The sequence below is a fragment of the Methanococcus voltae genome (assembly GCF_024807655.1).
Classification (GTDB): Archaea; AGJL01; Methanococci; order Methanococcales; family Methanococcaceae; genus Methanococcus; species Methanococcus voltae_D.
Window position 1 is genome coordinate 288,357 of record NZ_JANUCR010000002.1, and the last position, 83,194, is coordinate 371,550.

The following is an 83,194-nucleotide window of genomic DNA, read 5'->3' on the forward strand; positions in this document are numbered from 1 at the left end:
TCAAGAGAACTCTCAAATGGTATTTTATTAAATGTAATCGATGTTGAAAAATACGCACATAAGTTTACATTCCCAGCACCTGGTAAAACTTGCGGTTTTGCACACGATAGTATCGTAAAAAAACACGGTGAAGGTACACCAATCGTTACACTTGCATACGGGCCTGATTTCAGTGTAGTTAGGGCAACTGATGCAGTAAGTGAAAAATTCAGCTTTAACTTAAACTTAATCGTAAGTCAGTTAATGGAAGAAATCCCTGAAGCTTCACTCGATGGTGGAGGACACGAATGTGCAGGAAGTCTTAAGTTCGTGGAAGGTCTTAGAAGTAAAGTACTCGATAGATTCTTTGAAATTGTAGAATCTATGAAATAATAAGTAAAAATAAACTAAAATATAAAATAAAATTAAATAAAATATAAAATTAAATAGAATCGATAAAAATAGATATATTTGATAAATATTACAGATATTTATTTTTATTATCAAGATTTTATTATATTGAATTACATTATCTTTTTTCCATAAAAAATTAAACTATAAAATTGTTTATTTTAGGCAATTAATCCAAAACTTTTAAATTATATAAATTAATCGCTGTATTTAATATTTTTTCGTTGTTAGATAAACCATTTACCCATTTTTTAGGAATTGCGTTATATCCATAGTAAGTACCTGCAAGTGCACCGCACATACTACCTATACTATCAGTATCGCCCCCTGCGTTGATTGAATTTAGTAAAGATGATTTAAAACTATTGCTTATCATAAATGAGAATATTGCAGACGGAACTGCTTCTATAGCATTTATTCCAGTGCCTAATTTATCATAACCTTCCAATATAACCTTTTTATCGTAATTACTATTATGTACTTTTTCACAAATTTCCAATATATCTAATATTTTTTCAGAAAATTCAATCGAAGTATCGATTAACAAATGACTACAGTCTTCAATCGATTTTCTAAATTCAGGGTATTGATATGGTCTTTTTTGTTTAGTTTCTTCAATATATACTATCGGATTGTACCCTTTTTCCATATGCTTTTTGTTAATTACGTTTTTGTTGTATTCAATTATTTTTGCATATGTTGAGTGGCTTGCATCAGTATGTTCATATTTAGAAATATCATTATCGTAATCAATATTGCCATTATTATTATCATTATCTTTATAATTTTTATATTCATCTTCTTCTTTTTTTTCTTCCAAATCTTTGGAGAGAAATGCACCCACATCTTTTTCATATACGCTTTTTATGAGGTTCATATTGCCCAAACCGTCATCAGAACCTTCTTCAAGTCTGTATCTATCATAGGTATTATGTGCGATACCGTGTATCAAACATTTTGAAACCATATATGATATTGATAAAGCACCTGCTACTGCATTAGGACTATTATGGGTTAGTTTTGTAATAGAAATACTTTTTTCAACTAATTTGCTTAAATCATCGTAATAAAATAAACCTAAAGGTGCCGTTCGCATAGCAGAACCGCAGGTTTCTGAAGGCATACCCTTTTTGATTCCTTTTGATAAATTTTCAAGTGCTTTACTACTCGTAGGTCCTATACCTATGGGGTTATGATTATACCAGTAGAGTAAATTTTCAATAAATTTATCTTCACTGTACCCAAATTTGTCAAAAGCATTCGAAAGTGCTAAAGTTTGCTCTGTATCGTCAGTATAATCTCCTGCTTTTAAAATTCCTTTAAATTTGTTAATTGGGTCTATATATTCCCTTATTCCACCCATTTCTTCAATTTGTGCCCTAGTAAACCATTCTACAGGCATACCTAACGCATCACCTACTGATAATCCGATAATACATCCTTTATATTTATCCTCGTATGCTTGGGCTTTGTTTACCATATAATCACTCTTTTAAACTTAATAAGTATTATGTTATGAATGGTTAATTTATTTATTATTCATTATTTTATTATTCATTATTTTATTATTCATTATTTGTTTAATTTAGTTAGTTATAAATGTTAATTTAAAATTATATTAAATTTGCGATATCAAATTACGCCAAAAGCATATATTCATTGAATCATCTTATTATTTAACAAATATTTTATTAATTCGACTTTGTATTCATAATATTCCTTATTTCCTTCAAATTCAGAAGAAACTTGTTTTAATAAATTTGGAATATCTAAATGTTGAGGACATTTTTCAACACATTCGCCACATTCAATACACTTTGAAGCATTTTTCCAAACTCCATTAACGCCACCTATATCTTTCATATAGTCTAATTTAGTGTAATAGGTCCCTACACTGTTATTTTCGTCTTCAAAAATATGTTTATCGTTATACAATTCAAATATTCGAGAAATAGCAATATCTTCTGTACAAGGCATACAGTAATTACAATCTGTGCAATTTATTCGTGTTTTATTTTTATAAATTTGAGCTATTTTTGAAATAGCGGAATTATATTCTTCAATTGATGAATTTCCATACGTATCATAAATATCATACTTTTTTAAATCAAAATTATCTGCCAATTCTATATTTTCAACTAACTGGGGCATATAATTCATACCTGACAGTACGCAAGTAATTTCGGGGTGTCCCCATAACCAATTAAAAGACCAATTAACTGGATTTTTGCCTGCATCGTATTCATTCATTACTTTTTTAACTTCTAAAGGTATTTTATAAACTAATTTACCACCCCTAAGTGGTTCCATAATAAAAATTCCTAAATTTTTAGATTTTGCATATTCAAGTCCCTTATTTGTAATTTGAGTATTTTGGTCGACATAGTTATATTGTACAAGGCAAACGTCCCAGTCATAAGTGTCTACAATTTTTTTAAACGTTTCAAAGTCTTCGTGCGTAGAAAATCCGATATTTTTTATTTTACCTTCTCTTTTAGCTTTTTCTAAAAATTCAAATACTTTAATCGATTTTAATTTTTCCCAGCTCTTTTTAGTTATAGCGTGAATTAAATAATAATCAATATAATTAGTTTTTAAATTTTCAAGCTGTTTATTTAGATAATTTTCCATATCTGAAATAGTTTGTAATGTATCTCCATTCATAATTGACGAACCAAGAGATAATTTTGTAGAAATCTTTACTTTATCTCGTATTTTGTGTTTATGTAGTATATCTCCGATAATTGATTCACTATTCCCATTATGGTACGGTACTGCCGTATCTATAAAATTTACACCATTATTTATTGCATATAAAATTAATTCTTCGGTTTTATTTTTATCAACTTCTCCATAATATTCCGGTAGTCTCATCGCACCAAATCCCAATATTGATATATATTCCCCATTTTTCGGTACTTTTCGATAATGCATAATTTCCCCCTATCACACATTTTATAAATTAATATAATATATCTTTTTGAAACTATATATTAAAATTACACGAAAAAGATAATATTGAGTAAGTATTGTATAAAATAATAATTTAACAATATTTTTAATATTATAATAATAAAAATTGAAAAAAAGTATTACTATGTATTTATTAAAAATTATTTCGAAGATAAGATATATTTTTTAAAATTGAATATTTGCACATAAATAATTCAATAATATATTAAATGTGTGTTATATGTGTTTATATATGGTTATGTGATTACCTGTAAAATGTGTAATATATGTGATTACCGATTTTGTGACTTTTTTATGTTTTGACTATATGATAACGTGTTTTATGGTTATTATGTTCTGTGGCATATTATTTGATATAATTATGGCTATTAAAGTGTTTATGGGATGAGATGTTAATTTTATGGTATTTTTTTATTATTTTATTATTTTATTATAATTTATTTTAAATATTAAGTTTGTAATAAAGCCCACGTTTAATTTATATTACAAACGTGGGTTTATGGATTATTACAAAACTTAAAATTTAATAGTTTTAATAGTTTAATAATGTTTATTTATATCGTGGCATCATTTAGTTAGCAATTCCTTCTTTTTTCTTTAATATCGAAGCTACCCCATAGCCCAAAACTGCTATTAATAAAATACCTATCAACATAGCGACTATTTCGCCAATTTTGTCCATTCCAGGTATAGAATAATCTGCAAATGGCGATGGGGCGACAGTACCTTCTTCTTCTAAACCAAGCTCCTGTAAATTATATTCAAGTGCTTCACCGTTGATTATTTTTCCTGCGGCACTTTCCAAACCGTCAGGGTCTCCTGAAGCAATGAATGGTGCTAATATACCAATTATAAGGGCAATGATTAAACCGCCCATTATAAATTTGCTATTTTTTGATTTTAAATTTAAACCGGAGTTATCGGGACTTTCATTACTCATTTTTACCACCTGCCCATTTTAATAGGTCAGGTCTTGCAGATGCAATGTAGCCCAAGACTATTGCAGTAATTAATCCTTCAATTAATCCAATGATTGCGTGATATAATCCCATAGCACTCAGTCCGGCAATTAAAGGGAATGTTCCGGCGATTGTTAATTCTAAAGAGCATACTATTGCACTCGTAAATAGGGACAACCAACCCCCTACGAAAGCAGCAATTGATATACCTTTACTACGTAAACTTTTAAATGTATAATACCCAACAAAAGCGGATACAATGCCCATATTGAATATATTTGCACCCATTACAAGTATTCCCCCGTCTGCAAAGAATAAACCTTGTACAAGTAATACAAGAGTTAACAATAAAACACCTGCATACGGACTATCGAATATCATAGATGCCATAGCAGCACCTACCATATGACCACTTGTCCCCATACCAATAGGGACGTTAATGGCTTGAATTGCAAAAATACCTGCACCAAGAACGGCAAATAATGGTACGGATTTTTCATCCATATTATTTTTTGCCCACTTGATGGCTAATGCAATAAATATTATGGAAATTATCCAAAATATTGCACTTTCCCACGTTGGAATAAATCCATCTGGTATGTGCATATCTAACACCTCAAAGATATGCCAAAATGATAAATTTAGTAAATATTTTAAAATTATTAAAAAAATATAAATTTTAAAATATTAAATAAAGATTATCAAATGATAAAACTATCATTTTGGTAAGTTATATTATTAATTCCTAAATTGTTATGTTATTCGTTTATATTTTCTTAAGTTAATTTCACGTTAATTCAATTTCTCTTAATTGTTTATTGTATGTTTATTGTATGTTTATTGTACATTTATATTGTATATTGTATATTGTATATTGTAAAATGTGTGTTGTATATTAATATTAGAGATTTTTTTATCGTTTATATGTATATTATTTTATTTGGAGATAGTATTAAACAATAATATATTGTTTATTTTATGTTTATTGCATTTTTTGTGCTTATTTTATTGTTTACTATGAAGTCATATTTTAGTTATCTATTAATTGTTAGTTAATAACTTTATTTTGTTATATTATTTTATATTTATTTTGCGTAATACTTATTTCAAAAAAATATTACGTATAATATGTAAGAATATTTTAGTATAAATAATTTTCTTTTTAGTATTATCATTTCATAATAATTTTAAATTATTATTACGATTAAATAAAATTAAATAAATTAAATAAAATTAATATTTTGGACCATGACTAAAATAGCATATGATATATAATAATGGTATAACAAATCATTTAAATTATAAATATGTATAAATTTATTGATAAATTACATATGTACGTGAAATAGCATATAATATTTTAAAAAAAATTGATTAAAATAATATTTAAAGAGGTTTTAAATGACTCGAGAAACTTGGAACTCTAAAAAAGGGTTTATTGCAACCACAATTGGTTCAGCAGTTGGTTTAGGCAATATATGGATGTTCCCATGGAGAGTTGGTACTGAAGGCGGTGCGGCATTCTTAATCCCTTATATCATATTGTTAGTTTCTATTGGTGTTGTAGCGTTAACAGTAGAATGGACTTTGGGTAGAATGACAAAGGGCGGTCCATTAGTAGCTTTTGAAAAAGCAGGACTACCATTTGGTAAGTATTTTGGTATATTAAGTAATGTTATAATGTTTTTAGTTTTTGTATTTTATTCTCTTATTATAGGTTGGATGATAATGTACTTGGTAAATATGTTAATCGGCGGTGTGAGTGCAGTTGATGCAGGTCATTTTTTAGCATCACAAGCATTTAGTCCTTCGATGGCAATTTGGCAGTTCATAGGTATCGCCATAACTGTTATAATCGTTTCAAGAGGGGTAAAAAACGGCATTGAAAAAGCAAATAAGGTAATGACTCCATTATTATTTGTTTTACTTGTAATTTTAGCAATAAACAGTTTAACATTGCCGGGAGTTAATCAGGGGCTTTCATTTTATTTAGTGCCAAATATGCAAAAATTGTTTAGCCCAAATACGTGGATGATAGCATTATCACAAATGTTCTTCTCATTGAGCTGTTTGGGTACTACTATGGTTGTTTATGGTAGCTATTTAAAAGAAAAAGAAGACGTGCCAGTTTCCGCAGTAATAACGGCTTTTGGAGATACCGTAATAGCATTTTTAGCTGGTTTAATAATCTTCCCCGCAGTATTTTCATTTGGATTTACGCCAGGAGCAGGGCCTACCTTAGTATTTGCCATATTACCGGAAGTATTCCAACAGATGACAGGCGGTTTATTCTTAGGAATATTATTCTTCTTAGCTTTGTTATTCGCAGGAATTACCTCGGCAGTTTCAATGTTGGAGGTATGTGTTGAAGCCGTAATATCAAAGACAAATATAAGCAGAACTGTAGCATCGGTTTCATTAGGTTTAGCCGTATTTTTGGTGGGTTTACCATCTCTTTTAGGGGTAAATTTATTTGGTATGCCGTATTTTGACTTTGTTATTTACCTTTCAACTGTCATTATAGGACCAATAGGAGCTTTGGCAGCAGCAGTTTCATTAGGCGTACTTGGCATAGATAAAGCATATAAAAATATGCAAGCTGGTTCAAGTGTTAAAATACCTAAAATATGGAAACCCTGGGCAAAATACTTTTATCCAATAGTTGTGCTCGTAATTTACTTTTACACATTAGCAAATGGATAATTTAACTAAAAATAAATGTGGAACTGAATTAAAATAATGGGCTATATTAAATAATAAAATAATAAAATAATAACTAATAAAATAAAATAGGATATTTGATATATAATATATAAAAATAGAAAATATGACATATAAAATATAATGAATAAAAAATAAAGATAAATAACTAATTTAAATTAATTATTCTTTTTCTTCTTTTCTTTTTACGAATGTATCTACTAATGAAACTTTTTCAACTTCTAATCTTTTCATTAATTCGTTTGCAATTCCTAATTTAGCCATTTGAACATTTTCAATGAACGCAGCTTTTTCAGGGAGTGTTACTGTAACAGTTGATTTTGTAACTTTTGCTTTTAATTCTTCAGCTTTTAATTGTGGCATGAACAATTTTACAACTTCTTTTGCAACATCTTCTTGTTCTGAAACTACTTCTTCAATTTTAACTTTGTAGTTTACTGTTTTTCCAGCTAATTCGTGGTTAAAGTCTACTAAAATTCTACCGCCGTTTACACTTGCGATTTTACCAACTTTACCATCTAAATTTACAGGCATTCCTTGGATAGGTTGTACATTATGTTTCTTGAATTCTTTTGCAGGTACGATTTTAACTAATGACGAATCTCTTTTACCGAAAGCGTTTTCAGGAGTTAATTCAACTTCTTTTTCTTCTCCAACTTCCATTGCTGCTAAAACGTCGTCTAAACCTTTTAACATCATTCCTTCACCAGCAGGTATTGTAACAGGTCCATATACCATTTTAGGGTTGTGGATTCCGTTTTCTTTTGCTAATTCTTCGTTGGTTGTGTCGAATAATTTACCGTCGGTGTATCCTTCGTATGAAATTTTTATAAAGGTTCCTTTTTCCATAAAAAATCACCAAATTTTTTTATATTTAGTTTTTTGTATTGTGTTTTAGTGTAATTATACAATAATTTGCATTTTATGTTGCATTAATCATTGTGTTTCATTTTATATCTTATATTTCTATATCCTATTTAGAATATTTTTATTAATTACAAACTAATAATTTAATAATTACATCATACCCATTTAAATATGTTTTGTATGATAAATAGGATTATTAAGAATTTTAATCGTTTAGTTTATCTAATTTAAATTAATTTAAAAAACAATATTACTTCAATTTCTTGATATATAAATTTTTGTTAACCTTATCAAAACTATTGATGTGGTTATATATAAATACCATATTAATATACATAAAAATAAAATAATAAGAAATAATAGAAAAATAATAGAAAAATAATAGAAAAATAATAGAAAAATAATAGAAAAATAATAGAAAAATAATAGAAAAATAATAGAAAAATAATAAAAAGATAGATAATTATGATATCAGCGATTATATTATCAGGCGGTAAAGCTTCGAGGATGGGGGGCGAAAAGTCCTTTAGGAAAACCTCTAAAGAAAATAAGTATCTAATCGAAAAAGTTGCAGACATTTTGGTTGATATGAATTTACCGTTTATTACAGTATTTAAAAACCCCAAATTTATGAATTACGACTCTGAAGAAGTAGAAAAGCAGACCTATTTTAAAAATAAGTATAAACAACCGATAACTTGGGATACTATTGAAGGCAAAGGTCCTTTAATTGGAATTTACGAAGGTATGAAAATTTCAAAGGGGGACTGGATATTAGTACTGCCCTGTGATATGCCCCACATCACAAGAAAAGCTATCGAAAAACTAATTAAGAATGTGTATTTTGCTGAAAAAAACGGTTATAACTGTATAGTTCCTAAACATAAAAACGGATTTATAGAACCTTTATTTTCGTTATACCATATATCTTCTATATCAAAGCTTGAAAATATCGTTAATCAAATCAAAGAATCGGGTAAATCTGCACCTATTAGGCTTTTAATAGATAGTTTAAACCCCCTTTATGTAGATGCCCAGGAAATAGATATCAATCAAAAAACTTACGTTAATATAAACACCTTTGAAGATTTTGATAATTTGAATAAAGATTTAGGCAAAAGAGTTAGATAAAAAAGTCAAATAAAAGAGTCAGACGACGTGTAAGTATGAACAATTTACAAAATACTCAAAGTATTCAAGGTATCCAAAAATTAATTATCGGTGGTTTACACGGTGATGAAGGCGATGATTTAAAGCCGATTTTTGATAAATTTAAGGATAATACTAATACTAATACTAATACTAATAATAATAATAATAATAATAATAATAATAATAATCTTAATTCAAAAATTCTTGTAATTTCGCATTTGAATAAAGATTTAACGGAAAAATACGTATCAACGATTTCAAAAGATTTTTTGAATACAAAAAGTGCTAAGAAATTAATAGATATTTTTAAAAAAAATCAAAATTCAATAAACTTTTATATCGAAGTACATACTTATGAAGAAGCAAGTTATATTAATTTAACCGATGAATCAAGGGTTAAAAAGACTGGAGTACCTCCATTAGTAGATATTTCAAATAATATACTCGTTGCGTCGGTTAGTCCATTATATAGAAATTATTTAAATAAAAATACCTTTTGTATGACTTTAGAAGTACCAAAATGGAAATTGCAAGACATTAAAAAAACCAATGAAGAAAATAATAAAGAAAATAATAAAGAAAATATTATTATGAATGAAGTAATTTCAATATTAAATATGGTTATAGATTCAGATTCAAAAGATGAATTAATCGATAAATTATTTTTAGAATACCCAAATATGCAGAAAGCAAAGAATCTTGCAATAAAGTACAATATGATATTTTTATAAAAAAAATTATAACTTTCAAAAATATAAAATCAAACTTTTTTAATTAAGCATAAATTTATATATTAATTTAAAATATCTTATCATATAATTTTAATGATACACATTAGATTAAAGATGATTACAAATTTATTACTTATTTATTTATATTTATTAGTAGATTAGTAATTAAAAGAAACAAGATACAGTTTAGAGGTGCATATTATGAAATTCTTTTTAGACACAGCAAATGTAGAAAAAATCAAAGAATTCAACGATTTAGGATTAGTAGACGGAGTTACAACAAACCCAAGTTTAGTAGCAAAAGAAGGAAGAGATTTCCACGAAGTAATCACAGAAATCTGTAGCATTGTAGAAGGTCCAGTAAGTGCTGAAGTAATCGCTTTAGATGCAGAAGGAATGGTTAAAGAAGCAAGAGAATTGGTTAAAATCGCAGAAAACGTTGTAATTAAAATACCTATGACAAAAGAAGGTATGAAAGCTGTAAACACCTTATCAAAAGAAGGTATTAATACAAACGTTACATTAGTTTTCTCAGCTAATCAAGCTTTATTGGCAGCAAAAGCTGGTGCGACATATGTTTCACCATTTGTAGGAAGATTAGACGATATCGGACAAGATGGAATGCAATTAATCCAGGAAATCGTTGAAGTATTTTCAAACTACGGAATTGCAACAGAAATTATTGTGGCTTCAGTTAGACACCCAATGCACGTTTTAGAATCAGCAAGAATCGGTGCAGATATTGCAACAATTCCATTCGACGTTTTAGCTAAGTTGTTCAACCATCCGTTAACAGACAACGGTATTGCAAAATTCTTAAAAGACTGGGAAGGTCATATGAACAGATAATTAAATAATAATTAAATAATTCCTAAACTAATTTTTTTTTAATTATATTAAATTTAAGTCAAATTTAAGTCAAATTTAACTTTTAAATTTTTCAACTATTCGGTTTTTTATATGATAATTTTAATAATGTAATATCATATTCAGTTTTAATTTATTGTATTTTACAAATAATAGTATATATACTAATCAAATGGTGAAAAATTGACATTAACTATTAGAATAGGCACAAGGGGAAGCAAATTAGCAATGGTACAAACAAATTACGTAAATGAAATTTTAAACAAAGAAATTCAAACTAATAAAGATATCGATACAGAAATCATAAAGATTAAAACAGTCGGGGATAAAGACCAGAATAAAAAACTTGTAGATTTGGGTTTAGGTGTCTTTACTAAAGAAATTGATAAGAGTATGTTATTGAACGAGACAGACATTGCAGTACACAGTTTAAAGGACGTTCCTACACTTTGGAGTGATGAATTAATTATAAAGGCTGTTCCTCCAAGAGAAAGCTATAACGATTTACTAATTTGGAAGAAAAATAGAAAATTAAACGTTTTCCAGGATGATATTGTAGTGGGAACCTCAAGTATAAGAAGAGCTGCGTTCTTGGAAATAAGATACCCGAATTTAGACGTAAAATTATTAAGGGGTAATGTTCAAACAAGATTAAAAAAATTAGATGATGAAGAATACGATGCAATAATAATGGCAGAAGCTGGTTTAAACAGATTAAATATTAATCTTGAAGACTATAATTATGAAGTTTTAAATATGTTGCCAGCTCCCGCACAAGGGGCAATAGGAATTGCAACGAGGAAAGCAGACGAAGAAATAAATGAAATAGTGGAACTTTTAGATGATAAAAAAACCCACCTTGAAGTTTTAGCGGAGAGAAATGCTTTAAAAGAGTATGGTGGCGGTTGTCAAGCACCTTTCGGAGCTTTGGCAGTTTATGACGAAGAAGAAAATGTTTTATCACTCACCTGTGATTTAGTATTTGAAGCAAACGGTAAAAATGTGCTCGTTTCAAAAGAAGGTTTCGTTTATTGTGATATCGACGACTTTGAAAAAGCAGCTGATTTAGGTAAAAATCTCGGAAAATTGTTAAAATCCTATGAAAATGAAGTTTTAGGTATTAATAACGAATAACTATGTATAAAATTACAAACTTATAAAAATAAAATCTACTTTTTAAATTTTTAAATTTTTAAATTTTTTAAAACAATTTTTAAAATAGCAACAAAGTAATATATTAAATAATTAAAATAGAAATAGTAATAATTGATTAACTCAATTATTTGTTATCTCTTTTATCTTTTTTCATTCTTCTGAGTCTTTTCTTGTAGTGCTTCCATCTCATTTGTCCTTTCTTTTTCCATCTTCTTGAACTTCTTTTGATAGTACCACGCTCCTTTTTTAGCTTTTTTTTAATATACACTTATAGAATATAAATGTTAGTATTTATATTGACTAAATTCAATAGATAAATGAATCTATTCAAAAATATGAATTTATTGACTCCATTTACTTTTTTCAACAACAATTGAGCCGTCTTTTGTTTTTGGAGCAACTTTTAATGCGTTTTCTCTAAATGAAGGGTCGAGTATTGCTTCGTCTCCTTCCCTTAGTACATTTTTGTTTTCAAGAATGTAATATTCTTCTTCAACGTCCAATGAAAAATTTTCGAGAACTTCTGAAAACTTTTCAACAATTTCATTGGCCTGTTTTTGAATTTTTTCAATTTCGACCATTTTTATCACATTTTGATTTGATTAACAAGATTATTATTTAATATTTATGATTTAATATATATTAATTATACTTAATATTTATTATACTTAATATTAATTATAGATAATTGTATATAACAATATACAATTAATAATCTCGTTTAAATAATAATAAAGTAATTAAATCAATTTTAAATCATTCAAGGACTTTTTAAGAATTTCCTTGTTTGATTCGGCCATTTCTGTTAAAGGTAATCTAAGTTCTCCCGAAGGTTTACCCATCAAATTCATAGCTGTTTTAATAGGAATCGGGTTTGTTTCTAAGAACATACTTTTCATTAATGGGAATAACTCATAATGAATTTTTTGAGCTTCTGCGAATTTTCCTGCTTGTGCAAGTTCCACCATTTCCACAAATTCCTTAGGAACAATGTTTGCTACAACACTAATAACCCCACTACCGCCTAAGGCCATAATAGGTAGTGTTAACTCATCATTTCCAGATAATATGTTAATATCACATAAATCTTTAATTTCTGAAACTTGGGACATGCTTGGATTTGCTTCTTTAACAGCTTGAACTGTGTCATACTCGTCATACAAGTATTTAACAGTTTCAGGTTCAATGTTAAGTGCAGTTCTTGATGGCACATTGTATAGAACCATGGGGATGTTTGTAGCTTCCGCAATAGCTCCAAAATGTCTTTTTAAACCTTCCTGAGTTGGTTTATTATAGTAAGGACTTATCAAAAGTATGCCGTCAGCACCTACGTCTTCAGCGTGCTCTGAAAATTCCAAAGCTTCCGCAGTTGAGTTTGAACCCGTACCTGCAATAACTTTTACCCTTCCATCAGCAAATTCGACAGCTTTTTCAATTACTTGATTATGTTCCGTATATGTTAAGGTAGGGGATTCTCCCGTTGTACCCATTGGAACAATACCACTAACGCCGTTTTCTATTAAAAAATCTATATTATTTTTTAAGCCTTCAAAGTCAACCTTTCCATCTTTGAAAGGAGTAATAATGGCTGGAAATACTCCTTGCATTAAATCACATCCTTATGCTTTTGCTTGCATTTTTTTAACTTTGGCAGTAACATAACCAGCAACTCTGTTTCTGAGTGTTTTGGTTTCGATTAAAGCCACTTCTTCAACAGCCTTTTTGTTGCTATCGAAGTCGGTTGTGAATTTTTCAGCAAATCTTTCTACAAGCTCATCGCCTGCTCTTTTAATGAATGTTTGTCTTATTCTTCCCAAGTTATCACCTGTGTATTCGGAATAAATTTATTCTGATTTAATATTGGATTTTGTTGATGTATTTTCTGATTTTAGTTTTTCAAATTGTTTTATTTGAAGTTCTTTATTTTGCTCGATTAAAATCTTCATAACTTTAACTGCAATTTCTGAATCAAAGCCATATTTTTCAGATATTTCACGTGTTTTAGCATATACATCTTTTTCACGAGATGAATCAAGAATATCCATATCCAAAGAAAATTTTAATTTTGCAATTTCTGGCGCTAACTGTGTTCTTTTCGCCATTAGTTCAATGATTTGTTCATCGATTTCGTTTATAGAGTTCCTAACCGTTTGAAGTCTTTTTTTGGAAGACATAATATCTCCACGATAACAATAGTTTATTAATACGATTTTGAATTGCACGAAATTAATTCGAGTTCATATTAAAAATTAAATCATATCGTAATTTTCATAAAACTTATATTAAAAGCTATTATTTAAAGTTATCTATATTATATATTCATACGATAATTCCATTTAAAACCAAATAGTTCAAATAATTGGTTAATTTGTATAAAAACAATATATAATATGTTTTTTAATTATTTGGGGGCATTTTTAATTTTTCATTTTTATTTATTTTTAAGTTATTATTTATTTTTTAACATATTTTATAACTTCTAAAAATATGTCAAATCCTTTTTTAAATGTAATATTTGATACAGCATTTTCGTGATAATTCGTAGATATGGGTATTTGTTTTAATTTAATATCTTTTCTCAATAATTCCAGTGTTAAAATGTGTTCAAGGCTGTAATAATTCCCGTATTCGATATCTTTTAAATTTTTTAGTTTAATTGCTTTAAAACCACATTGTACATCTTTTAAACATATTTTTCTTTGCAAATAGTAAGAAGAAATTGCAGAAATGCCAATATTCGCTATTTGATTGGTTATATTTCTAAAAAATGGTACTTTTGAATAGTTTCTTATTCCGAAAACTGCATCAGTCTCTTTTTTACATAATTCATTTAATAATTTGGGTACGTCATAAGGCTCGTGTTGATAATCTGCATCCATATAAACAACAGCATCATAATGATTTTTGAACGCATATTCCGTACCTAACTTAATAGCATTAGCTTTACCTTTATTTTCGCCGACTTTTATTATATTTATTGCAATTTCTCGAGATTTGGAAAAATTGAATGATTCAATATTGTTATTATTGGTATTAGCTGACTCATTTGATGTATTGCCCGCTTCGGATTCATTTACGTTATTTATTATAATAATATCCTTTAAATCGTTATTATTTTTTGGAGTTCCTAATCCGTTTAAATCCTTTAATTCGCTTAAATTTTTTATCCCTGTTTTTTTTAAATTGTTTTTATAGTATGTTTTTATAAATTTCGACGTAAGTTCGTGAGTTTTATCCGTACTCCCATCATCAATGACAATAATATCAACACCAACATACGTTAGGTCATTCAGTAGCCCGTAAATATTTTTTTCTTCATTATATGCAGGTATTACTATTATTGTATCCATATTACCCCTTTTTTTAATAAAAATTGTTAGATTTGCAGAAAATTGACAATAACTAACAATATTACCCTATAAGTAATTTAAAATAGTTTTAAATTTATTCTGAGTTTAATATACCGTTTGTGTTGCAAAATACAACCATATGATACAATATAATATAATATAATATAATATAAGATAATATAACCTAATATACTTAAAAATATTGATTAAATTTAAAGTATTAAATAAATTATTGATTAATCTATTAATTAAAATTTGTCTAATTTTTATTATCTTTTCAATAAACGTTTTAATTTATCAACTAATGTGGAACTACTTCCTTTTTGTGGTATATACCGGTTTCCTGTTAATTTTGCAGCTAATTCCATAATTGCATTTGATAAACCTGATTCAGGTTGTTTTTGCACCGATAAAATCCCATAAGCAGCGTTTGCCCTAACTGTGTCATCTTCCGGTACAGAAGCAATTACGGGAAGTTCCAATATGGTCTCAATAGCTTTTGTAGTTAATTCCGAACTATCATTCGTTATTTTATTTACAACAGCCCCTAAAACACTGGTTTCTAATTTAGAAGATAAGTTTATCAATTTTATCGCATCTGAAACAGAGGTTATATCCGGGGTGACAACAACAATAACGTGGTCTGCTGAGGAAATTATCGAATTAACATCTTGATTTAATCCCGCCGGACAGTCTATTAATAATACTTCGCACATCGAATTTAATCTTTCAATTATTATTTCAAGTTCTGCAGAGTTATCAAATTTTAATTCATCTAATGAAACGCCTGCGGGTACTACCCTCATATTTTCAGTATATTCATATATTGCCTGGGTAATATCTGCATTACCCGCCATAACTGAGTTTAATGTAATGGGCATACCTTCCATACCGACGATTAATTCTAAATTCGCCATATTAACGTCAGTATCTACTATTACAACATCTTTACCATATTTAGATAAAGCGAATGCTAAATTTGCACTTACTGTAGATTTTCCTGTGCCGCCCTTACCCGAAACCATTGCTATTTTAATAGCCTCGTTTTTCTTAGAATCTACCAGATTCATTGCAAACCCCTTTCTGTATTTTTAATAATCCTATATATTATAAATATACATAAATTTTTAATCCACTATATAAATAATAAATAATTATAATTATTTATATTTTATTATATAATCCGCATTATGATTTATTTTATCTTTTTTAATTAACCGTAATATTTTTTTATTGGAAAGTATTATATTAAATTATGAATAATGATTTATTGATATGATATATTATATTTACCCTATTATACTCTTTTATTATTAATTAATCTTTTTAGTATTATAATATATTATATGGGATATACGTTATTTATAACATAACCCTAATAGTCATATATGAATTTAAACTATTATCATTGTTAAATTAGTACTATCAAATATGGAATATTATAATTATTATCATAATTGAATATATTAAATCTAATTAAAGTTATAAAGGTATTATTATGAATTCACAAAATAAAAATTCAAAACCCAACTCTGGAAAAAATATGAAAAATTCAAAAACTACAAAAACTACAAAAACTACAAAAGCTACAAAAGCTACAAAAAATCCTAAAAATACGAAAGTTAGCGTTAAGAGTACCAAAAAAATGGGAAAAAAGCTACAAAAAATGAGACTTACAAAAAGTGAGAAAATTACAACATCAAAAACTGAGAGTTTAAATCATAAGGAAGAAAATAATTTGGATAGACAAGTTAATAAGAATTTGGATATCAATATAAATATTGAAGACGTAAATAAGTTCAAAAAGATAATTAACACAAAAAAAGAAGATACAAAACCCAAAATAATAGTAATGGGTCGTTCAAATGTTGGTAAATCTACATTTGTAAAGGCAATGGCAGCAGATAAAACTATACGAATAGGTAAAAAGCCAGGGGTTACTTTAAAAATAACTGAGTATGATATGGGTAATTATTATCTTGTGGATTTGCCAGGATTTGGTTTTATGGAAGGTATTGACCAAAAAGGGCAGGAAGAAATAAAGGATAATATTGTAAAATACGTAGAAGATAATCAAAAGACTATCGCAACAGCAATTCAAATTTTGGATGCAAAATCGTTTGTAGAAATTGTAGAAAGATGGGAAGAAACAAGAGAATTACCAATCGATTTGGAAATGGCGGACTTTTTGGAAGAATTAGATTTAAAACCGATTTATGTAATTAACAAAATGGATAAAATAAAAAATGCACAATGGGATGAAGAATTAGATATAATCTCTGAAAAATTGGGCTTTTTACCACCTTGGAGACAATGGATTGATATATTAGCTCCAGCAATTTTAAAAGAAGGTTTTGGTATTGAAGAAATAAATGAGAGAATTAAAAATAATATTAAACAATATTATGATAATTTAAGAAAACAAGCTAAAAATAAAGACCTAAATAAAGAAATTACTGATGAAAATACTGAATAAAAAAATATAATTTAAATATAAAATAATAAAGATAAAAATAATAAAGATAAAAATAATAAAGATAAAAATAAGAATAATTAATTACCTATTGCGAAAAATAGACATTTTAAATATTCTAAATCTTTATTTGCCATCGTAATAACGTGGTCAGGAGCTTGTGTTTTATAATCTCCAACTTGCTTAATTTCTTTTTTAGCACGATATGATGCTGAAACAACTGTTTTTTTGAATTCTTCACGGTCAACGTGATGAGAGCAAGAGCAAGTTATTAACATCCTTTTTGCAAGCTTTAAACCCAACACATTCATAGTATTATATGCGTTAAGTGCATTTTTTAAATCTCTTTTGGAATCCGTAAATGCAGGGGGGTCTAATATTACAACATCGAATTTTTCGCCTCTATTTATCATTTCTTTCATTATTGAAAACGCATCTCCGCAAATACCGTTATATTTGTCAGAGCCTATTCCATTTAATTCCATATTTTCCTTTGCAAATTCGAGAGCTTTTTCAGACATATCCACACTCGTAATTTCTGCACCTTTAATTCCGGCGTGAACAGCAAAACCACCGGTATAACTACATATATCAAGTACTTTATCATCTTTTTTAACGTAATTTTCTAAATCAATCCTATTATTACGTTGGTCTAAGAAGAAACCCGTTTTATGACCTTTTAGACTTACCTTAAATTTAACATTTCCTTCAGTTATAATAGTTTCGAGATTATCTTTATTGCCGTGTATTACCCTGTTTGAGTTTTCATTTTCCGTATTTTTTCCTTTTTTATGTTTGTTTTTTGATTTGTTCCCTTTTACAACTCCTAATGTACTAATATCTGTTAAGTCTTCAAGTATCTCAAAAATCATTTTTGAGTTATCAAAAGCAAAGTTTGAAGAAGCGTGCATCGAACCAATATCGTTGTATTTATCCAATACTATTGTAGGCAATCCGTCAGCTTCCGCATATATCATTCTGTAGGTATCTTTATAGTTTAAAACATCTGTTCTGTAATCATTAGCCTTTTTTATACCATTATAGAAGTATTCATAATCTATATCCTTGGTGGAATACTCCTGAAGTGTTGTAAGTATTTTTATCGTTGGAAAATCTGTACTGTATATCGCTTTTCCAACAAAATTGCCATTGTATTCTAAATTGATTATATCTTCATTCTTTGAGTTATCTGCTAATTTTTTATCAAATTCGTACATATCTTCCTTATTTGTAATTGCATTTTTATATACTACTTTTGAAAAATTTTTAATGGATTGATAAGCTCTTTTATCAATTTTAAGTGTTTCATATGTCATAATTCACCAATTTATTCCCTTTTGTTATTATTTTTACCATTATTATTAGGATTATTATTAGTTTTATTATTAGGATTATTATTAGGATTATTATTAGTTTTATTATTATTATTATTATTATTTTTGTTTTTTCCGCCCCTATTCTTAATTTTAACTTTAATATGGGGGTTATTCACTTTTTCAGGCGTTTTAATATCGCCATCGTTTTTAAATTTAGAATCTTCATCTTCTTTTTTATATATTTTCTTAGTTTTATTATTTTTATTATTTTTAGTATTTTTAGATTTGGGGTCTATTTTAATTTTAATTTTTGATTTATACTTTGTATTATCTTTTATTTTTTTATTAAATGGATTTTCTATTTTTAATTTTAATTCAACAGCGTATTTACTTAATGCAGGATAGTGCAACTTACTAATTCTTTCAATCGCATCAAGCGTATTTACAGTACTTTCAAGATAAGAATACACGTCTCCGCCGTAAGTTTGCAATTTTAAGACTTCATAAAGCGTATTTGTAATTTTAGAAGGTACTTCACCCATCATTCTATACCTAATTACTCTTTTAGACACTTCATAAGCGATATCTTCTTCAATACATCCGTCAAATTCAACTAACCAGTTTATAACGTCGTCTTTAGTGCTATCTTTTAATTTATTAATGTTTTCTTTGACTATTTCAAAAGCATCGGTAAATTTAGAGGGTACATTAACATTGGTTATCTTAGAAATCCTATTTTTTAAATTACCTGGGATATATATACTTTCAAATGGGTTAGCCTTCACAGAAATGTCTAAAATTTCCTCGTAAATTTCCATTCGTGTAATTCTTTTATTTTCCAAATCTTCTATTCTTTCAGCATCAGAAATATCTTTATCTTCCATTATTCTATTTTTATTCTTGTTATGGCATTTTTTAAGTAATTTCTTTATTTCTTCAGCTTGTTGGGGATATAAGAATGATAGTGATACGGCATTACCATATCGAGTAGTTTTAAGTGCTTTTTTATCTGAAAGACTTATCATTTCAAATTTTTCAAGTTGTTCTAAAACATAATTAGCGTTTAAATTCCTTCCAAGCATTGGTACTTTGTCTATTTCATATTTTGGATTAATTTTATCTTTAAGTTTTAATTTTGGGTCATCTAAATTAATTTTTCGTTCATCAAATTCATTAGATATATTTTTACCATATTTCTCAAAAGAGGATATTGTAGCAAGTATTTGCTCGAATTCCTGTTCTTCTTCGTAAACTACATCTACATCTTGCGGTTCTGACCCTAAAAGCCTAAAAGCGATTTCGTCTTCTGAAAGCTCCATTTTAGCGTGATATTTTTTACCTACTTCTACAAGAGTATAAACTTTCCCGAGGTCGTGCATCCCTTTACGACCTGCCCTACCACACATTTGTTGGAATTCTGACGCATTAAGCCAATCGCCACCCATTGCAAGACTTTCAAGTACAACAGCGGAAGCTGGGAAGTCTACACCTGCAGCAAGTGCTGCAGTGGTGACAATACATTTTGTTTTTTGAGTCATAAACCTATTTTCCACAGCTCTTCGTTTGCCATACTCCATACCGCCGTGGTAGTAATCTGCCTTAATACCTCGGGTATTAAGATAATTGGCGATATATTCGGCTCTTTTACGTGAAAATGTAAATATAAGACTCTGACCTCTGTATCCGTATTTCGATTTGCTATTGAATTCTATATTTACGATATCTACAATATTATTTAATTTTGCATAGTCATTTCTTGCAAATATCAAGTGTCTTTCAAGAGGTACGGGTCTACCTGAATATATGACGAGATTTGAATTAAATTGTTTGGATAACTCTTCGGGATTTCCAATTGTGGCCGATAAGTAAATTATTTGTGCATCAAACAATGTTCTAAGCCTCGATATTAAACCATCAAGTCTTGCACCTCTTTCTTCCATATTTAGAGTATGCACTTCGTCAATAATAACAGTTCCAACGTCCTTTAATTTACCTGAACGTATTAAATAATCGATACCTTCATAAGTACCCACTATTATGTCGGAATTAGGGTCGCTATTTATTTTAAAATTCTTATTTTCAGCTAAACGACCAGTACCTACACGTAAAGCTACCTTATAACCTAATTTACTATATTTTTCTTCAAATTCAACATATTTCTGGTTTGCAAGTGCTACCAGTGGTACAAGGAATAAAAACTTTTTTTGTTGAGGGGGTGTTTCATTCTTACCATTTTCAAGGTTTTTAATACCTGCAAGCTCCCCAATAAGCGTTTTTCCTGAAGAAGTAGCCGAAGTAATAAGTAAATCGTTATTATGTCCTTTAGATGAGGTTATTGTTTTGGAAATTAAACCTGCTTTAACTGCAAGGGTTTGTACAGGCAATAATTCGTAAATATTTCTATTTTTTAATTCCTTTTTCATTAATTCAGGAATTTCTAAGTCTTTTATTTTGAAATTATCAATTTTATCCTCTTCATTACCCGTTAATATATCATAACGGGTTAAATCAGGATTTTTAACGGGGTTAGACGTCGTAAATAGACTTATTACTTTATCTGCATCTTTAAATCTTCTTAATAATTTTTCAATAAATTCCTCATTTATGTTAATTTCGTGTTTTATTTCGTTAATGGCACATTCCAAGCATACTTCGTTGGTTTTGTAAATTTTATAGGTATTTTTCTTTTCTTTTTTAGTTTTTTCCGTTTTTCCAGTGCTTTCTTTATTTTCTTTATTTTTGGTTTCTTCTAATTTGATAGCTTTTTTGGATGGTTTTAATTCTTTAATTACGTCAATAATATTATATTTTCCATTCAATAAACAAAATGGACATAATACAACAATCCCATAATTTAAATTATTTTCTTCCAAAAATTGCCCAAATTTAAGCGATTCAGGGTCATTACTTATATATATTTTCTTTTCTCTCAGTACTGTCATTAATTTAGATGGTTGAAGTGGCGTAATATTGCTTTCCACCTGCTCTTTACATTTGTAAAGCGTAATCTTAGTTTTAGTGGGTCTTAATGTGGCATAATAAATTGTCTTCGTTTTTAAGTCCGTTATTTGTATTTCATCTTTCTTTTTTTTAGGTTTTCTAATAATTAACATTAAATTCACCGATATTTAACATAAGCGTAAGCATATTTAATAAAATGTGCAAATACTTATAATCCGTTTTTCAAATTAAATTATATCCAATTATATTAAATAGTCGTTTGTGTTATTCTTACAATATATGTTTTTTATTTCTTTTTTTAATTATTATTTTATTTTATTTATCTTATTTAGTTTATTTATTTATTTATTTCAGTTATTTTTAAATTAGTTTATTTAATGTTATATATATTTCTATAGAAATTTAAATCTTTGAGAATTATATATATTATAAATTACATAATACTTTTTAATGAGAAAAGGATTTTTAATTAAAATTAGATGGTGTTTATATGGGTGTTATCAAAAAAACTATTTCTAAAAGATTATTTTCAAAAAAGGCACAAATTAGTCTTGAATTTTCTTTGTTAATCGGTGCAGTAATTGCCGCCGCAGCTATTTTGGGATATTATATATTAGACGTTTCCCAAACGATACAAGATTCAAGTATTAAGTCGATAAATAATACTTCAAATCAAGCTTTAAATGACTTAAAAAACGTTTAAAACGTTTAAAACGTTTGGGTCATACCTATTTGATATTAAATAACTAATTTAAAAAAGTACTTCAATATGTCAATACTGTAATTTGTAATTAATGAAAACCAAAATACGCCTAATTTGACGTATTTCAGTTAATAAATTATAAAAATTAATATTTAAATTATTTTAAAGCTAATTTTAAGTCTTCTGCTTTAACTGTTTTTCTACCAGCGTGTACTGATAATTCAACAGCTTCTTTTGCGAATTCCATTGCGATTTCTTCTAATTCTTCTGAGAGCAAAATTGCAGCATCTCTGCTTACTCTTTCAGCTCCTGCTTTTTTTAATATTCTTTCCATTGGTGCTATTGGAAGTTCTGCCATATACTCACCTTCTTTTTGATATTATATAAATAAAAATGGTATTTTCACAGTATTTATAATTTTCGATTTAAATCTTATTTAGATTATAATTTTCACTACATTATGTCTATTTTTTAATTATACAAGAATGTAATAAATATATTTATTAATTTAAATTTTTAAATAATATATCTAAAAAACGATTATGAGTTTTCATAACGGGCTTTTGCTTGCTTTTCCCATTCTATATCATAATCTATATCTTTTCCACGAATATCTATATTTATAATTGGTTTATTTTCGATTATTTCTTTTTTAACTCCTTTAAACCCTTCATCTAATTTATTGTATATTTTTGAAAGATTTATTTCTAAATTTTTGTGATATTCATTGTTTTTTTCATTATTTTCATTATTATTTGTGCCCCGATAATTTTTATTAGAATATTCATCGTTTTTACCCGTATAATTCGTATAATTCATATAAGAATTAGCTTCTCTACCAATATTGTGAATATTTTCATAATTACCATTTTTATTTGCAATGGGATTTTTGCCACTATATAATCCGTTTGTACCATTAAAATCGTTATTTTTTAAAATATTGCTTGCAGAAGTGTTTAAATTTTCTAAAATATAACTATAATCTTTATGTACTTTGTAATTCTTGTAAATATTGTAAACACCATAATTTACAAGAGTATTTTTAATATTATTATCATAATCAAACTCATAATCGTTATTTTTTAAATTGGAGCTTTTAATATCAGAATTATTCGTATTAATATTATTAATAGTATTAATATTATTACTATTATTATTAAGTTTCGTACTTGTTAAATTTACAGGATTATCAAACAATTTTTTAACTTTTCGTAATATTTTTTTTAATTCATCAACTTCAACAGCGTAATCATTGCTAAAATTATTTTCAATCACTATTGTTCACCCCTATTCCTTTTTTAATCGTAAAGCAAATCCTAATATTCTATAAAATTCTTTATAGTTCTTATTTTTTAGTTCTAATGCTTCAAATGTAGTTATTCTTAAGTATGAGGATATTAAATATAATTCGTAGGCTTCTTCGCTATGAGCCCATCTAATCCAGAAAGGATTTTTCAGATAATAATTGTTTATATTCTTCAATATATGCTTTAAATAGGGTAGATTTTACTTTAAAATTCATATTTTCTATAATTGCACTATCAAACCCGAAAATAATCGGAAAATACTTAGTAATCCATTCATCTAATGATAATTTTTCAATTTCCTCAAACATTATCAATTCCGTTTTTCCATCTGGTAGTTTACCAATAAACTCATTTCCCATTACGTTAATTTTAATTTCACTCATAACTTCGGTTAATTGTTCTAATAAAATTTTATTATCTTTTTTTTTAACTTCCCATAATTTATTGATTTTATTTAAGTCATCTTTTACATTTCTCGTAATTTCATTATTTTTCAAAATATCAACTCTTTAAAAAATTTCAATATATTGAACATTTATATTATTGTAAAAGTATGACTCTTTATAGTTTTTGAAATTAAGAACCTTGTAAATTATTAAGATAATAAAAATATTAAAAAAAAGAAAGTTATTATAATTATTCTTGATTTTCTTGATTATTATCTTTTTTTATGAAATATTCTAAAACTATTCCTTCATCCATCTGATAATAATCTATCAATTCTAAATTAACGCAGTCTTCTAATGTTTTAAATCCATCGCCATCTACATAAGTCGGTGCATTGCTACCACCAAATATTTTAGGTGCTACGTAAACCCTAACTTCGTCTACCAAGTTTTTTTCAAACATTCCCCAGTTTAAAGTTCCGCCACCTTCTAAAAGGATTGATTTAATGTCCATTTTTGATAATTTACCCATTAAAAGCTCTAAATCCACTTTTAAATTACCGGAGTATATTATTTCAACATTTTCAATACTTTCGAGTTCTTTAATTTTCTCAATTCTTTTGATTTTTTCAGACTGTTCCAAACTCCCATACTCTGTTGTAGCAATAACAGTTTTCGCATCTTCGTTTAAAACTCTCGAATCTAATGGAATTCTTAAATTACTATCTACAACAATCCTAACAGGGTTTTTATTGTTTTCGAGGGGTATTTTATGGATTGTAAGTTTAGGGTTGTCTTTTAAAACAGTACCTATCCCAACCATTATGGCATCTACATCTTTCCTAATTTGATGAACTCTTTTTAAGTCATTCTCCCCAGATATTCGTGTATCGTTTTCAACTGTGGACAATTTTCCATCTAACGTCATTCCCACATTTGATATTACATAAGGCTTCATTAAATCACCGTAATTTGAATAAATTTATTATTTCGATATTGATATTTGAGGACTTTTAAATTTCAAATTTTTAACTTAACTTTAAAATTAATTGTTTTCGTTAAATTATTTCATGTGTTATTTAGTGTAAGGTTGTTTATTTTTGAGCATCTTATTAAATAATCTAAGGTATGCGTATTATTTATAACTTATCCAACCAATTTTATTTTTAAATTCTTTTATTTCATCATTTAAGTAATTAAATAGATAAATAAACGAAACCTTTATATATTATAACTGTGTATGTGTATATTGCTCTGATGTAAAAGAGAAAGAAAGAACAATGATTAAAGCATTGATTAAGCATTATTCTTATGAAAGAGCGGCCTTGATGTAGTGGTATCATACGGCCCTGCCACGGCCGATACCCGGGTTCAAATCCCGGAGGCCGCACTTTTAAATTTATATATTATATGACTTATGCGCTAGTGGTGTAGCCTGGTATCACTCTGGCCTTCCAAGCCAGTTACTCGGGTTCGAATCCCGACTGGCGCATTTTATTTTAGGCAAATTAATTTATATATTTAAATATAAAAATATTATTAAATCTTAAAAAAAATAAAAATTTATTTCATTGTTTTACTATTTTATATTATTATTTTATTATTATTTTATTATTATTTTATTTTCCATAACGTCTATTTCTTTTTTGATAATCCCTAATTGACCTTAAAAAGTCTACTTTCCTAAATTGTGGCCAATTAGATTCACAAAAGTATAATTCAGAATAACAAGACTGCCAAGTTAAGAAATTACTTATTCTCTCTTCCCCCGAGGTTCTAATTATTAAATCTGGCTCAGGGTGTGGTAAATCCTTAGTATATAGGTTTTTAGAAACTAATTCTTCATTTATATCTTCTATATTTATATTGCCGTCTTTTACATCCTTTGCAATATTTTTAACCGCATCAATTATCTCCTGTTGCCCACCATAGGATATTGCAATGTTTAAATAGTAATTTTTATTATTTTCAGTAAGTTTTTCCACTTTTTCAATTGAATCCCTAACTTTTTCAGGTAATTTTTCCAATTTACCGATTGCTTTTACTTTAATCCCTTTTTCATAAATATATTTATTTTCTGAAAGATTTTCAAATTCTTTTTCAAATAATTTCATCAAAGTATATACTTCGTCATCTGAACGATTAAAATTTTCCAATGAAAATGCGTAAATTGTTATTACTTTAATATCTAAAAGAACACACCATTCAATTAAGTCTTTTACTTTATTTGCACCCAATTGATGACCATTAGTAGCTTCAATACCTAATAATTTAGCTGCACGTCTGTTTCCGTCCATAATTACAGCAACGTGTTTAGGAACGTTTTGTTTAGAAATTATTTCCACGAGTACATTTTCGTAAATTCTCATACAGCCCAATTTGCCAAATAAATTATATATTTTAATCCAAAACAAGAATACCACCTAAAAGGTATTTCATATAATCTCAATTGCTTAAAATTATTGTATTTATTCATTATTTTACTTTTTTATCACATTATTGCTATTTTAATATTTTAATATTTTTTATTATATTTTTATAGCAGTAATAATATAATAATTAGTATAAAAATAATTTTTACATAATTATAAAATGCTTACAACATAGTATTACTAAATGTAGATTTAATATATATTTGTATCATATATTCAAATTAAATTATATTAAAATTATTAACTTATTAAATTATTAAATTATTAAATTATATGAAATAGTTAATTACAACATAAAGTTAATTTAAAAATACTATGAAGTATATTATTTGTTCATATAATAAACGATATCAATAAATAGGGATTAATATGAAAATTATTGCAATTACGGGTATGCAAGGTTCTGGAAAAAGTTTAGTTCAAGGCGTATGTGATGATAAACATATAGCATATATATCTATGGGCGATGTGGTTCGAAAAGAGACTACAAAACGAGGTTTAGAACTTAATCCTGAAAATGTGGGAAACACGGCCAAAAAGCTAAGAGAACTTTATGGAGAAGAGGCAATTGCCGTACCTTGTATCAATTTGGTAAACGAAGTTGAATCGAAAAATAAAGAAAATGCACATATTATCGCTGTTGAAGGGGTAAGAAGTATTTATGAGTTAAATTACTTTAAAAGATTTTATGATGTGGAAGTTTTAGCCATACACGCTTCACCTAAAACCCGATTCGAGAGATTGAGTGGCAGGGGTAGAGAAGACGACTCTACCGAATGGGACGTCTTTTTAGAACGAGATAATCGGGAATTGAATTTCACAATCGGAAGTGTAATAGCACTCGCTGACCATATGGTTATTAACGAAGGTACTTATACTGATGTTTTAGTTAATGTTGAAAAAATATTCGATAATTTGATAAGCGATAATAAATAATAAAATAAAATAATAAATAATAAATAATAAAATAAAAAAAAGAATAAAAAAAGAATAAAAATAATAAAATAATACAAATTTTTATTTTAATAATTTTTTGCAAGTTCTTCATCTAATGGATGTAATTCTGAACCTGTTGCGTATTTATAAAATTCTTTATAGTCTGTTTTAACACCTTTTCTTTTAAAAAAGTTGCAAACATTTTTTATATCTCGAATTAATAACGTTTTGGATAATGGGTGCTGAGAGATAACCCCCTGTGAAAAATCAATATATATGGGTTCATCATCCTGAACAAGTATATTATACTCTGATAAATCACCGTGAACTAATTTTGCATCTTGGTAGAGGATTTTTATATCTTCCCGTATTTGTTCATAAAATTTTTCATAATCAACTATACAATCCTTTAGTCTTGGGCAAGGAGTTCCATCTTCATCACAGATTAGTTCCATTAATAATACATTTTCCCTTTTAAGTATTGCGAAAGGGGCATTTATGTAGTCTCCCGCTCTTAATAAGTTTCTAAACTCTTTTTCAACCCATGCGTTAATAATTTGTCGAGTACTACTCCTTTTAAGGTGGAATCTTGGGTCTCCTTGAATGTATTTCCACATCGTTTTAAAATCGCAATTTGAAACACGGTATACTTTTACAGCATACTCTTCAAATTCGCCCGTTTCTTTGTCTTTTCCTTCGGCTCGGAATACAACCGCTTCTTTACCTGAATTAATAATACCTGAAAGCTCATCAACGTGTTTGCCCACAAGTAAGTTGTAAAGATTCATCAATGTACGTTTATCAAAAACTTCATTTTCAGTTTTTAAACTCTCTAAAAACTTCTTTTTTCTTTCGACAATTTTTTTCTGATATTCTTTATCAATTCTTTGCTGGTCTTTTTTATTAATATGTTCGTGCTCGTTTTTCAAGTTCAAATCTATTTCATCATTATTAATGACTTCATTTCGTGTTTTTTTCATGATTTCTCCTTATATATGGATTTACTGGTTCATGAAATCTAAGTATCCTCTTTTATTTAACCAGTCAACTTGTCCTTTTGTGTATCTCCAAATTATATCGCATTTTTCATCGCTTTGAACTTCCCACGGAGTTACAATTACGACATCGTTTTCTCTTACCCATATTTTTCTTTTTAATTTACCAGGAATTCTTCCCATTCTTAATTTACCATCCATACATCTTACTCTTACTCTACTTGCACCTAACATTTGCTCAATAATCCCTAAAAGTTCGCCTTCTTCTTTTCTTGGGGTTCTAACTCTTGTAGGTTGTGGTTGTTGTTGTCTTGGGTCCATTAATCTCACCTTTAAATTTTTAAGTTCAACAATTATATTATTGTATTTTTAAATTTTATAATAATTTATAATAATTTATACTATAATGTATACGATATATTTAATACATTTATTTAATACATTTAATACTATATTCGATATCTCATCAATATTTATTATACTATTCATTATAATTTAGTAATTATTTCTGTAATTTATTTATTAATCATTCCTTACTTATTTATATACTTAATTATCATTTCATATTTATCAACTATATTATTTAATTTCAATTGCATAACTATAAACACATATGGCGTGTATAATACATACACTATACGGGGTAAAACTATGATTATAAACTTAAGAGCATTTTTAAAACCAACTGAAAGCTATGAAAAAGTCGCTAAAGCAATAACTAACATATTTCCAGATGCAGAATTGACTTTAAAAGATGGAAAATACGTACTGGGGACTGCAAAAAATATAAACGTCTTTAAAAAATTATTGCGAACTCAAGAAATATTGGATACTGGGAGAATGGTATTAGAAAGAGGAGTTTCAGACAATTTAACGAAATTTTATATAAATAAACAAGCAGCATTTTCTAAAATGTTAAATTTTGATAAGGATGTACACGGCGGTATAAAAGTATCTATACTTATTGATGAAAACGATGAAGAAAATTTTGAAAAATATGCAAAACTTACTGGCGTAGAAGATGAAAAAGACATCAACCCGGTACTTTACCACATAATAAAGGATATTGCACCGAAAACTAAAAACGGATATATCATCAATGAAGACGAATTATAATTTATAAAAATAAATAATGAAAATTAAAAAATAATTTAAAATTTAAAAAATAATTTAAAATGAGTATTATCCAAATATAAATCATAATTTATAAAAATAAATAATAGTATAAACTAATAGATAATAATTTTAGTAATAAACTATAGTTGGAATATGCTAAAAATATAAAAATATAAAAATATAAAAATATTTTATTTAGAATTTTATGCGTCATGGGTGAATTTATGATTAGATATGTAGCTTATAAAATAAAGCCAGAAGAGTTTTTAAATAATGAAATATCCAACAAAGCCTTAAATTTAGATGGTAAATATATTCATAGGGTTAGGATACTCGGAAAAGTGTCAAATATTACACAAGAGGGTGTAAAAACATTCCAAGTCAATGATGTAATCGTAAAAGATTTTGAAAACATCTCCGAAAATAAATTCGAAGAAGGCGATTTAATCGACGTAATCGGAAGAATCGGAATATATAACGATGAAAGATATGTTTCAATCGAAGTTATCAGTAATAAATCAAAAAACGCTGAAAAATGGACAATGTTGCGTGAAAAGGAAATCGAAGAAACCCGAAAATACGTAAATGACGAAGGAAATCAGTCTTACAATAGGGATGAATATCAGGAAAGTGAATTCTCCGGCTCTGGCAATTCAGGTGATGGATTTGGGGATATGGAAAATGAAGCTTTAGAGGAATTATTTGGGGAATTAGATGCAAAAGATAACGTTTTAGACGTAATACGAAATAATAACGAAATAGGATATTATGATATATTAGACTTGGTGGAAATCTCTGAGGAAGAATTAGACGGTATTTTGGAAGAATTAATTGATAATTCTGAAATATACGAGCCAAAACCGAGAGTTTACCGAGAAATGTAATTAACTGTAATTATAATTGAAATGAGTATATTTTACTAAATATTCTTTGTTATTTTTAATTTATCGTATTTTTAAGTTATTTTATACTCTACTGCCTTATTTTCGTATTTTTTACATTATTATCATACTTATTTATATTTTAATTTAAATAATGTATATTACGAATAAATATTTTTAAAATATATTGCTTTAATATATAGAATAATATAGCATAATTAAAATAAAATCAACTTTACACATACAACATTTAAGAGGTAAATTATGACGTTCGAAGACGAATCAGCGAATGATTCCGAAAATAATCAAAAAGACTTGAACGCTGAACCGAATACTAATAGTAATACTAATAGTAATAGTAATACTAATAGTAATAATAAAAATAATAAACCAAATAAAAAGAAAAATAATACTAAAAATAATAAAAGTTTGATATATTTGTTTATTGTAGTTGTTATAATTGCAGTATTGTTATCCAGTTCATTATTATTTATAAATTTACTCATAGACGATGAAGAATCGGGAAATATTGCATTAATTGATTTTAGTGGTACTTTGTACTTAAGCACGCCTGAAGATGATTTATTTTCCGAATACCCGCCAGATGTTTATGACTACATCGATTGGTTAGACGAAGCTGAAAAGAATCCCGATATTAAATGAGTAATTATTAAAATAAATTCTCCAGGTGGCAGTAGTATTGCAAGCACTAAATTAGCTGAAAAAATAGAAGAAGTATCTCAAAAAAAGCCTGTAGTAGCTTACATTGAAGCTATGGGTGCATCTGCAGCTTATGGTGCTGCAGCTTCAACAGGATATATTGTAGCTGAAAAAGAAGCACTAGTCGGTAGTATTGGTGTAAGAATGGATATATTACACTACTACGGTTTAATGGATAAAATAGGTGTTAATTCTACAGTTATAAAAGGTGGGGAGTACAAAGACATCGGTTCACCGTATCGTCCAATGACAGAAGAAGAGCAAGAAATGTTGCAAAAAATCGTTAATAATTCTTACGTAGATTTCGTTTCACAAATTGCAAGAGATAGAAATATGACCTATGAGGAAGCTAATGAATTAGCACAGGGTAAAGTTTACGATGGTAGAGATGCATTACAACTTGGTTTGGTTGATGAAAATGGTGATTTTGACCAAGCTATAAATGTATTGGCAAAACGTACTAATTTATCCGTAGATGATATTAATATTAAGACTTATTCGAAAGAAGACACGAGACCCGGTAATTTATTTGGATTTGATTCAAATGAAGCTTTTTACTATATTGGTAAAGGTATAGGTTCTGAATTAAGCAACGGTCTTTCACAAGAACTTTACGAAGAATCTGTTAATTATGAATTAGTCCGGTAATTGTTTCGATTTAAGCATTCAAATTTGTAAATTGATTAATTGGGATATATAATATACAATATTTAAATTAATAGTACATAATATGTTAACTAAATAATAATTATGTGTTAATTTAAATATTTTTAATAATTTAGGCGAAAAAATGGATAAAGAAAAATTTAAAGATATAAAAAATTTTTTTAGGGGCAAAAAGGTAATTGTTTCATACTCTGGTGGTGTTGACAGTACTTTAGTAGCAAAACTGGCTCAAAATGGAGAAGATTGTGTCGCTGTAACTATTGACAATGGATTTTTTTCAAAAAGTTCTTTGAAATATGCCGAAAAAAAGGCAAAATTGATGAATTTGAAACATGTGATTATTGATGTAAATCAATTGGATGAAAATGTTTGCGTTGAAAATAGGTGCTATGAATGTAAAAAGATGATGGCAAAAATTCTAAATGAGGTAAAAGACCAGTTAGAATTTGATATTATCGTAGATGGTACCATTTATGAAGACCTTTCAGAAGATAGGCCAGGTTTGGTCGCTTATCGTGAATCTGGAATTATTTCGCCATTAGCAAAATATAAAATAACAAAAGACGATGTAAACGAGTTTTCTTACTATTTGGGTCTTGATATACCTAAAAAAGAGACTTGCATAGCTACAAGAGTCTTAGACAGTCCAATAACTAAGGAAAAAATGCAAATGTCTAAACTTGCAGAAGACTTTATTATGAACCTTTTAGATATTACTGGTTATTTTAGGGTTAGAACCTTAAAAGACGTCGCAATAATAGAAGTAAGTGCTAATGATGCACAAAAATTCTTGAAAACTAATATTTTTAAAGAAATAGATACAAAATTAAAAGAATTGGGCTATCAAAGAGTAATGTTAGACCTTAGTTTAAAATAAACTGTATATCAATAGTACCAAGAATACAAATATTAAAGATAATACTAATAATAATAGTAATAATAGTAATAATATACAATTTAATAATTAATTAAATACCTATTTAACTTTTTTAGAATTTATTTTAAGTAATATATAAAAATTATAAAATTCATAAAATTATGTGGATTTATATTTTTAAATTGATGAATTAATCCGTAATTATAGAATTTAAGGTATAAAATCTTTTAATACAAATGATTTAATTATGTTATATCGATATTTTAACACTGAGGGTGTTATTATGGGAGTTATGGGAATATTAGAAAATATAATCTCTGCAAATACGTCCTATTTGCTAAATTTCATAAGTTGTAATATGTTTATTTTGCATAATATACTTTTAAAGGCTACTGAAGTATCTGCGGGGGTTTCAAATGCTGAATCATCGTCTTTAGGAAGTTTAATAATTTATGAAAAAGAAATTTATTTATTGTTTATTTTAATATTATTTTTAATAGTAATACTTTTAATTTGGAAGAGATATAAATCGAACGGATTTAATAAAAAAGGAATAACTTCTGATAAATTGTATAACTATGACGAAGAAACAGAAAACTTGAAAGATGATATGCGAAAAATGGGTAAATTATATGATGAAGTACCTAAAAAAGAGCAAAAGCAAGAAAAACCAGAAGATAAACCAGAAGACAAACAAAAAGATAAAGTTAATAAAAAATCAGAAAATGATTTAAATATTGTTAACGATTCAAATATTACCTATAATTTAAAAAATAGTACATATATTGAAGTAATTTATGAAAAAGAGGAAGATAAATAAAATAGTAATAAAATAGTAATAAAATATTAAATAAATTAGTTATAAGAATACAATTACAAAAAATGACATTAAAATACAATAATATCCAAATATCTTTAATCTATTATCTATTATTAATTTTTTAACAATTGACAATGCGATTAATCCTGAAATAGTGGCAAATACTAAACCAAGTACTGAATCGAAAGTCAAAGCTACATCTTTTAATTCAAGAATACCTGCACCTGCAGTAATAGGTAAACTCATTATAAATGAATATTTAAAAGCATCTTCTTTTTTCATACCTCTATAGACTGAAGTAAACAGTGTGGAGCCACTACGTGATATACCAGGCAATATTGCAAATGCCTGAGTAAGTCCAACCAGTAAAGCATCTTTATGACTTATATCATACATGGATTTAGTCCCAGAGGTCATTTTATCCGATAATATCATCATAATACCCGTAATGGCTAATAAAACACCTATAACTTTTAAAGACCCATAAAGTGAGGTGAAATAACTTTTAAGTAATAGCCCTACGATAACCGCCGGTATGGTGGATATTATTAATTTAAAACTTAAATCTCTGGAAGATTTATCTTTTTGGACTAATCCTTTGGTAATTTTTACTATATCGTCTTTAACAAACATAAAAACTGCTAAAAATGTTGCAAAGTGCAATGCTGCAAAATAACTTATTTGTGGTTCAATTGACAACAGTTTTGATATAATTGCCAAATGTCCAGAACTTGAAACTGGTAAAAATTCCGTAAACCCTTGGACTATTCCGAGTATGATTTGTTCAAATCCCAACATATTTTCACTTTTAATTTATTTTAATTTAATTTTTAATTTTCGTGGTTCGTGTAAATTTTTAATTAATATATTTTAAAAAAATAGTGATAAAATTGATATATATCATTATTTTATTATTATTTTATTATTATTTTATTATTTTATTATTTTATTATTATTTTATTATTTTATTATTTTAACCTACCTTTAACAGCTTCCGAATGATTATATAAACCCTCTGCTTCCGCAATTGTGGTAATAACATTTGAAATACTTCTTAAACCTTCCTGGGTCAATTCTTGAACTGTAGGTTTTTTAATAAAGGTTTCTACGCTAAGACCTGAGTACATTTTAGCACAGCCCGAAGTTGGCAAAACGTGATTTGTACCACTTGCGTAATCTCCCACAGGTACAGGAGCATAATGACCCAAAAAGATACTTCCAGCATTATTAATGTATTTTAGGACTTCTCTCGGGTTTTTAGTCATTATTTCAAGGTGTTCAGGAGCATATTCGTTTGATAAAGCTATACATTCCTCTAAACTACCATAAACTATTGCAGAATTTTCTAAAGCCTTTATTATTATCTCTTTTCTCTTTGCGTGCTGTGCAGTTTCAATTATCCTGTTTTTAATTTCAACAGCTTTATCTTCGGTGGTTGTAGTAATCACACACGAAGCGTTAGGGTCGTGTTCAGCCTGTGCTAAAAAGTCAAGAGCCACATAATTCGCATTTGTTTCTTCATCGCAAATTATTAAGACTTCTGAAGGTCCAGCGGGGAAATCAATAGCTACTTCTCCGTAAACTAATTTTTTAGCCGTGGTTACAAATATATTGCCAGGACCTACAATAATATCAACTTTAGGGATACTTTCAGTACCGTAAGCTAAACCTGCGATTGCCTGAGCACCACCTAATTTAAAGATGCTATCTACTTTACAAATATCTGAAGCTACTAAAGTTGCGTAATTCCCTTCCGTTCCATTTGGTGGAGAAGCTACTACAACCTCTTTTACCCCTGCAACTTTTGCCGGTACTGTGGTCATTAATACAGATGATGGATAGAATGCTTTTCCCCCGGGAACATAGCAACCAGCCTTTTCAATAGGTCTTATGATTTGCCCAGTGCTAATTCCGTCTTTTTCCAAAGCCCATTCTTTTAAATTTTCACGCTGAGCTTTGTGGAAATCGTATATATTTTCATAAGCCTGTTCTAAGCTATATACAACTTTTGAATCCACATTGTCGTAAGCAATATCAATTTCTTGCTTGCTAACTTTAAAATCTTCAATATCTACGCCATCAAACTTTTTAGTGTACTCTTTTAAGGCAGAATCTTTATTTTCTCTAACGTTTTTAAGAATATCGCTCACTATAGGTATGATATTGTCCATGTTTGTTTTATTACGATTCATTATTATTTGAATTTCTTCATCGTTTAATTCATCGATTTTTTTGAAAATAATCATGATATACCTCAATTACTTTCTTATTTTCCAAGATTAAATAAAAATTATCTAAAATACATAAAATTTATGTTAATTTATATATTATCTAAAATGTACGGTTATATATAAATATGCACCCTATTTTTAAAATAACTGAAAAATAAATTAAAGATTTTATAAATGATAATATTTTAACTAATTAAATATTTCAAATCTTTTTAAACCTTACATTCAATAATTGCTATTTCTTCAAGTACTCTTTTAACTAATTCTTTAGATGAATTAACATTTTTTAACCCATATAATTCAACAATCTTTTTAAATTTCTCATTATTAACATCATTTGGAACATCTAAAAATTCTACGCTGTTTTTTTGAACAATTCCGCCGATTTTATCAATAATTATGTTTGCTGTTTCTTCATCATTACATATTAAACATACATCGCCAGATTTTGCACCCAATAGTTTAATTGCCGTAGCTATTTGACGAGTAGCTGAAGCTCTTACAAGAATTTCAACCCAAAAATTATTGGAAATGTTTTTTTTAGTCATCGCTTGTAATATGGCGTGTTTTATATGTTCTATAGTAGCAATATAGTCCGCATTTATCATTTGAAATTCGAATTTTTTATTTAATTGAAATATTTCATTATTAACAACTGCATTTTTAATTCCAAGTATAATATATTTTTTATCGTTAATTTCAAAGGTGTTCTCTTTTATTATTTTGTTCATAATATCCCATTTGTATTTGAATAAATAATATGTTTATACTATTCTTTGATATACTCAATATTTTATATCCTATAAATAATAATTATAAATAATATTTAATAAAATAACACATATTATATTTGATGTAATACTTAAATTAATACTTAAATTAATACTTAAGATATTTATTAAAATAATAAGATAATAATATAACAAAATATTATGCCAAAATAATATAATGAATAAGACTTCCATATGGGTCGGGGAAATTATGTCAATAATAAATGATAATGTTAATAACGATAACAACGGCAAAAATTCATTTTCCATAGAAATTGATAACAATTGCGTTGGTTGTGGGGCTTGTGTTCCATTTTGCGAGCAAGAAGCAATAACTGCATTAGGTAATGCTACGATTGATACTGAAAAATGTATCGAGTGCCATGTCTGTGTAGATTACTGTACCATTGGTGCAATAAAGGTAATAACAAAATAATAACAAAATATCAAAATATCAAAATATCAAAATAATAATAATAATAATAAATTAATAAGCTAATATTTACACTAATTGCATTTAGTAATCCAAATTACTAAGTATATTTATAATTTATAAAGAAATTAATTATTTAATCGGTGATTTACAATGTATCTTGGAAGATTTTTAATATTGGGCAAAACAGAGGAAGGAAATCCTTTTGTGACTTACAGGGTATCAAGTAGAAGTTTCCCTAATAGGATATCTAAAGAAATGGATGAAAATACTATCGCAATAGTACCAAAAGACTTAGAAGAAATGTTTAAAAATACATATATTACTTATAATTGTGTTAAAATTGTAAAAGATGAAAATAATTCCGAAAATGACGTAATTGTGGCTACAAACGGCTCACAAACAGATATTATTGCAGATAAAATAAGGTTGGGTTTACCCTTAAGAGATGCACTCTCATTAACTATGATTGCAATGGATTATGAAAAAGACGATTACAATACTCCAAGGATATCTGTAGCTTTTAGCAAAAACGAAGCTTACATGTCATACGTATCAAAAGACGACATCAGAGTTAAAAAAGTTGATTTAGAAGTTGGTGAAGCATACTACTTAAGTGTTTACGAAGGATGCAAAATAACAAGTCATCAAACAATAGCTGTTGACGTGAAAACTGCGGAAGAGATTTCTAAAAACATAATGGAGCACGAATACTTTGAAAATCCAGTAACTTGTGCAACAGTAATGCTTACAAATAACGGTATTGAAAAATCATTGATATAAATTATTTAATTATAATTTATTAATGAATATTTTAAAATAAATATATTTTAATTTTTTTAAAGACTAATAAAATAATAATAAAAAAATAATAAAATAAAATTTATTCTTTATTATTTTGGTTTAACAATCTTTTGTGGACATTATCGTATAATTTTTCAAGTGTCTTTTTAACTTCTTCTTTCTCTTCTTCGTTAAAACCATCTAATATTTCATTGTTTAAGTTAATCGCTTTTTCCCAGCAACATTCTTTAAATTCTGCACTTTTTTCGGTTAAATATATTCTGTTTATCCTTGCATCTTCTTTATCCACTACTCTTTTAAGAAAACCTTTTTTCTCAAGACAATCGATTAATCCGGAGATTGAAGATGGTTTTATGCCCAAGTATTCATGTATTTCAGACTGTGTCAATCCATCTTTCACCCATAAGCAAGATAACACTCTAAACTGTGAGGAGGTGATTTCGCAGTCTTTTAATAAATTGTTATTTAATATATTCAATTCTAAATGTATCAAATATATGTAGTGAGATATTAAATCTTTAGGAGTATATTCCAAATTATCACCCGTTATGATGTTGGTTATATGGCGAGATTGATATACTTAGTAAATTGTTATGGATTATAAATGTACTATTAGTATATTTTTAGTATATTTTTGGCGTGTATCATATTTTGATTATTGTTGATTTAGTATTATTATTTGCCCATATATTTAATATATTTAGTTCGTTTCTTAATAATTCCCATATAAATTAATTATCTTTATTTATATATTTGAATATATGTTTAAGGTAATTAATATACTATATCAAATATACAAAATATGTTAGAAATTAGCGTATTGAACATATTTAATAATTTAATTTTGTCGCCATTATATATCATTAGTTGATATTCTTTAAAATTTTTAAATATTTTTAAAATTTTGGTAATAATGTGCAATAATAAATACATTCGAATGTAAAATAATTATCTTAATATATATTACTTTCGCTAATAATCTTAAAAAGTTGCTATATTTAAAAATTTGTAGTACATATGTAATAAATGGTAGTGTTAATATGAACTTATATGAAACTAAGGGGTATAAAAACCTAAAAAACCATATAATTTAAAATAAAATAATACTAAGAATAATAATAAGAATAATAATAAAATAAAAATTTAAAACGTGATAACTTGATGGCATATACAATAGGACTTTTGGGATTGATACTAGCTTCTATACAGGATATCAAATCTCGGGAGATAGAAAATTATATTTGGATAGGAATGGCAGTCATAGGATTGCTTTTATCACTATATTTATCATTTACTGCAGGTAGCTTTACACCAGTGATTTCTTCAGTAGCTGGATTCATAATATGTTTTATAATCGGTTATTTAATGTTTGTATTGGGTATCGGTGGCGCAGATGGTAAAATACTAATGGGTATGGGTGCATTAATCCCTGCTTACGCATTTCCGATATATTCCTCACTTCAACCCCTATATTCAATGGAATATATCCCTTGGTTCCCTTTGTTAGTTTTATTTAACGGAGTTATTTTAATGATTGTATTACCAATTTATTTGTTCTTTAAAAACCTTTCAAACGGAGTAAAGCCTAAGAAATTGAAAGAATACGTTTTAATGTTAATTGGAGAATATATAACTGTTGCAGAAGCTAAAAAAGGAAATAAGGTAGTTTTAGGAAAAGGAAAAGATGTTAAATTAATACCTTCCGTAAATGATATTGGAAACTATGATTTGTCGAAATATAAAGATACTCAATATGTATGGGCAACTCCAGAATTACCGCTACTTGTACCAATTGCGATATCATATGTTATTACTCCATTTTTAGGGGATAAAATAATTAGTATTATATTGCCATTGTAAATTTAGTATATTCAATTAACTTAAATTAAATTAAATTAAATTAAATTTAAAAATAAAGGTTAAAATATGTTAAAAACATTACCACCAACATTACGGGAAAAAAAGCGATATTTGGCGTTTGAAATACTCCATAAAGAAGAACTTTCAAATGATGATATTATCGGCATAATTAGAACTTCTATAATTGATTACTGCGGACTTAAAGAATGTGCTACGGCTAATCCTTGGTTAATTGATTATAGCAATGGTATGGGTATTTTAAGGGTCGAAAGGACACAAGTAGATAACGTAAAAGCTTCTTTAATACTATTAAGCCATTATAAAAAAAATCCAATAAATATAAGAATTATGGGTGTTTCAAATTCGATAAAGAATATCCGAAAAAAATTCTTAAAAGTTCCGCACGAGCCTTATTATAAAATAATTCAAAGGAAAAAAAGAGAATATCAAAATAAATTGAAAAATAAAAATATATAATAAAAATATAAAATAAAAATATATAATAATAAGAAATAAAGAAATAATGAATTAAATTAATTTATCGTTATATTCTTTTTTAAACCTTTCCAAGTCTTTTAATGTAGTATCTAATGTAAGGGGCGTAATTGAAACTTTATTTTTTAATCGTACAGTATGTACATCAGTACCTTCTTCTTCATCAAAAACGGGGCTTCCATCAAGCCAATAGTAGTCCCTACCTCGAGGGTCTTTTCTCTGGTCAATGTGGGTCGTGTACATCTTTCGAGCAAGTGTGGTAATCTCCCAAGGTGTTTTTTCATCCCCTTCGTGTGGAACGTTTACATTTAAAACATCGCAACCGCTTTCAAATATGTTATAATCAATAGATTTTTTAAGCACATTGCATAATATTTTGGCGGAATTTCTAAATTCAACCGGTGCGTGACCTTCATTAAATTTAATATCGTCTGTTTTGACTTGTAATGAACAAGCAATTGATTTTGCACCGTGGTGAGCACCTTCAAAAGCAGCCCCAAGAGTTCCGGACGTGGTGATTTCAGTACCTAAGTTTTCACCGATATTTATGCCAGATACCACGTAATCAGGTATTTTGTCAAGTATTTTAAATATTCCAAGAACAACACAGTCCGTAGGCGTTCCAGAAACGGCAAAACCTTCAGTACAGTCAGGAAGTCTAACTTTTGTTATTCTAAGTGGTTCAAATAAGCTTATAGCCCTACCGATACCACTTTGCTGATTTGAGGGGGCTACAACAGTTATATTTGCGTCGAAATTATCTTCAAGTGTATTTTTTAACTCCAACAATCCGTTTGATTGAATACCATCGTCATTAACTAATAATATATCAAGTTTGTCCATTTTACCACCAATATTTAATTTATTTTTTATTCATTATTAATTATTTTTAAATTAAATAATATTTTGTATTCAAATATTATAAATATATTATAAATGTTTAAGTTTTATATAAAATGACAGGTATTTTAAATATAAAATAATTAAAAATAATTAAAAATACGTATAAAATATTATTAAATGCTCGATGATGATTGTCATCTCTACTGAAATCAAATATTACTGTCATATACTATCGGATTATGGCAATTTAGTAATTTTGTGTATGATGAACTCACAGATACTGAGAGCACCTTTTTTTAAACTTTTAACTCAAATTTAAATTTATTTAAATTTATTTGAGGTTATTTATAATCATATTTCAAATTTTATTCATAAATTATTTTAAATAGAATATTCCATATAATATATTAGTAAAATACGTAAAAATTATTGTAATAAACTTATTAAGGGATATTTATGTCAAAGATAACCGTAGAATGTACTGACCCGGATGGAAAGGAAATATATGATAGAATAATACAAACAAACCTTGAAGACTTGGTTTTAGGTAAATCCGTACTACAAGTTGTTATGATTTGTAATTTAGATGAGCCTTATTTTACAATAGGGGCATTGCCCAAGTCTACCTCGAGAGCAGTTAGTTTAAGAGATATTGCAGAAATCAGTGAAGAATCAAAGCAAGATGGGAAGGTAATTAAAAAGTTAAACATCATAGATGAAACATATGCTCCAAAACTCTTGGAAAAAATAAATGTGATCGACCAGCCTTCAAGATTAGAAATAATAACAGATTCGGATATCGAGTTAAACACAAAAATATACGACGCAAAAGATGAATTTATCGATAAAGTATTAGATTTTATGAATAGGGTATTTCCTGAAGGTATGCGAGTTAGACAAACTTTACACGGTAAATCAATTGTTATGGTAGCTTCAGAGAAACCAATAGCTCCAGAATGGTTGAAGGAAGCAAAAGATTTAAAAGAAAAATTAGAAAATTCACTCGTAAGATATTAATTATTAAGAAATTATAAAATAAGAAATTATAAAATAAGAATATTAATAATGGGGATAAAAAGAATACATACTAAAACTAAAAAAACTTAAAAAGGAATTAAAGGGAAATTATGAAAAATACCATCTCAAGAAGCTTTGAATTAAAAGATTATGTCATAAAAGGCACCAAATTTGGCGATTATTGGCTAAAATTAGAAGACCACAAAAAGTTAAAAACTGAAATATCCTATATTCCAGAAAATTCAGAATTTTTTACAAAAGAACAAGCTAAAAATGTTGTAAATGCACTTTTTGACATTTTAAAAGGTTTTAAAAAGCAATTACCTGAAAATATTGAGGTAGATGTGTTATTTAAGAGTTTTGATATATGTAAAACAATTCATTTATCAAATAATGATAACAATATTTCTGAAAAAGAAGAAATCTTTAATAAAATTGAATCAAATGATAAAAAAGATGCTATTGATGAAATACTTGTAAATGTGTATTTTATTGTAAAATATGATTTATAAATATACTTTAATTTTATTTTTAACGTTATATTTAACTGTAATGGTATATTAATTTTTAATTTTTTAAAATTTTTGAAGTTATTTTTTTGGCAATTGGATTTGCAATAAATGAATAAGGAACTGCTACAGCAACCGCTATTAAAAATTTAGATGGCCAAGCATACAATAATGTTTTATTAAATCCTAAAACAGACGCAGTCATCGCAAGGGACATTCCAAAGGCCATTAACGTTGCCATAATTACTCCAAAAATGATATTTTGTTGTTTAAAGTTTGTTTTTATTTTTATTTTTTCTGTAGTCATTATTCACCATTTTGGTATATTGGATATTATATTGATACGTTGGCTATTAAATAATATTAAGATATCTAATATTTAAAATTAATAATTAAAAACAATGTTTAAAAATTAGTTATTGTTAATAATCAAGTAAATTAAAAATGGACTGAGCGGGATTCGAACCCGCGGCATCCGCATAGCCAATGCGGCACTCTCCCAGGCTGAGCTATCAGCCCACTTAAAAAAGTATCGTAACATATCATCGATATATTAACATATTCAATTAATCCCTATATTCATATTAATGAATATAACGTCTTATAAAAAAACGCAGAGGAAGGGATTTGAACCCTTGCGGGGCAAAGCCCCATCGGATTTCAAGTCCGACGCCTTTGACCAAGCTCAACCACCTCTGCACATAAAAGAACCCAAAAGAGCAATATCTATCTCTCTATTGTATCTCTCGCAATATACCATTAAGTATTCTACTATATAAAGCTTTCGGAATAATTTTAAATTATAAAGAATATTTTAATCTTAAAAATAATCTATTAATATAATGAAATTCTATGATTATTGAACGAATAACTTATAAATTCAAGATTAATGTAATATGTGATTATATGGAAAATACCGAAAATATAAAAAATATAAAAAATATAAAAAATATAAAAAATGCTGAAAAACCCCCTAAAAATTTAGAGTTTACACAATGGACAATCGAAAAACGAAATTTACACGATTTAAATGAATTAAAAGAAAATATCGTATATAACTTAAAAGAAAATAACTTATGCAATAAAAAAGCCCTATTAATGTTAAGTGGCGGTAAAGACAGTGCAACAGCTCTCGCTTTATGCAAAGAACTAAATATCAATGTCGTTTTATGTATTCATTACGTACATAACTGGAGCTGGGATATTTCCAAAAATGAAGCTGATAACTTAGCTAAAAAGTACGATGTACCTATTATATTCCCCGATATAACGGAAAAACTTTCTAAAAAGATTAAAGGTGCAAAAGGGAAGAGTATTTGTAGAATCTGTAAGGATATTATGAAACTTAGGGCTGTGGAATATGCAAAAGAAAATGGTTTTGATATTATAATAACTGGAGATACTGCTTTAGAAAAAATTTCAGGGCCAATTTTAGATGATTTGAGGGAAAAAAACCCAAAACTTGAAGATAAAGATTTTTATCATAAAATGGAACTTTCGAAAATTCCTCGACGTTATGATACTTATTTTTTGAGACCTCTTTTAAGATTAAGTCAAAATGACGTTATGGCGATTCACGAGCACTATGGTATAAATGTACAACGTGTACACGAAGTAGGCGATAAAATAGGGCATTGGAGGGAAGGTTGCTGTTTAAAATATTGCGACCCTGAAGAAAGGATATCAACGGATTTATTTGACGAAGTTTTTGAATTAAATAAATATCTTACAGAAATTGCAAGGGAAAATAATATCCGAGCTTCAATATTGTTGCCCTCAAAGGACATATTAGTACTTCCGAAGACAAAAGAAAATGTAAAGATAGTTTTAAATGCAGTAAATAATTTTTATTCGTCAAAATCAACAATGAGCAATGATACAAAGAATAATACTAATAATATTGGTATTGAAAACTATAATAACGAAAATAATAATAATAATAATAATAATAATAAAAATGAAACATTAACCTTGGATAATTTTAATTATTCAAGATGGCAAGGTTGGTAATTACAAAATAGAATAAAAATAGAATAATGAATTAAAATATAGATAAAATAAAGAATACTAATTTTAAATTTTTTCTAAATCCAAACCTAAATCAACCGCTTTTGCAGAGTGGATTAAGCAACCCATCGAAATAACATCAATAGGGTGCTTTGCATAGTTTAACACGTTTTTTTCAGTAATTCCACCGCTTAACTCGATAATGGGTTTAAAACCATTTAAATGGTAATTATTAATTATATCTAATGCTTCCTCAATAGCTGAGTCGTTGTAATTATCGAGCATAATTATATCAGGATTATGGTTTATTACTTCTCGAAGCTGAGTATTATTATCGACTTCTACTTCAATTTTTTTACTAAAACTAACTTTTTTAACCCTTTTCATACATTCGGCGATACCTAACGCTTCAATATGATTATCTTTAATCATAATCATATCATCAAGCCTATATCTATGAGTATCCCCACCGCCTACTTTAACAGCGTATTTTTCAACCATCGATAAAAGTGGCAAAGTTTTTCGAGTACAAGCGATTCTAACGTTTGGATTGACTTTTTCAACCATTGAAACGATTTCGTAAGTTTTTGTTGCAATTGCAGACAAGTGCATCATAAAATTTAAAATTGTTCTTTCATATGTGATTATTTTTTGAGCATTACCGCTGATTTCCAATATTTTAATTCTTTTTTTGGAATTTTCGGAGTATTTAACATCTTTAAAATCTATATAATCCCCTTCATCATACAATTTTTTACAAGATATGCCGTTTTTTTCTAAAAATTCGACTACAAAATCCATACCACAAATTTTAGTATTTTCTTTAGCAACAACGAATGCCTTACAGTTTAAATCTTTTGGTATCAACGTTTCAACTGTTAAATCTCCAAAACCAACGTCATATGTCAGTGATTTTTCCAATATATCTATAGCGTGTTTTGTTATCATAATATCACATCATATTATTCATATTGTATATATCATATGAACTATTTAAGATAATTTACCAGTAAATTCCCTTGTTACAATTGTAGCATAGTTTCCTTTTTCTAATTCAAAAGATAACTTTAATATGGCTTTTTCTTTTGAATTTAAATTTTCAGAATTATTGTTATTATTCAATTTTTCATAAATTTTCTCAATTTTGAAGTTATAAACGGGAGTAATCATTTTACGTCTAAGACCTGAAAAATTACCGTAATCTTCTATTCTAAACTTCTTAAAGTCTATACTGTATTTTTCAAACACTTCTTTTTCAATTTCGCCAGCTATACCTTTAGAATATTCCGTTTTATAACCGCAAAGTGGTGCAGTAGGTACGCCATCTTCTAAAATATCGCCTTCAAGTGCACCATATCCGTATTCATATCTTTTATTTAATATTTCGTTGAACAGGTATGATTGATAGGAATTCACAAATAAACTTCTGAGTTGTGGAGCAAATGCGTAAAAAGCCTTTTTGTAGTCTTTGTATTTTAAATACTGTTGTATTAGTCTTTTTTCATATTCGCTTTCTCGAGGAAACAATTTTAAAGCTAATTTAAAGTCTCCATCTTCTACGGCTTCTCTTGCTTCTTTTTTAAGCCCTTTTTCGTTTATTGGCGTACCGCAATAAATATAAAAAGCAGTTTCGAAGTCTCTTTCATAGATATGTTTACCTACAAGGTGAGTAATCGGTCTTTGAAGCCCAAAACGTTGGACGCCAAAGTAGTTAATCACATAATCTAAACTTAAATTTTTAGCATCGTAGGATTCCCCCTCTTCTTCAACGTCCCTAATTTTAATAGAAAACCTATTGCCCCATAAATTACCCATTCTCAATTTTTTGTTTGATTTACAAACATCTCGTATTATAAATTGACCGCCTCTTTTTTCCACGAGACCATTTTTACCAACAGCTTCTAAAACTTCCGGTTTAATGCCAAAACATCCCATTCTTTGAGTTGTTAACGCATATTTATCTTTTGTGCCTGCAAAACCGAAGTTTTTTCTTTTGGTTTTAGTTAGTCTTGCTAAGTCTTTTATTACGTCAATAGTGTTGTAATTAACCTTTTCAACCGTAAAGTGTAAAAAAGACCCATTCCAGCGTTCTACATCTTTAAATTCTTCGGGAATCTCTTCATCGACAATCTGATTTTTTAAGCTTTCATTGGCTCCTAAAACCATTCTATTTTCTAAAATTTCCTCTACGATGAAATCTTCAGGATTTTCTTTTACAATTCCGTCATTCCGTTTAAAATTTGTAATATAATGCTCAATATTTAGTTTTAAATCATTTAAATCATTTTTAACCTTTATATTTCTAAATTTTCGTCGGAAATTATTTCTAAATTTTGAAATATTTTTATTACTTTCTTTTTTTCTTTCATTTACGACATATTCAAATTTTTTATAAGTTTCCATGTGTTTACAATCTCCATTTATTACCAATCAATCTTAAATTAGTAATTTTCATCAGCGTATTTTAATTTTACAAACCTATATAAACTATAAATAACTATCTTCTTTTAATCTAAATATTATTATTTATGTGTACACCGATAATTTTTAGTACGCTATTTAGTATATTGTTTAGTATATTAGTACTTGTACATAAATTTATAATTATGTTATAAAACTTATAAATATTTTATTTTATTTTCAAATGTACGTCAGATTCCTATAAAGATGTATTATCGTACAATTTGTAAAGTATATAGTATAAATTGTAAAGTATGCGGTATTTAAGAATTAAAATAATTAAAAATAATTAAAAATAATTAAAAATAAAAAAAGAGAAATAATAATAAATTGAAAAATAACTTAAAAAATTAAGTCATTTAAGCAATATTCAAGATTAAAATTTAAAAATAAATTATAAAAAAAATCACTCAGGAGGGAAACAGTGACAGGAACGAAACAATCCGAAGTAAATATTGGTATGGTTGGACACGTAGACCATGGTAAAACAAGTTTAACAAGAAAATTAACCGGTGTTTGGACAGATACTCACAGTGAGGAATTAAAAAGAGGTATTTCCATTAGATTGGGTTATGCAGACTGTGAAATTAAAAAATGTCCAAAATGTGAAGGTGCTGAGGCTTATACTGTAGGTACTAAATGTGAATGCGGAGAAAAACCAGAAGTTTTAAGGAAAATCTCTTTCGTAGATGCGCCAGGACACGAAACACTTATGGCAACTATGTTATCAGGAGCTTCCTTAATGGATGGGGCTATTTTAGTTATCGCAGCAAGTGAAACATGCCCACAACCTCAAACAAAAGAGCACTTAATGGCTTTAGATGCTTTAGGCGTTAAAAACATATTAATTGTTCAAAATAAAATCGATTTAGTTTCACGTGAAAAAGCAGTCGAAAACTACGATGAAATAAAAGAATTTGTAAAAGGAACTGTTGCGGAAGACGCACCAATAATTCCGGTATCAGCACACCACGGTGCTAATTTGGACATATTATTAAGTGCAATTCAAGAATATATACCTACACCAAAAAGAGACGACACTTTAGACGTTAGAATGCACGTTGCAAGAAGTTTCGACGTTAATAAACCAGGTTCACCTATTAAAAACTTAAAAGGTGGAGTTATCGGTGGAAGTATTATTCAAGGTATCTTAGAAACAGGTGCAGACATCGAAATAAGACCTGGTATCAAAGTTGTTGAAGGAAACAAAACATCTTGGAAACCAATAATAACAAAAATAACATCACTCGGTGCAGGCTCTAAAAAGGTAAAAGAAGCACAACCAGGTGGTTTAATTGGTGTTGGTACTGAATTAGACCCTTCATTAACAAAATCAGATGCTTTAAACGGAAGTATTGCGGGAAAACCAGGAACTTTGCCTCCTACATTAGAACAAATTACTATAAAACCTCAATTACTCGAGAGAGTTGTAGGTTCACAGGATGAATTAACCATCGAACCATTAAAAACAAACGAAGTTTTAATGTTAAACGTAGGTACTTCAACAACCGTGGGTATAACCGCATCAGCAAGACCTGAAGAAGTAGATATTAAATTAAAATTGCCAATTTGCGCTGATAAAAGTGATAGGGTAGCAATTAGCAGAAAAATAGGTTCAAGATGGAGATTAATAGGATACGGTCTTATAATCTAATTATAAATTAATATAACATAATATAATCTAATTATAAATTAATATAATCTAATTATAAATTAATATAATCTAATATAACATAATTATATTATTTTAAAAATAAAAATAAAAAAACTATTTTATAATTTTTTAAGTTTAGCAATGTAAAATGGCTCATTAGGTGGTAATATCTTAAGTGTACCTTTTATTAACGCATCTTGGATGTTTAATCCTTTATAGTCGTTTTTGTCAAGTTTTATCAATTCTACGTCATTTCTAAGGTTTACAATATGGCTAATTACTTCTTCATCTTCTTCTATTTCTGGTGAGCAAGTACTGTAAACTAATTCTCCGCCAGACTTTAATAAATTAATGGCAGTATGTATGAGCTCTTTTTGACGATTAGAGCAAAATAAAATGTCGCTTCTATTTTTAATCCTGCTACTATCTTTATAAGCATTTCCAGTACACGGTGCATCTAACAATATTTTATCAAATAAGCCCAATTCTTCAGATTTTAAATTAACAGAGTCTGTATTTATTGTAACAACGTCTTTAATACCCATACGGTTAACGTTTGAGGTAAGACTTCTAATTCTGTTTTTATTTACTTCGACTGCAAAAATTACGCCTTCATTTTCCAGTAATTGAGCAATATGGGTAGTTTTACCGCCCGGTGCTGCACACATATCCAATATTCGCTCATTTTTTTGTGGATTTAAAGCAATTACGGGCACCATTGAGGAAATACTTTGCATAAAATAATACCCGTATAAATATTCGGGAGTTGCACCAACTGAAAAAGGACTGCTAACCACTTTAAAGGCATAATCTAAAAAGGTATCTTCAAGAACAACCTTTTTATTTTCAAGCCTTTTTTTAAGTTCTTCCGGTGCTATTTGCAATGTATTAACTCTTATATATTTATAGTTTTGAAATTCAGCGTTATTATTTTCATCGGAATTTTCTTCGCCATAAATACTTTTGTCATAACTTTCATCTGAATTTTTAGGCAAATCTAATTCAATTTTATTGTCTTTTCTAATTTTATCCTTCATTTCTCTCATTTTTTTAATATCACGTAATGAAGAGGTAAGTTTAAGTCCCATAATTTCACCATAATTAAAATATATTTTTATCGTAATTCAAAACTATTGTTTATCATATTATTTATAATTTATATCAATAATATCCATAATATCCATAATATCAATATTATCATTATTAATCTTAAATTTTATTTTTTTAGTTTAATTGTCCCAATGATGTACATATCCTTTAATAGTTCCTTTGTGGAACTCTTTAAACTCTATATCGTCAATATATTGCCCGTTTTCAATTTTTTTACCTATTTTTACAACTTTGCTTGAAGTACTTAAATTATTCTCCTTTTTAGTTTTTATTTTATTTTTATTTTTATTTTTTTCCAGAATATTATTTAAATAATTTGGTGAATTAAAGGAACTGAATAATAATTCGAATTCTTCCCCACTATTTAATATAAGGTCCAATAAATTCATATCATCAATATTAAGCTCTTCACAAAATTCAAAAGTCTCAGAACTTGCACAATTCAATATATCCTCAGAATAAAGTTCAAAATCCTTGATGTATGTTATATCTTTACCTAATCCATCAGAAATATCGCAACACGTATTAATATGACCATTAAGGGCCATACCTTCAAAAATTCTTGCTTTTGGTTCGCTAAGCTTTTTAAATATTTCAGGATATTCGTTTATTAGCTTCAAACCTGTATTAAAACTGTCAGGAACTCCGTTCTTTTTATCAAATAAATATTTTTCATACATTAATAAAGCACAGGATACCTTACCTAAGTCATTTGTAATATATATATTAGAATCCAAGTCTTTTTGTTCGTTTTCGTTTCCAGCCATTTCAAAAGTCCTATAAACGGGGTTAGGGGTAATTCCAAAAGCAGTACCTGATAAAACTAATTCTTTGGATTTATTAGTATCTCCGCCGACTAATGGACAATTATATTCGCAACAAGCTGAGTTTATGCCTTTTGAAAGCTCATCGATATAGTTTTTATCGGCGGTTTCACTGTCAAAACCCATCGATATGACAATTCCAAGCGGTTTTGCACACATTGAGGCAATATCTGATACATTTGCAGTAATTACCCTTTTGCCAATTTGAAATGGGGTAAGTAATTTTGGAAAATGGGTGCTCCTAAATAACATATCTGTGGTAATGACTAATTTGTTAACTCCAAGGTCTATAACTGCACAATCGTCCCCTATGGATTTTATAACGTTGGAATTTCCCTTTATTGAGGTATTATTTTTTTGAATTATGTTTATAATCTCAAGTTCGTTTATTTTAGCGTTTTTTGTCATATAATCTACTCTAAAGTCTATTTTATAATTAATCTATAAATCTATTCTTTAATTAACTTATATGATATCTTTTATAAAAAACTGATAATTGAAAAATAATAAAATTATAATTTAAATTTATACTTAAAACTAAAAAAAATGAAAAATAAAAAAGAAAATAAAAAAGAAAATAAAAAATAAAAATTAACCCATTTTTAAATTTAAAAACAATATACTCAATGAATATTAAATAACGGGCCTGATATATTCCAAATTCCAAATAAAATTATAATAATTCCGCTTAATAAAGGTAATTTGTTAATACTGTTATTTGAAACGTATTTTTCTAAAAAATCCTTACTTTTAACAAATAATATTGAGAATAAAGATATACTAATGGCCAAACCTAAGCTGAACACTACTACATAAGCTAAACCTTCCATTATAGCACCACTCGATATGCTAATTAGAAGTACTGCAAGGGCAGCAGGGCAAGGTATTAAACCCGCAGATAAGCCAATGGCTACAGCACTTTTATTTGTATCAATGGCGTGTATATGTGGTTTAAAGTAGCTTTTTAATATCCAAAATCCAACCAATAATAATATAATGCCCCCTATGATTTCCATAGTGGAACTTAGGTTCCCTACGTTCAAATAGTTAGATAAATATAACGATAAAATTCCCATTAGGAAAATTACAAATGTATGAGAAAATACAACTGTAAAACCTAATGTTAATGTATTAGTTATATTTGCATCAGTCCCGAGTACAAAAGCAGCCATCACTGATTTACCGTGTCCAGGTTCAAGTGCGTGAAATGCACCTAATATAAAAGCTGAAATTAAAATAACAAGTTCCATAATATCCACCACTCTAATTTTTATAGTTCAGTATTACGATTTTTAAAATATTCTTAATAAATTATTACTTAGTAATAAAATATTGACCTTACTATATAAATAAGTGGTTATTATAAAGTTTTTTTAAATACTACCATATAATATTTTCATAAATTTTGTGTTATTCCGTATTATTTTTTTAATTTACGTATTATTGTAGAGAATATGGAAATATATTTATATAAGTAAGTTCTACAAATAACAATGTTAATTAATTATCATTACAATATACCCCATATTGTAATTAAAATACATTAAATATTAAAAAATGAAAAATGTAAATTCTTAGGTATCCGTAATATTTAATCATACTTAAATATTTGATGATTAAGTATTAAAATTTTAAAAATAGTAATATCATATCATAAGATTTATATATTATTCCTACTATTACATATGTTTGTTGACAAGTAATATTAAAATTAAAAAAATAATACCTAAATATTAATAATATTTAAATAATATTATTAATTTTGGTACCCCTTAGGTGAATCAATGGTAAGAAGCATAGTTAAAGCTGGTGCAATTATCGCCGGTAGTACAATGTTAGCTTCGGCTATGGCTACAGGCGTTTTTGCAATAGAACAAATTGGAGACGTGGAAGACTTTTCCAAAAAAGTTGTTGTTGATGGAAATTCAAATGTTGATATTGTTGTAGGTTCAAATGCAAAAGCAGGAGATGTAATTTCTGCAGCAGAGATAACCGCAAAAATTGGTAATTTATTATACACTGAACAATCTTCTGAAACAGGTTCGGCAAAGCTTAGTATAAAAGCAGCTTCCGAGTCAGACGATTATAATTTATTAGGAAACACAAAAGTTGCACTATCTGCTACGGGCGATAACGCATTATTCGTTGCTTCTGCAGATGACGATTATGCAGATACACTTGCAAATACTGCTTATTTCGGAGACGATACGGATTTAGATGCTAAAGATGGTGCAGTTTCATTAGGTAGATTATCTACTTTGGCTGAAGTAAAAGATACGGACCCATTCGATTGGTTTAATAACGATGACGATGCCTATGAATTTTTAATGGCAAGACTTACTAAAGAGAGCAATGATAAATGGGCTGTAAAGGAAAATGAATTATCCTATGCAGTTTTATCATTCAAAGACGATAATGAAACTTTTGATGGATTAACCAGTTTATGCCCTGGTAAGGAAATACCATTTTTAGGTGAAGATTATATCATTATGGGTATGAGTTGCGATAAAGATAAAATAACCTTGGGTAAAGAAGTTTTCCAAGGTGTTATTAAAGAAGGAGATACATACAGCGTAAATGGTCTTGATGTTAAAGTTGATTCTGTTTTAGTAAGTACGGATTCCTCAGGAAATGAGGAATATAAAATCAGCTTAAAAATCTTGAAAGATGGCAAAGTAATTGCTGAAAAATTCGACACTGCACCGACTAATTTAATGGCTGGTGGTATCGGGGTTAGAATGTTTAGGGCTTGGAAAGACGTCAGCAACGAGTATGGATTTGTTGAAGTAGTAATCACTGATAAATTAGTAGGTATGCCATTAGGTGAAGAATATATACCGGATTGGGAAGCTTATGCAGTTGCAAAAAAATCTGGTAAATTAGTTTACTTAGATGATATTGAAAAATCAGACTATAAAGTGGGTATTGCTTTAAAATACGTTGGAGATGATAAGGATTCATTATCTTCAGGTAAAGAAGTTGACATATTGAATTATGCGTCATTAAAACTTGATGACGATGATAATAAAGCAACTACTTTAAACGTATTATTTAAAATGAATAATGAAAAAGACGTGGAACTTAATGTGGGTTCAAAAGCAGGCGTTTTAAACTCCGAAATAACTTTGGAAAGTATTGAAGGTAGTGCAATTCAACCAAAAGGTATAAAAACACCATTGGCTGTTTTAGATAGCGAGGTATCGTTAGATTCCGCTAATAAAAATTTAATTCTCATTGGTGGGCCTGTAGTAAATGCTTTATCAAAAGAATTAAGTTCAATGAGTAAAATAGATATTACCACTAATTCAGATGCTACTTTAGCCGTTGTAAATGGTGTAGCTAATGGAAATGACGTTTTAGTCGTAGCTGGTGGGGATACGGAAACTACAAATGAAGCTGCAAAAGCTTTCGTTGAATTATTGTAATTTGATAAAAATATTATTTAATTATAATTTTAGTTTTTTAATTTTTTAGTTTTTTAGGTTTAATAAGTATGTTTTATGAAAATATCTTATAAATTAGTTTTAATATAACTTATTTTTAATATTTTTTTAATTTTTTCTCTATTTTTAGCAGTTTTTTTAATAATTATTTACTTATTTTTCGATTTATTTTCGATTTATATTTAAATAAATTATCAATTTAATTTTTCATATCATTTATGTATATAATCTTTAAAAAGTGTCCTAATTTCGTACGGATAGTTTTATATTATATAATGGCAATATACTATCTAATCAATAAGGTGAAAATATGAAATATTTTAAATTTAAAAATAATGAAACAGACGTCTATTTAAGTAGTAAAAATATAAAAAATGTCGCAATAAACGAAAATTTCGTATATATCGATTTATTCGAACCTATCTATGTAGATAGTACTGTAGCTTGTTTAATGTTTGAAATGGATGCTGAAAAATTAGATAGATTTATGGAATATTTAGCTAACAACTCCTATGATATGGAAGTACCTTCAAAATAATGTAATTTTGAATTTAACAATTTAATTTATTTATATAATTACTTCAAATACTAATAAAATAAAATAAAATAGAATAATAAGAATAAGTATTCCTAAATAACTATTACTTAATTTTAACTATTTTAACTATTTTAGTAATTAAAATTTATTACTCATATTTTTTTGACAATGGGTCTTTTCCGTCGGGAAACATAGCTCCAAAAGGTTCGTGGAGTCCTATTTCGTTTACGGTGCAGAAATTCATTCCGTTGGAATCTCCCACATTAAAAAGTGGTTTAGCCTTTTCTACGTCAAGTGAACCGTCTTTTTTTAAGTATTTATCATCGGCTTCTAAGTTGACAACCTTGCCCATAATTAAATTATAAGTGGGTTCTTCATAAATTTTGAATAATTCGCATTCCATCCAAGCGTAACTTCCCTTAATACCGGGCGTTTTAATTACTCGGGACTGTTTTTCTTCAATATTTGCATAATCGTATTCATCAACTTCTGGAGCAGTATGTTTTGCAGTGGGAACAACCTTATGGGCAAAGTCTATTCCCGTCATATTAACTACAAACTCGTTCATTTCTTTGATATTATCCATCGTATCCCTTCTTTTTGCTGAAGCAATACATATTAAATCAAGAGGTCTTAAAACAGGCATCAAACAAGAGTATGGCGCTATATTTTTAATTCCTTCTTTATTTATTGTTGAAATAAATCCCACTGGCAAAGGTATGAAATTCTCTCTTAAAAACGGTTTTAATATCATAGTATATCCCACTTTCTTTTAATTTGTAAATATTATTAATTTTATAATAATATTACATAATAATACTTATTTTATAAATATATTACTAATTAAAATTTGAGGTATGCGACGTTATGTGATTAAGTTTTCTAATAATCTATTTTTTTGCAGATTTTTAAAATAATAACTTATAAATATCACAATTATTATAATTGACCAAATATGCAAACTTATGGGCTAATAATTTAATTAATATGTTTAAGTATATGCGAATATAAAAAATAAATAAAATATATCCCGTGGTGATACTATCAATCGATGTAAAAAAATGGCAATTGTAGCACATTGTATATTAAATGGAAATGCAAAAGTAGAAGGAATATGCGAGTACGAAGGTGCTTTAAAAGACGTAATAAATTATTTAATGGATGCTAATTATGGTATAATTCAATTACCCTGCCCTGAAACAATAATTTATGGTATTAAAAGATGGGGACACGTAAAAGAACAGTTCGATACACCACATTTTAGAGACCAATCACAAGAGTTATTGAAACCAGTATTACAACAAGTTAAAAACTACTTAGATAATGGCTATACCATTGATTTATTAGTGGGGGTAGATGGTAGCCCAAGTTGCGGAATATATAAAACCTGTTCAGGTGCTGAATGGGGCGGATTTTCCAGTAATTCAAATATGAATGAAAAAATAAAAAATATGGAATTCATTTCTGAAAAAGGAATTTTTATGGATGAATTAATAAATATGTTGGAAGCTAACCAAATTGATATGAAATATGTAGCTATTGATGAAAATAACGTGGAAGAATCTTTAAAATACTTAAAAAGTTTATTATAATTCAATATACTACTTTAAAACTTATTTTTTTGCATATATTTTTATTAAAACGAATTTACGTCATCAAATACTTTTTTAATTTAATTTTTGAGAATATTATATTATTAGATTTAGTAATACCTATAAAATATATTAATAACAGATTATAACAATTTATATATACAATAAACGCAAATCAAATTGATATATTGTAATACAACCATATTAAAAAACTTAATGGTGAGATGGTGAATAAGAAACTTGCATTAGTAGTATTAGGCTTATTAAGTTTAGTATTAGTATTTTCTGGATGTACGTCCAATAATACGCAAAACACAGGTGATTCAAACACCGATATGTCTTGGAAAAATGTTCAAGATAGTGGTGTATTGAAAGTTGGTCTTTGTGCTGCATACCCCCCATTTGAATCCAGAAACGAAAAAACTGGAGAATTTGAAGGTTTTGATATTGACTTTGCAAACGCTATCGGTGAAGAATTAGGCGTAAAAGTTGAAATAATCGATGCAGAATGGCCTGCTTTATTAGGCGGTCTTTCAAAAGGAGATTACGACACATTAATTACCTGTATGTCAGAAAGAGAAACCTCTGCTGAAAATGTAGAAATGAGTGAACCATATTACGCTTTAACAGATGTAGTTGTGGTTAACAAAGAAACCGATTCAATAAACTCATTAAATGATTTAAGTGGTAAAGTTGTAGGTGCACAGTTAGGTACTGGCTCACAAGACACTGCCGAAGGAATTGAAGGCGTTAAAGAAGTTGTAACATATAATTACAACCCTGAAGCATTTATCGACTTAGAAAACGGTAGGGTTGACGCTGTAATTGTAGGTCAAGCTTACGCACTTACTCAAATGAAAGAATATGAAAACGTAAAAGCTACCAACATTACAATTAACCCTGTAAATGTTATTACAGTTCAAAAATCAGGTGCTGTGGCTTTAACTGACAAAATGAATGAAGCAATCAATAAATTAAAAGAAAATGGTAAATATGACGAAATTAAAGAAAAATGGCTCGCATTTGAATAATTAATTTACCATTTTATTGTCTTATTTTTTATTTTTATTTTTAATTTATTCTAAGTTATTTTAATTTATTTTAATTTTAAATGGATGTGAGTATATGAATTTTGATGTAATACTATTGTACAATTTGCCTGCACTATTTTGGGGTTTAGTAATTACCTTAAAAATCGCTTTTTTATCGTTCATATTTGCAGTTATTATTGCACATATTGTGGGTATATTACGTGCTTTAAACATACCTAAGCCTGTTGATATGTTATTTAGAGGGTATGTGGAAATATTTAGGGGCGTACCTTTGCTTATTTTGTTATTTTTTATTTACTATGGTTTACCTTCTATAGGTATAGTAATGGACAATACTACTGCCGCCGTATTGGGTTTATCCTTAAATGGTGGGGCATATATCTCCGAAATTGTCAGGGCTTCCCTTTTATCCATTCCAAAAGGTCAATGGGATGCGTGCTCTTCGTTAGGTATGAGTAAAGTACAAAGTTTGATTTATGTGATAATCCCTCAAACAATACGTATATCTATGCCTTCGCTTATGAATTCATTTTCTGCAATAATAAAAGAGAGTTCTTTAGTTTCCGTAATTGCAATTACTGAATTAACGAGGGTGGGACAGCTGATTTATACAAAAACATCGAGCCCTTTTGAAGTATATATCGTAGTTGCCATAATTTACTTATCTGTAATTGGTATGGTTTCATTGCTCTCCGATTTAATTGAAAAAAGATTAAATTATGCTTATACTCGATAATATAGTAATAAATAAATCTACTAATAGTAATATGGTATTAATAATAATAAAATAATAAAATAATAAAATAATAAAATAATAAAATAATTAAAAAAAATTAGATGATATATTAGTAATTAAAATATGATATTTAATACAATTAACATCTTTTATTTATTTAGTATGCAATATACACATATTCTAATTTTTAGATACTTCATTTTTTATTAATTTTTTCATACTTTTAATACTTTTAATACTTTTATTCCAGGTAATTATCATTGCATTATCTTTTGGACAACTGTCCACACAAGCATTACACGAAATACAATGAACATTTCTTATTTCAGCAGTTTTAGATACTTTAATACCCATCGGGCAAGATTTATCACATTTTGAGCAATTTACACATACATTTGCATCTCTTTTAATCGTCCTTGATTTGATTAAGTTTGTGAGTCCAAGCATTGCACCGGCAGGACATAGGTATCTACAATATACTCTTTCATTAAATAATGATAATATTACCCCGATTGCAACGGTAATCATAAATAATGTTATCAAAAAGTCCACTGAACCATTTAATACGAGCATATAGTACCCAGCAAAGCCTATCATTGCAAATAGCATCAAATACTTTACATATTTTAATTTTTCGTGAGTTTTAGTACTTATAAAATTATTATGTTTGTTTCCAAATATCTTTTTTCCAATTAATCCAGAAATTCTGTGTAATGTGCCCATCGGGCAAATCCAACCACACCAAACTGGCCCAAGTAATAGCATAAATGGGAATAATAGTATTAATACGACCATTCTACCAAACATACCCAGCGCTAAAAGTGGGATAAGTGCACCCAATTGTATATAAAGTCTGCTTTTTTGATTTTTTGATAATTTATTGAACCATTTTTTTAAATCCACAATATCGCCATCTATTTTAAAGATAAATTCATCTTTAAATTAATTTTTAGGTTTAACTTCAAAATTTATTTTTTAATATATTGTTAGATATGGTAATTTTATACTTCTTAATATTAGATATCTAATAATATTATACTATTAGATATCTACTAACTACTATATTAAACTATCCATTAATTTTTAAAATAAAACAATTATTCTTTATCTTTTATATATGTTTATTATATGGAGGTATAACAATATAATATATTAATATAATAACATATTATAATAAAATAGTTAGTAAAAACTAATATATTAAAAACTTTAAATATATGATTATATAAAATGTAATTGATATATACATAATATACACATTATTAGGTATAAAAATCATCTCTAATAAGTGGTATGTTAAACATATTTCATAATATACAAAATATATTATAAATCATAAATGTCAAATCTAAATAGTACTAATATAAATTGTTTAATGTATTTAATATAAGTTGATTAGAGGTTATAATTATGAGTAAATTAATAGAAAGGAGTGAAAATAATTCAATTAATCATTTACTTTATTCCATAAAAACAGAGTTATGTAAAAAATGTAATCAATCTTTTAAAGAGTTGGGAGTTACTGGTTCGCAATTCAATGTTTTAGAAGTTTTGTGGCACAAAGATGGTATTACGCAATCCGAAATACAAAGATATTTAGGTATTAAGGCATCTTCTGTTTCTAATTTAATTGACCATTTAGAAAAAAAAGAACTTATTGAAAGAGTCTTCGATGAAAATGATTCCAGAGTTAAATTAATTTATTTAACTAAAAAAGGATTAGAGCTTAAAGAACAGGGATATGAGAAGTGTAGTGCTCAAACAGAAATGATATTGTCCGGTTTTTCAGATGCAGAAGAATTGGAATTAAAAAATTACCTAAAAAGATTAATATCTAATTTAGGAAACGATTAAATAATGATTGCTGTTTTTAATATCGTTTACTATCAATCAATCTATTTTAAGATTTTAGGATATATTACCTATCTTCATAAAATTTTAATATTTAGTTATACAATTATGAAAAATATCATATTATTTTCTTGTTATTTTATTTTATTTTTTTAATTATATCGGGATTGTTATAAATGCCAATACAATTTTTAATATTATTTTGTATACGGTTGTATATCAGACATTATACATTACATAGTAAATTGCCAAAAATTAATATATTATTAAAATAAGCCATATATTTAAAATGGGTTATATAGTATATTATATTAAAAAATAATCTTTTTTAGTCTTTTTTTTATTATTTGAGGCATTAAAAAAGCCCCCTTAAAATTTTGATATATAAACTTTTCTATTTGCCTTGGATGACTACATATATATAAATTTATAAATTAAATATTTTGATATTACAATTCTTACTAATATTTTACATAAAAATTACATACTAATTATCTAACTAATTATATTTTAATATATCAACTATTAAAATAACCTAAAATACGCCATTAAATTGAGTATACTCAAAATCAGGTATATAACAATTATATATTAAATTGATATATAATATTGGGAAAAATATTATATGAGTAGTAAAAATCACATTAAATTAATATATCTACTTATTTAGATGTAAAACCTAATTTATATCTGTAAATTGTTGCGTATAATTTCTAAATTCTGTAATGTATTAATACAAGAAAATAGTATGTAGTAATGATATTATGCAATACTATATATTATATGGCATAATTGGCAATTTTCATTGATATTAATGCTTAGAATTTGGTAATATTTCATATATGCAAAATTACAGGGTTATTAATTATCAAATAATAATACAAATAATAATACACATTTAAAATAAATTATAAATAAAATAATGTTTCGTGCATTAAAGCATATGCAATAAATCTCAATCTCGTACAAAACTATTAAAATGGGTATAATAAAGTATGATTGTTATAATTTAACATCACGATTAATAATTATAAATTTTAAAGACGTTTCTAATATTATATAGTAATAATACTTGTAATATTGATACTATTTATAATTAGGACTATCGTACAAACTTTAAATTTAATATTGTATAATATTATTTCTCAATGTTATTAATAATCGAATTTTTACACGTTGAAAGTTCAAATAATAACAAATTATATATAGTTAGTGTAGGGGATATACTAAATATTCTTAAAGGAGGTTATGCTGTGATTGCTATAGATACCATTAAGGAAATAAAGCATACAGAAAATGAAGCTGTAAATGCTATAAATGAAGCTAACAAAAAAGCTGAAGAGATAAAATCACAAGCTATCATTGATGGTAAGAAAATTATCTCAGAAGTTGAAGCAGAAGCTGACCAATCTGTATTAGAAATGGTTGCTAAAGCTGAAGCTAAGGCTAAAGAAGAAGCTGACTGTATAGTTGCTAACGAAAATAAGAAAATTGCAGAAATTTCATCACTTGCTAAAGTGAAAATCTTATCAATTAGATTAGAAGATGTAATGCAATTTGAATAAATAATCAGTTAATAAATATGTTGTATAATTTATTGTAACAATTGATTAAATTGATTACGTAAGATATTATGAATTATCATAATTTCATAGTATATTATGATGTATTATACTGTGTTATATTGTATTATAAGATATATTTCATAATTGTAATTATCTTAGTTATTAAATTGTTATACTAATATTATCTATTATAATTAATTATATGTACAATATTAATTGTAAAATGCGTATAATGTAATTGTAATAAGTAATTACCAATAAAAATTATCTATTATTCAATTAAAAGGTGGTTTTATTGAGACCCGCAAGAATGAGCAAAATTAGGGCTGTCATCTTGGATGAGAAAGTGGATGCTGTTATTAGACAACTCCATAAAAGCGGGCTCGTGGAGCTTTACGATTTAACTACCAGATTAGAAGATGTTGAATGGAAAACAATTGTTAAATCATCATCATCTGCAGAATACGGTAGAAATGTGGCTTCACTTATGATAAAAGTGAATAAAACACTTGATTTGTTTTCAAACGTTGCAGACAAAGAAAAAGTGACATTAGGAACAATGTTAAATCCTGTGTTGCCTACAAAGAAAAACATAACCTTTGATTCCGCAGAGGAAGCATTAAATTATGTTGAAAATATTGTAAATAACGTTGAAAGTGAAGTATCAGAACCCGCAGCCAAGTTATCAGAACTTGAAAGCAAAGAAACCGCACTTGAAAATTTAAAAGAAAATGTTAGTTATTTAACCGACTTTGATTATGATATCAAAGACCTCGGAACAGGTGCATACACCACTATAACTGCAGGTATTTTAGATAAAGCGATATTTAGCGAATTCGAAGCAGACTTGACCCAGTTAACGGAAGGATACATATCCATTGCTACTGGCAAGACTTTTATTGACGAAGACGGCAAAACTGAGAAATTACCTGTTGTAATCGCTATGTTAAAAGATTATGCAGAATCTGCAGGCGCCGAACTCAGAAAACACGGTTTTGAAAGATTTGATATTAATGCAGAAGGTACACCTTCAGATGTATTAAGTAATGCAGTTAACGAATTAAACATCGTTAAAGGCGAAATCAAGTCAACTGTTGACAAATTAAAAGCATTAGGTAAAAAATGGAACGATGAATTACTCGTTACATATGAAATATTAGAAAATGAAAAAGATAGGGCTGAATCTTACTCAGCAATGGGTATGACTGAAAGAACCTATTTAATCGAAGCTTGGGCTCCAAAATCTGACGTAAACAAAGCTAAGGAAATTATCGAAAGTTCTTCCGAAGGCTATGCTGTAGTTGAGATTGACGAACCTGATGTGGACGAATCAGAAATCCCTGTTAAATTAAACAACTCAAAATTCTTTAAACCATTTGAGATGTTAACAGAAATGTATTCAATGCCTAAATACAATGAAATTGACCCAACAGTATTGTTATTACCTACATTCATATTGTTCTATGGTATAATGTTAACAGATGCTTTCTACGGTGTATTACTCACCATAGCAGGTTTGATATTACAATATAGAATCGGTAAAGTAAGTGAGGGTGCTTATAACTTAGGTTATATCTTAAAATTGTCTGGTATTGTTACAATAGTGGCAGGTATATTAACTGGAAGCTATTTGGGTGATTTTGCATACCAATTCTTAGGATTTGATATATTCCAAACAGCTCTTGCATTGGTTAACCCATTAGGTGCAAGCGTTTACATTAGCGAAGCAAGTCCATTATTCGAATTCTTTGGCGTTTCAATCAACAATGGTCCTATAGCTATTTTGTTATTCTCAATCATATTGGGTATAGCTCATTTGTTCATAGGTATGTTCCTTGGATTCAAAGATACACTTAAAAACGTTGGTTTCCTTGACGCATTCTTAAACCAAGGTATGTGGATGTTATTAATCATTGCAATTATAATTACATCACTTACAGGTAATGGAATGGTTACAGTAGGCGTTTTAGTGCCAGTTATGTTATTAAGTATGTTCAAAGGATTTAAAAACGGCGGAGTACTCGATGCAATGTTAGGTGCTTTAGATATTACCGGTTTCTTAGGTAACGTATTGTCTTACGCAAGGCTTTTGGCTTTATGTTTATCAACCGGTGGTTTAGCAATGGCTGTAAACATTATGGCAGGTTTACTCGACCAATCAGTACCTGTAGTAGGTGTTTTATTGGCTGTAATCATGCTTATCGGTGGACACGCATTTAACTTCTCAATGAATGGTTTAGGTTCATTCATCCACTCATTAAGGCTTCATTATGTGGAATTCTTTGGTCAATTCTACGAAGGCGGTGGAAAGAAATTTAATCCATTTAAAGCTAAAAAAGAGTACACTGAATAATTAATTAAAATCAATATATTATATCATAATTATATCATAATTAAAATGATTAATTGCTGATTAATTAATTAATTAATTAAAATCAATGTATTAAATTAAATATAATCATATATTCAAAATAATCAAAAAAAATTGATAATCAATCGATAATCATTACATCCGTAAAAAATTGAGGTGTTTATGATGGTATTTGAAAATCCATTATTACTCGGAGCTATAGGTGCTGGTTTAGCAGTAGGTATTGCAGGTTTAGGTTCAGGTATCGGTGCAGGTATCACCGGTGCGAGCGGTGCAGGCGTTTTAGCAGAAGATCCAAAACAATTCAGTAAAGTTATCGTATTCCAAGCTTTGCCACAGACCCAAGGTCTTTATGGTTTCTTAGTTGCGATTTTAATCTTATTCGTTTTCAAAACAGCTCCTGAATGGGCAATGTTAGCAGCAGGTGCGAGCGTTGGTTTAGCTGGTTTATCCGCTATCGGTCAGGGTATTGCAGCAGCAGCTGGTTTAGGTGCAGTTTCAGAAGATGCAAGTATTTTCGGTAGAGCTATGGTTTTCTCCGTACTTCCGGAAACACAGGCTATCTACGGTTTATTAGTATCAATCCTCTTATTAGTTCAGGTATTCACTGGACCAGGTGCTGAAACAATTGCAGCAGTAGGTGCTGGTTTAGGTGTTGGTTTCGCTGGTCTTTCAGGTATTGGTCAGGGTATTACCGCAGCTGGTGCAATCGGTGCAACCGCAAGAGATACATCAGTTATGGGTAGAGGTTTAGTTTTAGCTGTTATGTCAGAGACATTCGCTATCTTCGGTTTATTAATCGCTATCTTAATTATGCTCGGTATTATGTTCTAAGCATTTTAAGAAGTAATTAGTACGAACAAACAATAAACACGAATCTAACTAAATTTATGTTATAAAATTTTAAATAAATTTAGATTACAAGATTAACATCACTAAATTAACTAACTGTAAATCAATACTTAATTTCGAAAAAAAGCTCAAATACAATCAAATAACTCAATAAATCGATGATAAAATAGAAAATAAGATAATATTTTTTATCTTTTTATTTTAAATTTGATGAGTTATACTAAACATTGTAATTTGGAGAAACGAAATTAAAATTAGGAAATATCCCAATTTATCTTACAAATAATTATTAAAGGTGTAAATATGGGAGCGGAAAAGATAACTTCCAAAATTAAAGAAGATGCAAAAATAAAAGCTGATTCAATAGTAGCTGAAGCACAAGCAAACTATGATGCAACAATTGCAGAAGCTAAAGAAGAAGCTGAAAAAAGAAAGCAAGCTATTCTTAGAAAAGGGGAAAAAGAATCAGAAATGGCTGAAAACAGAATTTTAGCTGATGCAAGATTGTCCTCAAAAAAGAAATTGCTTGAAGAAAGAGAAAATACAATTCAAATGACCATCGAAAAATTAGAGGAAGATTTAATGAAATTACCTCAAAAAGATGAATATAAAGACATCTTAACAAGTATGGTAATTAAAGGCGTTCTCTCAATCGGTGGCGGCGAATTAGTAATTGAAATGAATAAAAATGACTTCGAATTAATCGGCGATGAAACCTTATGGAAACTCGAGAAAGAAGTCGAAGAAAAATTAAATATTGTGACAGTCTTGAAAAAAGGCGAACCAATAGACATAATCGGTGGATGTATTGTTAAATCAGCAGATGGTACAAAAGTATCCGATAACAGTCTCGAATCAACATTTAACAGAAATATCGACAGTGTAAGAGCAAAAATAGCAGATTTATTATTCTAATTTGTTCGTATAGCACTGTAAGATTATAAAACTAAGATAAAAAGGTGCAGGTGGTTTAAATGAATGATGCAGTATCATTAATTGAAAACTTTATGAATTCACCTGATGTCTTTATCACAATGTTGGTTCTTGGCTTTATTATTGTCTTCATGGTTATAATTATCTATTTAATTAGATATCTTTCAGAAACTGCACCATACGCTTACGTTAACGCAAGAGTTAGAAGTATGGAAGCCAGATTACTCGATGAAAATAAATTAAACGAGTTAATCGAATCAGCAGGAACAACTGAATTAATCAACCAATTAGAAGATAGTGATTACGGACCTTACTTATTAGATGCATTAGGTAATGAAAACGACCCAACATTTGCTGAAAAGGCGTTAGACACACATTTAGCTCATTTATACGAAGCTCTCGCACACATGTCACCAGAAGGTGCAAGAAAAATATTGAGATTATTCGAAATGAAGTTTGATGTTAAGAACATTAAAACATTATTAAGGGCTAAATTTGTAGGCTTAGATGCTGAACAAACATACGCATTATTAGTACCTCTCGGAAGTTTAAAAGATAAATTAAGAGAGTTATGTGAAACAAAATCCGTAGAAGAACTTGCAAGTAGCTTAGAAGGTTATGAATTTTCAAAATTACTTTCAGATGGATTAACAGATTACGAACAAACCAAAAGATTAACCACAATGGAATTGGCTTTGGACAAATTCATTCTTGAAAATCTTTGGAAGAACGTATCAATCAACGGAACTGAAAAAGATTTATTCAAGGAATATGTTGGTACATTACTCGACGTAGAAAACTTGAAAGTTATCTTAAAAGGTAAAGCTGATAATTTATCCTCAGAAATAGTTTTAAAATACGTTACTGAAACAGGTTATGAGCTTGCTCCATGGAAATTAAAGGAACTCGCAGAAGCTGACTCAATCGACGGTGTAATTAGTGGTTTAGATAGTACTAAATACGCGCCATTGTTAACACACGCTCTCGAAGAATACCAAAAAACCAACTCAATCTACGAATTTGAAAAAGTATTTGACGATTACGTAGTTTCAACCGGTAAAAAGCTATCTCTTAGACAGCCATTTGGTGTAGGGCCAATTATTGGATTAATCACTTCAAAAGAAGCTGAAATAAGAAAATTAAAAATTATTATTAAAGGAAAAATTGAAGGATTATCCGCTACAGACATCAGAAAATTAATGGCTTAATTATCGTGCAATAACGCATTAAAAGGCAATTAATGAGTGAGTGATATAATGAAAATAGGTGTAGTTGGAGACTCCGACATGATTACTGGGTTCAGACTTGCAGGTCTTACAGAAGTGTTTGAAGCTTCAAACGCTGACGAAGCACTCGAAGCAATTACTAAACTCGAAGAAAACAACGAAATAGGGTTAATCATTACAACTGAAAGGATTGGTGAATCCATCAGAGATTCATTATCAAGAATGAAAAAGACAATCGTTGAAGTTCCTGATAAAAAAGGTCCAATTGTAAGAGAAAACGACCCTGTTAAAGTATTAGTTAGAAATGCAGTTGGTGTAGAGCTTAAATAATGATTAAATTGATTTAAGTCATTCTTTAAGTCATTCAATCGTATTTTAATTAAAAATGCAACTTAATAATACTGATAATAATTAATATCGATATATATAATATTGATAAAATATTAATAGACTATTAAAAATAGTAAATTAAATTTATTGCAGTAATGATGTATATTATTAAAAATATGGATTTATTGTATTTTATTTAATATAATAATTAATATTAATGGAACATTATTAAAAAAATAAATAATAAATGCTCTTTCGATGGAATTAGACAACTATTCCATTCATTTGAGGTGAAAAAATGGTCGTCGGTAAAATTATTAAAATCGCCGGTCCTGTTGTTGTTGCTGAAGGTATGAAAGGCTCACAAATGTACGAAGTTGTTAAAGTAGGTAACGAAGGATTAACTGGGGAAATTATTCAGTTGAATGAAAATGAAGCCATTATCCAGGTTTACGAAGAAACAGCTGGTATGCAACCTGGAGAACCTGTGGAAGGAACAGGCGCTCCGCTTTCAGTTGAATTAGGTCCTGGTATGTTAAAAGCAATGTACGATGGTATTCAAAGACCATTAAACGCAATTGAAGATGCAACAGACTCAATCTATATTCCAAGAGGGGTAAACGTACCTTCTTTATCAAGAACTGCAAAATGGAGCTTTAAACCAACTGCAAAAGTTGGCGACAAAGTTTTAGGTGGAGACATCATCGGTACAGTTGAGGAAACAGCTTCAATCGTCCACAAAATTATGGTGCCAGTTAACATTAACGGTACAATCAAAGAAATCAAAGAAGGCGAATTTACCGTTGAAGAAACCGTAGCAGTTGTAGAAACAGCAAACGGTGATAAAGACGTTATTATGATGCAAAAATGGCCTGTAAGACAACCAAGACCAAACAAAGAAAAATTACCTCCGGTAATTCCTTTAATCACTGGTCAAAGGGTAGAAGACACATTCTTTGGTTTAGCAAAAGGTGGTGCTTCAGCTATCCCTGGTCCATTCGGTAGTGGTAAAACAGTTACACAGCACCAGTTGGCTAAATGGTCAGACGTGGATATTGTGGTTTACATCGGTTGCGGTGAAAGGGGTAATGAGATGACTGAGGTTATCGAAGAGTTCCCACACTTAGACGATTTAAAAACAGGAAACAAATTGATGGACAGAACCGTATTAATTGCGAACACATCAAATATGCCGGTAGCTGCAAGGGAAGCTTCAGTTTACACAGGTATCACAATTGCAGAGTACTTCAGAGATATGGGTTTCGGTGTATTATTAACAGCTGACTCAACATCAAGATGGGCAGAAGCAATGAGAGAGATTTCTGGTAGATTAGAAGAAATGCCTGGGGAAGAAGGTTATCCAGCATACTTATCATCAAAATTAGCACAGTTCTACGAGAGAGCTGGTAGAGTTGACTGTTTAGGTAGCGACGACAGAAAAGGATTCGTTTGTATCGTTGGTGCAGTTAGCCCTCCTGGTGGTGACTTCTCAGAGCCAGTTACTTCAAACACATTGAGAATTGTTAAGGTATTCTGGGCTTTAGATGCTAACTTAGCAAGAAGAAGACACTTCCCTGCTATCAACTGGTTAACAAGTTATTCCTTGTATGTTGACGATATCGCAGGATGGTGGAAAGAAAACACCGGTGCTGACTGGAGAGCATTAAGAGACGAAGCAATGAACTTACTCCAAAAAGAAGCAGAATTGCAAGAAATCGTTCAATTAGTTGGTCCAGACGCATTACCTGAAAGAGAAAGAGTTATCTTAGAAATTGCAAGAATGTTAAGAGAAGACTTCTTACAACAAGATGCTTTCCACGAAATCGACAGCTACTGTTCACCTGCAAAACAGTACAATATGTTGAAAGTTATTATGACCTACTACAACAAAGCTCTTGAAGTAGTTGCAAAAGGTGCAAACCCAGCAGATATTTCAAATGTTTCAGTTAAAGGGGACATTGCAAGAATGAAATATGTTGAAGAACAGGAATTCATAAACACAAAAGCTCCAGAAATGATTTCAAAAATGGATGCTGAATTGAACAAATTAATTTAACTTAAATGTAATAATTTAAGTTAATTTCTTGATAAATTTGATAAATTTGATAATTTATTGGATTAATGTATATCCATTATTTAATTCTAATATGCGGAATATATTAAATTAAAAATACAAAATAACAAACAAAATAACCTATTTAAATTAAGGAGGGTTATTATGGATGCAATGCAAAAAACCATAGAGTATACTTCAGTTTCAAGAATTGCTGGTCCTTTGATGGTTATTAAAGGAATTGAAGGTGTTTCCTACAAGGAAATCGTAGACATCACAACACCAAGCGGCGAAAAGAGAACTGGGGAAGTTTTAGAAGCTAACGAAGAAGTAGCAGTTGTTCAGGTATTCGAAGGTACAACAGCTTTAAACACCAGTGAAACAAAAGTTAGATTCACAGGAGAAACAGCTAAATTAGGTGTTTCAAATGATATGTTAGGTAGAGTTTTTGATGGTGCAGGTAAGCCAATCGATAAAGGTCCTGAAATTATTTCAGAAGAAAAAATCGATATTAACGGTTCACCTTTAAACCCTGTATCAAGAGCTTCACCAAACGCTTTTGTTCAAACAGGTATCTCAACAATCGACGGTACTAACACATTGGTTAGAGGTCAAAAAATCCCTATCTTCTCAGGTTCAGGTTTACCTCACAACATGTTAGCTGCTCAGATTGCAAGACAAGCTAAAGTAAGAGGAGAAGGAGAACAGTTCGCGGTTGTATTCGCAGCAATGGGTATTACAAGCGAAGAATCAAACTACTTCATCGAAGAATTTAGAAAAACAGGAGCTTTAGAGAAAGCAGTTGTTTTCATTAACTTGGCTGATGACCCAGCTATTGAAAGAATCATTACACCAAGAATTGCTTTAACAACAGCTGAATACTTAGCTTATGAAAAAGGAATGCACGTTTTAGTTATCTTAACAGACTTAACAAACTACTGTGAAGCTTTAAGAGAAATTGCAGCAGCAAGAAACGAGGTTCCTGGTAGAAGAGGTTATCCAGGGTACATGTACACTGACTTAGCTTCATTATACGAAAGAGCTGGTAGAGTTAAAGGTAAACAAGGAACAGTTACTCAGATACCTATCTTAACAATGCCTCACGACGATATTACACACCCAATTCCAGACTTAACCGGTTATATTACCGAAGGTCAGATTGTGTTGTCAAGAGAATTGAATATGAAAGGTGTTTATCCACCAGTAGACGTTTTACCTTCATTATCCAGATTAATGGGTAATGGTATTGGTGAAGGAAAAACAAGAGAAGACCACTCAAAAGTTATTAACCAAGCTTACGCTGCTTACGCAGAAGGTAGAGGTTTAAGAGACTTAGTAGCTGTTGTAGGGGAAGAAGCACTTACAGACAGAGACAGAGCATACTTAAAATTCGCTCAAGCTTTCGAAGACAGAATTGTAACACAAGGCATTGACGAAGACAGAAATATCGAGGAAACACTCGACTATGTTTGGGATATCTTAGCAATCTTACCTATGGAAGAGCTTAAGAGAATTTCAGAAGATTTAATCGAAAAATACCACCCAAATTTCAGAAAATAATTAATTAATGAATATTTAGCAAATATTTAGTGATTAATTAAGTGATTATTCACTAATTAATCAATTAACTAATTATTTGTTAATTTAATTTTCATTAACCTAATTATTATCAAATTTTAATCGGGGGATAATATGGCACAAGTTAACCCTACAAGGATGGAATTACTAAAGTTGAAAACAAAAATCAAATTAGCCGAAAAAGGGCACAAACTCTTGAAACAAAAAAGAGACGCTCTTATGATGGAATTTTTTGATATTTTGAATCAAGCTTCTGGAATAAGGGAAAAGGTAAACGATGCACTTGCTAAAGCTTACAAAGATTTAATAATAGCTCAAGCTATTATGGGTACTTTGTCAGTTAAGGAAGCTTCATTTGCTGCTAAAAATGAGAATATCGAACTTGACGTGGATATGAGAAACGTTATGGGTATTTCAGTACCTGCTTTCGAAATAAACAATGTTAAAAGAGATATATCAACAAGAGGGTACAGCCCTTACAGCACATCATCAAAATTAGATGAAGCAGCAAGCAACTTCGAAGAAGCTGTTCAACTTATTGCAGAACTTGCAGAAATCGAGACATCAATTAAGATGTTGGCACAAGAAATTATTACAACCAAAAGAAGAGTTAACGCTCTCGAATACGTTGTAATTCCAAGAATGGATGAAACCAAGAAGTACATTTCAATGAGATTAGATGAAATGGAAAGAGAAAACTTCTTCCGTTTGAAATTAATTAAAGCAAGAATTGACGCAAGAGAAGCATAATAATATTTAATATGTTAATACTTTAATATGTTATTAATTTATTAATTTATTAATCTATTATATTATTATTCTTTAGTTAATTTTTATTACTTGAAACTTCAAGTAGTGAGCATATATTAACTATAATAATTATAATTATATATAAGACATATTAACCTACTAAAATATGTCCTTTAAATGTATACGAATAAATAATAACTATAAAATACCTACAAGAATACCTATATTTATATAAAAAAATTTTTGATATATACGCTCTAATTACTTAAATTACATACTTATTCAAATATTTTTTAATAAAATAGTATGGTGTTTAAATAAATTAATACGTATTTATATTCAATCCTACCAGTACGTATTCCTACCTTTTTATTTTTCCATTTCTATTTTATTAATTTTATTAAATTATTAGATTTATTTTAAATTATTATATTTTCTTTGATTTCATAATAATAGCTATTTTATTAACATAACATTTAATAAAGCATTTATCTTAAATTATATCAAAAACTATAAAATGTTTAACTATTATATAATTGAATATCGCATATGATAACACAACAGAATTATAAAATTATAAAATTATAAAATTATAATAATGTACTATTAATTAAATTTATAATTAAACTAAGGTGGATTACAATGTTTAGAATAATAGGTAAAATAAAGAAGATTGAAGGCGAATTAAGCGACAAAAATATTAAAGATGCAAATCTACACTTCGAACTTACAGGTAATAAAGTATTACTTCTCGCAGATGAAGACATAACTGTTAAAAAAGGAGATATTAAGGAAATAAAAGTTGAAAAAATAGCTTTAGAACCAAGGTCTGTAATTGTAAAATCTGCTTACAAGCTTAACAAGTATGGTAGTGTAATTTCAGTTGGTGAGGAAATTCCTGTACCTTTTGAATCACAAAGAGACATCGACAGAGTAATCTTTTTAGCTACAATAGATGGAGAAATCAAAAAAGGCGATTTAGTCGGTGGTTTAGTACTTTTAAAAGCAGAACAAGAATAAATTAATCTAATTAATTATTTAAATAAAATAGCATATAAACTCTTTTAATTTTTAAATTACCATTTATCATTTATCATTTATCAATTTATTGAAAATAAAGATTAGTGTCAGCTCGCCCATCTTTCATCATGAATTGTTAAGTTAATCAGAAGATAAAAATTCATCATTCACTAATAAATCAATATATTATGCCATAGGGTCTATTTTTACATTATTTTCAAATAAAACAATAAAATAGTTATTATATTTTTACAATAAAAAGTTTGGTGTCAGTAGGATCAAAATCATCATGAAATCAGAAGCTACTCCGTTCATCATCCACCAATACAATTAGTTATTAATTATAACTATATAAAACTTTCTAAAATATTCTAAAACTTTCTAATTTATAATACTTGAATATTAATGTAAAATTTAATCATTTTTATTTTTTCTATTTTTTTGAATTTCATATATCCTTTTTACGTCTTCAACAGTGTTAATATCGTCGATATTTTTATCGTATCGTATATTAATCACACGTGGAAATCGTAAAGCATAGCCAATTTCATATTTTTCTGAAGCTTGTATTTCTTCATAAGATACTTCAAATACGATTTTAGGTTCAACGATTACCTCATCGCCCAAATCAGCTTCTTTAATCTCGTTTATTTTTTTAGTAAGTTCTTCCAAGTTTTCCTCAGTTAATCCACTACCAACATGACCGATTACATATAGATTATTATCTTCAGATTCCCCATTACCTCGAACTGCAATCTCATAAGAACCATACCAATCTTTACGTTTGCCCATACCAAATTTAGCACGAGTAATTACGACGTCTAAGTTATCAAGGGTCGGTTTAAACTTATACATAGTTTTTACCCGACTACCTGCAGTATATGTAGCATCTTGGTTTTTAATCATTACGCCTTCATGACCGATACTTAAACACCAATCGAAGAATTTTTGTGCTTTTTTTACGTCATTTGTAATTAATTTAGTCGATAAATTTATAACGTCATTAATGGGGGATACAATAATTTCCCCATTTTCATCAATATTAAAATTATTTTCTATATTTAACATACTCTCAAGTTTTTGACGGCGAACTTGCAATGAATCACTGATACTTTCCCCATCTTTATAAATAACGTCAAATAAAAACACTCTAAGTTTTATTTCTGAAGTCATCTTTTCAATATCATATTTACGTCTAAATCTCCTAAGAATATCTTGGAAAGGTCGAGGTTTCCCGTTTTCGTCTATTGCAACACATTCGCCCTCAACAATAAACTGATTACAGTCAATTTTTTTAACTTCTTCAACAATTTCAGGAATAGAATTTGTAATGTCTTCGAGTCTCCTACTATATATCTTAACGTTATCTCCGTTTTTATGGATTTGAACTCTCGCACCATCGTATTTGGTTTCAAATTGGGGGATACCCATTTCGATAATTGCATCGCTAATTGATGGCGTTAACTGAGCTAACATCGGTTTTATCGGTCTAAATAGTTTAAGGTGCAATTCGCTATCTTTTTTAAAGTTTTCATAGTAATTTCCATCATAAGAGAGTAATCTTTCCCCTATTTTGCCTATATCATTACTAACTGCGTAAGTTTTCTCTAATTCGGGTTTTGGTATTCCAAAATAAATGGAAAAAGCACCAAGTATTGTAGAAATATTCATACCTATCCGCATATCTTCCAAAATAAGTCTTGCAAGATATCGAGTTTCAAGTGCATTCGCAGATATTAATAAATTGGAGATTGTTCTAATCTTTTTTTTCTGAGAACTCGTACCTTCGATTGAGGATAATTTTTTAAGAGATGAATATACTTCTTTAATGGTTAATTTAGTTTGAAACAAAGTAATTTGTTTAACTTCTGATTTTAAAAGTTCTACAGATTGTCCCAAATCTCCAGTTTCTTTAACTTTGGCGTAAATATCTTTTTCAGAAATTCCAACAGATTTAAACGCTTCAACCAATAGATTATACCCTATACCAAGCTCTTTATTTTCATATTCTGCGAATACTCTACCTATTGATATTTTGCACAAAATATTAAGTATTTCTGCAGGATTATCAACGTTTTTAGACTTTTCTAAATTTTTCTTTTCAGAATCAAGTTTTTTAATTAATTCAACAAAGTAATCCGTTTTTTCCAATCGCTTTGTGGTTTTTTCTATTTTTTCTATAATTTCACAGTAATCTTTAAATAACAATATATCACCAAAACATCACTAAAATTAATTTAAAATGTTTTTAAATAAAAATAAAAGATAATCTTCTATTAAAATAGTATGTGTAATTTTAAATTTAAACATATGCTTTAATCATTAATAAAAAATAAAATAAGAAATTAAACTTAAAATTAAAAATTAAATAAAAAGTTAAAAAGTTAAAAAGATAAAAAGATAAAAATATAAAAAGATAAAAAAATTAAAATTAATGAATTAATATGTATTTTAGTTGTAATCTTCAGTTGAAGAATTATTTAATAAAAATGCTAAATCACTGATGTTATGTTCGCCATAGGATAATTGTTCTTCAACTTTTTGAAATTTTTGAAATTTCATATAGTCCATTTTATCAGAAAGGTTTGATTTGTTAAATACTGAAGTTTCTATAACGTAATTGCCAGTGTATACAATACTTGAGTTTAATTTTACACCTAATCCTAAGGTGGTCCAATCGATAGCAAACAAGTCATTTTCTTGCTCTTTGGTTTTATTTAAATATACTGCATAATCATCAGTATTTTTAAATACCATTTGCATATAGTTGTATTTTTCATTACTGTCAAGAATTATTAACTTTTCTTTTGAATAAACTATAATATCGCCGTTCATTAAATCATAATCTGGGTATTCAAAGTCAGGTTTTCCAAAGTGGCGTGAATTGAGGAATATATATCCATCTTCCACAGATACGTCATCGCCTGCAAATAAATATCCGATAAACCATAATGGCGTTTTAATTGCAATTTCTGTTTTATTTTCTATATTGCTTGAATTTTCACTATTATTTATATTATCCATACGGGTATCAGTATCTTCAATCGTAGAGTTATCTAAATTTATGTAAACTGAATCTATAAAGAATAACATACTCGGAGGTATTGATACGTTCATACTACCATTTATAAAGTCTGTAGCCACTTCTTTATCCACATATGCAAATTCTGGGTAAGGACTGTTTTCTACAATTGTTTTAGTAGTTTTTTCCACCCCGAAAAACGCTCCAGACAAATATCCAATGGTGGCTATACACAATATTAAAATAATAAGTACAATACCTAATTTTAACAGTATTTTTGATGCAAATTTCAAAATTCCACCTATTTTTTAATATTTTGGTTATTAATATTCATTAAATTACAATATTAACAAAGAAATTTGTATTTAATTATTGAATATGACAATTAAATGTATGTATTTAATTATAATGATTAAATATTATATAATATTATTCTTTAACCGCTAAAGATTAAACAACAAACTATAAAATGATAATCACATAATAGATATTAAACTATATTTAACAATAATTTAAAACATAATATAATGCAATACAAAATAATATACAATACAAAATATATACAAATCAAAATAATATATAAATTTTCTGTTTGGTGGCAATATGGAGTTTAACGCAGAAGAAATGGTTTTAAGTGCATTAGAAAGCCATATTATGAGTTATTTAAAAGAAAATAATGAATTAATAAATAAAATAGTCGAAAAGCAATTAAATGATTATATGGAATCATATATTTTAGAAAATCACGAAAAGATAGACGAATTAATCCAAAAATCTTTAAATTCTAATTTAGAAAATTATTTGACGCATTACATATCTAAAGAGGACAACCCTCAAGATTTAATTGTAAATTCATTCAAAGAAGGTATTAATTCCCATTTTAAAGACAATTGCGTGGAAATAAGTTCTTGCTATCACGATGCAATCTATAATTATTTTGCAGATAACAACAGCTTGTTAATAAATACCATCCAAAATTCTGTTAAAAATTCTTTTGATGAATACTTATTAAGTCATGAGACCGAAATTTTAAATTTAACCTCAAAAAATGCAAAAAATACGCCAACTATAACAAATTTAAAAAGTTCAAGCAAATACTCTAACAATGACAAAGAGGAAACTGTAGAAACTGTAGAAGTTGCTGATGTCGAAGATTTAAACCCTAAATCAAAAATAACAAATTCAGTAAATTCGAAAAGTTCGGATACTCAAATATCTGGAAAAACTCTAAGAGCAACCGAATTGAAATATGTTGTAAAACCAGAGCTTAATTTAGAAAATTTAGACAGTATGAAAGCTAATTCTATGAATTACATAAGGGCAGAAGATATTCCAAAAAATGGAGAGTTTAGATGTATTGTATCGGATGAAAGAACTAATGACGTCGAAAAAGAGCAAGTTTCATCATTTGAACAATTGAAAAAAATTGAACAAACTAAAAATGACGAAGAAGCAGAAAAAATAAAGAGAATAGATGAAAAATTAGCAATGTTAAGAATGAATAAAAATAATAATAATAATAATAAAAAAAATCATAATAATAATAATAATAATAATAATAATAAGGATAATACTAAGAATATTAATAATGGCAATAATAACAAAGGAAATTCAAATGTAAAAGGATTGGATAAATTAAGTAAAATAGATGAAAATTTAGACAAATTTAGCCAGGATATTAATAAAATAAATGAATTATATAATCGAGATACTGTAAAAGAAGATAAAAGTGAATTTAAATCAGATTCAAACGTAAATGGATTAATTAAAAATCACGTAGCAGAAATGAACGAAATAGAGCATTTGAGTATTGAAACTGAAAAAAACAGCGAAAGAAACCCTAAAGAAATATATAATGATTTAAAAATGTCTTTAAAATCTTCAATGGGTAGTAAATATACTAACTTAGACGGTAGTTTGAAAGATATTAATGAAGAAGAAAAAGAGAAAGATAAAGAAAAAGCAATGATTAAAGTAAATTCAAAAGGTCATATAAACTATAAATCGCCTTGGGATTAATTTGTACGTATTAATAAAAAAAAATAAAAATTAAAGTAATAAAAATTAAAAAATAATATCGAATTATTATTTTACAACATATTTTATTTTGTAATTTTTCATTCTAACGGTTATGTATGAAAATAAAGCTACAACTACTAAAAAGCCGTAGTTAACCCCTATTTCAGTCATTGATAATAAAATTGCACCATAAATGCAATACAATTTTAAATCTAAATTTTCGTATATTTTTTTAGAGACTAACCCAAATATGAATGCTAAAAATCCACTACCCATAAGCCCAAAATCTAAATAAAATGGTGCAAACATCGTAGTTGTTATATTATGTTTATATCCGTAGATTAATTCTGAAATAATACGTTCTCCATTTGGTATAAATGTTGTACTACCCATTAACATATGCGGATAGTGAATTACTTTATCAAAAGACATTATATCAAAATATGCCCTATAAGATAGCATTTCTATGAAATTTAAACTCCAATTTTGTCCAGACGTGCTTATAATAAGTTTTGACATTACCCCTAAGAATAAGAGCAATATAAACGCCCAAAAGGCCAATTTTGGGAAGCTAATTTTTGAAGTCCTATTTTTCCAGATTAAATATGATACAACAACCGTTAAAACGCCTGCTTTGTATCCAAGCCCTATATTTAGTACTAAAGCTATTAAAAACGCCCAAAATCCACTTAAAGCAAAATAGGATAATGTACCGTAGGATAATAAACGTAATGGTTCATTTGCAATTCCCATTCTTGTAGTGTAGTCTAAAATAGGGATTGTACCATACTTTAGAACAATTATTATGAACGAAATAATCCCAAATAAGCCAGTATAGTACCCTATTTTGTCAATATTTCGTTTACTTTTATATTCTTCATTGTTTTTTTCCTTGTTTTTTCCTTTAGTTATTTTAGATATTACATACTGATTGTTGCAAGCATCACTGTATTTTCTATAATATCCAAAAAATGCCTCTAAAAGTCCAAATCCAAGTATGATAAACAATATAGATGCCCCAAGACCTAAAAATGCGTAAATACCGTTTCCAGCAATTAAAATACCAATAAATGCACTAATTAAAGTTAAAGGTTTTTTAAAATCTTTTAAATTGTATAATATATTGTTTTTCAATGAATTAGTTGATTCCATATACTTAGTTATTTTATTTACCCCTTTTGCGTTATCTATTTTATTTTTGTTAGAATTTTCATTGAATTCAATTTTTAAGAAATATGGTATTCCAAACATTAAAATGTTGAAAAACATTACAATAATTGAATAATAAACAGTTGATTCAAATTTATGATAGTACGGTAATGCTAAAACTAAGAGTGTCAAATGACCTAAAAGCACTAAAGAAAGTGGATTCTCTACTTTTTTTAAATTTTCCACTATTTCGTGTATATCTAAAATTTTTATATTCATATTATCACGTTTTGAGTTAAAATTCTCGTTTTATGTTTCTTGTGTAAATTTTATATTAATAAATGTTTTATTTTTTAGATTGTCAATTTTAAGTTTATATATAAAATAATATATTATATTTATTGTAATGATATGATATAAATTACCTACTTTATTTAATTTGTTAAATTATTAAATGTTGCAGGTAATATATTATAATACGATATAGCTTATATTTTGGTGAATTATGGAAAAAACAAAAGATACAAAAAATAGAAAAGAATCAAAAAAAATAGAAAAGATTGAAAAGATTGAAAAGATTGATAAAAGTTTTATTTTTAAGGATGACCTTGAAGATAAGGAATACAAAAACTGCAAGGATGCAGAATTAAAAAAACAAATGGGTGTCGTATATCCAACAGGCTTTAAAGCAAATGGTTTTAAGGAAGGAAAATACGGGGTAGCAATTATATACTCTGAAAATCCTAATACTATATGCTCAGGGGTTTTTACATCTAATAAAGTTTATGCACACCCTGTAAAGTACTGTAAAGACTTGATTTTAAACAGTGCTGATAAAAAGTTTAACGCAGTCGTCATTAACAGCGGTAATGCAAACTGTTTTACAAAAGACGGTATGCAGGATAATAATGAAATGGTAAAGACCACATCTAAGCTATTAAACATATCTGAAAATCGAATTTTAAGTGCTTCTACTGGTGTCATTGGACGAAAAATGCCAATGGGTATTATAAATGACAGAGTAAAGAGTGCATATAATAATCTAAGAATCGAAAATAATAATGAAAACGCTTCTAAGGCAATTATGACAACAGACGCATACAATAAAAGTGTTTGCGTTAAAATAACAGTAAATGATAACGTTGTTAAGATAGGTGGTATTGCAAAGGGTGCAGGTATGATAGCCCCAAATATGCAAAAACCTAAGAATTTATTGCACGCTACAATGTTATCTATTATTACAACAGACCTTGAAATACCGGCTAATGAGATAGAGGACTGCTTATATAGTGCTACAGAAAAAAGTTTTAATAATACTGTAGTCGATGGGGATACAAGTACTAACGATACTTTGTTTTTAATGGCAAACGGTGAAAGTGGTGTAAAATATGAGGATTGCAAAGAACTTTTTGATAGTGCTTTATCATTAGTATGCCAAGAATTAGCAAAAATGATGGCCAGAGATGGCGAAGGTGCGGGTAAATTAGTGGAAGTACTTGTAAAAGGTGCAAAAACCCAAGAAGATGCTAAAAAAGCATCTATGGCGGTTGTAAGGTCATTGTTGGTTAAAACTGCAGTATTTGGTAATGACCCTAATTGGGGTAGAATCGTAGCCGCAGTAGGATACAGCGGTGCAGAAATGGATATGAACATTTTTGACTTATCGATAAGCAATTTTAATGAATCTACTTACCTTGTGAAAGATGGGGTACAAATAGCAGATGATGGTACTCCCGAATTGAAAAAAGCAGAACAATTAATCCAAAAAGAAAAAATAAAATTCATAATAGATTTAAAACTTGGAGATTTTGAAAATACTTCATTCGGTTGTGATTTAGGCTATGAATATGTAAGAATTAATGCTGAATATACTACATAATTTATTTTATTAATTTTTTATTATTTTTTAATTATTTTTTAATCACTTTAATTTTTAATCACTTTAATTTTTAATCACTTTAATTTTTAATCATCTTTTAATCATTTTTCAATTTATTTTTACATTTAGTTTTATTTTTTGTCACATATATTATTTAAATTATAAAAAATATAAATTATCTTGTATACGAGATGAGGGGGTCGTATGAAAAAAGTTTCAGAGCATGATTCTATAAACGAAATGTATCAAAAATTGACTGACGACAAAATGTCCAACGTTTTTGACCGTGAAGAACAACAGGAAACTGTTAGATGTGCATTTTGTAGTCAAGGTATGAGTTGCCAACTATGTAGTAATGGACCTTGCCGTATTACGCCAGTGATAGACGGAGTACGAAAAATTGATTCAGGGGCTTGTGGAATAGGTCCTGATGCAATGGCAATGCGGTATATGTTGCTTAGAAATGTAATGGGGACAAGTACATATACATACCACGCAAAAGAAGCATTCAGAACTTTGAAATCTACTGCAGAGGGTAGAACCCCATTTGAAATACAAGATATAACTAAATTAAAGACTTTTGCAAATGCTTGCGGTTTAAAAGTGACATCGGTAAATGAAACAGCCATAAATTTGGCAAAATTCTTGTATGAACAGACTTATACGAGTAAACCGTCAATAATGGTTGAAAGATTTGCACCGAAACCACGTAAAGACCTTTGGAATAAATTAGACTTATTCCCTGCAGGCCCGCAAGAAGAAATGTTAATTTCTACATCAAGCTGTTTAACAAATGTTGACAGCGATTACGTTTCTTTAGCTTTAAAAGCAATGCGTTTAGGGATTTCTTGCATATATGGGGCTCAGATAGGGCTGGAAATGGTACAGGATATACTATATGGCACACCAATGCCTCATAAAGTAGACGTTGATTTGGGAATTGTAGACCCTAACTATATAAATATAGTTGTAAATGGTCACGAGCCTTTTGTTGGTGCAGCACTAATTGATATGGCAAGAAGTTCACAAATACAAGAACGAGCAAGAGCTGAAGGGGCAAAAGGTTTAAGAATTGTGGGTTCTATTGAAACCGGTCAAGAATTGATACAAAGATATGATATGGATGACGTATTTGTTGGTTTAACCGGTAATTGGATTACAATAGAGCCACTTTTAGCAACAAACGCCGTAGATGTTTTTGCAATGGATATGAATTGTAGTCTTCCAAGATTAAATGAATATTCTAAAAAATATAACTCTACATTAGTATCGGTTTCAAAATTAGTTAAATTACCTCACGTAAGTATAAATATGGATTATGAACCGCATAAAGTAGAAAAAATGGCTGAAGACATAATAAATATTGCATTTAAGAATTATAAAATTAGAAAATCAACAAAAAGCTATGTACCTGCTAAAAAAACGGGGGCAATCGTTGGAATATCTACTGAAGCAATATTGCACATATTAGGGGGTAGTTTAGACCCATTATTAAATGCAATAAAAGATGGGGATATTAAAGGGGTTGTAGCTTTGATAAGCTGTACTTCAATCCACGGGCACGGTCATGATATGAATACCGTAGCAATTGCAAAGGAATTGATTAAAAAGGACATATTAATATTAAGTGCAGGTTGTGGAAACGCAGCTTTGCAAGTTGCAGGTTTAACTTCATTAGATGCAATTGATTTGGCAGGTTCTAAACTTGCAGGTGTGTGCAAATTATTAAAAATCCCGCCAGTGCTTAGTTTTGGAACTTGCACCGATACGGGTAGAATTTCTATGGTTGTAAGTGAATTGGCAAACGCATTAAATGTGGATACAAAAGATTTACCAATTGCAGTGAGTGCTCCCGAATATATGGAGCAAAAAGCTACGATTGACGCATTGTTTGCGTTAGGATTTGGTTTATACACCCACGTTTCACCATTACCGCCCGTTACTGGGGGCGATAGTTTAGTTAAATTGCTCACAAATGATTTGGAAAATTTAACGGGTGCTAAATTAAATGTAGATACGGATATGATAAAAGCAGCGGCAAATATTGAATCACATATCCTTAAAAAGAGAAAAAGATTAGGAATTTAAGTAGTAATTATTATACTTATCAATAATTATTAAATAACTACAAACTTAAAAATCAATTTTTTTTAATTTTTTTAATTTAAAAATATTAAATTAACTTTAAATTTAATATTAATCAGTTTAAAATAAAAAGTGAGCATCAGTTATCATGAAAAAAAATCTCATCGCTTGAAAAATCATCAGCTGGGGATAACGTCATCATCTGCTCGATTAAGTATTATTCTATAATTCACTGTTATGATTTATATACCTATCTTTTTAATAAGAATAATACTAAAAATAAAACTAAAAATAAAACTAAAAATAAAACTAAAAATAAAACTAAAAATAAAACTAAAAATAAAACTAAAAATAAAACTAAAAATAAAACTAAAAATAA

At 28.3% G+C, this 83,194-nt stretch carries 78 protein-coding genes and 4 tRNA genes (1 of these 82 running past the window's edge); 44 read left to right on the forward strand and 38 right to left on the reverse strand.

Annotated elements, in window-relative coordinates; translation table 11 throughout:
• On the forward strand, positions 1–372 hold the final stretch of the coding sequence (locus J3E06_RS03920) for a DHH family phosphoesterase (RefSeq protein WP_013179511.1). The gene continues 1,902 nt to the left of window position 1, outside the view; only the last 372 of its 2,274 coding nucleotides appear in the window; its start codon lies off the left edge, out of view; the stop codon is at positions 370–372.
• A gap of 187 nt (positions 373–559) precedes the next feature.
• On the opposite strand, the gene J3E06_RS03925 is transcribed toward J3E06_RS03920, so the two are convergent.
• The 4 genes from J3E06_RS03925 to cbiM all read right to left on the reverse strand — a co-directional run bounded on the left by J3E06_RS03925 (position 560) and on the right by cbiM (position 4,928).
• Positions 560–1,870, reverse strand: coding sequence for an ADP-ribosylglycohydrolase family protein (locus J3E06_RS03925; RefSeq protein WP_013179512.1), 1,311 nt, complete (start codon positions 1,868–1,870; stop codon positions 560–562).
• Positions 1,871–2,046: 176 nt separating this feature from the next.
• Complete coding sequence (locus J3E06_RS03930) at positions 2,047–3,324, reverse strand: aldo/keto reductase (RefSeq protein ID WP_013179513.1); 1,278 nt, start codon at positions 3,322–3,324, stop codon at positions 2,047–2,049.
• Positions 3,325–3,934: 610 nt separating this feature from the next.
• Entirely contained in the window at positions 3,935–4,303 is a 369-nt protein-coding gene (locus tag J3E06_RS03935; protein ID WP_013179514.1) for a PDGLE domain-containing protein, read from the reverse strand.
• Entirely contained in the window at positions 4,296–4,928 is a 633-nt protein-coding gene (gene cbiM, locus J3E06_RS03940; protein WP_013179515.1) for a cobalt transporter CbiM, read from the reverse strand. The genes J3E06_RS03935 and cbiM overlap by 8 nt, the downstream gene beginning before the upstream one ends.
• 795 nt (positions 4,929–5,723) lie before the next feature.
• Here cbiM and J3E06_RS03945 point away from each other — a divergent pair.
• Positions 5,724–7,025, forward strand: coding sequence for a sodium-dependent transporter (locus J3E06_RS03945; protein WP_013179517.1), 1,302 nt, complete (start codon positions 5,724–5,726; stop codon positions 7,023–7,025).
• Positions 7,026–7,205: 180 nt separating this feature from the next.
• Here the strand turns inward: J3E06_RS03945 and J3E06_RS03950 are convergent, their stop codons facing one another.
• The gene (locus tag J3E06_RS03950) at positions 7,206–7,892 is read right to left on the reverse strand and encodes a peptidylprolyl isomerase (RefSeq protein WP_013179518.1); all 687 of its coding nucleotides are present in this window, start codon (positions 7,890–7,892) and stop codon (positions 7,206–7,208) included.
• 483 nt (positions 7,893–8,375) lie between these two features.
• Here J3E06_RS03950 and J3E06_RS03955 point away from each other — a divergent pair, with 483 nt between their 5' ends.
• The 4 genes from J3E06_RS03955 (at position 8,376) to hemC (ending at position 11,794) form a co-directional block, all read left to right on the forward strand.
• A complete protein-coding gene (locus tag J3E06_RS03955; RefSeq protein WP_013179519.1) occupies positions 8,376–9,041 on the forward strand; it encodes a molybdenum cofactor guanylyltransferase in 666 nt (221 codons plus the stop codon).
• Between the two features lie 35 nt (positions 9,042–9,076).
• Complete coding sequence (locus J3E06_RS03960; protein WP_013179520.1) at positions 9,077–9,793, forward strand: DUF2119 family protein; 717 nt, start codon at positions 9,077–9,079, stop codon at positions 9,791–9,793.
• Between the two features lie 201 nt (positions 9,794–9,994).
• The gene (gene fsa / locus J3E06_RS03965) at positions 9,995–10,642 is read left to right on the forward strand and encodes a fructose-6-phosphate aldolase (protein WP_013179521.1); all 648 of its coding nucleotides are present in this window, start codon (positions 9,995–9,997) and stop codon (positions 10,640–10,642) included.
• Between the two features lie 201 nt (positions 10,643–10,843).
• Positions 10,844–11,794, forward strand: coding sequence for a hydroxymethylbilane synthase (hemC, locus tag J3E06_RS03970; RefSeq protein WP_013179522.1), 951 nt, complete (start codon positions 10,844–10,846; stop codon positions 11,792–11,794).
• 362 nt (positions 11,795–12,156) lie between these two features.
• Here hemC and gatC read toward each other — a convergent pair whose 3' ends face one another.
• The 6 genes from gatC to minD form a co-directional block, all read right to left on the reverse strand.
• Complete coding sequence (gatC, locus tag J3E06_RS03975) at positions 12,157–12,396, reverse strand: Asp-tRNA(Asn) amidotransferase subunit GatC (protein ID WP_013179523.1); 240 nt, start codon at positions 12,394–12,396, stop codon at positions 12,157–12,159.
• A gap of 159 nt (positions 12,397–12,555) precedes the next feature.
• Positions 12,556–13,422: a 4-hydroxy-tetrahydrodipicolinate synthase gene (dapA, locus tag J3E06_RS03980; protein WP_013179524.1), complete on the reverse strand. Its 867-nt coding sequence runs from the start codon at positions 13,420–13,422 to the stop codon at positions 12,556–12,558.
• Positions 13,423–13,434: 12 nt separating this feature from the next.
• Positions 13,435–13,632 (reverse strand): 30S ribosomal protein S17e, encoded by a 198-nt coding sequence (locus J3E06_RS03985; protein WP_013179525.1) that lies wholly within the window; start codon positions 13,630–13,632, stop codon positions 13,435–13,437.
• Positions 13,633–13,659: 27 nt separating this feature from the next.
• On the reverse strand, positions 13,660–13,989 hold the full coding sequence (locus J3E06_RS03990) for a chorismate mutase (protein ID WP_013179526.1): 330 nt from the start codon (positions 13,987–13,989) through the stop codon (positions 13,660–13,662).
• A gap of 279 nt (positions 13,990–14,268) precedes the next feature.
• The gene (locus tag J3E06_RS03995; RefSeq protein WP_013179527.1) at positions 14,269–15,165 is read right to left on the reverse strand and encodes a glycosyltransferase family 2 protein; all 897 of its coding nucleotides are present in this window, start codon (positions 15,163–15,165) and stop codon (positions 14,269–14,271) included.
• 269 nt (positions 15,166–15,434) lie between these two features.
• Positions 15,435–16,235: a cell division ATPase MinD gene (minD, locus tag J3E06_RS04000; RefSeq protein WP_013179528.1), complete on the reverse strand. Its 801-nt coding sequence runs from the start codon at positions 16,233–16,235 to the stop codon at positions 15,435–15,437.
• A 596-nt stretch (positions 16,236–16,831) separates the two neighbouring features.
• On the opposite strand from minD, the gene engB reads away from it, so the two are divergent.
• A complete protein-coding gene (gene engB, locus J3E06_RS04005) occupies positions 16,832–17,641 on the forward strand; it encodes a GTP-binding protein EngB (RefSeq protein ID WP_083807448.1) in 810 nt (269 codons plus the stop codon).
• 77 nt (positions 17,642–17,718) lie between these two features.
• Here engB and J3E06_RS04010 read toward each other — a convergent pair whose 3' ends face one another.
• Entirely contained in the window at positions 17,719–18,954 is a 1,236-nt protein-coding gene (locus J3E06_RS04010; protein ID WP_013179530.1) for a class I SAM-dependent rRNA methyltransferase, read from the reverse strand.
• A gap of 11 nt (positions 18,955–18,965) precedes the next feature.
• The gene (locus tag J3E06_RS04015) at positions 18,966–22,067 is read right to left on the reverse strand and encodes a DUF5814 domain-containing protein (protein ID WP_013179531.1); all 3,102 of its coding nucleotides are present in this window, start codon (positions 22,065–22,067) and stop codon (positions 18,966–18,968) included.
• Between the two features lie 338 nt (positions 22,068–22,405).
• Here J3E06_RS04015 and J3E06_RS04020 point away from each other — a divergent pair, with 338 nt between their 5' ends.
• Positions 22,406–22,618: a class III signal peptide-containing protein gene (locus J3E06_RS04020; protein WP_013179532.1), complete on the forward strand. Its 213-nt coding sequence runs from the start codon at positions 22,406–22,408 to the stop codon at positions 22,616–22,618.
• A gap of 157 nt (positions 22,619–22,775) precedes the next feature.
• Here J3E06_RS04020 and J3E06_RS04025 read toward each other — a convergent pair whose 3' ends face one another.
• The 4 genes from J3E06_RS04025 to J3E06_RS04040 form a co-directional block, all read right to left on the reverse strand.
• Positions 22,776–22,976: a histone family protein gene (locus tag J3E06_RS04025; protein ID WP_013179533.1), complete on the reverse strand. Its 201-nt coding sequence runs from the start codon at positions 22,974–22,976 to the stop codon at positions 22,776–22,778.
• 182 nt (positions 22,977–23,158) lie between these two features.
• Positions 23,159–23,893, reverse strand: a complete 735-nt coding sequence (locus tag J3E06_RS04030; RefSeq protein ID WP_013179534.1) for a hypothetical protein — start codon at positions 23,891–23,893, stop codon at positions 23,159–23,161.
• A 160-nt stretch (positions 23,894–24,053) separates the two neighbouring features.
• Positions 24,054–24,422: a hypothetical protein gene (locus tag J3E06_RS04035; protein WP_013179535.1), complete on the reverse strand. Its 369-nt coding sequence runs from the start codon at positions 24,420–24,422 to the stop codon at positions 24,054–24,056.
• Positions 24,423–24,561: 139 nt separating this feature from the next.
• Positions 24,562–25,269, reverse strand: coding sequence for a 2,5-diamino-6-(ribosylamino)-4(3H)-pyrimidinone 5'-phosphate reductase (locus tag J3E06_RS04040; RefSeq protein WP_013179536.1), 708 nt, complete (start codon positions 25,267–25,269; stop codon positions 24,562–24,564).
• 361 nt (positions 25,270–25,630) lie between these two features.
• Here J3E06_RS04040 and J3E06_RS04045 point away from each other — a divergent pair.
• Both J3E06_RS04045 and J3E06_RS04050 read left to right on the forward strand, forming a co-directional pair.
• Positions 25,631–25,701: transfer RNA gene (locus J3E06_RS04045), tRNA-Gly, on the forward strand.
• Positions 25,702–25,730: 29 nt separating this feature from the next.
• Positions 25,731–25,803, forward strand: a tRNA-Gly gene (locus tag J3E06_RS04050).
• 127 nt (positions 25,804–25,930) lie between these two features.
• On the opposite strand, the gene uppS is transcribed toward J3E06_RS04050, so the two are convergent.
• The gene (gene uppS / locus J3E06_RS04055; RefSeq protein WP_048187297.1) at positions 25,931–26,680 is read right to left on the reverse strand and encodes a polyprenyl diphosphate synthase; all 750 of its coding nucleotides are present in this window, start codon (positions 26,678–26,680) and stop codon (positions 25,931–25,933) included.
• Positions 26,681–27,112: 432 nt separating this feature from the next.
• Here uppS and J3E06_RS04060 point away from each other — a divergent pair, with 432 nt between their 5' ends.
• Positions 27,113–27,679, forward strand: a complete 567-nt coding sequence (locus tag J3E06_RS04060) for an AAA family ATPase (protein WP_013179538.1) — start codon at positions 27,113–27,115, stop codon at positions 27,677–27,679.
• Positions 27,680–27,765: 86 nt separating this feature from the next.
• On the opposite strand, the gene J3E06_RS04065 is transcribed toward J3E06_RS04060, so the two are convergent.
• Positions 27,766–28,659: a serine protein kinase RIO gene (locus tag J3E06_RS04065; RefSeq protein WP_013179539.1), complete on the reverse strand. Its 894-nt coding sequence runs from the start codon at positions 28,657–28,659 to the stop codon at positions 27,766–27,768.
• A gap of 21 nt (positions 28,660–28,680) precedes the next feature.
• The gene (gene eif1A / locus J3E06_RS04070; protein ID WP_013179540.1) at positions 28,681–28,995 is read right to left on the reverse strand and encodes a translation initiation factor eIF-1A; all 315 of its coding nucleotides are present in this window, start codon (positions 28,993–28,995) and stop codon (positions 28,681–28,683) included.
• Positions 28,996–29,325: 330 nt separating this feature from the next.
• On the opposite strand from eif1A, the gene J3E06_RS04075 reads away from it, so the two are divergent.
• The 6 genes from J3E06_RS04075 (at position 29,326) to J3E06_RS04100 (ending at position 33,754) form a co-directional block, all read left to right on the forward strand.
• The gene (locus J3E06_RS04075; protein ID WP_013179541.1) at positions 29,326–29,790 is read left to right on the forward strand and encodes an RNA-binding domain-containing protein; all 465 of its coding nucleotides are present in this window, start codon (positions 29,326–29,328) and stop codon (positions 29,788–29,790) included.
• Positions 29,791–30,014: 224 nt separating this feature from the next.
• Positions 30,015–30,674: a winged helix-turn-helix domain-containing protein gene (locus J3E06_RS04080; protein WP_259164196.1), complete on the forward strand. Its 660-nt coding sequence runs from the start codon at positions 30,015–30,017 to the stop codon at positions 30,672–30,674.
• A gap of 261 nt (positions 30,675–30,935) precedes the next feature.
• Positions 30,936–31,334, forward strand: a complete 399-nt coding sequence (locus J3E06_RS04085; protein WP_259164198.1) for a hypothetical protein — start codon at positions 30,936–30,938, stop codon at positions 31,332–31,334.
• A gap of 12 nt (positions 31,335–31,346) precedes the next feature.
• On the forward strand, positions 31,347–32,039 hold the full coding sequence (gene sppA, locus J3E06_RS04090) for a signal peptide peptidase SppA (protein WP_259164284.1): 693 nt from the start codon (positions 31,347–31,349) through the stop codon (positions 32,037–32,039).
• A 142-nt stretch (positions 32,040–32,181) separates the two neighbouring features.
• Complete coding sequence (gene larE / locus J3E06_RS04095) at positions 32,182–32,934, forward strand: ATP-dependent sacrificial sulfur transferase LarE (RefSeq protein ID WP_013179544.1); 753 nt, start codon at positions 32,182–32,184, stop codon at positions 32,932–32,934.
• 283 nt (positions 32,935–33,217) lie between these two features.
• The gene (locus tag J3E06_RS04100; protein WP_013179545.1) at positions 33,218–33,754 is read left to right on the forward strand and encodes a hypothetical protein; all 537 of its coding nucleotides are present in this window, start codon (positions 33,218–33,220) and stop codon (positions 33,752–33,754) included.
• A 39-nt stretch (positions 33,755–33,793) separates the two neighbouring features.
• On the opposite strand, the gene J3E06_RS04105 is transcribed toward J3E06_RS04100, so the two are convergent.
• The 3 genes from J3E06_RS04105 to cgi121 all read right to left on the reverse strand — a co-directional run bounded on the left by J3E06_RS04105 (position 33,794) and on the right by cgi121 (position 36,716).
• Complete coding sequence (locus J3E06_RS04105) at positions 33,794–34,552, reverse strand: undecaprenyl-diphosphate phosphatase (RefSeq protein WP_013179546.1); 759 nt, start codon at positions 34,550–34,552, stop codon at positions 33,794–33,796.
• A gap of 170 nt (positions 34,553–34,722) precedes the next feature.
• Positions 34,723–35,997 (reverse strand): histidinol dehydrogenase, encoded by a 1,275-nt coding sequence (gene hisD / locus J3E06_RS04110; RefSeq protein WP_048187302.1) that lies wholly within the window; start codon positions 35,995–35,997, stop codon positions 34,723–34,725.
• A gap of 200 nt (positions 35,998–36,197) precedes the next feature.
• Entirely contained in the window at positions 36,198–36,716 is a 519-nt protein-coding gene (cgi121, locus tag J3E06_RS04115; RefSeq protein WP_013179548.1) for a KEOPS complex subunit Cgi121, read from the reverse strand.
• A gap of 250 nt (positions 36,717–36,966) precedes the next feature.
• Here cgi121 and J3E06_RS04120 point away from each other — a divergent pair, with 250 nt between their 5' ends.
• Together J3E06_RS04120 and J3E06_RS04125 are read left to right on the forward strand one after the other, a co-directional pair.
• The gene (locus J3E06_RS04120) at positions 36,967–37,191 is read left to right on the forward strand and encodes a 4Fe-4S binding protein (RefSeq protein WP_013179549.1); all 225 of its coding nucleotides are present in this window, start codon (positions 36,967–36,969) and stop codon (positions 37,189–37,191) included.
• Positions 37,192–37,341: 150 nt separating this feature from the next.
• The gene (locus J3E06_RS04125; RefSeq protein ID WP_013179550.1) at positions 37,342–37,971 is read left to right on the forward strand and encodes an IMP cyclohydrolase; all 630 of its coding nucleotides are present in this window, start codon (positions 37,342–37,344) and stop codon (positions 37,969–37,971) included.
• A 100-nt stretch (positions 37,972–38,071) separates the two neighbouring features.
• On the opposite strand, the gene J3E06_RS04130 is transcribed toward J3E06_RS04125, so the two are convergent.
• A complete protein-coding gene (locus J3E06_RS04130) occupies positions 38,072–38,527 on the reverse strand; it encodes a MarR family winged helix-turn-helix transcriptional regulator (RefSeq protein ID WP_013179551.1) in 456 nt (151 codons plus the stop codon).
• Between the two features lie 626 nt (positions 38,528–39,153).
• On the opposite strand from J3E06_RS04130, the gene flaK reads away from it, so the two are divergent.
• Both flaK and J3E06_RS04140 read left to right on the forward strand, forming a co-directional pair.
• Entirely contained in the window at positions 39,154–39,852 is a 699-nt protein-coding gene (flaK, locus tag J3E06_RS04135) for a preflagellin peptidase FlaK (RefSeq protein ID WP_013179552.1), read from the forward strand.
• A 66-nt stretch (positions 39,853–39,918) separates the two neighbouring features.
• Positions 39,919–40,329: an Rpp14/Pop5 family protein gene (locus tag J3E06_RS04140; RefSeq protein WP_013179553.1), complete on the forward strand. Its 411-nt coding sequence runs from the start codon at positions 39,919–39,921 to the stop codon at positions 40,327–40,329.
• Between the two features lie 51 nt (positions 40,330–40,380).
• Here J3E06_RS04140 and surE read toward each other — a convergent pair whose 3' ends face one another.
• On the reverse strand, positions 40,381–41,190 hold the full coding sequence (surE, locus tag J3E06_RS04145) for a 5'/3'-nucleotidase SurE (protein WP_013179554.1): 810 nt from the start codon (positions 41,188–41,190) through the stop codon (positions 40,381–40,383).
• A gap of 456 nt (positions 41,191–41,646) precedes the next feature.
• Between surE and J3E06_RS04150 the strand changes: the two genes are divergently transcribed.
• Together J3E06_RS04150 and J3E06_RS04155 are read left to right on the forward strand one after the other, a co-directional pair.
• Positions 41,647–42,207 (forward strand): methanogenesis marker 17 protein, encoded by a 561-nt coding sequence (locus tag J3E06_RS04150; protein ID WP_013179555.1) that lies wholly within the window; start codon positions 41,647–41,649, stop codon positions 42,205–42,207.
• 110 nt (positions 42,208–42,317) lie between these two features.
• On the forward strand, positions 42,318–42,719 hold the full coding sequence (locus tag J3E06_RS04155; protein ID WP_013179556.1) for a hypothetical protein: 402 nt from the start codon (positions 42,318–42,320) through the stop codon (positions 42,717–42,719).
• 55 nt (positions 42,720–42,774) lie between these two features.
• Here the strand turns inward: J3E06_RS04155 and J3E06_RS04160 are convergent, their stop codons facing one another.
• The 3 genes from J3E06_RS04160 to J3E06_RS04170 all read right to left on the reverse strand — a co-directional run bounded on the left by J3E06_RS04160 (position 42,775) and on the right by J3E06_RS04170 (position 43,415).
• Positions 42,775–43,023, reverse strand: a complete 249-nt coding sequence (locus J3E06_RS04160) for a DUF2798 domain-containing protein (protein WP_013179557.1) — start codon at positions 43,021–43,023, stop codon at positions 42,775–42,777.
• Between the two features lie 138 nt (positions 43,024–43,161).
• Positions 43,162–43,235 (reverse strand) — tRNA-Ala (locus J3E06_RS04165).
• Between the two features lie 93 nt (positions 43,236–43,328).
• Positions 43,329–43,415: transfer RNA gene (locus J3E06_RS04170), tRNA-Ser, on the reverse strand.
• Positions 43,416–43,622: 207 nt separating this feature from the next.
• Between J3E06_RS04170 and J3E06_RS04175 the strand changes: the two genes are divergently transcribed.
• Complete coding sequence (locus J3E06_RS04175; RefSeq protein WP_013179558.1) at positions 43,623–44,726, forward strand: phosphoadenosine phosphosulfate reductase family protein; 1,104 nt, start codon at positions 43,623–43,625, stop codon at positions 44,724–44,726.
• A 63-nt stretch (positions 44,727–44,789) separates the two neighbouring features.
• On the opposite strand, the gene nadC is transcribed toward J3E06_RS04175, so the two are convergent.
• Positions 44,790–45,671, reverse strand: a complete 882-nt coding sequence (nadC, locus tag J3E06_RS04180) for a carboxylating nicotinate-nucleotide diphosphorylase (protein WP_013179559.1) — start codon at positions 45,669–45,671, stop codon at positions 44,790–44,792.
• Between the two features lie 45 nt (positions 45,672–45,716).
• Positions 45,717–47,126 (reverse strand): tRNA pseudouridine(13) synthase TruD, encoded by a 1,410-nt coding sequence (gene truD, locus J3E06_RS04185; protein WP_013179560.1) that lies wholly within the window; start codon positions 47,124–47,126, stop codon positions 45,717–45,719.
• A gap of 481 nt (positions 47,127–47,607) precedes the next feature.
• Between truD and J3E06_RS04190 the strand changes: the two genes are divergently transcribed.
• Complete coding sequence (locus J3E06_RS04190) at positions 47,608–48,837, forward strand: translation initiation factor IF-2 subunit gamma (RefSeq protein ID WP_013179561.1); 1,230 nt, start codon at positions 47,608–47,610, stop codon at positions 48,835–48,837.
• 119 nt (positions 48,838–48,956) lie between these two features.
• Here the strand turns inward: J3E06_RS04190 and J3E06_RS04195 are convergent, their stop codons facing one another.
• From J3E06_RS04195 to J3E06_RS04205, 3 genes are all read right to left on the reverse strand, one after another.
• Positions 48,957–49,925: an NOL1/NOP2/sun family putative RNA methylase gene (locus J3E06_RS04195; protein ID WP_013179562.1), complete on the reverse strand. Its 969-nt coding sequence runs from the start codon at positions 49,923–49,925 to the stop codon at positions 48,957–48,959.
• A gap of 141 nt (positions 49,926–50,066) precedes the next feature.
• Complete coding sequence (locus J3E06_RS04200; protein ID WP_013179563.1) at positions 50,067–51,179, reverse strand: thiamine-phosphate kinase; 1,113 nt, start codon at positions 51,177–51,179, stop codon at positions 50,067–50,069.
• Positions 51,180–51,394: 215 nt separating this feature from the next.
• Entirely contained in the window at positions 51,395–52,021 is a 627-nt protein-coding gene (locus J3E06_RS04205; protein ID WP_013179564.1) for a sulfite exporter TauE/SafE family protein, read from the reverse strand.
• A gap of 534 nt (positions 52,022–52,555) precedes the next feature.
• On the opposite strand from J3E06_RS04205, the gene J3E06_RS04210 reads away from it, so the two are divergent.
• Both J3E06_RS04210 and J3E06_RS04215 read left to right on the forward strand, forming a co-directional pair.
• Positions 52,556–54,196 (forward strand): S-layer protein, encoded by a 1,641-nt coding sequence (locus J3E06_RS04210; protein ID WP_013179565.1) that lies wholly within the window; start codon positions 52,556–52,558, stop codon positions 54,194–54,196.
• 328 nt (positions 54,197–54,524) lie between these two features.
• Positions 54,525–54,752 carry a hypothetical protein gene (locus tag J3E06_RS04215; protein WP_013179566.1) on the forward strand — a complete coding sequence of 76 codons (228 nt, stop codon included), beginning with the start codon at positions 54,525–54,527 and terminating at the stop codon, positions 54,750–54,752.
• A gap of 148 nt (positions 54,753–54,900) precedes the next feature.
• Here J3E06_RS04215 and J3E06_RS04220 read toward each other — a convergent pair whose 3' ends face one another.
• A complete protein-coding gene (locus J3E06_RS04220; protein WP_013179567.1) occupies positions 54,901–55,506 on the reverse strand; it encodes a flavin reductase family protein in 606 nt (201 codons plus the stop codon).
• Between the two features lie 307 nt (positions 55,507–55,813).
• Here J3E06_RS04220 and J3E06_RS04225 point away from each other — a divergent pair, with 307 nt between their 5' ends.
• The 3 genes from J3E06_RS04225 to J3E06_RS04235 all read left to right on the forward strand — a co-directional run bounded on the left by J3E06_RS04225 (position 55,814) and on the right by J3E06_RS04235 (position 58,132).
• The gene (locus J3E06_RS04225; protein ID WP_259164230.1) at positions 55,814–56,344 is read left to right on the forward strand and encodes a CD3072 family TudS-related putative desulfidase; all 531 of its coding nucleotides are present in this window, start codon (positions 55,814–55,816) and stop codon (positions 56,342–56,344) included.
• A 227-nt stretch (positions 56,345–56,571) separates the two neighbouring features.
• Entirely contained in the window at positions 56,572–57,375 is an 804-nt protein-coding gene (locus tag J3E06_RS04230; protein WP_048187024.1) for an ABC transporter substrate-binding protein, read from the forward strand.
• Between the two features lie 94 nt (positions 57,376–57,469).
• On the forward strand, positions 57,470–58,132 hold the full coding sequence (locus tag J3E06_RS04235) for an amino acid ABC transporter permease (protein ID WP_013179570.1): 663 nt from the start codon (positions 57,470–57,472) through the stop codon (positions 58,130–58,132).
• 180 nt (positions 58,133–58,312) lie between these two features.
• On the opposite strand, the gene J3E06_RS04240 is transcribed toward J3E06_RS04235, so the two are convergent.
• Positions 58,313–59,035: a 4Fe-4S binding protein gene (locus J3E06_RS04240; protein ID WP_013179571.1), complete on the reverse strand. Its 723-nt coding sequence runs from the start codon at positions 59,033–59,035 to the stop codon at positions 58,313–58,315.
• A gap of 507 nt (positions 59,036–59,542) precedes the next feature.
• On the opposite strand from J3E06_RS04240, the gene J3E06_RS04245 reads away from it, so the two are divergent.
• The 11 genes from J3E06_RS04245 (at position 59,543) to J3E06_RS04295 (ending at position 72,661) form a co-directional block, all read left to right on the forward strand.
• Positions 59,543–59,986 (forward strand): MarR family winged helix-turn-helix transcriptional regulator, encoded by a 444-nt coding sequence (locus tag J3E06_RS04245; RefSeq protein WP_013179572.1) that lies wholly within the window; start codon positions 59,543–59,545, stop codon positions 59,984–59,986.
• A gap of 1,250 nt (positions 59,987–61,236) precedes the next feature.
• On the forward strand, positions 61,237–61,548 hold the full coding sequence (locus J3E06_RS04250) for a hypothetical protein (protein WP_013179573.1): 312 nt from the start codon (positions 61,237–61,239) through the stop codon (positions 61,546–61,548).
• Positions 61,549–61,843: 295 nt separating this feature from the next.
• Entirely contained in the window at positions 61,844–63,901 is a 2,058-nt protein-coding gene (locus J3E06_RS04255) for a V-type ATP synthase subunit I (RefSeq protein WP_198003551.1), read from the forward strand.
• A gap of 183 nt (positions 63,902–64,084) precedes the next feature.
• Positions 64,085–64,753, forward strand: a complete 669-nt coding sequence (locus J3E06_RS04260; RefSeq protein WP_048187028.1) for an ATP synthase subunit K — start codon at positions 64,085–64,087, stop codon at positions 64,751–64,753.
• Between the two features lie 321 nt (positions 64,754–65,074).
• A complete protein-coding gene (locus tag J3E06_RS04265) occupies positions 65,075–65,686 on the forward strand; it encodes a V-type ATP synthase subunit E (RefSeq protein ID WP_013179576.1) in 612 nt (203 codons plus the stop codon).
• Positions 65,687–65,745: 59 nt separating this feature from the next.
• The gene (locus tag J3E06_RS04270; RefSeq protein ID WP_013179577.1) at positions 65,746–66,912 is read left to right on the forward strand and encodes a V-type ATP synthase subunit C; all 1,167 of its coding nucleotides are present in this window, start codon (positions 65,746–65,748) and stop codon (positions 66,910–66,912) included.
• Positions 66,913–66,960: 48 nt separating this feature from the next.
• Complete coding sequence (locus tag J3E06_RS04275) at positions 66,961–67,260, forward strand: V-type ATP synthase subunit F (protein WP_013179578.1); 300 nt, start codon at positions 66,961–66,963, stop codon at positions 67,258–67,260.
• 298 nt (positions 67,261–67,558) lie between these two features.
• Positions 67,559–69,316 (forward strand): ATP synthase subunit A, encoded by a 1,758-nt coding sequence (locus tag J3E06_RS04280; protein ID WP_013179579.1) that lies wholly within the window; start codon positions 67,559–67,561, stop codon positions 69,314–69,316.
• Between the two features lie 162 nt (positions 69,317–69,478).
• Positions 69,479–70,873 carry a V-type ATP synthase subunit B gene (locus tag J3E06_RS04285; RefSeq protein ID WP_013179580.1) on the forward strand — a complete coding sequence of 465 codons (1,395 nt, stop codon included), beginning with the start codon at positions 69,479–69,481 and terminating at the stop codon, positions 70,871–70,873.
• Positions 70,874–71,005: 132 nt separating this feature from the next.
• On the forward strand, positions 71,006–71,641 hold the full coding sequence (locus J3E06_RS04290) for a V-type ATP synthase subunit D (RefSeq protein ID WP_013179581.1): 636 nt from the start codon (positions 71,006–71,008) through the stop codon (positions 71,639–71,641).
• A 642-nt stretch (positions 71,642–72,283) separates the two neighbouring features.
• Positions 72,284–72,661: a DUF22 domain-containing protein gene (locus tag J3E06_RS04295; protein WP_013179582.1), complete on the forward strand. Its 378-nt coding sequence runs from the start codon at positions 72,284–72,286 to the stop codon at positions 72,659–72,661.
• Between the two features lie 414 nt (positions 72,662–73,075).
• Here the strand turns inward: J3E06_RS04295 and J3E06_RS04300 are convergent, their stop codons facing one another.
• Both J3E06_RS04300 and J3E06_RS04305 read right to left on the reverse strand, forming a co-directional pair.
• Positions 73,076–74,869 carry an ATP-dependent DNA ligase gene (locus J3E06_RS04300; RefSeq protein ID WP_013179583.1) on the reverse strand — a complete coding sequence of 598 codons (1,794 nt, stop codon included), beginning with the start codon at positions 74,867–74,869 and terminating at the stop codon, positions 73,076–73,078.
• A gap of 243 nt (positions 74,870–75,112) precedes the next feature.
• Positions 75,113–75,976, reverse strand: a complete 864-nt coding sequence (locus tag J3E06_RS04305) for a hypothetical protein (RefSeq protein ID WP_013179584.1) — start codon at positions 75,974–75,976, stop codon at positions 75,113–75,115.
• Between the two features lie 310 nt (positions 75,977–76,286).
• Between J3E06_RS04305 and J3E06_RS04310 the strand changes: the two genes are divergently transcribed.
• Positions 76,287–77,702 (forward strand): hypothetical protein, encoded by a 1,416-nt coding sequence (locus tag J3E06_RS04310; protein WP_259164253.1) that lies wholly within the window; start codon positions 76,287–76,289, stop codon positions 77,700–77,702.
• Positions 77,703–77,768: 66 nt separating this feature from the next.
• On the opposite strand, the gene J3E06_RS04315 is transcribed toward J3E06_RS04310, so the two are convergent.
• A complete protein-coding gene (locus tag J3E06_RS04315) occupies positions 77,769–79,130 on the reverse strand; it encodes a hypothetical protein (RefSeq protein WP_013179586.1) in 1,362 nt (453 codons plus the stop codon).
• A gap of 379 nt (positions 79,131–79,509) precedes the next feature.
• Between J3E06_RS04315 and argJ the strand changes: the two genes are divergently transcribed.
• Both argJ and cooS read left to right on the forward strand, forming a co-directional pair.
• Complete coding sequence (gene argJ, locus J3E06_RS04320; RefSeq protein WP_157209420.1) at positions 79,510–80,730, forward strand: bifunctional ornithine acetyltransferase/N-acetylglutamate synthase; 1,221 nt, start codon at positions 79,510–79,512, stop codon at positions 80,728–80,730.
• A 204-nt stretch (positions 80,731–80,934) separates the two neighbouring features.
• Positions 80,935–82,818 (forward strand): anaerobic carbon-monoxide dehydrogenase catalytic subunit, encoded by a 1,884-nt coding sequence (gene cooS, locus J3E06_RS04325; RefSeq protein ID WP_013179588.1) that lies wholly within the window; start codon positions 80,935–80,937, stop codon positions 82,816–82,818.
• Positions 82,819–83,194 lie beyond the last annotated feature (376 nt).

Coding starts and splice junctions, on each gene's coding strand:
- engB (WP_083807448.1), top strand. CDS start 16,832: ATGAGACTTACAAAAAGTGAGAAAATTACAACATCAAAAACTGAGAGT.
- J3E06_RS04085 (WP_259164198.1), top strand. CDS start 30,936: ATGACGTTCGAAGACGAATCAGCGAATGATTCCGAAAATAATCAAAAA.
- J3E06_RS04210 (WP_013179565.1), top strand. CDS start 52,556: ATGGTAAGAAGCATAGTTAAAGCTGGTGCAATTATCGCCGGTAGTACA.
- J3E06_RS04295 (WP_013179582.1), top strand. CDS start 72,284: ATGTTTAGAATAATAGGTAAAATAAAGAAGATTGAAGGCGAATTAAGC.
- J3E06_RS04120 (WP_013179549.1), top strand. CDS start 36,967: ATGTCAATAATAAATGATAATGTTAATAACGATAACAACGGCAAAAAT.
- J3E06_RS04125 (WP_013179550.1), top strand. CDS start 37,342: ATGTATCTTGGAAGATTTTTAATATTGGGCAAAACAGAGGAAGGAAAT.
- J3E06_RS04235 (WP_013179570.1), top strand. CDS start 57,470: ATGAATTTTGATGTAATACTATTGTACAATTTGCCTGCACTATTTTGG.
- J3E06_RS04290 (WP_013179581.1), top strand. CDS start 71,006: ATGGCACAAGTTAACCCTACAAGGATGGAATTACTAAAGTTGAAAACA.
- J3E06_RS04195 (WP_013179562.1), bottom strand. CDS start 49,925: ATGGGACTTAAACTTACCTCTTCATTACGTGATATTAAAAAAATGAGA.
- J3E06_RS04270 (WP_013179577.1), top strand. CDS start 65,746: ATGAATGATGCAGTATCATTAATTGAAAACTTTATGAATTCACCTGAT.
- J3E06_RS03950 (WP_013179518.1), bottom strand. CDS start 7,892: ATGGAAAAAGGAACCTTTATAAAAATTTCATACGAAGGATACACCGAC.
- flaK (WP_013179552.1), top strand. CDS start 39,154: ATGGCATATACAATAGGACTTTTGGGATTGATACTAGCTTCTATACAG.
- cooS (WP_013179588.1), top strand. CDS start 80,935: ATGAAAAAAGTTTCAGAGCATGATTCTATAAACGAAATGTATCAAAAA.
- cbiM (WP_013179515.1), bottom strand. CDS start 4,928: ATGCACATACCAGATGGATTTATTCCAACGTGGGAAAGTGCAATATTT.
- eif1A (WP_013179540.1), bottom strand. CDS start 28,995: ATGGACCCAAGACAACAACAACCACAACCTACAAGAGTTAGAACCCCA.
- J3E06_RS03935 (WP_013179514.1), bottom strand. CDS start 4,303: ATGAGTAATGAAAGTCCCGATAACTCCGGTTTAAATTTAAAATCAAAA.
- minD (WP_013179528.1), bottom strand. CDS start 16,235: ATGAATCTGGTAGATTCTAAGAAAAACGAGGCTATTAAAATAGCAATG.
- J3E06_RS04040 (WP_013179536.1), bottom strand. CDS start 25,269: ATGAAGCCTTATGTAATATCAAATGTGGGAATGACGTTAGATGGAAAA.
- argJ (WP_157209420.1), top strand. CDS start 79,510: ATGGGTGTCGTATATCCAACAGGCTTTAAAGCAAATGGTTTTAAGGAA.
- J3E06_RS03990 (WP_013179526.1), bottom strand. CDS start 13,989: ATGTCTTCCAAAAAAAGACTTCAAACGGTTAGGAACTCTATAAACGAA.
- J3E06_RS04200 (WP_013179563.1), bottom strand. CDS start 51,179: ATGACAAAAAACGCTAAAATAAACGAACTTGAGATTATAAACATAATT.
- J3E06_RS04010 (WP_013179530.1), bottom strand. CDS start 18,954: ATGACATATGAAACACTTAAAATTGATAAAAGAGCTTATCAATCCATT.
- fsa (WP_013179521.1), top strand. CDS start 9,995: ATGAAATTCTTTTTAGACACAGCAAATGTAGAAAAAATCAAAGAATTC.
- J3E06_RS04140 (WP_013179553.1), top strand. CDS start 39,919: ATGTTAAAAACATTACCACCAACATTACGGGAAAAAAAGCGATATTTG.
- J3E06_RS04080 (WP_259164196.1), top strand. CDS start 30,015: ATGATTAGATATGTAGCTTATAAAATAAAGCCAGAAGAGTTTTTAAAT.
- J3E06_RS04260 (WP_048187028.1), top strand. CDS start 64,085: ATGGTATTTGAAAATCCATTATTACTCGGAGCTATAGGTGCTGGTTTA.
- uppS (WP_048187297.1), bottom strand. CDS start 26,680: ATGAGAATTTACGAAAATGTACTCGTGGAAATAATTTCTAAACAAAAC.
- J3E06_RS03945 (WP_013179517.1), top strand. CDS start 5,724: ATGACTCGAGAAACTTGGAACTCTAAAAAAGGGTTTATTGCAACCACA.
- J3E06_RS04215 (WP_013179566.1), top strand. CDS start 54,525: ATGAAATATTTTAAATTTAAAAATAATGAAACAGACGTCTATTTAAGT.
- J3E06_RS04225 (WP_259164230.1), top strand. CDS start 55,814: ATGGCAATTGTAGCACATTGTATATTAAATGGAAATGCAAAAGTAGAA.
- J3E06_RS04315 (WP_013179586.1), bottom strand. CDS start 79,130: ATGAATATAAAAATTTTAGATATACACGAAATAGTGGAAAATTTAAAA.
- surE (WP_013179554.1), bottom strand. CDS start 41,190: ATGGACAAACTTGATATATTATTAGTTAATGACGATGGTATTCAATCA.
- J3E06_RS04175 (WP_013179558.1), top strand. CDS start 43,623: ATGGAAAATACCGAAAATATAAAAAATATAAAAAATATAAAAAATATA.
- J3E06_RS04310 (WP_259164253.1), top strand. CDS start 76,287: ATGGAGTTTAACGCAGAAGAAATGGTTTTAAGTGCATTAGAAAGCCAT.
- J3E06_RS04160 (WP_013179557.1), bottom strand. CDS start 43,023: ATGACTACAGAAAAAATAAAAATAAAAACAAACTTTAAACAACAAAAT.
- J3E06_RS04285 (WP_013179580.1), top strand. CDS start 69,479: ATGGATGCAATGCAAAAAACCATAGAGTATACTTCAGTTTCAAGAATT.
- J3E06_RS03995 (WP_013179527.1), bottom strand. CDS start 15,165: ATGGATACAATAATAGTAATACCTGCATATAATGAAGAAAAAAATATT.
- J3E06_RS04065 (WP_013179539.1), bottom strand. CDS start 28,659: ATGAAAAAAACACGAAATGAAGTCATTAATAATGATGAAATAGATTTG.
- J3E06_RS04265 (WP_013179576.1), top strand. CDS start 65,075: ATGGGAGCGGAAAAGATAACTTCCAAAATTAAAGAAGATGCAAAAATA.
- J3E06_RS04015 (WP_013179531.1), bottom strand. CDS start 22,067: ATGTTAATTATTAGAAAACCTAAAAAAAAGAAAGATGAAATACAAATA.
- larE (WP_013179544.1), top strand. CDS start 32,182: ATGGATAAAGAAAAATTTAAAGATATAAAAAATTTTTTTAGGGGCAAA.
- J3E06_RS03955 (WP_013179519.1), top strand. CDS start 8,376: ATGATATCAGCGATTATATTATCAGGCGGTAAAGCTTCGAGGATGGGG.
- J3E06_RS04205 (WP_013179564.1), bottom strand. CDS start 52,021: ATGGAACTTGTTATTTTAATTTCAGCTTTTATATTAGGTGCATTTCAC.
- J3E06_RS03925 (WP_013179512.1), bottom strand. CDS start 1,870: ATGGTAAACAAAGCCCAAGCATACGAGGATAAATATAAAGGATGTATT.
- J3E06_RS04155 (WP_013179556.1), top strand. CDS start 42,318: ATGAAAAATACCATCTCAAGAAGCTTTGAATTAAAAGATTATGTCATA.
- J3E06_RS04100 (WP_013179545.1), top strand. CDS start 33,218: ATGGGAGTTATGGGAATATTAGAAAATATAATCTCTGCAAATACGTCC.
- dapA (WP_013179524.1), bottom strand. CDS start 13,422: ATGCAAGGAGTATTTCCAGCCATTATTACTCCTTTCAAAGATGGAAAG.
- cgi121 (WP_013179548.1), bottom strand. CDS start 36,716: ATGAACAAAATAATAAAAGAGAACACCTTTGAAATTAACGATAAAAAA.
- J3E06_RS04245 (WP_013179572.1), top strand. CDS start 59,543: ATGAGTAAATTAATAGAAAGGAGTGAAAATAATTCAATTAATCATTTA.
- J3E06_RS04060 (WP_013179538.1), top strand. CDS start 27,113: ATGAAAATTATTGCAATTACGGGTATGCAAGGTTCTGGAAAAAGTTTA.
- J3E06_RS04025 (WP_013179533.1), bottom strand. CDS start 22,976: ATGGCAGAACTTCCAATAGCACCAATGGAAAGAATATTAAAAAAAGCA.
- truD (WP_013179560.1), bottom strand. CDS start 47,126: ATGGAAACTTATAAAAAATTTGAATATGTCGTAAATGAAAGAAAAAAA.
- J3E06_RS04105 (WP_013179546.1), bottom strand. CDS start 34,552: ATGTTGGGATTTGAACAAATCATACTCGGAATAGTCCAAGGGTTTACG.
- J3E06_RS04150 (WP_013179555.1), top strand. CDS start 41,647: ATGTCAAAGATAACCGTAGAATGTACTGACCCGGATGGAAAGGAAATA.
- nadC (WP_013179559.1), bottom strand. CDS start 45,671: ATGATAACAAAACACGCTATAGATATATTGGAAAAATCACTGACATAT.
- J3E06_RS04220 (WP_013179567.1), bottom strand. CDS start 55,506: ATGATATTAAAACCGTTTTTAAGAGAGAATTTCATACCTTTGCCAGTG.
- gatC (WP_013179523.1), bottom strand. CDS start 12,396: ATGGTCGAAATTGAAAAAATTCAAAAACAGGCCAATGAAATTGTTGAA.
- J3E06_RS04020 (WP_013179532.1), top strand. CDS start 22,406: ATGGGTGTTATCAAAAAAACTATTTCTAAAAGATTATTTTCAAAAAAG.
- J3E06_RS03960 (WP_013179520.1), top strand. CDS start 9,077: ATGAACAATTTACAAAATACTCAAAGTATTCAAGGTATCCAAAAATTA.
- J3E06_RS04280 (WP_013179579.1), top strand. CDS start 67,559: ATGGTCGTCGGTAAAATTATTAAAATCGCCGGTCCTGTTGTTGTTGCT.
- J3E06_RS04075 (WP_013179541.1), top strand. CDS start 29,326: ATGATTATAAACTTAAGAGCATTTTTAAAACCAACTGAAAGCTATGAA.
- J3E06_RS03930 (WP_013179513.1), bottom strand. CDS start 3,324: ATGCATTATCGAAAAGTACCGAAAAATGGGGAATATATATCAATATTG.
- J3E06_RS04275 (WP_013179578.1), top strand. CDS start 66,961: ATGAAAATAGGTGTAGTTGGAGACTCCGACATGATTACTGGGTTCAGA.